We start from the raw sequence: 95,681 nt of genomic DNA on the forward strand, positions 1-95,681 counted from the left end.
CCTTGGCGCGCATCCCGGTAGTGCCGGCCGCTGGCCGGCAACCCCATGGACCTTGGCACGCATCCCGGTAGTGCCGGCCGCTGGCCGGCAGCCCCATGGACCTTGGCACGCATCCCGGTAGTGCCGGCCGCTGGCCGGCAACCCCATGGACCTTGGCGCGCATCCCGGTAGTGCCGGCCGCTGGCCGGCAGCCCCATGGACCGTTGCCAGTTTCCCTATGGTTGCCGGCCAGCGGCCGGCACTACCTTTATGAATGGGCGATATTTCCCACCCTGCCCGCCCCGCCACGGCTTCGGTATGCTGGCGCCCTTTCCTGAATCCGGCGCCGCGAGCGCACTGCCGATGAGCCTGTTCCGCCCCCGCATGCTGCTGTCCGTCGCCCTGATCGGCCTGCTGGCCGGCTGCGGTGGCGATCCGGTCCGCCCTACGCCGCCGCCGGCGCCGACCGTGGTGCCACAGGCCAAGCCGGTGAAGATCGGCATCGCACTCGGCGGTGGCGCGGCCAAGGGCTTTGCCCACATCGGCGTGATCAAGATGCTGGAGGCCAATGGCTTCGAACCGGCGGTGGTGTCCGGCACCAGTGCCGGCAGCGTGGTCGGCGCGCTGTACGCCAGCGGCATGGACGCGTTCCAGATGCAGAGCAAGGCGGTGGCGCTGGATGAAGCCAGCATCCGCGACGTGCGGCTGTTCTCCGGTGGCCTGGTGCAGGGCCAGAAGCTGCAGGACTACGTCAACGAACAGGTTGCCAACCGTCCGGCCGAACGCCTGAAGAAGCCGTTCGCCGCCGTCGCCACCCAGCTGGAAACCGGCGAGCGCGCGATCTTCGTGCGCGGCAACGTCGGCCAGGCGGTGCGTGCGTCGAGCAGCATTCCCGGCGTGTTCGAACCGGTGAAGATCGGTGGTCGCAACTACATCGATGGCGGCGTGGTCAGCCCGGTACCGGTGGATGCCGCGCGCCAGCTCGGCGCCGACTTCGTGATCGCCGTGGACATCTCCAGCAAGGCCAGCGGCAAGGCGCCGACCGACATGCTGGGCATCGTCAACCAGTCCATCTCGATCATGGGCCAGCGCCTGGGCGAACAGGAACTGGCACGCGCCGACATCGTCATCCGGCCGAAGGTGCTGGACATCGGCGCTGCCGATTTCAGCCAGCGCGGCACGGCGATCCTGGAAGGCGAAAAGGCCGCGATGGCCGCGATGCCGCAGATCCGCGCCAGGATCCAGCAGCTGCAGCGCGCACGCGCCGCCGCAGCGGCACCGGCACCGGTAGCCGCACCGAAGTGCGAGGAAGCCTCGCGCCTGGGCAAGCTGATGGGCCGCAAGGACAAGTGCTGATCCCTTGATGCCTGGCCACCGGGCATGCCCGGTGGCCGCTCAGGACTCCAGCTGCGAAAGCGGCAATGCCTGGAAACCCTTCACCGTGCGCAGCACGAAGCTGGAATTGGCATCGGCCACGCCACCGGCGTTGAGCAACCGGTCCAGCAGGAAGCGCGAGAAGTGCTCCAGGTCGCGCACGTAGACGTGCAGCAGGTAGTCCATGTCGCCGGTCAGCGCATGGCAGGCCACCACCTCGTCCCACGCTTGCACGCTGTCCACGAAGTGGCCGATGGCGGCCTGGTCGTGCTTTTCCAGCTGCACGCGCACGAAGGCCTGCAGGCCCAGCCGCAGCTGCCGCGGCTCCAGCCGCGCGCCATAGCCGACGATCACACCCTCGCTTTCCAGCCGCTGCAACCGCCGCAGGCAGGCCGAAGGCGAAAGATTCACCCGCGCCGCCAGTTCGGCGTTGGTGGCGCGCCCATCCCGCTGGATTTCAGCCAGCAGGCGTATATCCGTGCGATCAAACTGGACTTCTCCGGCCATTGTTGCCCCGCAACATGGTGAGTACGCAAGGATATTGCGCCAAGAGGGCCAACGGGCGCAACTTTTGCAACCCTGTTGCGCGTGCTCTGCCCTAGCATCGTAGGCATCCCGTCAAGGAGTGCCCCATGGACCTCGCCCAGCCCCGCCGCGTCGAACACCAGCAGACCGACAAGGGCTACGTGCCGGTGTACACCACCGCGCTCGTCGAGCAGCCGTGGGACACCTATACCGCCGACGACCACGCCACCTGGAGCACGCTGTACCAGCGCCAGCGCGAGCTGCTGGTCGGCCGCGCCTGCCAGGAGTTCCTGGATGCACAGGACGAGATGGGCATGAGCGCGCACATGATTCCGCGCTTCGACCAGCTCAACGAAGTGCTGGGCGCCGCCACCGGCTGGACCCTGGTCGGCGTTGAAGGCCTGCTGCCGGAACTGGATTTCTTCGACCACCTGGCCAATCGCCGTTTTCCGGTGACCTGGTGGATCCGTCGCCCGGACCAGATTGATTACATCGCCGAGCCGGACCTGTTCCACGATCTGTTCGGCCACGTGCCGCTGCTGATGAACCCGGTGTTCGCCGACTACATGGAGGCGTACGGCCGTGGCGGCGTCAAAGCCCACGCGATCGGCCCGGATGCACTGCAGAACCTGACCCGCCTGTACTGGTACACGGTGGAGTTCGGCCTGATCGATACGCCCGAAGGCCTGCGCATCTACGGCGCCGGCATCGTGTCGTCGAAGGGCGAGTCGCTGTACTCGCTGGAATCGGCCGCGCCCAACCGCATCGGCTTCGACCTGCAGCGGATCATGCGCACGAAGTACCGCATCGACACCTTCCAGAAGACCTACTTCGTCATCGACAGCTTCGAACAGCTGATGCAGGCGACGTCGCCGGACTTCACCCCGATCTACGCGGCACTGGCCAGCCAGGCGCATCTGCCGGCAGGCGATGTGCAGGGCGATGACCGCGTGTTCCAGAAGGGCACCGGTGAAGGCTGGGCCGACGGCGGCGACGTGTAAGCGCACGGCGTACAGCGCTTCGCATTGAAAGGAAAACGGCGCACCTGGATGCGCCGTTTTCGTTGTTGCCTGCCTGCGCCATTGCAGCGGCGCGGCGAGGGCAGGGCAGTCAGGCGTCCACGGCCCGGCAGGAACCGCGCACCATCAACTGCGGATGCACGCTGGTTGCGGTCGGCGCATCCGGCACGTCGGCCTGCACCAGCATCGACGCGGCCACGCGGCCGATATCGGACACATGGCGGCGCACCGAGGTCAGCGGCGGCCACAGCCGCGAGGCCAGCGGGCTGTCGTCGTAGCTGACGATCGACAGCTGCTGTGGCACGGCAATACCCGCACGCAGCGCGACCTGGTAGACACCGGCCGCCATCTCGTCGTTGCCGGCGAAGATCGCACTGGGGCGGCGTTCACCCAACAGCAACCGTTCGGCGGCATGCACGCCGGATTCGAAGGTGTCGCCCGCTTCCAGCACGCGCTCGCCCGGCAAGGTCAGCCCCACCTGGGCCAACCGGTCAAGGAAGCCATGGGTACGCTCACGCGCCGCGCGCCGGTCACCCGGTCCGGCGATCACCGCGATGTCGCGGTGGCCGAGCGAGAGCAGGTAGCCCGCTGCTGCTGCCGCGCCATCGCGATCGTGGGTGACCACCGCCTGCACATCTTCTTCCGACGCATGCGCGTTGATCCGCACGTAGCGGCAGTCGATGTCGTCCAGCATTCGCGCGAGTGCAACCGATTCGGATGCACGTGGGCCGAGGATCACCCCATGCAGCTTCTGCTGCTGCACGAAGCGGCGCACGCCCTGCGCGCACTCCGGGTCCTGACTGTCGCAAGGATGCACCACCAGCTCATAGCCGGTGCCGCGCAGCGCTTCCAGCGCGCCGTGCTGCAGGTCGACAATGCATTGAGCGCCGGGGTCGTCGTACACCAGGCCGATCAGGAAGGAGCGGCGGAACGCGAGTCCGCGCGCCAGGGGGTCGGGCACGTAACCGACCTCGCGCATCAACGCCTCGACCTTGTCGCGGGTGTCTTTGCGCACCAGCGGCGAGTTGTTGATGATTCTTGAAACCGTTTTCTTGGAAACTCCCGACAGTCGTGCGATGTCGTTGATCGTGGCAGCCTTGCCTTTCGATGCCGGCAACGCGGCATCGCTCATATTTCGCACTGACATGTATAGAACCAGGTAAGTCGGAGAATTCTAGCCTTGCGCCCGTTGGGCGCGAAGTTGCGGAATGTCGCAGCTGGAGCGGCACAGACCGTGTTCGACACGTTCCACCGCGTGAGGTTCCATTGTGATCGCTCTACTGCGTTTGCATCTGAACCGTTTTTCACGCGTGCTTGCCATGAATGCGGGTGCCACGCGCGCGAACACCAACATTCCCTTAACCATGCTCCGCTACAGTCGGGGCATGGACCTGCAGACTTCTCCGTTTCCGGCGTTCCGTGGCCGCGACCGGTTGATCGCCGCAGTCGACGCGGCGATGACCTCCGGTGATGCCGGGCGCATCACCGCCGATCTGCAGCTGGCGCTGCAGGAAGCCATCGCGGACAGCCGCATCGAGCTACCCGAATGCGTGCACCGTCCGGTCAGTGATCATTACGCGCGACGCCCGCTGTACCACAGCCAGGAACACGGCTACAGCGTGATTGCCATGAGCTGGGGCCCAGGGCAGGGCACGCCGCTGCACGACCACGATGCCATGTGGTGTGTGGAGGGCGTGTGGTTGGGGGAACTGGAGATCACCCGTTACGAGCTGCTGGAGTGCGCCGGCGAACGCTGGCGCTTCCGACGCCACGCCGCGCTGCGCGGCGGCTGCGGCAGCGCCGGCAGCCTCATTCCACCTCACGAATACCACACCCTGCGCAATGCCAGCGATGAAGCCCTGGCCATTTCGGTGCATGTATACGAAGCGCCGATGGAACGTTCGGCGGTGTTCGACCCGCTTGGGGGTGACTGGTACCAACGCCGCATCCAGGCACTGCAGGCCGACGCAGTCTGAATCCGCCGCAGGGCAGGGTACCAGCACCTTCGCAGCGTGCATGGCATCATGCGCCGCTGCGCTGCCGGACCCGGCGGCGATCCGCGATGCCCCATCGGGCAAGGAGCAAGACCATGTCCAGCGCTGATCCGCGCCTGCGCGCGCTGTTGAAGCTGGCACCGTTGATTCCGGTGTACACCCCCGAAGATGTGAATGAGGCGGTCGAAGTGGCCCAGGCGCTGTTCCGCGGCGGCCTGCCGGTGATCGAAGTGACGCTGCGCACGCCGCAGGCGCTGGATGCGATCAAGGCCATGGTCGAGGCCGTGCCCGATGCTGTCATCGGCGCCGGCACCGTGCTCAACGCCACGCAGATGCAGGCGGCGAAGCAGGCCGGCGCGCGCTTCGCGGTGTCGCCCGGTGCAACGCCGGCGCTGTATGCCGCCGCGCGCGATGCCGACCTGCCGTACTTGCCCGGTGCCGCCACCGCCTCGGACCTGATCCTGGGCCTGGAGCACGGCACGGACACCTTCAAGTTCTTCCCGGCGGTGCAGGCCGGTGGCGCTGCGTTGCTGGCGGCCTGGCACGGCCCGTTTGCCGACGTGCGGTTCTGCCCGACCGGTGGCATCAGCGCGCAGACCGCGCCGCAGTTCCTGCACCTGCCCAACGTGCTGTGCGTGGGCGGTTCGTGGCTGACCACCCCGGCGCTGCTGCAGACCCGTGACTGGGACGCCATCGAACGACTGGCGCGCGAAGCATCGGTGCTGGCCAGCTGAACCTGCTGCACGGATCTTCAAAGGTTTGATCGTGATCAAAGCGCCGGCCTCGAGCCGGCGTCATTCTGTGGGCAAGCGCACTGCGGAGATCCGAACATGCAATCCACCATGAAGGCCGCCGTCGTACGCGAGTTCGGCAAGCCGCTGGTCATCGAGGAAGTCTCGGTACCGCGCCCGGGGGCGGGCGAGGTGCTGGTCAGGATCGAGGCCTGTGGCGTCTGCCACACCGACCTGCACGCCGCCGAGGGCGACTGGCCGGTGAAACCGAACCCGCCATTCATCCCCGGCCACGAGGGCGTGGGGCACGTCGTGGCCGTGGGAGGCGGGGTAGGGCACGTCAAGGAAGGCGACAGGGTCGGCATCCCCTGGTTGTACTCGGCGTGTGGCCATTGCGAACACTGCCTGGGTGGCTGGGAAACGCTGTGCGAGACGCAGCGCAACACCGGTTACTCGGTCAACGGCGGCTTCGCCGAGTACGCACTGGCCGATGCCAACTATGTCGGCCTGCTTCCGAAGGAAGTGGGCTTCGTCGAGATCGCGCCGGTGCTGTGCGCCGGCGTGACCGTCTACAAGGGCCTGAAGGTGACCGACACCAAGCCCGGGGACTGGGTGGCGGTTTCCGGCATCGGTGGCCTGGGCCACATGGCGGTGCAGTACGCCCGTGCGATGGGCCTGAACGTGGCTGCGGTGGACGTGGACGACAACAAGCTGGCATTGGCCCGGCAGCTCGGCGCGCAGATCACCGTGAACGCGCGTACCACCGATCCGGCCGCATTCCTGAAGAAGGAGATCGGCGGTGCGCACGGCGCCCTGGTCACCGCAGTGTCGCCCAAGGCGTTCGAACAGGCTCTGGGCATGGTCCGCCGCGGTGGCACCGTGTCGCTCAATGGCCTGCCGCCCGGCAACTTCCCGCTGGACATCTTCGGCATGGTGCTCAACGGCATCACCGTGCGCGGCTCGATCGTCGGCACCCGGCTGGATCTGCAGGAGTCACTGCAGTTCGCCGCCGAAGGCAAGGTCGCAGCCACGGTCAGCACCGACCGCCTGGAAAACATCAACGACGTGTTCGCGCGCATGCACGCGGGCACCATCGAAGGCCGCGTGGTGCTCGACTTCGCCGCCTGACTGCCTGTGCATGGCCGCCGCTGCTCCGTACCCCTCTCCCACGGGCATGGCGGCCATGCCGATCCATCGGTAGTGCCGGCCGCCGGCCGGCAAAACCCCAGTCGGTTCGGTAGTGCCGGCCGCTGGCCGGCAACGCGGGCACTCTGTGGCAGCCGTACAATACGCGCATGCCTGGCCTGCTCAAGACCCTGTTCCTGTCCATCGTCGCCCTGATCGGCGGCGTGCTGTCGCTTGCGCTGGTCAGCAGCGTCGCCGGCTGGCTGCCGCCGTTGCTGGGCCTGTCGCCGGACAGCAACAGCGTGCAGCTGGGGTGGGACCTGGCCTTCAGCGTACTCGGTGGCGTCGCCGGCATTTCCTTCGCCACCTATTACGCACCGTGCTGGCCGCGTTCACACGGGTTCTCGATCTGGTCGCTGATCGCGCTGGGCTGTGGCTACGCGATGTGGACGGCGGGTGCGGACTTCCCGTTCTGGTTCGTCATTTCGCTGTTGGCATCGCTGCCGTTGCAACTGCTGGTCGGTTGGTGGTTCGGGCGCCGCCCCTCGCGTGATCTGCGCTGAGCGCATGCAGGTAGTGCCGGGCGCTGGCCGGCAACTTCAGGATGGCCGAGGTTGCCGGCCAGCGGCCGGCACTACCGCTTCAGCGACGGCAGCCTCTGCTTCAACCGCGCGATGCCCTGCCATGGGTCACCCTTCAGCCGCTTAGCGCGCGCCAGCGCCTTGGCCATCGGAAACGCGTCGGCCGCGCTCACCCGGGCCAGTTCTTCCCAGCGCAGCGGCACCGCCACGCCGGCAGCATCGCGCGCGCGCAGCGACCACGAACACACGCTGGTGGCACCGCGTGTGTTGCGCAGCCAATCGATGAAGATCACGCCGCCGCGCTTGGCCTTGCTCATCGTCGCCACGTAGCGATCAGGCTGCTCCAGCGCCATTGCCTGCGCGAACGCCTCGCAGAACGCCTTGGCCTCGTCCCAGCCAGCCTTGGGCTGCAGCGGCACCACCACGTGCACGCCCTTGCCACCGGACAGCCGCACGAAGCTCTGCAGGCCCACCTCCTGCAGGCGGTCACGGACATCGCGCGCAGCGGCCTTCACCTGTGCCCAGCTCACCCCTTCGCCGGGGTCGAGATCGAACACCAGACGATCCGGGTGCTCGGGATCGGCCACGGTCGCGCCCCACGGATGCAGTTCCAGGGTGTTCATCTGCACCAGCTGCAGCAGGCCCCGCGCATCGTCGACGTAGACGTAATCCTCGCGGCCGCTCTTCTGCTGCAGGGGTACCGCATGTACCGCGTCCCCCAGGCCGGGGCCATGGTGCTTCTGGAAGAAGCAGGCCTTGCCCACGCCGTCCGGGCAGCGCAGCAGTGACAGCGGACGTCCGGCAATCTCGGGCAGGATCCAGCGCGCCATGCGCTGGTAGTAGTCGGCCACGTCACCCTTGCGCAGTTTCTGCCTTGGAAACACCACCCGCTCCGGATGAGTGATCTCGACCTCGCCTCCGGTTTCGGTGTCTGCGGTGCTCATTCCCAGGTCCTCCTTCTGCTTGTCGCTGCGCAGTCGCTTGAAACTGGCCTGGCGCAGCAGGCCTTCCTTGCCCCAGCCACGGAAGGCCACCTCGGCCACCGCCACCGGCTTCACCCAGCGTACGCTGGCAGCGCGGAACGGCACATGCGCCGGCAGCTGCAGCACGGGCGTCTTCACCGCCAACGGCTGCAGTGCCTTGAGCAGCGCGCGCAGGCTTTGGTCGTCGAAACCGGTGCCAACGCGGCCCACATAGCGCAAGCCGCCCTTGTCCGGCGTCGCCAGCAGCAGCGAGCCGAACCCCACCCGTGAACCCTTGGGTGCCGTGTGGCCGACAATCAGGAACTCATCGGTGTCTTCGTGCTTCACCTTCACCCAGCTGCGCGCGCGGGTATTCACGTACGGGGCATCCACCTGCTTGCTGACGATGCCTTCGAATCCGGCCTTGCCACTGGCAACGAACACCTGCGGGCCATGGTCGATCACGTGCTCGCTGAAGGCCAGGGTGCCAGGCGCCGGCCCAATGAGCTCTTTCAGGAGTGCTTTGCGCTCCAGCAACGGCGCACGACTGATATCCGCTCCAGCCATGCCCGGAAGATCGAACACGATGTAGCGCAGCGGTTGCTTCGAACTGCCGTCGATCACCCGCTGCAACGCTGCGAAGTCACTGCGTCCTTCCTTGTCCAGCACCACCAGTTCGCCGTCCAGGCGTGCATCGCGCACCGGCAGCGCCTGCACGGCCTGCACCACTTCGGGAAAATCATCGGTCCAATCCAGACCATTGCGGGAGCGCAGCTTGACCTCGCCATTGTGCAGATCCGCCAGCAGGCGATAGCCATCCCACTTGATCTCGTGAAGCCAGCGGTCGCCGTCCGGCGCACTGTCGCGATGATCGGTCAACTGCGGTTTGAATGCATGCGGGTAGGGTGCGTCACGTGCGCCGTGCAGTTGCAGCGCGCGTGCATGCCAGCGCACATCGGCCTTGCGTGTGGCCGTGCGTGCGACGGGTGCAGCTCGCGCCGTCTTGTCCGCGGAACGCTTCTTCGCCGCAGGTGTTCGTTTCGGCATCGGTGCCGTCAGCAGGTCATCCGCCTCCGCGTCGCGCGCTTCCCCGTCACCGCGCTTGATCAACAGCCACTGCACCTGGCGTCCTTTCATCGCGGTCCGCACCAGCTTCCAGCCACCGGCCAGGCGTTGTCCATGCAGCACGAAGTCGATCCTGCCCGCCGCCAGTGCCTGCAGTGGATCGCCTTCACAGGCCCAGGTGCCGTGATCGAAGACTTCCACGTGGCCCGCACCATAGTGGCCTTCAGGAATGTCTCCCTCGAAACCGGCGTAGGAGAGCGGATGGTCTTCCACTTCCACGGCCAGCCGCTTTTCACCGACGCGCAGGGAAGGCCCCTTGGGCACCGCCCAGCTCTTCAGTACGCCGTCCATTTCCAGGCGGAAGTCATAGTGACGCGAGCTGGCATGGTGCAGCTGGATGACAAAGGTCGGCCGCTGCTTCGGGTCGCCCGGTGCGGGCGTGTCGTCGGGCTCCGTTGTCTGCCCGGCGCCACCGCCAAGCCGGCGTTTGCGCCGATACTGGTGCAACGACATGGCTCACCCCGCCTTGCGTCGGGGTGCGGTCTTCTTTGCAGCCTTCTTCGTTGTCTTCTTTGCGGCCTTCTTCACTGGCGACTTAGCGGCTGCTTTGCGCGTTGCGGCCTTCTTCGCTGGCGTTCGCTTGTTCGCATCCAGGCTCTTCTGCAGCAGCGCCATGAAGTCGACCACATTGGTACTGGCGTCCTCGCGCGGTGCCGGCTCATCGTCCACCCGCGTGGTGCCGCCCTTGGACTTGATGCGCTTGTTCAACACCTGCTGCAGGCGCTCGCGGAATTCATCGTGGTACTGCGACGGATCCCAATCGCCGGCCATCGACTCGATCAACTGCTCGGCCATCGCCGTTTCCTTGCTGGTGATGCGATAGTCGGACAGCTTGCCGGTGGGCAGCTTGTAGTCCTCGGGATCCACCAGTTCCTGCGGATAGCGCAGGATCATCAGCACCAGTGCGTCCTCATGCGGCATCACCGCACACAGGTATTCGCGCGTACGCACCACCACCCGCGCGATGCCCACCTTGCCGGTGCTGCGCAACGTTTCGCGCAGCAGCACATAGCCCTTCTCGGCCTTCTTGCCGGGCACCAGCAGATACGGTTTCTCGTAATAGCGCGGGTCGATCTGCGCCGCATCCACGAATGATTCCACCTCCACCGCTTCGTGGCTTTCAGGCGCGGCCGAGCGGATATCACCTTCCTCCAGCACGACATAACTGCCCTTGTCGTACTCATAGGCTTTGACGATGTCCTTCCAGGGCACCTCCTCGCCGGTGTCGGCGTTGACCCGTTCGAAACGGATCGGCTTGCGGTCGCGGGAATCGAGCATGCGGAACTGCAGGTCAACCTTGCGTTCGCCGGACATCAGCGACACCGGCACGTTGAGCAGGCCAAACGACAGCGTGCCGGTCCAGATCGGGCGGGCCATGGGCGTACCTTTGGCGGGGCAGGGCATCCAGCTTCGGATGGGCGGTGTAAACCACCCGTGTCGATACCGTGCACGTGGGTTCTACGCAGATGCGGTAGTGCCGACCGCTGGCCGGCAGAGCTCGCGGCCTGAAGTTTCCTGGGGTTGCCGGCCAGCGGCCGGCACTACTGCAGCAACGGCCTCACCGCCGCCGCCGGAATATGGTCCAGCGCGCGCCAGGCGTCTTCCACCACCGGCCGCGCCTGCGACCAGCCCAAGCGTGACTGCCCGCGCATCTGTTCCCAGTGCTCGGCCAGTTCCTCGCAGGTATCGGCGGCATCACCGCGTGGCCAATCCGCAGCATGCGTGGTCAACGCGAAGGCATACACCGGGCACAGGTCGCGCCAGTTCCGGTGGCTCTGCCCGCGGCGCTCCTCGTAGTCGCTGAGCATGTACTGCAGGTAGTCCTGCGCCACCGCCTGGGGGTCTTCATGGCGACGCGTACGGCGCTGCGCGCTGCGCTGGCCGAGCGGATCGAGCAGGGCGTTGAACACGGACGGTGCGGGTCGTTCAAGACGGGGCATGGCCGGCTCCTGCAGCGGGGGCGGGTGGGCAGGAATACGCGCGGTGCCGTTACCGGGGGGTGAGCGAGATGTTCATGACGCCAGGTTCGCAACGGCTTTACCTGCGGAGCGGTGTAGTGGAATCCCCCCAAGGGCAGGTACCAGACCATGAGCCGAGAGACCTCGCGAGACCCGCTGCGGGTGAACCACCCGCCCATTCCCGGCGAGCAGCGCGGCAAGCGCGATGCCGACAACGCCGACTACCGCGGCACCGGCGCGCCGTTCTTCGATGCCGAGCACGACCACCTGCCGGTGAAGCACGAGGCTGAACAGGCGGCCCAGGACCGCAAGGATGGCGGCGACCGCCATCGCGGTGGCCAGGAGAGCCCGCTCAAGCGCCGTGAACGCAAGCAGCGCGCCAGCGACAACCAGGACGAGGCGCTGGAGGAGACCTTCCCGGCCAGCGACCCGACCTCGCCGTTCGTGCCAGCCAAGGCCCCCGACTGACCGGTAGTGCCGGCCGCTGGCCGGCAACCCCCTGACGCCCTGCGCGGCGCGATGCCGGCCAGCGGCCGGCACTACCAACTCAACGCCACGACCATTGCAGGCCGACGTTGGCTCGCCGTCCCGGTCCCGGCTCGTAGAAGCGACCATTGCCGTCATTGACGATCACCGAGCCGATGTAGGCCTGGTCCAGCACGTTCTCCAGTCTGGCGAAGGCGCGCAGCTCGCCGCCCGGCAGCGTCCATCGACGGCCGGCTTCCAGGTGCAGCAGGGCGTAGCCCGGCGCGCGCTCGGTGGCCACGTCATTGACCACGGTATCGCTGCTGGCCGTTGCCTCCAGCGCCCACTGCCAATCGGCCGGGCTCCACTGCAATCGGGCGAAGGCCTGCTGGCGCGGCACGCCGGGCAGGCGGCTGCCTGCAGCGACCAGGGTGTTCGAGGTCAGGTACGGCGAGCGCACCTGCGCCTGCAGCCAGGTCCACGCCAGCTGCAGTTCCAGGTGCTCGGCCAGCGGCTGTCGGTACTGCAGCTCCAGCCCCTGGCGGCGGGTGCGGCCAATGTTGCGGTAGGTGCTGCGTCCGCCGATATTGCTGGCAACGGCCAGCTCGTCGTCGGTATCTGCACGGAATAGGCTGATATCGAGTTGGTTGCCATCCTGTGCGTGCCACTTGCTGCCAACCTCGATGGAGCGGCTGCGCGCGGCGGCCAGATCCAGTGCCAGCCCGGCTTGGCCGTCGGCGCGATAGCCCAGTTCGTTGAAGGTGGGGGTCTCGAAACCACGCCCCACGGCCGCGTGCAGCCGCCACTGCGGGCTGGCCTCGAAGCTGACGCCTGCCACAGGCGTGATCGCCTGGTAGCGGCGGTGGCCACTGTCGTCGGGGTTGGCGCCGACGATGTAGCGGTCATTCGATTCGAATCGCACGGCGCTGTGGCGCAGCCCGGCCAGCAGCGACCAACGCGGGCTCCATTGCCACCAGGCCTGGGCGAACTGATCCACGTTCTGCACGACGTCGATCTGGTCACGACGCAGCCGCCCACGCACGCCCAGGGCGCTGCCGATGAAGTTCTCGAAGCCGGTGCGGTGCTGACGCTGGCGGTCGGCGCTGAGCCCGGCTACCAGGTCCAGCGGTCGCCCGGCCAGATCACCGTGCCAGCCCCAGCGCGCGTCCAGCCCGCCATAGCCGCCCTGCAGATCGATCACGCCGCCGGCATGCAGCGGGCTGTTGGTCTGGGGTGCCGGCGGAATCGGCAGGTACTGGCGTACCGCGCGCTGGCCGGCATAGCCCATCAATTGCCAGCGCTGCGCTCCCGTTTCACGGGTCCAGCGCAGGCCGGCCTGCTGCTGGCGCACGGTTTTGCGGGTGTTGTACTGGTGCGCGACTGCCGAGGCCTGGCGCGGATCAGCCGCCACCTGGGCACGGGTCAGGCCCAGCGGATCCTGCGCATCGGGGGCGTCAAGCGCATTGAGCAGCAGCTCCAGCCGCCCACCGCCCAGCTCTCCACCGATGCGTGCGTTGAGCGATTCACGGCGCGCGCGGCTATGGTCCCGCCAGCCATCGGTGCGGAAGTGATTGGCGGCGATGTTGTAGTCCAGCACTTGACCGGCACCCTTCAGCTGCGCACCGACACTGAGCGTGGTGTCGGCGCCGGCATTCACGCGCAACCGCCACGGGTCGCCGGCCTGACCCTGCGCGCTCCAGACCTGCAGCACGCCGCCGGAGGAATTGCCGTACAACGCCGAGAACGGCCCGCGCAGCACCTCGATGCGCTCGGCGCCCAACAGGCTGGCATGCGACAGCTGACCCTGGCCGTCAGGCATGGTCGCCGGCACCCCGTCGATCAGCACCCGCACCCCGCGCACGCCAAAGGTCGAGCGTGCGCCGAAGCCACGGATCGACAGCTGCGTGTCCTGGGCGAAGTTCTGCCGGTCGCGCGCCAACAGTCCGGGGACCCCAGCCAAGGCCTCAGACAGCTGCGCGCCGGTGCCCGCGCGGCTGGCGTCGATCCAGACCGTGTCCTGGCTGGCCGGCAGCGCGAACGGATCGATGCCCGGCACCCGGGCGGCCTGTACCTGCACCGCAGGCAGGGCGGTGGGCGCAGGCTCGGCCACCGCCGCCCAGGGCGACAGCAGCAGGGCGGACAGCGGCAGGCAACGGCGTCGTGCGGCGGGATTCATGATTCAGGTTGATGGATCAGGCGGCAACGCACGCCATGGTACGGGGCCGCGGATGACGATGGCGGCGGCCAGCCCCGGCAGGCTTTGTTACGATGGGCTGTTTCCGGCCGAAAAGCCGCGGACCGCGTAGCGCACTTCCTCCCCCTTTCCGTCTACCGAACGAGTACCGCCGTGTCCTTCTTTGCAAACGTGGAACTGGTCCCAGGCGACCCGATCCTGGGCCTGACCGAGGCGTACAACGCCGACAGCCGCCCGACCAAGGTCAACCTGGGTGTGGGCATCTACTACGACGAGAGCGGCCGCATTCCGCTGCTGCGCGCCGTCAAGCAGATCGAGCAGCAGCTCGCCGCCGAGGCCAAACCGCGCGGCTACCTGCCGATCGATGGCCTGCCGGCGTACACGCAGGCGACGCGTGAGCTGGTGTTCGGCAAGGATTCGCCGCTGCTGGCCGCTGGCCGCGTGACCACCGCGCAGACCGTTGGTGGCAGCGGTGCGCTGCGCGTCGGCGCCGACGTGCTGAAGAAGCTGCTGCCGCACGCCACCGTTGCGCTGAGCAACCCGAGCTGGGAAAACCACCGTGCGGTGTTCAGCGCCGCTGGTTTCGACGTGCTGGATTACACCTACTTCGACCCGAGCACCCATGGCGTCGATTTCGACGGCATGCTGGCCGACCTGGGCAAGCTGGAAGCCGGCACCGTGGTGCTGCTGCACGCCTGCTGCCACAACCCCACTGGCGCCGACCTCACGGTCACCCAGTGGAAGCAGGTCGCGCAGCTGCTGAAGGACAAGCAGCTGTTCCCCTTCATCGACATGGCCTACCAGGGCTTCGACAAGGGCATCGAGCAGGACGGCGCCGCCGTGCGCATCATCGCCGAAGCCGGCATCGACAGCTTCATCGTCGCCAACTCGTACTCCAAGTCGTTCTCGCTGTACGGTGAGCGCGTGGGTGCGCTGTCGATGGTGGCGCCGACCGCCGCTGACGCCAAGGCGGTGCAGTCGCAGGTCAAGCGCGTGATCCGCACCATCTACTCCAGCCCGTCCACCCACGGTGCCGCGCTGGTGGCCGGCGTGCTGACCAACCCGGAACTGCGTGCGATGTGGGAGCAGGAGCTGACCGAGATGCGCGAGCGCATCCACGCCCTGCGCCAGGGCCTGGTCGAGAAGCTGGCCGCTGCCGGTGCACCGCAGTTCGGTTTCATCAACGAGCAGGCCGGCATGTTCTCCTACTCCGGCCTGAGCCGTGAGCAGGTCGAGCGCCTGCGCGACGAGTTCGGCATCTACGCCGTCGGCACCGGCCGCATCTGCGTGGCCGCGCTGAACCAGAACAACCTGGAATACGTCGCCAAGGCCGTGGCCACCGTCGCCAAGGGCTGAAACAACGCTCCAGTAGCTTGAAGACAAAGGCGCCGAAAGGCGCCTTTGTTTTTTTGCTTTTGCTCTTGCCTTTGCCATCCCCACCGCGCTCGCGGCGAACCCTGAAGCGCGCGGGAGGGGGAGGCTCGACAAAAGGAAGGCGCCACGAGCGCAACGCATCTGGAAACGATTACGCCTTCCCGCGCTCACGCACGGCCCCGCCATACGGGCGACAATAGGCGTTTTCCCGCTGCCGAGACCTGCCCGCTCATGTCCCGTACTTCGTTGACCCGCTTCCTGATCCAGGAACAGCACGCCGGCCGCATCAACGCCGACCTGCGCCAGCTGATCGCGGTCGTCGCCCGCGCCTGCACCAGCATCTCCATCGCCGTCAGCAAGGGAGCCCTCGGTGGCGTGCTGGGCGATGCCGGTACCGGTAACGTGCAGGGCGAGGCGCAGAAGAAGCTGGACGTCATCAGCAACGAGATCCTGCTTGAAGCGAACGCCTGGGGTGGCCACCTCGCCGCGTGCGCCTCGGAGGAAATGGACCACAGCCAGCCGGTGCCGGACATCTACCCGCGCGGTGATTTCCTGCTGCTGTTCGATCCCCTCGACGGCAGCTCCAACATCGACGTCAACGTCTCCGTCGGCACCATCTTCTCGGTGCTGCGCTGCCCGACCAATGTCGAACTGCCGGGCGACGACGCCTTCCTGCAGCCGGGCAGCAAGCAGATCGCCGCCGGCTACTGCATCTACGGGCCCAGCACCCAGCTGGTGCTGACCGTCGGCCATGGCACCCACGCCTTCACCCTGGACCGTGAGAAGGGCGAGTTCGTGCTGACCACCGAGAACATGCAGATTCCGGCGGCTACCCAGGAGTTCGCGATCAACATGTCCAACCAGCGCCACTGGGAAGCACCGATGCAGGCCTATGTCGGTGATCTGCTGGCGGGCAAGGAAGGCACGCGCGGCAAGAACTTCAACATGCGCTGGATCGCCAGCATGGTCGCCGACGTGCACCGCATCCTGACCCGCGGCGGCATCTTCATCTACCCGTGGGACAAGAAGGATCCGTCCAAGGCCGGCAAGCTGCGCCTGATGTACGAGGCCAACCCGATGGGCCTGCTGGTCGAACAGGCCGGCGGCGCCGCCTGGACCGGCCGCGAGCGCATCCTCGACATCCAGCCCGACCAGCTGCACCAGCGCGTGCCGGTGTTCCTGGGTTCGCGCGAGGAAGTGGCCGAAGCCGTGCGCTACCACCACGCACACGACAACGCACAGGGCTGACGGCCTATCGCCTGACAGCGGTCATGGCAGAACGATGACATGACCGTGGGGTGACACCGAGGGCGGCAAACGGCACCATCAAGCCGTTGCCGCCTAAGGAATGCACGCATGCACGAGCAGGGCCCGGTCGATTTCATCGAGGTCATCCACAACGCGGTCCCCAGCGAGGTCTGCGCGGCGATCGTCGAGCGCATGCGGGCGGCGCGTGGCCTGCAGCCCGGTGCCGTGGGCAGTGGCGTGTTCCCGGAACTCAAGCACAGCAAGGATCTGCGCATCAGCGGCCTTGATGGCTGGCAGGATGTGGACCATCAGCTGCAGCACGCGGTGTTCAACGGCCTGCTGACTTATCTACGCCGTTATCCACAGGCGTTGATTGCGCCGCTGATGTTGCAGATCCAGGACAGCAACGGCCAACCGCGACGCCTGTCTGCCGAGGACTTCCCTGACATGCCGCAGCAGCAGCTGGCCGACCTGGCCCGCACCTGCCTGCGCCCGGGCGCCATCAACCTGCAGTGGTATGCGGCGGGCGAGGGCGGTTACCCGTACTGGCACTGCGAGCTGTACCCCAAGGATGCGCAGGCCGAGACCCTGCACCGGCACGTGCTGTGGACGCTGTACCTCAACGACGAATTTGAAGAGGGCGAGACCGAGTTCCTGTTCCAGGGGCGGAAGATCGCACCACGCACCGGCAGCCTGCTGATTGCGCCGACGGCGTTTACCCATACCCATCGCGGTAACAGGCCGCAGGGGGGGGACAAGTTCATCGCGACGAGTTGGATCCTGTTCCAGAGCGCGCAGAAGTTGTTTGGGGGACGGTGAGGTCATCGTACTCCTCCCGATTGGAGCCGATATCCAGGCAAGTTCGTTATGCCGTCGGTGGTTTACCGGGCCTCAGGAGAGCAGTAGTAGTCGCCGCCCCTGTCCGAGTCCCAGTAGGTTCCTCCATAGAGCTTCACCGTACTGCCTCTTGTCGTCAGCTCTACCGAGCGTGCCAGGCGATCCTCGCAGAAGACCATCAATCTGTAATGGCGCTGCCGTTTGTCTTTCTGCAGTCGCCACCGCTTCTCTGCGGCTTGTTTGATGAAGAAAGCGGCGATCTGCTCTGGATCAGATTCGAGTTCGGCGTCGAAGACGGCCCCCAGGAACGTGACCTTCGGTAAGAACTTAACGTTCGTGGGATGGACCCCTGAAGGGAGTTCAAAGGTATCGGTAGCAGCGCGCAGTTCTGCTTCTGTTGGCTTTCCGGTCCAATCGCCACCTCCGATGGATCCAAACATTGAAAGATAGGTACCGCCTATCAGGGCCGCAATCACAGCGTATAGAAGCAAATGAGCCAATGATTTCTTCTTCACCAACCATTCCCCCAATCGCCATCCTTCTTAGACAGCTCACCCGGTGATGCACCGCCGCCAATTCCAATACCAATTTCAGTGGAAGTTCCACCGCCGGCGGAATAGTTGATACCTCCACCAACTCCAGCTCTACATTAGGGCTTCGGCTTCCTCCACGGTCTGATCAGGGTTTTGTACATGACCCAGGCAATCCAGCCGCAGACCAACCCAACCCCAGCGACAGTGATTTCCTCTTCCGCGAAAGGAGATCCACTTACCCCTTGATAGACGACGAAGACAGTTGCTCTCAACGACAACAGGGCAAATATCACTACAGGTGCCCAAAGTATGAACTTCATCATTCCCCCGTGTGCAATGCATGGACCAATGCTCGACAACTGGCCGTCTAGACTCTCTGTCCCGACATCTGCGGCATCATGATCTTCTTGCATGTACGGATTACCGGCATGAGGTTCCTCTTTCCGCTCTTGCCTCCGCGGTACTGCCGCCGAGAATCGATGTCAGAAGAGGCAGCATTTTCCCTCAGAACGCGGTGCCAGTACGCGTAACTCCAAGCTTTCCATGCTAGCTGTTGCAGCTTCCAGAACCCGAAAGCCATCAGCCTCAGATTGGCTGTTGCAAGCGGCCGTGGCAAATAGAGTCCAGCTTGCTCGACTTCGCTCCAGATAGAGTCGGGCGGGCTCGACGCTACCGCGGGCGACGGCGATAGAGAATCCCGCCTGCCACAGCGCCGAACACCGCCACACCGAAACCAACGAGCTCTTCTTCTCCAAGCGCGTCGCCGGAGATCGGCTTGCCGCCCGTCAGCAACAGAACGTTCAACGGAAGCATCCACAGGAACGCGATGCCCAGCCAGTAGATGATCCTCATGTCATGTGCTCACGGGTCCGGATACATCGACTTGAACCAGTAGGCGGATCTGTTCCGCATCCATGAGCTGAATTCTCCCGTCTCCAGTTTCCGCAGCTGGCGCATGTCTATTCCATAGCGCTGGAACAGCGAAATCAACTCTCTCATACCTTCGACAGACACCACGCCCGGAATCTGGTTCAACCTGGAGAAGAACGCATCCTCGTCCAGTCGTGATTAGAACCTCAGGGAATAAATTTCTATTTTCAGCATTGCCAGTCGTCGCAGAAGTGATTGCATGCAGGCAGTTCCACCCGGCTATCGGGTGGGACCAAAGGATCCCCAGAGATCGTCGTTTCCTCCTTGCCAGGCACTGAGCTTCTCGACAGGGATTTCCTTCAGTTGACAGGTGAACTGGAGATAGAAGGAACGGTCTTCTTTTCGATAACTGTTCCACCCGACAGCCGTCACTTTGACTTCCATCCGATTATCGCGCTCATGCGGCTGATGTAGTTCTACGTCGACTGAATCGGACAGCCAGTTGTCTCCCTTGTGCACAAAGCCCGCGCCGCCACTGGTGAGGCGTGCATCCACTACCTCCGGCGTCCCTTCCGACGAGGGCGCGTATCGCTTCAAGCTGCCTGTGATCTTGATGTACTGCTGGGAGTCGATCACGCCTGGCGACTCCGAGAAGAGGCGCAGCAGAAGGAGGGTATCGGTGCCCTTGCGCACCCTCTGACCTGTATCTGCCACCCACAGACGCTGTTCGAACTCGTCCAGGCCAGCCGGCATGTCAGTGACGATCGCGGCCTGCGGAACGATGATGCATTCGTGAATGGAGCGAGCTTCCACCTGCACGCTCGCAAGGTAGAGAAGGAGACCACTGGCGTGGAAGCAGTGAGTGCGTTTCATCATGTACAGCACGTTCATGCGGATTCAGTTGCGCGAACGTCTGGAGGGGTGTGCCTGTTCGAAGGGGGATGCCTCCGGATCATGCACTCCCGTCCATGCATCAAGCTGCTCCAGAGACAATGGCTGGGCTCTCAGATGCTCTGACACTGTGGTCGGTGCCTCGCACTCTCCCGGCCATTGCAGTGGGCTTGCAGAGCGAAACGTTGCATCGACCTGGACCTCGATGCCGAAGTCTCCTGCGGAAACCACGGTAATCTGCCCTGCGACCGGCACTGCGTAGCAGCCCGTCTTTCCGGCAAACGCGCTGGACCCTCTGCTATGGAACATCCGTACTCGATCATTTGGGACAGAGAACCGGTCGCCTGCTTTCGCATCAGCGGGGAGCTGGATCGTGAGCTTGCTGAAGGTGGAACGGTCGGTCCTCCACGACGAGCGGAATCGTCTCAGCCCGATCACTCGGCTGTCCCCGGCAACGATCTGGTGACAAGCGAAGAGCCGCTGGCGCGGCTCGACCGTAAGGCAGGTGGGGGCGCGCATGGCAGCGTCTTCAACCACAAACGCACGGGCAGCCTCTGCATCGGTACCACAGAAAAGCAGAAATGCACCACAGCTGAAGGCATGTGAGCGCTTCATGTGCGAACCGATTCGTCGTCAAGCGAACGGCATCGCACTGTCACGGATCCTGGGTCATCCATCTGCATCCCTCCCTGGCTTGCAGGCCATCCGGCCAAGCGCAGATTGTTGCCGGTAAGCCGGGCAGCGGTCCAGCGTTCTAGAACAGACTTCCCTGCGGCGAATCCTTCTTCGGCGTCAGCGGCTTCACGAACCGGCTGCAATCCAGCTTCGGCCAATGGCTGTTCTGCGCATTGAAGCCGAGACGCTTTCGCGCCAGCTTGAAGCGGTTGTTCAACAGATCGGCATACACGCCCTGGCCACGCATGCGGGTGCCGAACTGGCTGTCGTAATCCTTGCCGCCGCGCAGCTGCTGGATGGTGCTCATCACGTGCGCGGCGCGATCGGGATGATGGGTGTCCAACCAATCGCGGAACAGCGGGGCCACTTCCAGCGGCAGGCGCAGCAGCACGTAGCCTGCGGTGCTGGCGCCAGCATCATGCGCGGCCTCCAGCACGGCTTCCAGTTCGCTGTCGTTGATCCACGGAATCACCGGCGCCACCATCACACCGACCGGAATGCCCGCTTCATGCAGGCGCTTCATCGCACGCAGCCGTGCATGCGGCGCCGACGCGCGTGGCTCCAGCTTTGCGGAGAGATGCGGGTCCAGCGAGGTCACCGAGAAATGCACGCTGACCAGGTTCTCCGCCGCCAGCGGTGCGAGCAGATCGATGTCACGCTCGACCAGTGCGTTCTTGGTGATCAGCGAGAACGGATGCTTGGTTTCCAGCATCACTTCGATCAGCTGGCGGGTGAGCTTGAACTTGCGTTCGATCGGCTGGTACGCATCGGTGTTGATGCCCAGCGCGATCGGTTGCGGCACGTAACCCGGCTTCGACAACTCCTTGCGCAGCAGCTGCGGCGCATTGGTCTTGGCGAACAGCTTGGTCTCGAAGTCCAGGCCTGGCGACAGGTTCAGATAGGCGTGCGAGGGGCGCGCGAAGCAGTAGGAGCAGCCATGCTCACAACCGCGGTACGGATTCACCGATTGGCTGAAGCCGACGTCCGGTGAGGTGTTGCGGCTGATGATGCTGCGTGCGGTCTCGGCACGTACTTCAGTGCGCAGACGTGGGGCGAGGAATTCCTCGCTCTCATCAACTGCCCAGCCGTCGTCCACCGCCTCGCTGACGGTGCTTTCAAAGCGCCCGGCAAGGTGGGACGTGGAACCTCGGCCCTTGATCGCGATACCCATTGCGGCAGGTTACGCCGCAGCCGTCTCAATGGCTGCGACGGCTGCCTGAAGGGTTCAGCGCGGTGCTGAGTCGAGCATGGCTCAACGCTACAGGAGAGCGGTCAGAGCAACGCCAGGTACCCGCGCACGGTGGCATCCAGGCCGTCGTACAGCGCCTCACCGATCAGCGCGTGGCCGATCGACACCTCCAGCACGTCCGGCACGTGGGCCAGGAAATCGCGCAGGTTGTCCTGCGACAGGTCGTGCCCGGCGTTGACGCCCAGGCCCACCACCTGCGCCCGCCGCGCCGCAGTGGCGAACAGTTCCAGCATCGCCGCAGCGTCTCCGGCCGCGTGTGCTTCGGCATAGGGGCCGGTATACAGCTCGACACGATCTGCACCGACTTCGGCCGCCTGCTCCAGCAGTGGGTTGCCCGCATCGACGAACAGGCTGACCCGGCAGCCCATCGCCTTCAGTTCGGCGACCAGTGGTCGCAGCCGCTCGGCATCCCGCTCGAAGTCGAAGCCATGGTCGGAGGTGATCTGTCCATCGCCATCCGGCACCAGCGTCGCCTGCGCCGGGCGGGTCTGCGCGCACAGCGGCAGCAGGCCTGGGTAGCCCTCGCGCGGCGGTGCGAACGGATTGCCTTCGATGTTGAACTCGACACCACGCGCGCGGGTCAGCGTGGACAGCGCCAGCACGTCCTCGGCGGTGATGTGGCGGCGGTCCGGCCGCGGGTGCACGGTGATGCCATGCGCACCGGCATCCAGGCAGGCCTGGGCGGCGCGCACCACGTCCGGTTCGGCGCCGCCGCGCGAATTGCGCAGGACGGCGATCTTGTTGACGTTGACGCTGAGCTGGGTCATGGAACGGAACTACTTGGAAAGAGGGGACGGATCGTGGTCGTTGGCGTCGACATTGCGGCGGGCCTGGGCCTGCTCGCGCAGGCGGCGCAGCTCCTCGGCATCGACAAGGGTGGCAGGGTCGCGCTGAAGGTCGCCGAAGCGGGCCACATAGCGACCGCGCACCCAGGCCAGCAGGAAGGCGAGGGCGGCCAGCAGGCACAGGGTCATCAATGCGGCGCTGGGGGTCTTCAGGGCGAAGGCGAAACAGCCCAGCGCCAGCAGCAGGTACAACCAGTACATAGTCGGGCTCCCCGGATGATCGCCGCAGTGTAGCGCTGCGTCAGAGCAGCGGCGAGGCCAGCCGGGCAAAGGCCTCGGGCAGGCGGTGCAGCCACAGCGAACGGCCGGCCTGGTCGTGCACGCGGGTGGCGCGGTCGAACTCTCCCTGCAGCAGCCCGGCCAGAGCGGCGACGCGGTCACGGTCGCTGATCATCATCGACAGCTCGAAGTTCAGGCGGAAGCTGCGGTGGTCGAAGTTGGCGCTGCCAACGATGCAGACATCGTCGTCGGCGATGAAAGCCTTGGTATGCAGCATGCGCGGGCCGTACTCGTAGATCTTCACCCCGGCGTGCAGCAGTTCGTCGAAATAGGAGCGCGCGGCCTGGGTGACAAACCAGGAGTCGCTCATCTTCGGCACCAGCAGGCGTACGTCCAGTCCACCCAGTGCCGCCGAAGTCAGCGCCATCCGCGCCGCTTCGCCCGGCACGAAGTAGGGCGTCACCAGCCACACGCGCTCGTGTGCTTCCTGGATGGCCGCCACGTGCAGGCGGTGGATCGTTTCCCACCCGGAGTCCGGGCCGGAGACCAGTACCTGGGCGTTGATCGCACCATCGCCGCGCAGCGGCATGTCGGCCGGCCACAGACGGGCAATGTCCATGCGCGAGGGATCCTGGCCACTGGCATAGAGCCAGTCCTCGGCGAACACCAGCTGCAGGCTGCGCACGACGTGGCCGCGGATGCGCATGTGCAGGTCGCGGTAGGCGTTCGGCTTGCGGCTCTCGTCTTCATCGTCGGTGATATTGATGCCACCGGTGAAGGCCAGCCGGCCATCGACGATCACCAGCTTGCGGTGCGTACGCAGGTTCAACCACGGCCGCTTGAACGGCTTCAGCAGCTGCCGCGGATGGAACCAGACCGCCTCGCCACCGGCATCGATCAGGGGCTGCAGGAAGCGGCGAGGCAGGGCGGAAGAACCCACTGCATCCAGCAGCAGGCGCACCTGCACGCCGGCACGGGCGCGCTCGACCAGGGCGTCGCGCAGGGCGGTACCGGCATGGTCCGGATTGAAGATGTAGTACTCCAGGTGCACGTGATCGCGAGCCTGCGCCACCGCTTCCAACAGAGCGGCGTAGGTAGCGGCACCATCCACCAGCCAGGTCACTTCGGTCGCGCTGCTCGGCGCCAGGCCCGTGGTGGCCTGCGCGATCTTGGCCAGCTCGGTGCAGTCGGCATCCGGTGGGCAGACATCGCTGTAGTGCTCCATGCCCGAACGTGCGCGTCCGCGGCGCAGCCGTTGCCGCTTCACCTTCTGCGGGCCCAGCAGGTAGTAGATGAACAAGCCGAGGTAGGGCAGCAGCGCCAACGACAGGATCCAGCTCAGCGTGGCGACCGGCTCACGCTTCTGCAGCATGATCCAGCCCGCCAGCGCGAACAGATACAGCAGGTAGGCCACCGCCAGGATCGAGCCAAGGTGGGCGATGCCGTCGAGCCAATGACGCAGGGAGTCGAAGAGGGCGAGCATCCGCCGATCATAGCGGTCCAGGCCGGCAGGCATAAAAAAAAACGCCCCTGTCTCCAGGGGCGTCTGCAGTCGCGTCATGACTGTTGTGTTGCGGTGTAGCGATTACTGCTGCACAAAACCGATCTTCTTCATCTGAGCATTCTTCGCGGCGGCCAGAACCTTGGCCATCACGTCGTACTCGGAATCCGGGCTGGCGTCGATGCGCAGTTCCGGCTGGTTGGTCGGGTCACGCTGGACCTCCTGCTCCATCCGCTGCTGCAGCTCGCTGGTATTGATCGGGCTGTTGTTCCACGAGACCTGGTTGCTGGCGTCGATCTTCAGTTCGATCGGCGGCGGCGGTTCGACCAGCTGCGGCGGTGGGTTGAGCACGCGCTGCGGCAGGTCGACGGCGATCGGGTACGTCATGATCGGCGCGGTCACGATGAAGATGATCAGCAGAACCAGCATCACGTCCACGAGGGGCGTGACGTTGATGTCTGCCATGGGGCCCTTGCCACCACCACTACTGAATGCCATGGCTTATTGCCCCTTTTCTTTGGTCGCGACGAAGCCGACGTCCAGCATGCCCTGCTCCTGCGCGACCTTGGTCAGGTCGTTGATGACGCGCATCTTGGTGGTGCGGTCACCACGCAGGTTCAGCGGCGGCTGCGGGGTCTGCTGGGCGGCGGTCGCCAAGCGCGACTCGAGAGTCTGCTTGTTGATTTCTTCGTCGTTCCAGTAGATCGAGCCGTCTTCCTTGACTGCCAGGGTGATCGGTCCGGAACGCTTTTCAGCGTCTTCCGGCTTCTGGATCAGGTTGGCTTCCGGCAGATCCACCTTGACCTTGTGGGACATCAGGGGCGCCGTGATGATGAAGATGATCAGCAGCACCAGCATCACGTCCACAAGGGGCGTAACGTTGATGTCGGCCATGGGGCCGCCGCTGTTACCACTACTGAAAGCCATAACGGGCTCCGTCTAGATCTTGGTGACTACTTACGTTCGTCGCTGGGTGACGCGCGCCGCAATTAGCGGACGCGCGAGCCGGTGGCGAAGAAGTCGTGCAGGTCGTGCGCGAAGGTATCGAACTTGCTGATGGTCGCGCTGTTGATCTTGCTGAAGAAGTTGAAGGCGAACACGGCCGGGATCGCGACGAACAGACCGATCGCGGTCATGATCAGCGCTTCACCCACCGGGCCTGCAACGGCGTCGATCGAAGCGGAGCCGGTGGCACCGATCTTGATCAGGGCGCCGTAGATGCCCCACACGGTACCCAGCAGACCGACGAACGGAGCGGTCGCGCCGACGGTGGCCAGCAGGGTCATGCCCGACTGCAGCTTGTTGCTTTCGCGGGTGACGGCCTGGCGCAGGGCGCGGTCGACGAACTCCGAACGGCTCAGGTTCTCACCCACGCCGCCGGTGGCGCCGCCTTCAGCGCGCTGGTGGTGCGCAGCAGCCTGGGCAGCGTCCAGGGCGATCTTCGAGAACGGCTCCGAAGCCGGCTGCTCTTCCATGGCACGGATGGCGTCCTGCGCGTTCGGGGTATCCCAGAACAGGCTGACGACGCGATCAGCAGCGCTCTTCAGGCGGGTCGCACGGAAGATGTTGATGACGGTCCAGTACCAGGACATGGCCGACATGGCGATCAGGGTCAGCAGCACGACCCAGGAAACCGCGAAATCACCCGGCTTGGTGGTCATTTCGTGGATCAGGTGCTCGAAGCCCATCTGCGACAGGGCGTTGGACGGATTGCCCCCGGCAGCAGCGGCGATGAAAATTTCCTGCAGCATGACGCTTACCTTTGTTGTGTGTGGTGATAAAGGGTGTAGCTAAGCTAAACAATCGAACCGGGAGCGGGGGTGGCCATGCGGCCACCCGGGCGCATCAGTTCAGCGCAAAGTTGACCGGGACGCGAACGCGACCTGCCGCCTTCTTACCGCCAGATTCAGCGGCGTTGAAGCGCCACTTGCGAGCCGCTTCCATCGCGGCACGGTCCAGGTCGCGGTTACGGCTGGACTTTTCCACCGTGACATTGGTGACGTTGCCGTTGGCATCGACATCAATGATCAGGATCACTTCGCCCTGGATACCCGCGCGGAAGGCGGCCGGCGGGTAGCGCGGCGGATTCATGGCCTTCGACGAGATGTCCACGCTGGCCTCGATCGAGGTCGCAGGTGCCGGCGGCGCGGGGGGCGACGGCGGGGTGACGATATCGCTCGGGCGCGGCTCCGGCACGTCCACGACCGGCGCCTGCGGCGGCGGCGGGACCGGCGACGGCTTCGGCGGCGACAGATTCTTCACCGGCGGCGGCGGAGTATCGGTCGGCGGCGGCGGCGGCGGCGGCGGGGGCGGCGGCGGCGGCGCATCGACGATGGTCACCATGACGTTGCGCTCCTTCTCAGCCACGGCCTTGGGAGCCACGGCGGGAATGAGGAGCATCATGAAGGCGGCCAGATGCAGGGCAATTACAAACGCGATGCCGACGATGCGAGGCCAGCTCAGCCCCTTGTCATCGGGTTGTTCGTACCGGTGAACGACTAGTTGTTCCGTCATGCGCCAAGAGCTCAATAGTGGGGCCGGGATGCCGGGGGCGGAATCCCTGATCAGCGGTGCATGACACCGCAGGAACCTCCAAGCTTATACCAATCCTGAGCGCCTGCGCATCAACTGGGCAGGCATTCAGGCGTTATTCCTACTTACTTCAGGTTGATGATTTTCTTGGCATCAGCCTGGTTCTTCACACCCTTCGCCAGCGCCTGCTGGGCGGCCTGCTTGGCCTCCGGGATGCGACCTTCGGCATGCAGGACGCGTGCCAGGTTCAGGTAGGTCTCACCGTCCTTGGACAGCGGGGCAGCCTTCTGCCACGCATCGATCGCCTGCGGCACCTGGTCGGAGTAGTAGTAGGACTGGGCCAGCGCCAGGTAAACCTGGTAGTCCGGCTTCAGGATGCCCTTCTGCAACCCTTCGTTGATGACCGCGATGACGTCCTTTTCCTTTTTGTCGGTGTTGGCATAGATGGAGTACAGCTGCTTGTACTCGCGCTCTTCGGTGAGCTGGCCGCTGCTGCGCAGCTTGTCCATCACCGCGGCCGCCTTGTCCATCTGGTCGGCCTGCATGTACATGCTGGCCAGGTTCAGCTGGGCCTTCTTGTCGTTCGGGTTCTTGGCGGCCAGCGCCTCGGCTTCCTTGACCGCTTCGCCGGACTGGCCGGCTTCGGACAGGGCCGCCATCAGCAGCTGGTTCCAGTTGTCCTTCGGTTCGGCGGAGCCGGCGATGGCCTGCTTCAGCACCGGAATCGCTTCCTGGTAGCGCTCCAGCTGGTACAGCGCCTGGCCCTTGGCGATCAGTTCTTCCGGCTTGGTCGACTTGCTCTCGGCGAAGTACTTGTCGAGGGTTGCCAGGCCTTCGGCTGTCTGGTCTTCCTGCAGCTGCAACTGGCCCAGCATCAGCATCGACTGGAAGTGGCCGTTGTTGTCCAGGCCGTTGAACTGCAGGACCTGCTTCAGGTAGGCGATGGCAGCCGGGGCGTCATCGGTCTGGTAGGCAGCCTGCGAGGCCAGCTGCGCGGCCAGCGACTTGTCGTACTCGTTCGCGGCGCTGTCAGCCAGGATGGCGTCGGCCTGGGTGCGGGTTTCCGGGAACTTTTCCTTGTTGTAGCTGTCGATCATTTTCTGCAGCTTGCTGCCCATCTTGGCCGAAGCCTTGACCGTCGGCTCCTGGCGGGTCGCGTTCGGGTACAGCGCCTCGGCCTTGGCCTGCTTGCCGCCACGGTTGCCGCGCTCGGAGGAACGCGAGGACTGCGCGAAGGCATCGGTGACCACGGCGCCGGTCAGGGCGGTCGCGACGAGGACGGAAAGCACAGCTTTGTGGTTACGGAAAATCATCGTTCACCTCGATCGAACCGCCGGTTAGCGGCAAAGTCGGACTGTCAGAAAAATCTGAGCCGCCAAACGTATCAGAAACAGATGGCGTGAGAAATCGTTTTATGTGCTGCAATACAGCATAGAACTGCGCACTCATCCGCACTTTGGCCGTAGCCCGGCCGCCTGCGCCTGCTGATAGACCGGCGTCAGGCCCGGGGCATCACGTCGCAGTTCCTGGATCCGGTTGGTCGGATCCGGGTGGGTGGACAGCCATTGCGGGCTGCGACCGCCGCTGGCGGCCATCATGTTCTGCCACAGGTCGACCGCCTGCGCCGGATTGAATCCGGCCTGGGCCATCAGCCGCTGGCCGATCACGTCAGCCTCGCTTTCCTGCGTCCGCGAGCCCGGCAGCAGGAAGGCAGTCTGCGCGCCCATGCCACCGAGCTGGTTGACGGTGCTGGCAGCACCTTCGCCGTAGGCTGCGCCAGCCAGCGCGCCGAGCACGGCCAGCCCGGTCTGCGCACCCATCTGGCGGGTGATGCGCTCTTCGTGGTGGCGGGCGATGACATGACCGATTTCATGGCCGATCACGGCAGCCAGCTGATCCTGGTTCTTGGCCACGGTGAAGATGCCGGTGTTCACGCCGACCTTGCCGCCGGGCAGGGCGAAGGCGTTGGGTTCCTTGTCGACGAATACCGCCGTCTCCCACCGTACGCCACGGTATTGAGCTGGCAACTGCGCGACCAGGGCGTTGACCACGCACTGCACGTAACCGTTCTGGCGGCCGTCGGTGCTGATCTTTTCCTTCTGCTTGGTTTCGGCGAACGCCTGTGCGCCGAGCTGGTCCAGCTGCGCCTGCGAGACGCCGCCCACCATCTGCCGGCGACCGGTAGGGGAGGTGGTGGTCGCGCAGGCGCTGACCAGGGTGGTGATGACAAGGGCCAGCAGCAGTTGTTTCATGGAAACTCCCCCGTGTTCATATGCGGAGTGTGTAGCGTAGCGGCTTAATCTTTCGTCAAGCGGACGCGGCCTTACGTTGACCCCAGGAACACCATCGCCGCAAGGGCGACCGCATTGTTCAGCGCATGGGCGGTGATCGCCGCCCACAACGTGCCGGTGCGCCGGTAGAGCCAGCAGAACGCGGCCCCCATGCCACCATAGACCAGCCACAGCTGTGCGATTTCGGCCGGGCCATTGGCACTCGTGCCAGGGATCTCATGGATCAGGGCAAATGCGAGGCTGCTCAGTACCACGCCCAACCCAGGCCGCCCGGCCTGCCACAGGCGGCCAAACAGCACGCGGCGGAACAGCAGTTCCTCGTAGGCCGGCGCCAGGACCACCGCGAACAGCACCAGGAACAACGGGAAACGTGCGATCGCGCTCTGCATCAGCGCCAGATTGGTGGGGACCGGCTCGACGCCGAACTGCTTGGCCAGGAAGGCGATGCCGTTGCTGCCGAGCACGATCAGGGTCGCCACCAGCAGGGTCCAGCCCCAGGTGGAGGAGCGGCGCAGCGCCTGGCGCGAGGCGTGGCGCTCGGCGGCGTTGGCCGGTCGTCGCCAGAAGTACAGCAGCAACGCGGCGCCACCGGTGGCGAACAGCGCCATGAGAATCTGCGCAAGCGCGCCGGGCTGGCCCAGTGACGCCGCGACCGAACTGGCGTCGGGTGCGCCAGCGCCAGCCTGCGCGTTCGCGTAACCAACCACCACGCCACGGTACAGGCCCCACAGCAGGCCGCTGACCAGGCTCAGGCCGAACAGGGTGACAGCGGCGATGCCCAGGTCGATGAAGAACCCCGCCAACGGCGAAACGGCACGCGGCGCGGCAGAAGCCGGCGGAACCGGGGGCGGAGCGGAGACCGGGGCGGATGCTGACATCAGGTACCTGTGTTCAAGAGTCGAAGGCCGGCGCGCCTCCCCGCGCGCCGGCCGTGTCCCGATTGTGTCAGATATCCAGGTTTGCGACCTTCAGCGCGTTGTCTTCGATGAAATCGCGACGCGGTTCGACGACATCGCCCATCAGGGTGCTGAAGATCTGGTCGGCTGCGACAGCGTCCTCGATACGCACCTGCAGCAGTCGGCGGGTTTCCGGGTTCACCGTGGTGTCCCACAGCTGCTCCGGATTCATTTCACCCAGACCCTTGAATCGCTGGATCTGGCGGCCGCGCTTGGCCTCCTCGAGCAGCCAGTTCTGTGCCTTGGCAAAGCTGTCGACTTCGATCGACTTGGCACCGCGGGAAATGGTCGCGCCCTCGCGGACCAGACCGTGCAGCAGCTTCGATGCCTGGTGGATCGCGCGCAGTTCGCCGCTTTCGAAGGCCGACATCGGCAGCACCTGGATGTGCTGTTCGCCCATGTGGCGACGGGTCACCAGCACAGCGGCCGGGCGCTCGTCGTTGGCTTCCTGCAGTTCCAGCGTGAAACGCGGGCTGCCCAGGCTGCCCTGGTTGAGGCGCTTGGCCAGTGCATCCAGGCCCTCGCCTTCGCCGGCAGCGCGCAGGCTTTCCAGGTCCATCGGCACGAAATCGACCAGCGCTTCAAGCAGGTTGCGGTCGTAGCGATGTGCGTTGCGCTCGATCGAATCCAGCGCGGCCGCGTAGGCCAGCAGCAGCTTTTCCAGCGCAAGGCCTTCGATGCCGGGCTCGCCGGTGGCCGGCACCAGCGCAGCGTTTTCCACCGCGCTGCTGGCCAGGTAGCTGTCCAGCGCCGGGTCGTCCTTCAGGTACAGCTCCTGCTTGCCCTGCTTGATCTTGTACAGCGGCGGCAGGCCGATGTAGACGTAACCGCGCTCGATCAGCTCCGGCATCTGACGGTAGAAGAACGTCAGCAGCAGGGTGCGGATGTGGGCGCCGTCGACGTCGGCGTCGGTCATGATGATGATCTTGTGGTAACGCAGCTTGTCCGGGTTGTACTCGTCTCGGCCGATGCCGGTGCCCAGCGCCGTGATCAGCGTGCCGACCTGGTCGGAGGACAGCATGCGGTCGAAGCGCGCGCGTTCCACGTTGAGGATCTTGCCGCGCAGCGGCAGCACCGCCTGGTTCTTGCGGTTGCGGCCCTGCTTGGCCGAGCCACCTGCCGAGTCACCCTCGACGATGAACAGTTCGGACAGCGCCGGATCCTTTTCCTGGCAGTCGGCCAGCTTGCCCGGCAGGCCGGCGATATCCAGCGCGCCCTTGCGGCGGGTCAGGTCGCGGGCCTTTCGCGCCGCTTCACGTGCGCGCGCGGCGTCGACGATCTTGCCGGCGATCGCCTTGGCTTCGTTCGGGTTCTCCTGCAGGAACTCTTCCAGGCGCGCACCGAAGGCGTTTTCCACCGCCGGACGCACGTCGGAGCTGACCAGCTTTTCCTTGGTCTGGCTGGAGAAGCTCGGGTCCGGCACCTTCACCGACAGCACCGCGATCATGCCTTCTCGCATGTCGTCGCCGGTCAGGTTGATCTTGGCCTGCTTGGCGATGCCGTTCTGCTCGATGTAGTTGTTGAGCACACGGGTCAGCGCACCGCGGAAACCAGCCAGGTGGGTACCGCCGTCCTTCTGCGGAATGTTGTTGGTGAAGCAGTACATCGTCTCCTGATAGGAGTCGGTCCACTGCAGCGCCACATCCACGACGATGCCGTTGTGCTCGCCGGTGACTGAAATGACGTTCGGGTGCAGCGGCGTCTTCAGCTGGGCCAGATGCTCCACGAAGCTGCGGATGCCACCCTCGTAGTGGAAGTCATCGCGACGGCCGTCGCCACGCTCGTCGGCAAGGACGATCTTGACGCCGGAGTTCAGGAACGACAGTTCGCGCAGGCGGCGGGCCAGGATGTCGTAGTGGAACTCCACGTTGTCGTGGAAGGCGACGGTGGACGGCCAGAAGCGCACGGTAGTGCCGCGCTTGGTGGTGGTTTCCAGCTTGGCCAGCGCGGTCACTGCGGCGCCGTTGCTGAATTCCTGCTGGTAGTGGAAGCCGTTCTGGAACACGTCCACCAGCAGCTTCTGCGACAGCGCGTTGACCACACTGACGCCGACGCCGTGCAGGCCGCCCGAAACCTTGTAGCTGTTGTCGTCGAACTTGCCGCCTGCGTGCAGGACGGTCATGACGACTTCGGCTGCAGACACTTCGCGACCGAGCTTGGCACTCATCTGCTCGTGCTTGCCAGTCGGGATACCACGGCCGTTGTCGGACACCGAGACCGAACCGTCGGCGTGGATCGTCACCGCAACGTGGTCGGCGTGGCCGGCCAGCGCTTCGTCGATCGAGTTGTCGACGACCTCGAACACCATGTGGTGCAGACCGGTGCCGTCATGCACGTCACCGATGTACATGCCGGGACGCTTGCGGACAGCCTCCAGGCCTTCCAGGGCGGTAATGCTGTTGGCGTCGTAATTGCCGTTGTTTGCCGGGGTGTTCTGTTCGTCGCTCATTGCGCTTGCCGTAGGCTCCGCAGGTCGGCCACCGCTTGGAGCGATGTGCCGAGAATGAAAGGATTCCAACCCGAATTATACCAGCCGGGGTCGAGCGGCCCTGGTGTGCCCACTATGGCACAGCCACGATCTGTGCATGTTCCACGTGGAACCGGGCGATGTGGGTCAGGTCCAGCAGTGCCGCCGGGGTTTCGGTAGCGGTGATGAAGATCTGTGCCGGCCCATTGAGCAGGCGCTCCAGCACCCGCGCCTGATGGGTGCGATCCAGCTCCGAGGCCAGATCGTCCAGCGCGATCACCGGCCATTCGCCGCGCTGTTCCGCATAGTCCTCGGCCTGCGCCAGCAGGCAGGCCAACGCCGTCAGCTTGGCCTGACCACGGGACAACGCATCGCGGCCCGGAATGCTGTGGAAATCCACACTCCAGTCTGCCCGGTGTGGGCCGACCGAGGTATAGCCGGCCTGCCGGTCGCGTTCCCGGGCCAGAAGCAGGGCATCGGCCAAGGGAAGCTCATGCCGCCGCCAACCGGGGCTCAGTTCCAGACCCTGGATGCCGAGTTGCGGAGCCAGGCTGGCGGCCAAGGCCACCGTGCGCTGCTGCAGACGCTCCAGGTAGTGCTGACGGCGGCTGGTCAGCGGTTCCCCGGCCTCGGCCAGCTCGTGATCCCAGGTATCGAGCATCCGCGACGGCCCGCCCTGCTTGAGCAGAGCATTGCGCTGCTTCAGCGCCCGGGAATAGCGGCGCCACAGGGAGAGAAAACCCGGTTCCACGTGGAACAAGCCCCAATCGAGGAAACGCCGGCGGGGTTCGCCCCCCCCACTGACCAGTGCATGGCTCCCCGGCTCGAACGTCACCACGGCCAGCGCTGCGCAGAGATTGCCCAGCTGCGCGACATCCTCGCCGTCCAATCGCCCCTTCCAGTCCTGGCCACTGTGGCGCAGCCCGGCCTTTCGGCGGTGCGGCGGGTGATCGGCACGCTGTTCGTCCCATTCCACGAAGATCTCCAACGCTTCCTGGCCCTGGCGCACCAATCCGTCGCGGACCCGGCCACGGAAGCTGCGCCCGTAGGCCATCAGGTGCAGGGCTTCGAGCACGCTGGTCTTGCCGGCACCGTTGTCGCCGGTCAGCAGGTTCAATCCAGGCTGGGGCGACAGGTCCACCGCACTGAAGCGACGCAGTTGGTGCAGGGCGAGGCGGCGGATAAGCATGGGGCGCGAAGGACCATCCGCACGAGGCGGTAGTGGGGCAGGGAATCCATCAGCTTACTGCATCGGTCAAGCCAGCCGTGGCGCGCCAGACATCGCCACTGTGCTGAAGCCTCCGCCTGGCAACCCTACGCGTGTTCCACGTGGTGGCGCTCCCTCACCTGGGCTCGCCTGGGTCTGGATATGCCCGGGAATCCTTGAATTCTGAGCGGCGGCGCAGGGTACAGGCCTTCAGATTTCATCGATTTCAGCCTCATTCCGCGAGCATCGCCAGGTGCCCCCGACGGCGGGTTGCGCGAACAGCGCGCGGATTTCTTGAAATCTACGATGCGATGCCGTGGAGGGTTCCACAGATTTCAAAGAATTCAGCCCATTCGTTTCACGCTGTCCACAGCGGGTCTGTATGACTTATACACAAGGTATGGGCAAACTGTGGATAAAAAAGCCCTTTTGCCCGACCTGCGAAACTATCCACAGGTTCCCCCCCAGCCTGAGGGGCCTCTATACAGGGGGTTTCAGCTGCATAAATCTCTTAAAAATCAATTGGATAATGCATTTTTCCACGAAATCTGGGCCTACCATCACCAGCATGCTTTAGATTTATACCCAGATTTAGAAGCTAGGCCAGCTCTGATCCGGCCCCAACCACGCCTGTGGACAGTGACGTCTGCAGATGAAGCAACCACTGCGATAGCGGATGCGATCCGCTTCATCCATCCGACCAGATTGGGTCACCTGCAATCAGGCTGAAGACCCGGAACTGCGTACTCGATCGAAGTTGGCTGGGCAGCGCCCAGGTCAGCAACCTGGATTCCTACCGCGCAGGGCCGATTGCATCGGAGGGCCAACCAAGAACAATCGGCAAGCAGCAATCTCGAGCAAGACATTCGTCCAGACCTGGAGATTCCGCGAACTCCGATGCTCCACGTGGAACCTGAAAAAAAAAACGCCCGGGGAGATCCCGGGCGTCCTTCGGTTCCACGTGGAACAGGCTGCTGTCAGAGACGCAGCGGCATCACCACGTGGCGCGACTTCTCGCTGCTGGATTCACGCACCAGCGCAGAAGAGTTGGAATCGCGCAGCTGGATGATGACCTCCTCATCCCGCAGCGCGGAGAGGGCGTCCAGCAGGTAGTTCACGTTGAAGCCAATGGCCAGATCACTGACCGTGGTGTCGGCTTCGATCTCTTCCTGGGCTTCTTCCTGTTCCGGATTGTGCGCGCTGATCTTCAGGTTGCCCGGCGAGACTTCCACGCGGATGCCGCGGTACTTCTCGTTGGACAGGATCGCGGCGCGCTGCAGCGAGGCACGCAGTGCTTCACGATCAACCTTCACTTCGCGGTCGGCACCGATCGGAATCACCGCTTCGTAATCCGGGAAACGACCGTCGATCAGCTTCGAGGTGAAGGTGACATCGTCGCGCTTGACGCGCACGTGGCTGCGGCCGACTTCCAGTTCGATCTCGCGATCGCCGCTCTCCAGCAGGCGCTGCAGCTCGGTCACGCCCTTGCGCGGCACGATGATCTGGCGCTTGGAACCGCTGGGCTTGGCCAGATCGGTTTCGCACAGGGCCAGGCGATGGCCGTCGGTGGCGACCGTGCGCAGCGCATCGCCGCGCAGGTCGAACAGCAGGCCGTTGAGGTAGTAGCGCACGTCCTGCTGGGCCATCGCGAACGCAGTGCGCTCGATCAGTTCCTTCAGGGTTGCTTCGCCGATCGCCACACGCTCGGTAGCTTCCACTTCGTCCACCGACGGGAAGTCGTTGGAGGGCAGGGTAGCCAGGGTGAAGCGGCTACGGCCGGCCTGCACGGTGATCTTGTCACCGGTCTGCGAGACGGTAATCCGGCTGCCGTCGGGCAGGGCGCGGATGATCTCGAACAGCTTGCGGGCGGGAATGGTGGTTTCGCCGTCCTGGGCATCTTCAACCGCGATCCGCGACACCATTTCCACTTCCAGGTCGGTACCGGTCAGCGACAGCTGGCCGTTCTGCACCTGGACCAGGAAATTGGCCAGAACCGGAAGGGTCTGGCGGCGTTCGACCACGTTGACGACCTGTGCCAACGGCTTGAGAAAGGCTTCGCGCTGCAGTGTGAAACGCATGTGGTTCCGTGCCCCTATGCTTTAAAAAATGTGGAATAAATCAAAAGCTTGGTGGTGCTGGTAGAGACAGAATCGCTGGAAAACAACGCTAAGTCTTTGTAAATAAAAGGATTTCTGGCATCGAAACCCTCTGTATTACCGACCCCCAGGGGGTGGGGAAAGCTGTGGATAAAACCGACGCGATTTCAAACGCCATTTTTATCCACAACGTGTCCCGCGCTTGCTACCGGATTCTGCACCGTTTTGTGCGATGACGCCTCATCGGCATCCGTGCATCATTCGCTCAGCTTCCGGATCAGCTTGTCCCAGTCCTCGCGGAGCTTGCCGTCGGTTTCCATCAGGGTCCGGATCTGGCGGCAGGCATGCAGCACCGTGGTGTGATCGCGACCGGCAAAGGCATCGCCGATCTCGGGCAGGCTGTGCTCGGTCAGTTCCTTGGTCAGGGCCATGGCGACCTGGCGCGGGCGTGCCAGCGAGCGGGTCCGACGCTTCGACAGCAGATCCTTGATCTGCAGGCCGTAGTAGTCGGCAACGGTTTTCTGGATGTTGGGAATGCTGATCGCCTGCTGCTGGGCGCGCAGCAGGTCGCGCAGGGTTTCCTGGGCGAATTCGGTGGTGATCGCGCGGCCGGTGAAATTGGCGCGGGCGGTCAGGGTATTGAGCGCGCCTTCGAGGTCGCGCACGTTGGAGCGCATCTTCTTGGCGATCAGGAACGCAACATCATCGGGAATCTCGGCACCGCGTTCGCGTGCCTTGGCCAGCACGATCGCGGCGCGGGTCTCGAAGTCCGGCGGTTCGATCGCGACCGACAGGCCCCAGGCAAGCCGCGACTTCAGGCGCGCTTCCAGGCCCTCGACTTCGCGCGGATAGCGGTCGCAGGTCAGGATGATCTGCTGCTTGCCATCGAACAACGCGTTGAAGGTGTGGAAGAACTCTTCCTGGGTGCGGTCCTTGCCGGCGAAGAACTGGATGTCATCGATCAGCAGCGCGTCCACCTGCTGGAACTGGCGCTTGAACTGATCCATGGTCTTTTCCTGCAGGGCCCGGATCATCGCGCTGAAGAACTGTTCCGAACGCAGGTACAGCACCTTCGCGCCCGGATTGGCCTGGCGCATGGCGTTGCCGGCGGCGAACATCAGGTGGGTCTTGCCCAGGCCGGTGCCCCCGTACAGCAGCAGCGGGTTGTGCGCGCGGTCGCCCGGCTTCTGCGCCGCCTGGAAGGCGGCGGCCAGGCCCAGCTGGTTGCTGCGGCCTTCGACGAAGTTGGCGAACGTGTAGTGGTTGTCCAGGTTGCCGGCGAACGGCACCTGCGGTTCGCTGGACACATGCGCCGACGGCGTGGAAACCGGCGCGTTCTGCGCCTCCACAGGGCGCGGGCGCGAGCCGATTTCAAGAAAAACGTCGCTGAAACCGGCGAAGTGCGCCAGCAGTTCGCGGATCCGGGCCAGGTACAGCTCGCGGACCTGGTCGACGATGAAGGCATTCGGTGCATACAGCACCAGGCTGTCCACGCGCAGATCGGCCTGCAGTGGCTTCAGCCAGGTATGAACGTCTTCCGGCGGGAACTCCGCTTCGAGGCGCTCGAGACTACGGGACCAAGCATCCATCAGCAATAATCGTCCGGTGGCCGGGGCATGGACGCGACAAGGCGCCCAAACACAGGCCTGAAAGGGGGGAAATGGATGGCTCAGACTACCACCGAGCGCCCGCCTTCGGAATGCTTGTCCCCTACTTATTCACAAAAACATCCACAGCTATTGCACAGCCCGGTGAATTCGCGTAGCTGCCAGGGGTTGACTTGGGGCAGGGTACCTCTCTAGAATTTCCGGTTCTTTCCGTCCCATTCATACGAGAGGCCCCCAATGGCCACGAAGCGCACCTACCAGCCCAGCAACCTCAAGCGTAAGCGCGACCACGGCTTCCGTGCCCGTATGAAGACCGCTGACGGCCGCAAGATCCTGTCGCGTCGCCGCGCCAAGGGCCGCAAAGTCCTGAGCGCCTGATTGCCATGCCGCACCCCGCGGCAGACGCAATCCCTTCGACAGTGAATACTGCAGACCCGCGCAAGCGATTCCCTCGCTCTGCGCGGGTTCGCACGCGTGCCGAATACTCAACGGTCTTCAACGGCGCCCGCCGTGTGTCCGATCCGCTGATGACCCTGCACTGGCTGCCGGCTGACCGGCCGGCCAGGCTGGGTCTGGCGGTTTCCCGCAAGGTTGATCCGAACGCCGTCGGGCGTAACCGGATCAAGCGCGTCCTGCGCGACATCCTGCGTCAGACACGTACCGACATCCAGCCAGGCGACTTTGTCGTCGTGGCTCGTAGTGCTGCGCGTTCCGCCAGCAACGACGAGATCCGCCAGGCCTTCCTGCGCCTGCTGCGTCGCCTGCGTGCATTGCCCACGCCGGGCGTGGACGGCACAATGCCGCCGCCTGATGGCATCGCAACTCCTTCTTTGACCGAGCCGGCATCGCGTCCCGGCCCCGCCGAGCCTGTCCGCTGATGAACCAGACCCGCGTATTCCTCATTTTTGCCTGGCTGATGGTGGCCGTGCTGCTGTGGATGGAGTGGAGCCGTGAAAAGGCTGCTCCGACCCCGGCACCAACCACCACGTCGGCCCCGGCCGCCGCACAGAGTGTTCCGGGCGCGAACCCCGGCGCCATCCCCAGCGCCCAGGTGCCGGGCGCCCCCGGCCAGGCCGCCGCACAGGCCCAGGCCAGCGCTACCCCGGCCAGCCAGCGCGTGACCGTCACCACCGACGTGCTGCGCCTGGTGCTCGACGGCGGCCGCGTGCTCGACGCCGAGCTGCTGCAGTTCCCGCAGACCAAGGACGAAGGCAGCCCGCCGGTCCGCCTGCTGACCGAAGACCCCGCGCACCCGTACAGCGCGATCAGTGGCTGGGCCAGCGAAGACAGGAACACCCCGGTCCCCGGCGCCGACGGCTTCAAGCTGGTGGGTGACACCAAGGACTTCGTGCTGGCCAAGGGCCAGAACGAGCTGCAGATCCCGTTCGTGTGGACCGCCGACAACGGCGTGACCATCAAGCGCACCCTGACCGTCTCGCGCAACGAGTACGCCGTGCGCTTCAAGGACGAAGTCAGCAACGCTGGCGCCGCGCCGTGGAACGGCTACGTCTACCGCACCCTGGACCGCACCCCGACCATCCTGTCGCGGAGCATGACCAACCCCGATTCCTTCAGCTTCAACGGTGCCACCTGGTACGACAACGACAAGAAGTACCAGCGTCGTGCGTTCAAGGACTACCTGGAAGACGGCACGCTGAACCAGAACATCACCGGCGGCTGGCTGGCGATGCTGCAGCACCACTTCTTCACCGCCTGGATCCCGCAGAAGGACCAGACCGCACACTACGTGCTGTCGCAGGTGGCTGGTCGTGACCTGATCGAAGCGCGTGGCCCGGCCTTCACCGTGGCCCCGGGCCAGTCCACCAGCACCGAAGCCCGCCTGTGGGTCGGCCCGAAGCTGGTCAACCTGATCGCCAAGGAAGACGTGCCGGGCCTGGACCGCGTGGTCGACTACAGCCGCTTCTCGATGATGGCGGTGATCGGCCAGGGCCTGTTCTGGGTGCTGAACCAGGTGCACAAGCTGGTCGGCAACTGGGGCTGGGCGATCGTCGGCCTGGTGGTGCTGCTGAAGCTGGTGCTGTACCCGCTGTCGGCAACCCAGTACAAGAGCGGCGCCAAGATGCGTCGTTTCCAGCCGCGCATCGCGCAGCTGAAGGAACGCTATGGCGATGACCGCCAGAAGTTCCAGACCGCGATGATGGAGCTGTACAAGAAGGAAAAGATCAATCCGATGGGGGGCTGCCTGCCGATCCTCATCCAGATGCCGATCTTCTTCGCTCTGTACTGGGTGCTGGTGGAATCGGTCGAACTGCGCCAGGCGCCCTGGTTCGGCTGGATCCAGGACCTGACCGCACGCGACCCGTACTTCATCCTGCCGGTCATCAACGTGGCAGTGATGTGGTTCACCCAGAAGCTGACCCCGGCACCGGGCATGGACCCGATGCAGCAGAAGATGATGCAGTTCATGCCGCTGGTGTTCGGCGTCATGATGGCCTTCATGCCGTCCGGCCTGGTCCTGTACTGGGTGGTCAACGGCGGCCTGGGCCTGCTGCAGCAGTGGTGGATGACCAAGCGCCATGGCGGCGAGCCGGTCCCGGCCACCACCGCGCCGGCCCCGCTCAAAAAGAAGTAATCGGTAGAGCCGGCCGCTGGCCGGCTGACCCCAGCAAAAGCCCGCCGCAAGGCGGGCTTTTCGCATGCGGCGTTAGAATCGCCGGCACACCGTTCCTCCCACCTTCGAGTCCACCATGCAGCGTGCGTCGTCGTTCCGCCTGTTCCTGCCGTCGCTGTTGTTGACCCTGGTCGTTGCCGGCTGTGGCGACAAGGACGCGAAGGCGCCGGCGACCACGGTCACCCAGCCCAGCGCGCAGGCCGCGGCCGCCGCCGATCCCGCCGCTGCACCGTTGCTGGCCGCACTGCAGAAGCAGCTCGACGGCTACCGCCGCATCACCGTGCTGCTGGCCGACGAGGAACAGCAGTCGGCTGCCGACCGCGGTACCTCCACGCGCGTGGGCCAGCAGCTGTTCCACGATGGCCTGGAACAGCGCACGGCCATCGCCGCGCAGTTCGACACGCTGCTGCGCGGCTCCAGTCCGCAGCGCTTCGCCACCCTCGGCACCGTGCTGGACTACATCGAGTCGGCGCCGGAACTGTTCGACGCCGACCGCCTGGCCTTCCGCGAAGTGCTGCGTGACCTGCATGAACGGGTCGGCACCGATTCGTCGCTGCCGGCGGTGAAGCTGCACCAGCGCATCGGTGAGGACCTGGAGGCGCTTGATGAGATCGAGCGCAACTACAACCAGGAACTGACCCGCATCTTCAGCCGTTTCGAGCGCACCCGCGCCATCGAACTGAAGCGTGAGAAGTGGGACGACTACATCGCCCACCTGCACAAGGACTACAGCCGCGAAGCGATCCTGCGCGACTATGGCGTGATCGAGCCGTACCCGATGTCGATGAAGGACAGCGACCGCGAGATCTTCGGCCGCGACCTGCCGGCCAAGACCGTTGTGCTCACCTTCGACGATGGCCCGCACAAGGCCTACACCGATGAAGTGGTGGCCATCCTCAAGCGCTACGATGTGCCGGGCGTGTTCTTCGAAGTGGGCCGCAACCTCGGCAAGGTCGAGGCCGACGGCAAGGTCAGCCTCGGCCCGATGGCGAAGATCAGCCGCAACCTGATGGAAGAGGGCTATGCGGTCGGCAATCACAGCCTGACCCACGCCCAGCTGTCGCGCACCACCGGTGACGCGCTGCGCCAGCAGGTGCTGGACACCGACACGCTGCTGAAGGATGTCGACAGCAAGCGCGCGCCGCTGTTCCGCTTCCCCTATGGCGCACGCAATGCCGAAGGCCTGCAGCTGCTCAACGAAGCCGGGCTGAAGTCGATCATGTGGAACATCGACTCGATGGACTGGGCCGACCCGGTGCCGGAGTCGATCGTGCAGCGCGTACTCGACCAGGTGAACAAGGAACAGCGCGGCATCATCCTGTTCCACGACATTCACGATCGTGCGGTGAAGGCGCTGCCGCAGATCCTCGACCGGCTGATCGCCGATGGCTACCAGTTCGCTGGCTGGAACGGCCGCGACTTCACGGTCGCCCGTGCGCGCAAGGGCGCGACCAACGATGCCACCGTCACCACCGGCTACGAGAAGTCCTGGGCGATCGTGGTCGGCATCGACAACTACGCCAAGTGGCCGAAGCTGGAGTACGCCAGCCACGATGCGCAGGCGGTGGCCGATACCCTGACCGGGCAGTTCGGCTTCCCGTCCTCGCAGGTGATCGTGCTGAAGAACGAGCAAGCCACGCGCAACAACATCCTGGCTGCCTTCCACGACCGTCTGGCCGATGACCGCACTGGCAAGAACGATCGCGTGTTCGTGTTCTTCGCCGGCCATGGCGCGACCCGCCAGCTCGCCTCCGGGCGCGACCTCGGCTACATCATCCCGGTCGATTCGGACCCGAAGGAATTCGCTACCGACGCCATCGCGATGACCGACATCCAGAACATCGCCGAGAGCATGCAGGCCAAGCACGTGATGTTCGTGATGGATGCCTGCTACAGCGGCCTGGGCCTGACCCGTGGCGGTCCATCGTCGTCGTCGTTCCTGCGCGAGAACGCGCGGCGCAGCGCGCGGCAGATGCTGACCGCCGGCGGTGCCGACCAGCAGGTGGCCGACGCCGGTCCGAACGGCCACTCGGTGTTCACCTGGGTGCTGCTGCAGGCATTGGCCGGCAAGGGCGACCTCAACGGCGATGGGCTGATCACCGGTACCGAACTGGCCGCCTACGTTGCGCCGGCCGTCTCAGCCGTTTCACACCAGACCCCGGCCTTCGGCAGCCTGCCCGGTTCGCAGGGCGGCGAGTTCGTGTTCCAGGTGCCGGACAGCCAGGAGTTCCTCAATGCCGATACGCGCCAGTTGACCGCCGATGCGATCGCACTGAACAACAAGGTTGAAGCCGCCAGCGAAGCCAAGGGCAGCCAGGCGCCGGTGACGGTGGCCGACCTGCAGGGCGGCAAGGCCGAGCTGGTGGTGCCCACTGCGGGCCCGGCGTCGGATCGCCAGCGCGCGCAGCAGGCCAATGACCGCGGCCTGCAGCTGTACCGCGAGAAGCAGTACGACGAGGCGGTGGCGCAGTTCACCGAGGCACTGAAGCTGCGTCCGGACTTCGCCCAGGCCGCCAACAACCTCGGCTTCGTCTACTACCGCCAGCAGCGCTATGCCGAAGCTGCGCGCTGGCTGGAGAACACGCTGAAGATCGACCCCTCGCGTGCAGTGGCCTATCTCAACCTGGGTGATGCCTACTTCAACGCCGGCGACAAGGCCAAGGCCAAGCAGGCCTACACCACCTACCTGGCGTTGCAGCCGCAGGGCAGTGGCGCGGCCCAGGCGCGCGCACAGCTGGAGAAGCTCTGAGCCATGAACGACGCGATCCGCACCGACACCATCGTCGCCATCGCCAGCGCCCCTGGCGCCGGCGGTGTCGGCCTGCTGCGCCTGTCCGGCCCGCGTGCTGCGGCCATCGCCAATGCACTGGGTGCACCTGCACTGCGTCCGCGCCACGCGCACTACGCGCGCCTGCGTGATGCCGAAGGCGAGGTCATCGACGATGGCATCGTGCTGTGGTTCCCGGCACCGAACAGCTTCACCGGCGAGGAAGTGGTGGAACTGCAGGGCCACGGCAGCCCGGTGCTGCTGCAGCAGCTGGTCGCGCGCTGCATCGCGCTCGGCGCGCGCCAGGCGCGGCCGGGTGAGTTCAGTGAACGGGCATTCCTCAACGGCAAGCTCGACCTGGCCCAGGCCGAGGCCATCGCCGACCTGATCGCCGCGGGCGACAACCGCGCCGCGCGCGCGGCACGTCGCTCGCTGGATGGCGTGTTCTCGCGCCGCATCGACGCCGTGGTCGAGCAGCTGGTGCTGCTGCGCATCCACGTGGAAGCGGCCATCGATTTTGCCGACGAACCGCTGGATACGCTCGGTGGCGCGCAGGTGCGGCGTGGGCTGGAACAGGCGCGCAGCGATCTGGCCCTGCTGCGCCGCGATGCCGAACGCGGCCGTCGCCTGCGCGATGGCCTGCACGCGGTGCTGATCGGTCCGCCGAACGCCGGCAAGAGTTCACTGCTCAACGCGCTGGCCGGCAGCGAACGCGCCATCGTCACCGACATCGCCGGTACCACCCGCGACACCCTGCGCGAGACCATCCGCCTGGACGGCCTGGAGCTGACCCTGGTCGACACCGCCGGCCTGCGCGACGGTGGTGATGCCATCGAACGCGAAGGCATGCGCCGCGCCCACGTGGAAATCGAGCGCACCGATCTGGCGCTGATCGTGCTGGATGCGCGCGATCCGGCGGCTGGCGAAGCGGCGCTGGGCGAGGCCGTGGCGGCGGTGCCGCACAAGGTCTACATCCACAACAAGTCGGACCTGCTGGAGGCGTTGCCGTCGCTGGACGATCCGGACCGCGTGTTCGTTTCGGCCGCCACCGGCGCCGGGCTCGACGATCTGCACGCGCGTCTGCGTTCGATCGCTTCGGCCGGGGCAGGGGAGCAGGTGGATGGCGAGTTCTCCGCGCGCACGCGCCATGTGGATGCAATCGAACGTGCGCAGGAACATGCGCAGCGCGCCGATGGCGAGCTGGCGCACGAGCACCTGGAGCTGGCCGCCGAGGAACTGCGGCTGGCGCATGACGCGCTGGGTGAGATCACTGGGCAGATGAGTGCCGATGATCTGCTGGGGAGGATCTTCTCCAGTTTCTGCATCGGCAAGTAAGCCTTGGTAGTGCCGGCCGCTGGCCGGCAACCCAGCCGAACGAGCTCCCCGGGATCGCTACGGGGTCGGATCCCCTCCGGGGATCCGACCCCAGGTCCCCCACCTGTCACATTGCCGCCGCATACTGACGCCCATCACATACCGCTTGGGGAAGTCGCAGTGAAGTCGTGGGGTTGTGCGTTGCTGTTGTCGCTGGCCGTGGCACCATCGGTGGCCATGAGTGCTGAATCCTCCACCCCGGCCGCGCACAAGGTGTCGGTCTATGGTCATCGCGGGGCGAGCGCGTTGCTGCCCGAGCACACCCTGGCCGCCTATGCGCAGGCGATCGCCGATGGCGCCGACTACATCGAGCCGGACCTGGTGATGACCAGGGACGGGGTGATGGTGGCCCGCCACGAGAACGAGATCAGCGGCACCACTGATGTGGCCTCGCATCCCGAATTCGCCAGCCGCCGCACCAGCAAGGTCATCGACGGGCAGAAGGTGGACGGCTGGTTCACCGAAGACTTCACCCTGGCCGAGCTGAAGACCCTGTACGCGCGCGAGCGCCTGCCGGAACTGCGCAGCACCGCCTATGACGGCCAGTTCCGCATCGCCAGCCTGGACGAGATCCTCGCATTCCTTGTCCAGCAGGCCGGGCGTGCCAACCGTGGCATCGGCCTGGTACCGGAGATCAAGCACCCGACCTACTTCCAGTCGATCGGCCTGCCGATGGAAGACAAGCTCCTGACCGCGCTGCGTGGCAATGCCTATACCAACGTCGGCCCGGTCACCATCCAGTCGTTCGAGACCGCCAACCTGCGCTACCTGCGCGGCAAGATCCCGCGTGGCAGCAACATCCGCCTGCTGCAACTGCTGTGGAAGGGCGACACCCAGCCGGCCGACATCGCCAAGGCCGGTGGCAAGCTGACCTACGCCCAGATGATGACGCCGGCAGGACTGAAGGACATCGCCAGCTACGCCGACAGCATCGGCCCGGAACTGCGCTCGATCATTCCGCTGGACGCCAAGGGCGCGCTGAGCACTCCGACCACGCTGGTACAGGACGCACATGCGGTGGGCCTGATGGTGATTCCGTACACCTTCCGTCCGGAGAACCACTTCCAGGCCAGCAACCTGCGCAAGGGCGCCGACAATGCGCGCAATGCCGAGGGTTCGATTGCCGAGATGCGTGCCTATCTGGCCACCGGCATCGATGCGTTCTTCACCGATGACCCGGCACTGGGCCGACAGGCGGTGGATGGCATGGGCGCAGCGGGGAATGCGGCGAACTGACGGACTCTGGTAGATGCCAACCTTGGTTGGCACACAACAACCGCCGACCAAGGTCGGCCACTACCGGATCATGAGGGTGCCGGCCAGCGGCCGGCACTACCGGGGCATTTTCAGCCGCGCGGCTCGTCTGGCCGGCGGAATGGAATCACCACGTAGTCCTGACCTTCGCGCGGCTGCCACAGCACCGGCACGCGCTGCGGTGACGGCGGTTCCAGCTCGTCGTCGGCCAGCGGTTCGGCCTCGTCTTCTTCGTCTTCCCAGCTGTAGCGCGGGCGCGGCGGCAGCGGGTCGGCGTTGCGGAACAGCAGCGCGGCGATGATGCCGGCGAAGGCGCCGCCCATGTGCGACTGCCAGGACACGCCGTCGGCGTGCGGCAGGATGGTCATCAGCATGCCGCCGTAGAACAGCATGCCGATCAGGCCGGTGGCAATCGCTGCACGGTCGCGGCGCAGCAGGCCCAGGCTCGCCAGCAGGAACATCAGGCCATGGGTGACGCCGCTGGCGCCCAGGTGCACGCTGCCCGGATTGCCCAGCATCCACGCACCGATGCCCGAGCCCAGCCACAGCAGGGGCAGGGCGCGCACGGTGGCTTTCGGGTAGACGCTGCCGGCCAGCGTGCCCAGGATCAGGATCGCGATGCTGTTGGCGGCGATGTGCTCGACCGAGGCATGCAGCATCGGGCCGCCGATCAGGCCAAGCAGGCCCTTGGCTTCCAGCGGCGCGACCGCCCACGGCCGCCAGTCGAAGGTGCCCTGCAGGGCGAACACGGCCACCAGCACCAGCACGGCGGCCAGGCTGACATTGAACGCCCGCAGGATGCGCGAGCGGTCATTGCGGGGGGCCGGCAGGTCGCCAGCGGGCAGGGGCGCGTTGTTGTCCATACCTCAGCAATGGCGGTGACTGGCGCGAAACCAAGGCCACCGCAACGGGAGAGTGGGTGCGGCCGGCGGGACAATCCCGCCGGCCGGCCATGATCAGGTGTGGCCGGAGCCTTCCTTCGGCGGGTACTTCAGGCTCAGTACCACGGTGGCGGCGATGATCACCGCGACCACGCCCAGCGACACCGGGGTCGGGATCTTGAACAGGTCGATGATCATCATCTTGATGCCGATGAAGCCCAGCACCAGCGCCAGGCCATACGGCAGCAGGTGGAAGCGGTCGGCCATGCCGGCCAGCAGGAAGAACATCGCGCGCAGGCCCAGTACCGCGAATACGTTGGAGGTGAGCACGATGAACGGGTCGGTGGTGATCGCGAAAATCGCCGGGATGCTGTCCACGGCGAAGATCACGTCGGTGACCGCGATCAGGATCAGCACCGCGAACAGCGGGGTGAACCAGCGCACGCCGTCGCGCTTCACGCTCAGTGCGTTGCCGGCATAGTCCGGCAGCAGGCGCAGGTGCTTGCGCATCCAGCGCAGGGCGGGATTGGTCTCCAGGTCCGGCTCCTGGCCGGCGGCGAACCACATCTTCCAGCCGGTGAACAGCAGGAAGGCACCGAACACGTAAAGCAGCCAATGGAACTGGCTGATCAGCACGCTGCCGGCGAAGATCATGATCGTACGCAGCACGATCGCGCCCAGGATGCCGATGATCAGCACCTTCTGGCGCTGCTCCTCCGGCACCGCGAAGTAGCTCATGATCATCAGGAACACAAAGATGTTGTCGACCGCCAGCGCCTTCTCGACCAGGTAGCCGGTCAGGAACTCGAGGCCGACCTTGTTGGCCACCACCTGGCCGGCGGTCTCATTCAGGTAGTACCAGAGGCCCGCATTGAACAGCAGGGCCAGCGCGACCCAGCCGATGGACCACCACAGGGCCTCCTTGAAGGTGACCTTGTGCGGTCCACCATGGCGCATCAACACGAGGTCGACCAGCAGGGCGATGACCACCACCGCTGCGAAGCCGCCCCACAACCACACGTTACCGATCGTCTGCATTGGGAATGTCCGTTGGAAAGATGAATGCCAGGCCGGACGGCGAGGATCTGCAACGGAGGATCGGGAGGGGGATCCAGGGACAGAGCTTCGCCAGTACGGCGAAGGTCTCGCTCGCAGTTCCAGTCGGCTGGAACTGCCGTTGCACCGGAGCCTGCGGGCTCGAAATGACGGCGACAACGTCTGGGAGCTACTCCCCTTCTGGCGCCGATTCTGCCGTCTGGCCCCGCCGCCGTCAAATGGGGGGGCCAGGGGTCGGATCCTCAAAGGGGCTCCGACCCCATTGTCGCCACACTGCGGTCAGAGCCCCTGCGGGGATCCGACCCCCGGCGCCCGGTTTACAATGGGTGGATGAATACCCCCCTTCCGATTGTCCGCCTCAAGAATGCGTGGCGTTCCAGCCACCCGTGGATCTTCCAGAAACTGGTCGAGAAACCGACCGTCCGGCCCAAGCCCGGTTCCATCGTCGACGTGGTCGGCATCGATGGCGAGTTCATTGGCCGCGGGTTCTACAACGGGCACTCGCGCATCGCCGTGCGCATCCTCGAAAACGACCAGAACGTGCCGGTCGATGCCGGCTGGTTCTCGCGCAAGATCGCCCAGGCGGTGTCGCTGCGCCGTGAGGTGCTGAAGCTCGACGCGGTCTCCGACGCCTGGCGCGTGGTGCACAGCGAAGGCGACGGCCTGTCCGGCCTGGTGGTGGATCGCTACGGCGACCTGGTGGTGGTCGAGTTCTTCGCCGCCGGCATGTTCCGCCACCGCGAATGGATCTACGACGCCCTGCGCGAGCAGTTCCCGGGCTGCCGTTTCCACAGCTTCGCCGACGAACACGTGCAGAAGCAGGAGAGCTTCGACTTCCACGGCAACACCACCACCGAGGCGTCGGTGATCACCGAGTACGGCATCAAGTTCCGCGCCGACCCGGCCGGCGCGCACAAGACCGGCTTCTTCGCCGACCAGCGCGAGAACCGCGAGTGGCTGAGCCAGCAGGTGGAAGGCAAGAGCGTGCTGGACCTGTGCTGCAATACCGGCGGTTTCGCCGTGTATGCCGCTGCGCGTGGCGCTTCGGAAGTGGTCGGCATCGACATCGATGAGGACGTCATCCAGATCGCCAAGGGCAATTCGCGCCTGAACAACGTGCGCCCGAAGTTCATCCAGTCCGACATCTTCCCGTGGCTGCGCGACGCCGCCAACCGCGGCGAGCAGTACGACGTGGTGATCCTGGATCCAGCGAAGATGACCCGCGACCGCGACCAGGTCATCACCGCGCTGAAGAAATACCTGGACATGAACAAGCTGGCGCTGGGCGTGGTCAAGCCGGGCGGCCTGTTCGCCACGTTCTCCTGCACCGGCCTGGTGGCCGAGGACCAGTTCCTCGACATGCTGCGCCGCGCGGCGTATTTCTCCGGCCGCACGATCCAGATCCTGAAGGTCGCTGGCGCCGGTCCGGACCATCCGTTCATGGCCCACGTGCAGGAATCGCGTTACCTGAAGGCCGTGTTCTGCCGCGTGGTCGACTGACCGCGGGACGATGTAGAGGCGAGCCGCGCCACCTGATCCTGGGGGCGCCATTGTTTCGAACGCATCGCAATGCGCGGGAAGCTGGCCGCTGGGCCGTGAATACGATTCATGCTCGACTCGCGGTGCCTGGCAGCCGAGCGTGAGCTCGACTCTACAAATCTGCTGGCTGCAGCGCTATGGTCGGGCTCTTCCCATTGCCGGTGAGAGCCCATGCCATCGTTGCGCCACCTGTCCGTCGTGCTTGCCCTGGCGCTGTGTGCGCCGCTGTCGGCTCATGCCATCGAGTTCAGCGCACAGGAACTGGCCCGCGCCAAGGCGCTGCAGCAGCGCCTGGTCACGCTCGACAGCCACCTGGATACGCCGGCCAATTTCGGCCGGACCGGCTTCGACATCGAGCAGCGCCACGACCGCAACGCACTCTCGCAAGTGGACTACCCGCGCATGGTCGAGGGCGCGCTGGACGGTGGCTTCTGGGCGATCTACACCGATCAGGGCGACCGCAGCCCAGCCGCGCACCTCGCCGAGCGTGACCATGGCCTGCAGCGGCTGCTGGAGATCCGCGAAATGCTGGCCGCCAATCCCGAGCGTTTCGCGCTGGCATTGACCGCCGATGACGCGGCACGGATCAAGGCCGCCGGCAAGCGCGTGGTCTACATCAGCATGGAAAACGCCAGCCCGCTGGTGGAAGACCCCAGCCTGCTCTCGTTCTACCACCGTGCCGGCCTGCGCCTGCTCAGTACCGTGCACTTCGCCAACAACGAGTTCGCCGATTCGGCCACCGACCCCAAGGGAGCGGAATGGAAAGGCCTGAGCCCGGCCGGCAAGGTCCTGGTGCAGCAGGCGGTGAAGCTGGGCATCGTGATCGACCAGTCGCATGCGTCCGACGCGGTGTTCGATGACCTGCTGGCAATGATGCCGGTGCCGTTCGTGCTGTCGCACAGCTCAGCCAAGGCGGTCTACGACCACCCGCGCAATCTTGATGATGCGCGCCTGCGCAAGCTGGCCAAGGCCGGCGGCGTGATCCAGGTGAACGCCTATGGTGGCTACCTGATCGACACCGCAAAGACGCCCGAGCGCAAGCAGGCCGAGGAAGCGCTGAGCAAGCAGCTGGGTGGCTGGGAAGGCATGGGCATCGAGCAGGGCGTCGCCCTGCTGAAGGCCGAGCAGGCGCTGGACCACGAACACCCGGTGCGCCATGCCAGCCTCGACGACTTCTTCGCCCACTTCGAGCACATCCTCAAGGTGGTCGGCCCCGAGCACGTGGGCATCGGCCTGGACTGGGATGGCGGCGGTGGCCTGAGCGACCTGCCCGATGTCAGCCAGCTGCCGAAGATCACCGCGTGGCTGCTGCGCAAGGGTTACACCGAGCAGCAGATTGCCGGCATCTGGGGCGGCAACCTGCTGCGGGTGATGCGCCAGGCGCAGGACTATGCGGCAAAGCAGGGCGGTTGACCGCCCTGTGGTAGTGCCGGCCGCTGGCCGGCATTGCCCGTATCAACAGGATGAGAGGTGCCGGCCAGCGGCCGGCACTACCGGTGATCCGGTTATTTCGCGATCAGCGCGTGGCGACGGCTGTACAGGAAGTACAGCACCAGGCCGGCCACGTTCCACAGCAGGAAATACAGCTGGGTGGTGTGCGGCAGGCTGAGGAACAGGTAGATGCAGCCCAGTGCGGCCAGCGGGCCGACCACGAAGGCCAGCGGCGTGCGGAACGTGCGCTCGCGGTTCGGCTCGCGCAGGCGCAGCACCACCAGGCAGATGCCGACGGCGGTGAACGCGGCCAGGGTACCGGCGTTGGCCAGCGCGGCAATCTCGTCCAGGCGCGCCACACCGGCCAGCGCCGACACCACCACTGCGGTGAACAGCGTGGTCGCCACCGGCGTGCCGGTGCGCGCGTTGACCTTGGACAGGCCACGCGGCAGCAGGCCATCACGGCTCATCACGAAGAAGATGCGGCTCTGGCCGTACAGGAAGGCCAGCAGCACGGTCGGCAGGGCGATGATCGCGATCACGCCGATCACCATCGCCGCGGTCGGATGGCCCAGCTGGCGCATGATCAGCGCCAGCGGCTCGGCGCTGTGGCCAAACACGGCGTAGCTCATCGCACCCACGGCGGCCAGCGCCACCAGCACGTAGACGATGGTGCAGCCGATCATCGAACCGATGATGCCGATCGACAGGTCGCGGCCCGGGTTCTTGGTTTCCTCGGCGGCGGTGGAGATCGCATCGAAGCCGTAGAAGGCGAAGAAGATGATCGCCGCCGCTGCCATCACGCCGTGCTCGACGCCATCGGGGCCCATCGACTTGGCGAAGCCATACGGCATGAACGGCTGCAGGTTGGCGCTGTCGAAGGCGGGCAGGGCCACGGCCACGAAGATAGCCAGCGCGATCAGCTTGAACACCACCAGGATGGCGTTGAGGGTGGCGCTTTCCTTGGTGCCGGCCATCAGCATGCCGGCCACCAGCCAGGTGATGATGATCGCCGGCAGGTTGATCATGCCGCCTTCCACGTGCGGGCCGGCCGCCAGCCAGGCCGGCAGGTGCACGTTCCAGCCGAACTGGGTGTGGACCCATTCGAGGAAGCCGACGAAGTAGCCGGACCAGCCCACCGCCACCGTACTCACCACCAGCGAGTACTCCAGGATCAGACTCCAGCCCACCACCCAGGCAAACACCTCGCCCAGCGCACTGTAGCTGTAGGTGTAGGCACTGCCGGCGGCCGGCATCATCGTCGACAGCTCGGCGTAGGACAGCGCCGCACAGGCGCAGACCGCACCGGCGATGGCGAAGGAGATCAGCACGGCCGGGCCGGCCAGGTTGGCACCGACGCCGATCAGTGTGTAGATGCCGGTACCGACGATGGCGCCAATACCCAGCGCGATCAGGTGCGGCCAGCTGAGCGTCGGGATCAGACGCCTGCCGGCCTCGTGGACGGTGACGGAATCTAGGGACTTGCGCCGGAACAGGGACATGCAGGCCTCGGAAGGGGTGACTAAGAACGACAAGTTCCCGAGTGTGACCGAACGCAGCGCAGCATTACCACTGACGGGGGTCATGCATGGCGGGGCGCGCGCTGCACCCCGGCCACGCTGCCGGAATCGGCACAAATGCTGGCAGGGTTCGAAATGATTCGATCCCTCAAGGCGAGCCCGGAGGCGATTGAAGTACGAGAGCAGGGGCCAGATCGATGCTGACCCGCTGCGGATCGATCACCGGCGCCGCACCTTGGGTTCTCAACTGGGCCACCAGCACTTCGAAGCCATGCGCGCGGCCGAACGCGTGCTCGTCCAGGGTCAACGGCAGCAGCTGCAGGAAGTCGAATCGTCCCGATGGCAGTTGCTGGGGTCCCGGAAAGTGCAATGACGGAACGAAGACGGCCGCCTGCAGCATGCTCCCTGCGTGATCCACCGGCCCCCCCAGCTTCAGCCTGTCCCATGGCGCCAACGGATTGCCGGGCATGCGCGAGTGGCACAGCAGCAGGTGGTACGCGGTGAACCAGCGCAAGGTGGTCAGCGCCCACGTCGCTTCATCCTGCGTCTCAAGCATCAGTTCGATGCCCCACCCCGAATCTCCATCTTCGTGCCGCCCTTCCCAGGGGTTGGACAGGCCGGTGCTGACATAGATCCAGTGCCGTCGATCACCGTGCGGAGGGCACGCATTGACGCCGACATGCAGCCAGCGCGGGTCGATCTGCTCCTGCTTGAAGACGTTGCGCAGCAGATCCATGTCGAGGGGGTAGATCCCCGGTCCGGTATCGCCGAACAACCGCCGGTACAGCGTCTCCTCCCGATACTCCCAGCTGCGCTCCAGCAGGGTGTCGTCGTCGATGGTGCTCACTCAGCCACCCTGCCGGGCCAGCGGCAGCCGTCTTCCTGCCAGGCTTCGGGGTCGTCGTGGAAGGTGGTGCTGCGGCCATCGCGGGCGCGTTCGTAACGCAGATCCAGCACCAGGGCACCCTGCGTGCTCAGCAGGTAGCGGCCGTTGAGGCGTCCGTCGATGCGTTCTTCCCAGACGCTGTCGAACTGGTACGGGCGATCTTCGGCCAGCACCGTGGTCTCCATCGAGATCCGGTGCAGGGGCAGGCGCTCGCGCTGCCCGGCGTAGCGCACATCGGCCCGGCCGTCTTTCAGCCAGCGCCATTCCAGGTGGATGCTGTCATTGCGACCGCCGCTCAGGCAGCGATGGTCCTGCACGGTGGTGCCAGAGGCGGTGCCGGCGAGCAGTAGTGCGACCGCGGTTGCCAGCCAGGCCTTCATCCGTTCAACCCCAACCGGATGCCGAACCCGACAAGGAACAGGCCGGCCACCCGGCGCAGCGCATCGCTGATGCGCGGATGCTGGATCAACCGGCGGCGGGCCAGGTTGCCCACACCGATCAGCATCGAGCAGTAGGCGATGCTGACCACCAGGATGATGCCGGCCAGGGCCGCGAAGGTGGCGATGCCCTGGTGCGCCTTCGGATCGATGAACAGCGGCAGGAAGGCCATGTAGAACAGGATCGCCTTCGGGTTGAGCAGGCTGACCAGGATCGCCTGCTGGAAGTAGCGGCCCGGCTGCATGCGGATCGGGCCGGCGTCACCGCCCTCGTGCTTCGGCGTGCGCAGCAGGCTGATGCCCACCCATACCAGGTAGGCCGCACCCAGGTACTGCACAGCGTGGAAGACCAAGGGGTTGGCCTTCAGCAGTGCGGCGACACCGGCCAGCGCCAGCCACATCAGGATCTGGTCACCGACCAGCAGGCCGGCCAGTGCGGTGTAGCCGCCGCGCACGCCGCCACGGCCGGTGGCGGTCAGCAGGGTGAAGGTGCCGGGGCCGGGCAGGGCGAGAAACACCAGCACAGCGACCAGAAACGTCCACAGGTCCTGGATGCCCATCCACGGCATGGCGGTGTTCTCTCTTACGGGGGGCTGCCATTGTCGGCCAGCACCGGGGTGGGCGACAGGGGGTGGGGGAGTCCATCGGGCATGCCAGACAGCAGCGGTTGCAGGTGCTGGCGCAGCTGCGCATGCAGCTGCCGCACCGCCGGCGAGAACTGCTTGCGGTGCGGGCACACCAGCTGCAGCGGAATGTGGCTGCCGACGCCGTCGAGCAGCAGCTGCAGGCGTCCGGCCAGCACGTCTTCGCGCAGGTCCAGCCAGGATTTGTAGGTGATGCCTTCGCCGGCCACCGCCCAGCGCCGCACCACGTCGGCGTCGTCGCAGACCAGCGGGCCGCGCACCGGGATCACGGTGCGGCGCCCTTCGACCTCGAACGACCAGCGATCGTAGGCGCGGCCACTGAGCTGGTAGACCAGGCAATCGTGCTCGCGCAGTTCGTCCAGGCGCACCGGCGTGCCCCGTCGCTGCAGGTAATCGGGCGAAGCCGCGAGCACACGACGGTTGCCTTCGAGCAGGGGCAGGGCCACGTAGCTGGCGTCGTCGAAGTGGCCGATGCGGATCGCCACATCGACCGGATCGCGGAACACGTCGGCCACTTCATCGGACAGCCGCAGGTGCAGGCGCAGCCGTGGATGCGCGGCTCGGAACGCGGTCAGCCACGGCAGCAGCAGGTTGCGACCAAAGTCCGACGGCGCCGACAGCTGCAGCGTGCCATGCAGTTCGGCGTCCTCGCCCTGCACGCGGGCCCGCCCTTCGCGCAGGGTAGCCAGCACCTCCTGCGCATACGGCAGGTACAGCGCGCCCTCGCCGGTCAGGCGCAGGCTGCGGGTGGTACGCACGAACAGGCGCAGGTCCAGTTCGCGTTCCAGCCGCGCCACGGCTGCAGCGACCTGTCCGGGTAACAGATCGGCCTCGCGGGCCGCCTGGGAGAAGCTGCCCAGTGCGGCCGTGCGGACGAACAACTGCAGGTCGTCGAAGCGGATCATCTTCATTGCCGGAGTGAAAGTGCTGCCCGATTCTGCGCCTTTCTGAGCGACCGTGCGCGGCGCAACCTGTGCACTCCTTCCCCACTGGACCGCTGCCATGCGCGCCATTGCCTACACCCACGCCGGCCTGCCGATCGACGACACCCGGGCCCTGATCGATATCGAACTGGAACTGCCGCAGCCCGGCCCACGCGACCTGCGGGTGGCGGTGCGCGCGGTGGCGGTGAACCCGGTCGACACCAAGGTCCGCCGCGGCGTGGCCACCGACGGCCCGCGCGTGCTGGGCTGGGACGCGGTCGGCATCGTCGACGCGGTGGGCAGCGAGGTCACCCTGTTCCAGCCTGGCGACGCGGTCTACTACGCCGGCGTGATCGACCGCCCGGGCAGCAATGCCGAGTACCAGCTGGTGGACGAGCGCAGCGTCGGCCGCAAGCCGGCCAGTCTCGACGATGCGGCCGCCGCCGCGCTGCCACTGACCGCGATCACGGCCTGGGAGCTGCTGTTCGACCGCCTGCGCATTCCGGAGGGCGGCGGTGAAGGCCAGACCCTGCTGGTGATCGGTGCTGCTGGCGGTGTCGGTTCGATCCTGGTGCAGCTGGCGCGGAAGCTGACGAAACTGACGGTGATCGGCACCGCATCGCGCCCGGACACCCAGGACTGGGTGTATGCGATGGGCGCACACCACGTGATCGACCACCGCCTGCCGCTGGCCGAGGGACTGGCACGGCTGGGCATCAGCGAGGTGCAGCACGTGGCCAGCCTGACCCACTCCGACCAGCACTACGCGCAGATCGTGGAGCTGCTGGCGCCGCAGGGCCAGTTCGGCCTGATCGACGATCCGGGCCAGGTGGACGTGATGGCGCTCAAGCGCAAGGCACTGTCGCTGCACTGGGAGTCGATGTTCACCCGCCCGCTGTACAAGACCGCGGACATGCAGCGCCAGCACGACCTGCTGAACCGGGTGGCCGAGCTGATCGATGCCGGCGTGCTGCAGACAACGCTGGGCGAGCATTTCGGGCGCATCGACGCGGCCAACCTGCGGCGCGCGCATGCGCTGCTGGAGAGTCACCGCGCCAAGGGCAAGATCGTGCTGGAAGGCTGGTAACGCTGGTTGTTCCCGCGTCCTCGGGGTCAGATCCCTTTCCCGTTGGGAAAGGGATCTGACCCCTGCCTCAGGCCACGCCGTTGTCGACGTGTTCGGCGAAACCGGGCTGCTGGCGCAGGCGTTCGAACCACGCCGCGAGGTGTGGCAGTGCGGGCTTGTGGCCGGGTGTGCTGCGCCAGCGCTGGGTCGACAGCCCCAGCACGATATCGGCGAGGGTAAAGGTGTCGCCCGCCACGTAGGCATCGGTGGCGGCCAGCTGGGCTTCAAGCACACCCATCAGCCGGTTCCACTGCGCCAGGCTGGCCTCGGCACGGGCATCGTCCGGGTAGTCCGGATGCTGGCGCACGCGCGCCATGAACACATGGCGCCAGGCGCTGTTGAGGTCGCTGGCCTGCCAGTCCATCCACTGCTCCACCCGGGCCCGGGCCTGCGCTGCTGCGGGCAGCAGGTCGTCACGGCCGGCGCGGGCGGCCAGGTAGCGGCAGATGCTGTTGGACTCCCACAGCACGAAGTCGCCATCGCGCAGCACCGGTACCTGCCGGTTCGGATTCAGTGCGGCCAGCAGGTCCGCGGGTGGCGCAGGCTCGTGGCGCAGGGGCAGATCCAGCCCCGCGCACAGCCACAGCACCTTGCGCACGTTGATGGAGGTGGGCTTTCCGTACAGAGCGAGCATGGTTCTGGCGCAGCAGCTGAGACTCCGCCAGCCTACACTTGCCCCATGCAAACCGAATATCTGCTCATTGGCGGCCTTCTATTGGCCGTGCTCATCCTGCAGCTTGTCGCCCTGCTGCGCCGCCCGCCGCACGACCGCCTCGAACAGGCGGTGCGTGAGGAGGCGCGCGCCGGGCGCAGCGAGCTGCGCGAACAGCTCGATGGCTTTGCCCGCGCGCTGACCGATCTGTCCACCCGCACCGACCAGCGCCTGGACCTGCTGCGCGAGGCGCTGGGCGAGGACGCCCGCAAGGCGCGTGCCGAGGCGGCGGAGAGCCAGCAGCGTGGCGCCGCGCTCATGGGGCAGCGCCTGCAGGAACTGCGCGTCCAGCTGGAAACCTTCGGGCAGCAGCAGGAAGCGCGCATCCACGCCTTCGGCCAGCAGCTGCAGGAACTCACCGGGCGGACCGATACCCAGCTGGGCGCGCTGCGCCAGACCCTGGTGGACGATGCGCGCAAGGGTCGTGAGGAAGGTGCGCAGTCGCAGCAGCGCCTGACCGAAAGCCTTGGCCTGCGCCTGCAGGAACTGACCCAGCGCAACGAACAGCGCATCGCCGAGATGCGCGCCACGCTGGAAGAGCAGCTGCGCGCGCTGCAGAACGACAATGCGCAGAAGCTGGAGCAGATGCGCCACACCGTGGACGAAAAGCTGCAGTCGACGCTGGAAACACGCCTGGGCAACTCCTTCAAGCTGGTTTCCGAGCGCCTGGAACAGGTGCAGCGCGGTCTTGGCGAGATGCAGCAGCTGGCCACCGGCGTTGGCGATCTCAAGCGTGTGCTGACCAACGTCAAGAACCGTGGCAGCTGGGGCGAAGTACAGCTGGAGAACATCCTCGAACAGACGCTCACCCAGGAACAGTACGCGCGGGCAGTGAAGGTACGCCCGGACAGTGGCGAGATGGTCGATATCGCGGTGCGCCTGCCGGGCCGCAGCAGTGACGACACGCCGGTGTGGCTGCCGATCGACTCCAAGTTCCCGCGCGAGGACTACGAGCGCCTGCTCGACGCGCAGGAACAGGGTGACGCCGAGGGCGTGCGCCTGCAGGGCATCCAGCTTGAACGCGCGGTGCGCGTGCAGGCCAAGTCGATCTGCGACAAGTACATCGCGCCGCCGCACACCACCGACTTCGCGGTGATGTTCCTGCCCACCGAAGGCCTGTATGCCGAAGTGATCCGGCGCCCGGGCCTGGTCGACCTGTTGCAGCGCGAGCACCGCGTGGTGGTGGCTGGACCGACCACGGTCACCGCGCTGCTCAACAGCCTGCAGATGGGCTTCCGCACGCTGGCCATCGAGCAGCGTTCCAGCGAGGTGTGGAGCCTGCTGGGTGCGGTGAAGAGCGAGTTCGGCAAGTTCGCCGGCATTCTCGAGAAGGCCGAGAAGCAGATCACCACGGTCGGCCGCAGCATCGGCGAAGCCAGCCGCAAGACGCGCACCATCGAACGGCGCCTGCGCGGCGTGGAGTCGCTGGCGTCAGAGCAGGCGCAATCCCTGCTGGGCGGCTTGGCCGATGCTGATGCCACGGCCGAGGACGAAGGCAACGAAGGCGACGACGGCGACGAAGCCTGAGCTACGTCGACACGCCGCCTGCATGGTCGATGCGTATGCTGGCGGCCTGTCCTACTGGATCAGGTAACGCCATGCGCCTGCGCCTCTGCACCAGTCTCATCCTGACCGCGCTGCTTGTCGCCTGCAGCAGCGCACCGCCGGCTGCCAATCCGGCGGCGGCACCCGCCGCAGCCACCAGTCCCGAAGCGGCCGAGGCCTACCGCGAAGCGCGCGATGTGGACTGCCAGGCCGCTGGCGGCACCCTGCAGCGGCTGGGCCGGCTGCAGCGCGAACAGTGCGTGATTCCCTACGCCGATGCCGGCAAGGCCTGCAGCCGCAAGAGCGACTGCACGGGCCAGTGCCTTGCCGGCGGCGAAGTGGCGGTTGGCAGCCCCGCCACCGGCACCTGCCAGCGCGATGCCCGCCAGAACTTCGGCTGCCGCCAGCGCATTGATGAGGGCAAGGCGCAGGGCATGATCTGCGTGGACTGATCGTAGTGCCGGCCGCTGGCCGGCAGCCTCATGAACCCTTGCGAACGATCGCACGATTGCCGGCCAGCGGCCGGCACGACCGACATCGCGCGGCGCTATGCTGGTGGGCCATTCCCCGCTGTTGCCGGAGCCCCCGCGTGAGCACTTCGATCCAGGACATTTCCCTCACCACCATCGACGGCCAGCCGTCCTCGCTTGCCGACTACCAGGGCAAGGTACTGCTGCTGGTCAACGTCGCCTCCAAGTGCGGCCTGACCCCGCAGTACGAAGGCCTGCAGGCGCTGTATGCGGAAAAGCACGCACAGGGCCTGGAAGTGCTGGGCTTCCCGGCCAACAACTTCCTCGGCCAGGAGCCGGGCAGCGAAGCGGAGATCCAGCAGTTCTGCCAGCTCACCTACGATGTCAGTTTCCCGATGTTCTCCAAGATCAGCGTGGCCGGTGACGACACCCACCCGCTGTACCAGCAGCTGACCGCTGCTCAGCCGCAGTCGATCGGCGAAGGCCCGCTGCGCGAGCGCCTGGCCAGCAAGGAGATTCCGATCCACGCAGCGCCGGCGGTGCTGTGGAACTTCGAGAAGTTCCTGGTCGGCCGCGACGGCAAGGTCATCGCCCGCTTCGCCCCGGACGTGGCGGCTGACGACGCGCGCCTGCGCGAAGCCATTGAAGCCGCGCTGGCTGCCTGATCGGCCGGGGTCGGATCCCTTTCCACGGGAAAGGGCTCCGACCCCACCCACGGCGCCAAAGAAAAACCCCGCCGAGGCGGGGTTTTTCATGCGTCGCTGAAAGGACTCAGTGCGTCCACTGCGGCATCGGCATCGCATCGACCGGGATCGGCGAATTGGCGTCGTCGTGGCCACGCTCGCGCTTGCTGCGCAGATCGTTCTCGATCTGGTAGTTGCGACGCTGCATCCATGCATCGCGCACCAGCGAGTACTCGTCCACGGCAGTGTCACGCAGGTCGTCGATCGCCAGCAGCTGCGCGCGGGTATCGACCAGCTGCAGGCCCTGCAGGCCGATGCGGACCTTGTCCTCTTCGATACGGCGGATCGGCGACAGCGGAATGTCGCCGGCCAGGCCGAACACGTCGCGCACGGTACGCGGGCCGAAGAACGGCAGTTCCACGTAGCGCGAACGACGCCAGCCCCAGGCACCCAGGGTCTGGCCGAAGTCCTCATTGCGGCGCGGCACCATCGCCTTGCTGGCCGGATCGAACAGGCCACCGATGCCCAGCGTGCTGTTCATCAGGAAGCGGCCGAGGCTGTCCCATGCATCGGCACCGCGGCCCTGCAGCAGCTGGTTGGTGATGGTCACCGGCGCGCGCAGGTTGCTGAAGAAGTTGCTGACGCCGGTGCGGGCGAAGCGCGGCACCACGTGGGTATAGGCGGTGGCCAGCGGACGCGCGACGCCGCGGTCGACCGCGTTGTTGAACTTGTGCACCTTGCGGTTGAACGGTTCCCACGGATCGTAGGCCGCTGCGTTGGTGGTGTTGCCGGCACCGCCATAGAGGGCATCGAAGTCGTCATCGCCACCGGGCGCGGTGGCGGCTGAGGTCTTCGCCGCGCTGCCGTCGCCGCTGTCGGTGGGAGCAGCCGGCGACGATGCGGCAGCAGCCGGCGGATTGGCCACCGGCGCGACCGGAGCAGCGTCAGCCGTGCCGGCATCGGTGGCCGCGACGGCGGGCGAGGTGGAAGAACTGGCCGGGACCACGGTGCTGGCTGCCGGTGCATCGCTGCGCGCGGGCTTGCCGGCACAGGCCGTGAGGGCGGTGGCCAGGACGATCAGGGGGAGAGTGCGCACGACGTTCATGTCAGCTCGCAGCAGAAGTAGCGTTGAAATCCAGGTTGGGCGACAGCCGGTAGGCCGCGCTCAGTTCGTTGTAGCCAGCCGGCGCGCCGGTGATCACCAGCGGATGGCCGGCCTTGCGCGCACGTGCCGCCAGCTCGGCCAGCAGGGCCAGGCCGGCGCTGTCCACGCGTTCGACCTCAGCCAGATCCAGCCGTGCCAGCTTTGCCGGCAGGGCCTGCAGCTGCGGCCATAGCGCGATCACCGCAGCGCGGTCGAGCACCCCGCGCAGGCGCAGGGTGTCGCCTTCCAGCAGCGCCAGTGCGTTACTTGCCATTGCCCGCGGGCCCGGCCTGCATGCTGCCGCTGTGCAGCTCGCTGGCCACCTGCTTGATGCCCTTCTGGCGCAGCGGGGTGTCGAACTGGTTGCGGAACGTCTGCACGTAGGAGATGCCTTCGATGTTGACGTCGAAGATCTTCCACTGGCCGTTCACGTTGCGCATCCAGTACTCGACAGGGGTCGGCTCGCTGCCGGCACGCACCAGCTCGGTGCTCACGCGCACGCCGCGGTTGCCCGGCAGCGGGCTTTCACCCTTCAGGCGGAAGCTCGGCTTGCCCTGGATGTTGAGCAGGGTCGAACCGTAGCGCTGCATGAGGCTGTCGGCCATGGCATCGGCGAACAGCTTGATGTCGGCATCCGAGGCACCACGGGCGTGCGGGCCCAGCACCAGGCGCGCGGCATAGTCGCGGTCGAAGGTGCGGTTCAGTTCGCTGTCGATGTAGTTGCGCAGGCTGGCCGGGTTGCTGCCGAATTCGCTCCTGCGCTGCTGCAGGGTGGTGAGGATGCGCGTGCTGGCATCGATCACCACCTTGCCGGCCTGGCCCTGCGCCGCGGCAGCGGCGGGGGCGGCGGCCTGGGCCTGGGCGAGGAACGGAGTAGCCACCAGCAGCGCCGAGGCGAGCAGGGCCGGGATCAGTTTCATCTTCATGGTTGCGGTTCCGTTGCAGGCGCCTGCGCGCCATCGTTGGGCTTCTGAGCAGCGCCGCCACCGGCGCCGCCACTGAACATGTACTTGCCGACCAGCTGGATCAGGTCAACCGCCGGCTGGGTGAAGACAATTTCGTCGCCGGCCTTCAGCACGTCCGGATCACCGCCCGGCTGCAGTCCGATATAGCTCTCGCCGAGCAAACCACTGGTGAAGATGCCGGCCGAGGTGTCCGCCGGCAGGTCCTTGACCTTGCTGTCCATGCGCAGGGTCACGATCGATTCGAACTTCACCGGGTCCAGGTCGATGGAGGCGACCTGGCCGACGGTGACGCCGCCGATCTTCACCGGCGCCTGCTTGCGCAGCTGGCCGACCTGGGAGAAGCGCGCCTTCAGCTCGTAGCCCTGGCTGCCCCAGCTCCAGCGCTGGTTGGTCGAGGCCACCGCCAGCACCATCAGCGAGGCCAGGGCCAGCAGCAGGAAAGCGCCGACGGAGAATTCGAGTCTGGGACCGCGGATGGCCATGTGGATTACCTGATCGAGTCGTGGTGGCCGCGCGCGCCTGCGCACCGCCGGTGGAGGGGTTAGGTGAACAACATTGCCGACAGAACGAAGTTGAACATCAGCACCAGCAGCGAAGCGTTGACCACTGCACGGGTGGTCGCCACCGACGTGCCTTCAATGGTCGGCTCGGCATGGAAACCAACATAGGCGGCGACCAGCGCGGCGGTGCCGCCGAAGATCGCCGACTTCAGCATCGCCACGCCGAAGTCATCCCAGAAATCGACGCTGTTGCGCAGCGCCGACCAGAACACGCCATTGTCCAGGCCCAGCACGTGCACGGCCTCGAAGTAGCTGGCACTGATCGCCAGCGAGCAGAAGATGCCGGTCAGCAGCGGCACGGTCAGCACCGCCGCCCAGAAGCGTGGCGCCACGGCCTTGGCCACCGGGTCGATCGCCATCAGCTCCAGCGCCTTGATCTGGTCGGTGGCGCGCATCAGGCCCAGCTCGGCGGCGATCGAACTGCCGGCGCGGCCGATGAACAGCAGCGCGGTCAGCACCGGCGCCAGTTCGCGGTACAGCGACAGGCCAAGCAGGGTCGACAACGCGTCGGCCGCGCCGAAGGTGGTCAGCGTGCGGTAGCCCTGCAGGGTCAGCACCAGGCCGACGAAGGCGCCACCGACGGCGATGATCGGCAGCGAGCGCGCGCCGATCTTGTAGATCTCGCGGGTCAGTTCGGCCAGGAAATCACGGGTCGGCAGGGAACCGCGCAGCACGGTCAGCGAGAACAGCCCGGCGCGGCCCAGCGAGCGGGTGGCTTGGACGAACGGCATCAGGCAACCCTCGCGCGTGGCGCGGCATCGAACGGAATCGGGCCATCCGGCTGGCCATGCAGGAACTGCCGCAGCAGCGGATCCTGGCTGGACTGCAGTGCCTCGGGCGTCCCTTGGAACACGACGCCGCCATTGGCGATGGCGATCACCTGGTCGCAGATCGGCAGGGTCTCGTGCACGTGGTGGCTGACGATGATGCTGGTCAGGCCCAGGCTGTGGTTGAGGCGCTGGATCAGGCTCATGATCACCCCGGAGGCGATCGGGTCCAGCCCGGTCAGCGGCTCGTCGTAGATCATCAGCGGCGGGTCCAGCGCCAGCGCACGGGCCAGCGCCACACGGCGCGCCATGCCGCCGGACAGCTCGCGCGGCCAGGCGTCGGCGGCGGCCAGCAGGCCCACCGCATGCAGCTTCATCTCCACCAGCCGGCGCAGCACGGCGGCCGGCAGGCGGGTATGCGTACGCAGCGGCAGGGCGACGTTCTCGGCCACGGTGAGGTCGGTCAGCAGACCATTGCCCTGCAGCAGCACGCCCACGCTCTTGCGCATCTCCAGCAGCGCGCTGCTGTCATGCGGGATCGGCTTGCCGAACAGGGTAACGTCGCCGGCCACCGGTCGCAGTTCGCCGGTCAGCGCCGCCAGCAGGGTCGACTTGCCGCTGCCGGAGGGGCCGAGCACGGCGGTGATGCTGCCCTGCGGCACCTGCAGCGACACGTCACGCAGGATCGTGCGTCCGCTCCGGTCGATGCGGACGTTGGACAACTGCACCAGACTGGAGGTGGAAGCCGACATGGGCACCATTAACGTTTTTTAGACATCGAAGGATCGGGCCAGCCGGCTGAACATAAGCAGACTGGACGGTGCAGTATTGTTGCACGGCAGGGCGTGGCGCAGGCCGGGACAATCGGCCGGCAGCCCGGAACAATCCGTACCGTCGATGGGCCGACCATTGAATACTGCCTGCCGTCCTGCACACTGTGCATGATGAGTGACCCAGGCAGCGATTTCCGCCTCTACCATTCCAACTCGCTGGACGTGCTGGCCGCGCTGCTGGCGCGCAACGTGCGTGCGCCGGTGCCAGGCCAGCCGTTGCTGGCGCCGGAAGTGGTGTTGATCCCGCAGGTGGCGATGCGCCGCTGGCTGCAAGCGACACTGGCCGCCGAATTCGGTGTCGCCGCCAACCTCGAATTCCTCACCCCGGGCGAGTTCGTGGCCCGCGCGCTGAAGGCCAACGTCAGCGGCGAGCAGGACGATCTGGACGCGGCCGGCCTGCACTGGAAGCTGTACCAGGCCCTGCGCGACCCGACATTGCTGGCGCAGCCACCGATGCGTGCGCTGCAGTCCTATCTTGCCGGCGGTGACGCGTTGAAACCCTGGGCGCTGGCCGGCGAGCTGGCCTCGGTATTCGAGAAGTACCAGGCGTGGCGCCGTGACTGGCTGCTGCGCTGGGCAGCCGGTGCCGATCCTGCCGACCCGCAGGCGATCCTGTGGCGCACCATCACCCAGGGCCACGACTACCGCGCCCGCCGCATCCAGGAATACCTGGACCGTTTCGAAGGTGCCGGCCAACCGCTGCCGAAGGGCTTGCCACCACGCATGTCTGCGTTCGCAACGCTCAACATCTCGCCCGACGTGCTGCGGGTGATGGCCACCCAGGCGCGGGTGGGCGAGCTGCATTTCTATATGCCTACCCCAGTGCAGTCGTACTGGGGCGACCTGCAGACGCTGGCCGAGCGCCTGCGCAGCGGCGCACCGGACCCCTTCGGCGAAGCGGCCGGCGAGAACCGCCTGCTGGAAGCCTGGGGTGCGGCCGGGCGCGACTTCATGGCGGTGCTGGGTAGTTACGAGGTGGTGCATCCGGCCGGCGAGATCGCCGCCTATTCCGATCCGGAGGAGGACACCCGGCCGACGCTGGACGAAGGTGGCCTGTCCGACAGCCTGCTGCATCGCCTGCAGCGTGACCTGTTCCACCGCCGCGCGCTGCCCTCGGGCGAGCTGCGCGACGGCCTGCGCAGCGACGACCCCAGCCTGCAGGTGCATGCCTGCCATACCCGCCTGCGCGAGCTGCAGGTGCTGCACGACCAGCTGCGCAGCCTGCTGCAGGACCCGCGCTTCGACCCGCCGCTGCAGGCGCGCGAGATCGCGGTGCTGGCACCGGACATCGATCCCTACGTGCCGTACCTGGAAGCGGTGTTCGGCGGTCGCGGCGGCGAGGAGGAACACATTCCGTATGCGCTGGCCGACAGCAGTCCGCTGGCCGGCGAGCCGTTGGCCGATGTGTTCGTGCACCTGCTGGGCCTGCCGGTCTCGCGCTTTGGCTTGAACGAAGTGCTGGACCTGCTGGCCAGCGCGCCGCTGGCCGAGGCGGCCGGGCTGGAGGCGGTGGACTTCGACCGCCTGCATGGCTGGCTGCAACAGGCCGGTGCACGCTGGGGCCTGGATGCGAAACACCGCAACCAGCACCAGGCACCGGCCGACGACGCCTACACCTGGCAGTTCGCGCTGGATCGCCTGGTACTCGGCCACGCCGCCGGCAGCGAGGCCGACCTGGCCGGCGTGGCGCCGTGGATCGAACTGGAAGGCGGTGCGCTGGACGCGCTGGACCGGCTGCTGCGCCTGCTGCGCGTGCTGGCGATCTACCAGCGCCGACTGGGCGAGCTGCTGACCCCGGCGCAGTGGCGGCAACGCCTGCTGTCGCTGCTGGATGCACTGCTGCCCACCGCGCCCAGTTCCCCCAACAGCCAGCGCGCGCTGGAGCGCCTGCGCAAGCTGCTCAACCAGTTCGCCGAAGATGCCGCCAAGGCCGGCTTCGAGGAAGGCGTGCCGCCGGAGGTGGTGCGCGCGCACTTCGCCGGCGCGCTGGGCGAGGCCGATACGCGCGCACCGCTGCTGACCGGTGGCATCAGTTTCGGCCGCATGGTGCCGATGCGCCTGCTGCCGTTCCGGGTAATCTGCGTGCTCGGCCTCAATGATGGCGATTTCCCGCGCCGTGACCCCGCTGCCGGTCTCAACCAGCTCACCGCCGAGCTGGATACGCCGCGCCGCCGTCCGGGCGACCGCTCCACCCGCGAGGATGACCGCTTCCTGTTCCTGCAGCTGTTCGCCGCGGCGCAGGAGGTGTTCTATCTCAGCTATCTCGGCGCCGATCCGCGCGATGGCAGCGTGCGCGAGCCGTCGGTGCTGGTCAGCGAACTGATCGATGCCGCCGCCGCGTATCACCTTGATCCGCCTGCGGCGGTCCGCGACTTCACCGTGCGCCACGCACTGCAGCCGTTCTCACCGGCGGCGTTCGGCGATGGCGATCCGCGTCGCTTCAGCTATCGCCGCCAGTGGCATCCGGCCGCCGGTCGCCTCACCGGCCAGCGCGGTGGCCTGCAGCCGTGGTTCGATGCACCGTTGCCGCCGCCGGCCGACGATGCGGTGGAAAGCGAGGTCGCGCTCGATACCCTGCGCCGCTTCCTGTGCGACCCGGCCGGGCAGTTCCTCGCACAGTCGCTGGGCCTGCGCCTGGCCGACGAGGTCGAGGAGGTGGATGACCTGGAACCGCTGGTGTTGTCCTCGCGCGGGCCGGAAAAGCGCAGCGTGCAGGCGGCGGTAGTGCGCGCCACGCTCAGCGGCGATACCGAGCCGTTGTACCCGCGGCTGCGCGCGCGTGGCCTGCTGCCGTCGGGTCCATTGGGCGAGCGTCAGTTCGAGGTGGAGCAGTTGAAGACACGCCCGTATGCCAGTGCGCTGCTGGGCTGGATGCAGGGCGAACCACTGGAAAGCCGTCGCTACGAAGTGGACATCGATGGCGTGCGCCTGCATGGCCGCGTGGCCGATCGGCATCCGGAAGGGCTGGTGCGCTTGCGTGCCGGCACGCTCAATGGCAATGCAGTGATCCGCCACGGCCTGGACTGGCTGCTGGCGAACGCGGCGGGCGACGCGCTGCCGCTTGTGCAGTTCCATGATGGCGGCGACGCCGGTCCCGGCCCGCATGTACTGCCGGCACTGAGCGTTCCCGCTGCACGTGCGGCGCTGCGTGCGCTGCTGCAGCTGCGCCAGCGTGGCCTGCGCGAGCCGCTGCGCTTTGCCCCGTACACCGGTTGGGTGCTGTACAACGCGCCAGCAGAAAAGCAGCGCAGCGAAGGCTGGAAGCAGTGGCACGGCAGCGACCGCAGCTGGGGTGAATCCAGCAGCGACGCCTGGCAGCTGCTGCTGCGGGGTGCCGACCCGTTCGCTACCGAGGCCAGCTACGCTGACCTGCTGCGCAACAGCCAGGTGGTCTTCAGCGCGGTGCGCGAAGGCCGCGCTCTCGGCACCGAAGCACGCCAGGAGGGCGACGCATGAACACCGCCATCGCCGAAGACGGCCTCGAATCCCTCAGCCGCGATCCCTATCTGGCGCTGTCGCTGGAGGGCATCCGGCTGATCGAAGCCAGCGCCGGCACCGGCAAGACCTTCACCCTGGCCACGTTGTTCACCCGCCTGGTGGTGGAGCAGGGCCTGCGCATCGGCCAGATCCTGGCGGTGACCTTCACCGATGCCGCCACCCAGGAACTGCGCAAGCGCATCCGCGAGCGCCTGGCGCTGGCCGCGCGCCTGGTCGACCTGGAAGCGGCCGACGGTGAAGCACCGGAGGTACGATTGACGCGCGACGTGCTGCAGCGCCATCTGCGGGGCGGCACCGAGAGCGCCGCCGCACTGAAACGCCGCCTGCAGGTGGCCGCAGACGAGATCGACCTGGCGTCCATCTTCACCATTCATGGTTTCTGTACCCGCGTGCTGCGCGAGCATGCGCTGGAAAGCGGCCACACCTTTGATCCGCCGGAACTGCTGGCCAGCGACCGTGAACTGCTGGAGGAGCTCGCGGCCGATCTGTGGCGCGTGCATGCCAACGACCCGGCCACGCTGGAGCCGCTGACCTGGCTGTGGTCCAGCCCCGACGCGCTGGCCGCCGATCTGCGCGCGCTGCTGGGCACACCGCCGCTGCATCCGCTGCCACGGCCGACGGCGCTGGCCGATCCACGCCCGGCATTGCAGAGCGCGGCGGAAGCCCTGTCCGCAAGCGTGCGCGAGCATGGCGAGCAGTTCTTCATCGACCTCTGCGATGCCGTCGACAACAAGTGGCTCAACGGCGTGTCGTACAAGCTGGGCTGGCTGCACGCGCTGGGCCGGCAGCTGCTGGCCTGGGCCGAGCGCGCCGACCCGCGCGAGCTGCTGGCCAGCGATCGCCTGCCGGCACTGCTGCCGGAGGTGCTGGCCGACAAGACCAACAAGAAATTCCCTGATCGCACGCCGTCGTCGCCATTGCAGGCGCCGTTGGCGCGCTATGTCGCGCTGCTGGCCGAACGCGATGCCTGGCTGCGTGGTACCGCGCTGGATTTCCTGCACACGCTTCGCGCCGAAGCCACGCAGCGCCTGCAGGCGCTGAAGCGTACGCGCCGGGTACAGACCTACGACGATCTGATTGATGGCGTAGCGCTCGCCCTGGAAGGCCCGCAGCGGCTGACGCTGGTCAGGCAACTGCGTGCGCAGTACCGCATCGCGCTGGTCGATGAGTTCCAGGACACCGACGATCGCCAGTGGGGCATCTTCCACACCGTGTTCGGCGATTCGCCGGAGGTGCGCGAACTCGGCCTGGCGCCGGCGCTGTTCCTGATCGGCGACCCCAAGCAGGCGATCTACGGTTTCCGCGGTGGCGACATCCACACCTACCTGAAGGCCAAGCAGGTGGCGCAGCAGGCGCCGGTGCTGGACCAGAACTTCCGCTCGCGACCGTCTGTGTTGCGCGCGTTGCAGGCGCTGTACGACAACGGTGGCGAAGACGCCTTCCTCGAACGCGACATCCGGTTCGAGCCGGTGCGGCCCGGTGGCGTGCGCAGCGATGCGGACTACCTGCGCGACGGCCAGGCCGCCAAGGCACTCACCCTGCGCGTGCTGCGCAGTGGCGGTGACAAGGCGATGAGCGCCGATGCCTCGCGCGATGCGGCGACCCAGGCCTGCGTGGCCGCGATTCACCAGATCCTGGTCGATGCGCGCGCGGGAAATGCCGTGTTGCGTGGGCGACCGGTGCAGCCCGGTGATATCGCGGTGCTGGTGCGCTCGCATCGCGAGGCCACCCTGGTACAGCGTGCGCTGGCCGCGGTCGGCATTCCCGCGGTGGCGGCCGGCAAGCAGAGCCTGTTCGCCACTGCTGAAGCCCGCGACCTTCGTGCGCTGCTGCTGGCACTGCTGCAACCGGCCGACGAAGGCCGCCTGCGTGCAGCGCTGGCCACCGTGCTGCTTGGCCAGCGGGCCAGCGCGATCGCGGCAATGGAACGCGAAGGTGACCTGCAACGCGGGTTCCAGGCACAGCTGCTGCATTGGCGCGAGCGCTGGCAGCGCGGCGGACCGTTCGCAGTGATTGCCGATGTCTGTGCCGCACAGGGTGAACGCCTGCTGGCGCTGATCGATGGCGAGCGCCGCCTGACCAATTACCTGCAGCTGGGTGAACTGCTGCAGGAGGCTTCGGCGCAGGCGCTGGGCATGCATGGCCTGCTGGACTGGCTGCAGGGGCAGATGGCCAGTGCCGACCAGGATGACGAGCAGCAGCTCCTGCGCCTGGAGTCGGATGCGCGCCGCGTGCAGATCATCACCCTGCACAAGAGCAAGGGCCTGGAGTATCCGCTGGTGTTCCTGCCCTTCGTCGGCATCGACGGCGGCGCGCCGAACACCGCCCCGCACTGCACCGTGCACTTTGGGGGCCAGCGCCAGCTGCACTGGAAGCTGGACAAGGACGAGGCCTGGGAAGCGGCCAACGCGCAGCGTGAGCGCGAGCAGCGTGCCGAGGATGCGCGCCTGCTCTATGTGGGACTGACCCGCGCCGAGCATGCGCTGTGGATCGCCGTGGGTGATCTGGCCGGGCTCGGCAGGACGCGTCTGGCGCCACTGCTGGGTGACCTGCAGGCGCTGCGCGCGCACGCCGATGTGCATATTGATGACAGCGAGGCACCGGCCGCGCTGCCGCAGCTGGCGGCCGAAGTGGAAGGCGACCTGCCGGCGGTACGTGCACTGACCCGGCGCGTGCCGCATGACTGGTGGGTGTACAGCTTCACCCAGCTGGCGCATGCCGATGCGGGCGCTGGCAGTGATATTGAAGCGGCCGCCACCGAGCTGCCGGCACCGGCCGCCGACGAACCGGCCGGCCCGGAGCTGCCGCTGGAACCGGCGCTGCCGGAACCCGCCGCGGCCGTCGAAGACAGCGTGCCGATCGACCCGCGCTTCATGGGCAGCCGCTTCGGCAATGTGCTGCACGAGGCGATGGAGAACGTCGACTTCGTTGCCTGGGGTGACTGGCAGCCGGGCCGGGAAGCGCCCGAGGGGCAAGCCGAGGTGCTACGCAAGGCGCTGCACGACGAAGGCTATGCCGACGTCGACCTGGACGATGGCGTGGCCGTGCTGGTGCCGCTGGTCGGCCACACGCTCACCGTGCCGCTGCCCGAAGGCGGCGCCCTTTACAGCCTGGGCGAAGGCGAGCGGCGCGCGGAAATCGACTTCCATTTCGCCATCGAGCCGACCACGGTGCCGGCGCTGCTGCAGGTGCTGCATGCCCACGGTGTTTCCAGTGGTCGTCGAGGCTTCGGCCAGCGCCGCCGCCTGGAAGGGCTGATGACCGGCATGATCGACCTGACCTACGTGCGCGACGGGCGCTGGTACGTGCTCGACTACAAATCCAATCGTCTGCCCGGCTACAGCCCGGACCTGCTGGCCATCGCCATGCGCCACAGCGAGTACGACCTGCAGGCGCTGATCTATACCGTGGCCCTGCATCGCTGGCTGCGCTTCCGCCTGGGCGCGGCCTACGACTACGAGCGTGACATGGGCGGCATCCGCTACCTGTTCTGCCGCGGCCTCGATGGCACCGGCAACGGTGTGCATGTGGACCGTTTCCCGCTGGCGCTGGTAGATGCACTGGATGCGTTGTTCGCCGGTGGCGAACAGGCCCAAGCCGAACTGGCCGCACGTGCCCGTGGGGCCAGCGCATGAGCCTGCTGAAGGAACTGCACCAGAAGGGCCTGCTGCGCACCCTCGACCACGCGTTGGCGACCAGCCTGATGCGGCTGCGCGGCGACACGCCGGAGAGCGTGGCGCTGGCGGCGGCGCTGGCCTCGCTGGCGGTGGCGCAGGGCCACGCCGGCTTCGATCCGGCGCAGCCGCAGCGCCTGCTGGAAGGGGTGCCCGAGTGGCCCGCCGCGCAGGAGTGGCTGGCACAACTGCGCGCATCGCCTTGGGTGGCTATACCCGAGCAGGCCGACGCCATCGCCGAGGATGCGCCGCTGGTGCTGGAGAACGGCCTGCTCTACCTGCGCCGCTACCGCGAGTACGAACGGCAGTTGGCCGCCGGGCTGCAGCGCATCGGCCGGCATCCGCTGCCGGCACCGGACATGGCAGCGCTGGCACCCTTGTTCGCGCAGCTGTTCCCGCAGGCATCGGGCAGCGAGGATCACCAGGCCCGTGCCGCCGGCGTGACCCTGCGCCATCCGCTGGCGCTGGTGACTGGCGGCCCCGGCACCGGCAAGACCACCACCATCGCGCGCCTGTTGCTGCTGCTGGCGGCGCAGGCCCGGCATGCCGGCCAGCCGCTGCCCGAAGTGGCGCTGGCCGCGCCTACCGGACGCGCCGCCGAGCGCATGGCCGAGAGCCTGCGTCTGGCCGTGCAGCGCCTGCAGGAGAACGGCGTGGACCCGGCGCTATGCGCGGCATTGCCCAGTACCGGCACCACCCTGCATCGCCTGCTCGGCGTGATCCCGGATTCGCCACGCTTCCGCCACCACGCCGACAACCCGCTGCCGGTGGACGTGGTGGTGGTCGACGAAGCCTCGATGATCGATCTGCCGATGATGGCCAAGCTGGTCGATGCGATCGCCAGCGGCACGCGGCTGATCCTGCTCGGCGATCCCGACCAGCTGCCGTCGGTGGAGGCCGGCGACGTACTCAGTGCGATCCTGCGTGCCAGCGGTGATGGCATCGGCACCCGCGCCGACGACGCGCAGGCGCTGCAGGGTCTGCTGCTTCCGGCCACGCTGCAACCACAGGCCGCACCGCGCGCCTTCGCTGGCCGCCGCGTGCAGTTGCAGCGCGGTTACCGGCAGAGCGATGCGCTGGACCTGGCACCGCTGGCCCATGCCGTGCGCGAGGGCGACAGCGGTACCGCGCTGCAGCTGCTGCGCAGTGGTGAACTGGCCGGCGTGCATTTCCACGAAGGCGAAGCCGATCCACTGCGCGGCCAGCGCGAGCACCTGCTGGGCCATTGGCGTGCGTTGGCCGACGCCGCCGATCCGGTGCTTGCCCTGCAGCAGGCCGGGCGACTGCGCGTGCTGACCGCGCTGCGCGAAGGCCCGCAGGGTGCGCGCGGGCTCAACAGCCGCATCGAACAGCTGCTGGCCGGCAACACCCCGGGCTACTTCCAGGGTCGCCTGCTGCTGGTGACGGAGAACAGCTACCGGCACCGCCTGTTCAACGGCGATATCGGCATCTGCCTGCGCGATGGCAGCGGCGCGATGGTGGCCTGGTTCCCCGGCGACAGCGTCGAGCAGCCGCGCGCCTTCCACCCGGCCGCACTGCCCGCGCACGAAAGCGCCTTTGCGATGACCGTGCACAAGGCACAGGGCTCGGAGTTCGATGAAGTGTGGTTGCAGCTGCCACGCCAGGACAGCCGCGTGCTGTCGCGCGAACTGGTCTACACCGGCCTGACCCGCGCCCGCCAGGTGCTGCATGTGGCGGGCAGCGCAGAGGTGCTGCAGGCCGCGTTGAAACGCCACGCCAGCCGATTGGGTGGCCTGGCCTGGCGGCTGGGTGCGGAAGACGTGATCGAATTACCGACGCGCAGTGAACAGCCTACGGTGCAGGGCACGTTGTTTTGACGCGGGCGCGATGCGCTTCCTGTAGAGCCGAGCGATGCTCGGCTGATGGGCTACGGAGTCGAGCGTGGCTCGACTCTACAGAAGCGTACTTCGATCATTTCCACGCTCATCCACGCATGGCGTGGATCTACCGGCCACCGGAAAACTGTCGAAGGCGGGGTGGGTCCGGTTGCGGGGGCGTGAGCCGCATGGATGCGGCGACCGAGCTTACAAGGATGTACTTGCAGCGTCCCCCGCAACCGGACCCACCCCGCCAACCCACGGATAGCACGCATTTGACGTTGCCGTTGCCGTCGATTCGGCAGGTGCAGGGCGCAGCCCTGCCGCCCCCGTCATTCCGCGATCAACACCAGCCCATCCGGGAACATGATCGCCGCTTCATCGGCACTCACATCGAAGAAACCCACGCCGTGCTTCTCGGCCAGATCCTGCACGCGCCCGTGCGCGCGCTCGGCCACCGAGTACGCGAAGGCGCCATAGATCACCTGCCGGCCGATGCTGTACTCGGTCACTTCGGCACGATCGTCATCGTCGTTGCTCAATGGGCCGTCCATCGGCGGGAATTCCTGCGCCATCTCCGCGAACCACGCTCGCAGCGCGGGGCTGCTGACTACCGGGTCGTCGTACTCGTGGCGTTCGTTCCACTGCGTCTGCTTTTCGAACCAGGCGATGAATGCCGTTGCCTCACGTGGGGCGGCACTGGCCTCGAACACCATCATGTCGTAACTCATTGAACCATCCTGCTGCCGTGGCGAAAGGCTGCCGGGCATTGCCCGGCGCCACCGATCATTATCAGGCTGATGCAGCGTCGGCGTCCGCCCACCCCGGCGCCAGCGCCTTCGCCTCCGGGAACAGCGCGAAGCGCAGGCCGATCAGGCCCATCAGGGCTTCATCGCGGGCCTTGCAGGCGGCCACGCTACCGACCCGGCCCAGCGAAGTATCCAGCCGCTCGCGCAACGCGTCGGCCGCCACAATCGGCTTGCGCGCGGCGATCTGCCGCCGGTAGTGCACGGCGACCTCTTCCAGAATGTGCTCGACCGCCTCGCGACTGCGCTCGGGCAGTTCCAGCCGGGCGCGGCGCAGCTGCAGGATGTTCAGGCCGATGCGTGCTTCATTGAGCATGTCCACCGAGGCGATGTCGCTGCCCTCCGGCGTTGCCGCCAGGCGCGGCGCGAGCAGGCCGAGCAGGTCAAGCATGCGCGCGGCGAAGCGCTGGCGGTCCTGCTGGCCACGACCTTCGGCGGCTTCGGCCAGCGTGGTCCAGCCCTGCCGCACCAGCCGGCGCGCGGTCCACTCGGCGCCCACCGAACGGAACAGGCGGGTCATCACCACTGCAAAGCCAATGCCGATGAACATCGCGATGGACGAGTTGAGGAAGGTCTGGATGTTGGCGCTGTAGGTGTTCTGCAGGCTCAGCAGCGCGGCCAGGTTGACCGTCAGCGGCAGCGCGAACAGCGCGCTCTTGGGGTGGTGCAGCATCAGCCCCAGCGGCAGGAACGCCACCGCCAGCACCAGCGCCAGCAGGCCGAAGTCGTGCACGGCCGGGAACACGCCGAACAGGTACACGCCGGCCACCACCGAGGCGACCATCGCCCACACCAGGAACGACACCATGCTCGGTGCCGGATCGTCCTGCGCGGCGAAAAATGCGGCGGTCACCGCGGCCATCATCGCGCCGTTGCCGCCGCCTTCCCACCCCAGCGCGATCCACAGCACGCAGTAGCTCATCAGCGCCACGCCGGCACTGAGCGCTGAGAACAGCGCCATGCCGTAGTCGACGTGCTTGTCGGCGGCTACGCGCTCAGTGCGGATGCGGTAGTGCGCACGGTCCAGCGGCGCGGTGCCCTGGTCGATCGCGTGCTGCAGGGTGCGGCAGTCCTGCCACAGGTCCACCAGTTCCTCCAGGCGCAGCAGCAGGCTGGCCAGCTGCAGGTGCTGCAGGTCGCGGTCCACCTGCGGCTTCAACGCACTGATGCGCGCGCGCAGGCGCGCGTATTCGCTGGCGTTGGTCGGGCCATCCAGCCAGTCGTGGATGTCATCGACCAGTGCCGGCAGGCCATCCGGCAGGGCCTGGCCATCGCTGCGCAGTGCGCTCAAGCGATCGGCAATCGAGGACAGCACCGGCAACAGCAGCAGCATGCGCTCGCGCAGCCGCTCCATCGACACGGCCGAACCGGCATGGCGCGGGTCGTCGCGGCGCAGGAACTCGATCAGCGCCTCGAACTGCACCAGGTCGGCGGCGAGCCGGTTGCGCGGCGCGTGCGCGCGGCCGCGTTCGAGGATCTGCCGGCACCACTGCGCCGCGTCCTCCATCCAGTTGCCGATGCGGGCGCGCAGCATCGGGCGTACCGAGGCCGGGAACAGCAGCGAAGCAAACAGCACTGCCACCACGGTGCCGAGGATGATCTCCTCGCTGCGCGCCACCACGGTGTCGAAGATGGTCTCCGGCGAGGTCACGGCCGGGAAGCCGATGAAGGCGGTGGTGTAGCCGGCCAGCAGGAACGCGTAACCGCGCGGGCCGCGGTTGAGCAGGGCCATGAACAGGCACCCGGCCAGCCAGATCGACATCGCCGCGCTCAGCACCAGCGGCGTTTCCACCAGCGCCGGCAGCACCAGCAGGGTGGCCAGGCCGGCCACCAGGGTGCCAACGATGCGGTACACGCCCTTGGCGCGGGTTGGGCCCAGCAGCGGCTGGCTGACGATGTACACCGTGCCCATCGCCCAGTACGGGCGCGACAGGTTGCCGGCCATGGCGATGTACAGCGCGGCCACCGCGGCCAAGTAGGTCTTGATCGAGAACAGCCAGGCCTGGCGATCGGTCAGCGCGTTCATGGCTTACTTCGCCGAGGCCTGTGCGGTGGACGGCGCGGGCGGGGCAACCGATGCCTGCCAGCCGCCACCCAGCACCAGGAACAGATGGATCTGGTCGCGCGAGACCTGCGCTTCGGCGGCGGCCAGGGTGGCGTCGCTGGTGGCCAGGCTGCGGTCGGCATCCAGGCTGGACAGGTACGGCGTACGGCCACCCTGGTACAGCCGGCGGTTCTGCTCGGCGGCCAGTGCGGCCTGCTCCTGCGCGATGCGCAGCGACTGCAGCCGGCGCAGGTCCTGCGCATAGCGGTCCAGCGCGGTCTGGGTCTCGCGCAGCGCCTGCAGCACGGTGTGGTCGAACTCGGCCAGCGCGGCATCGGCACCCGCCTCGGCGGCGTGGATGCGTGCGTGCGTGCCGGACGACGGCAGCGTCCACGAGATCAGCGGGCCGATCGACCACTGCTGGGTCATCGGCGTGCCGAAGTCTTCCAGCAGGCCGGCGGCACCCACCGAGGCACCCAGGCGGATGTCCGGGTACAGCTCGGCGGTGGCGACCCCAATCCGCGCCGTGGCCGAGGCCAGCTTGCGCTCGGCCTGGCGCACGTCCGGGCGGCGCTGCAGCAGCGCCCGGCCATCACCGACCGGCAGCGGCTGCGCCAGGCCGGGGGCGTGCGCACAGTCGATCACGCCGGCTGGCAGCTGGCCCGGGGTTTTCCCAAGCAGCGCGGCCAGCGAATAGGCGGCCGCCGAACGCTGCGCGCGTAGCGGCGGCAGTGCCGCCTCCAGCAACGCTACCTGCGCATTGGCGCGGGCCAGTTCCGGCGGCGTGCCGCGGCCGGCCGCGATCAGGCGCTCGGTGACCGTGCGGCTGCGCTGCTGCAGCTGCAGCGAATGCTCGGCCACGTGCAGTTCGTGGTTGGCGTGGCAGATTTCCAGGTAGCTGTCGGCGACCTGCGCGACGACGCTGACCTGGGCCAGGTCGCGCGCCGCAGCAACCGACTGCTCGTCGGCACGCGCTGCCTCGGCGCCGCGCTTGAGCTTGCCGAACAGGTCGAACTGGTAGCTGACCGCGAACTTGCCATCGGCCAGGTTGATCACCGGCAGCTCGTGCTCCTGCAGGAACGATTCGGCCGACAGCTGCGCGCGGCTGACGCCGGCCTCGGCCTCGTACTCGAAGCCACCGGCGTCCAGCGCCTGTTCGTACACCGCCGCCGCACGACGCAGGTGTGCATCGGCGGCCTTCAGTTCCACGTTGTCACGCAGCGCCTGGGTGATCAGGCCGTCCAGCACCGGGTCGTTGTACAGCGACCACCAGCGGTCGGGCAGCGCCTGGTTGGCGGCCACCTGCGGGTTCTGCGTATCGATGAAGGCTGCATTGGCCTCCGGGCGCTTGAAGGCCGACCCTTCCGGCAGGGCGTAATCCGGGCCGACGGTCCTGCAGGCCGCCAGGCTGGCCAGCGCAACGATCAGACCGAGACGGGGCAGGGCGGCGTTCACAGGCCCGCCTGTGTCGGCGCAGTGCCGGCCTTGTCGTTGTGCGGATGGCGGCCGGTGTCCACGGTCACCGTGGCGGTGCGGCCGGCGATCAGTTCCACGCCCTTGGGTACTTCGTCGATGGCGATGCGCACCGGAATGCGCTGTGCCAGCCGCACCCAGTCGAAGGCCGGGGTCACGTTCGGCAGCAGGGTGCTGCCGTTGCTGCGGTAGCGGTCCTCGATGCCGGCGGCGATGCTTTCCACGTGGCCACGCAGCGGGGCCGACTCGCCCATCAGGCGGATGTCCACGCTCTGCCCCGGAGCTACGCCGCGCAGGCGGGTTTCCTCGAAGTAGCCATCGATGCGGAACGAGCCGGTATCCAGCAGCGCCAGCACCGGCTTGCCGGCCACCACGTAGTCGCCCACGCGCAGGGTGCGGTCGTTGACCCGGCCATCGGCCGGCGCGCGCACCTCGGTGCGGTCCAGGTTGAGCTCGGCCAGGTCGACCGCCGCCTGTGCGGTGGCCAGCGCCGCCTGTGCGGCCTGCAGCTTGGCGCGGCGCACTTCGGCGTCCTCGGCGGCGACCAGGTCCTGCAGGCTGCGGTCACGGCCGATCTCGCGGCGCAGCTGCGCCACCGATGCCTGGCGCTCGGCCAGGTTGGCGCGGGCCTGCTCCAGCGCGATGCGGTAGCGGGCGCGATCGACCACGAACAGCAGGTCACCCTTCTTCACCGCCTGGTTGTCGGCCACCTGCACCGTTTCCACCAGCCCGGACACGTCCGGCGCCACCTGCACCACGTCGGCACCGACATGGGCATCGCGGGTCCATGGCTCATCCATGTAATAGACCCACAGCTGGCGCAGCACCAGCAGGGCGATGATCACGGCTGCGCTGGTGAGCAGCACCGGCAGGGTCTTCTTCACGATCTTGTTCACGATTGCATCCAACGCAGGAGGTGGAACAGCAGGCCAAGCACGATCCCGTACAGGGCCAGGTTGAACAGCGCCGGGTGCCATACGTGGCGATAGGCGCCGGCACGCTGCAGCAGCGCGTGCAGGCCGCTGTTGACCAGGTAGGCCAACAACATCAACCCGAGCAGGGTCGGGACGAACACTCCGTGGAGACTGAATTCACCGGGCATCGGTAGGGGCGGGGGCGAGGAGGGGGAGGGGAGGGACAACAGAACAACGGCAACGGGCAAAAGCCGCTGGCGTGTGCACGGCAGCGGCGGTGTTCGGGGGCAGCGGTCTTACGTGATGCGGTCGGCGGCCTCGGCCAGCAGGCGCCATGCCTTCAGCACGGCGTGCAGTTCATCCATGGAAAGCTCGCCGAACACGTCCTGGCGCAGGCCGATCAACTGGTCTTCCAGCTCGCTGACCAGCGCGTGTCCCGCGTCGGTCAGCCACAGCAGGTTGGCGCGGCGGTCGCTGGCGTCGCTCTCGCGGCGGACCAGGTCGCTGGCGCACAGCTTGTCCAGCAGGCGCACCAGGGAGGGACCTTCCATGCCCAGCTGCTGCGCCAGCGCCACCTGGCGGATGCCACCGCCGGAGCGGCCGATCATCAGCAGCGGCATGGTGCAGGCGGTGGAGATGCCGTAGCTGCCGAGCCGGCTGTCGGCCAGGCGCTGCCACTGCCGCCCTGCGTACAGCAGGCCGGAGCTGAGCTGCATCTGCAGCACGGTGCGCTCGTCGAGGGGTCGGTCCATAAGAGATAGATAGGATACTACTAATTTCATTCCTATCAATAGGTTTTTCTGAATGGGTGGGTGTAGTGAGGAAAGCGTTGCGCCTGCCTGGTGTCGGGTGGGGCAGCGGGCGCCGGACGGTGCAGGACACGCCGTGAACCCCCCTCCGGGGTCCGGCCCAGCCGCTGGCGGCTGTGCGTTCGGGCGCTTGCGAGGCATGCCTCGCAAGCAAGCGCCCTCACCCTTGGGGGCTCGGCCGCGGCATCCATGCCGCGGACGGTCCTGCCCCGCCCGGCCCCCGCGGCCTTCCCATCCCCCCGCGAGCGCGGTGGGTTGGCTCTTGGAAGCAAGAGCAGAAGCAGTGCGGACCAACGGTCCGCACCCACCAAAGCACAAAACACCACAGCAGCGGCGCGCCGATTCCGAAGCCATGAACCCCCGCTTTTGCCCCCGCTTTCGGGCGGTCCGGCCGCGCCCGCGGGAAACTGTCAGGGATGGGGAAGGGCGGCAGGGCAGGACCGTGAGGCGCATGGATGCGCCGACCGAGCCCCCATGGATGGGTTTACGGCGTGTCCTGCCCTGCCGCCCTTCCCCATCCAGACCCGTAACAGGCAGGCGCCGCCAGACCCCCGATGAACCCGACCAACAGGACGACCCACCCCCCGGTCGGGTACGATGCTCGCCCCCCGTTCGGGACGCTGTACGTAATGAGCAAGAACAACGAAAAGGCCGCCCCGCAGGGCGATGTGACCCAGGACCAGGCCGAGGATGCCGTGCGCACCCTGCTGCGCTGGGCCGGTGAGGACCCGTCCCGTGAAGGCCTGCTGGATACCCCCCGCCGTGTCGCCGAAGCCTATGGCGACTGGTTCAGCGGTTACCGCGACGACCCGCGCGCCTACATGGAGCGGACCTTCGAGGAAGTGGCCGGCTACGACGAGCTGATCGTCCTGCGCGACATCGAGTACGAAAGCCACTGCGAGCACCACATGGCCCCGATCATCGGCCGCGTGCACGTCGGCTACCTGCCGGCCGGCAAGGTGGTGGGCATCAGCAAGCTGGCCCGTGTCGTCGAAGCCTACGCCCGCCGTTTCCAGGTGCAGGAGAAGATGACCGCGCAGATCGCCCAGTGCATCCAGGATGTGCTGCAGCCGATCGGCGTCGGCGTGGTCGTCGAAGGCGCCCACGAGTGCATGACCACCCGCGGCATCCACAAGCGCGGCGTCAGCATGGTCACCTCCAAGATGCTGGGCAGCTTCCGCGACGACGCGCGTACCCGCGCCGAGTTCCTGCGCTTCATCGAAGTGGGCGGCAAGCGCTGAGCCGCTTGCCCGCACCACGCCGGCTCCTGCAGGCCGGCATGCCCACGGCTGTCCACGCGGCAGCTGTGCATGGCGGTTTGTCCCTGTCAGCCCTACAGACTTCTTTCGCTGCATGAAGCATCGCGAACGCATTGCCCGTTACCGCCACCTGCGCGAACAGCCCCAGTGGAAGCTGCTTGCCGCCGACCACGCTCCGGAAATCATCGGCCTGCTGCAGGGCCTGCTGATGGACGGTGAGCGCACGTTGCCGTCCTCGGTACTGAACGAGCGACTGCAGCGCGCGCTGGACCAGCTGGCCGGCGATGAACTCTCGCGCGAGCTGCCGCGCACCGCCCAGGCCTACATCGCGCACTGGCTGGCCCAGGGCTGGCTGGAACGCCGTCTGCCCGAAGGCGCCGACCAGGAGCAGTACGAGCTGGCGACCGCGGCACTGCAGGCGATCCGCTTCGCCGACGGCCTCGAGCAGGCCCGCGTGGCCGCCACCGAAAGCCGCCTGGCGCTGGTCATTGAGCAGCTCTCGGCGCTGGCTGCGCAGACCGAAGCCGATCCCGATGCGCGCCTGTCCGCGCTGCACGACGAGCGCGACCGCATCGATGCCGAAATCGCCCGGGTCGGCACCGGCCGCGTGGTTGCGCTGGATGGCAAGCGCGCGCTGGAACGCACCCGCCAGATCATCGGCCTGGCCGACGAGCTGACCGAGGACTTCCGCCGCGTGCGCGATGACTTCGAGCAGCTCAACCGCGATTTCCGCGAACGCATCATCGACGACGAGGGCGAGCGCGGCGATGTGCTGTCGCAGCTGTTCGAAGGTGTGGATGTCATTGGCGAAAGTGACGCCGGGCGCAGTTTCCAGGCCTTCTGGCGCCTGCTCAACGACGCCGAACAGAGTGCCCAGCTCGATGCCGCGCTGGAAGCGGTGCTGGCGCGCGGCTTCGCCCGCCGCCTGGACCGCAACGAACGCAACTTCCTGCGCAGCTTCACCAGCACCATGCTCGAGCGCGGTGGCCAGGTGCACGACGTGCTGCAGAACTTCGCGCGCAGCCTGCGCGGCTTCGTGCAGAGCCGTGGCTACCTGGAACAGCGCCGCCTCAACCAGTTGTTGAAGCAGGCGCAGTCCGAAGCGCTGGCCCTGCGCGACGAATTTCCCGCACAGCGCGGCATCGGCCGCGACCTGCAGCTGACCACCAGCCGCCTGCGCTCGTGGTCGCAGTGGAAGCTGCATGATCCGCGCAGCGCCCAGGTCGACGGCAATGTCGAGTACAACGACGCGGCCGCGATCAGCCTGGAGAGCGTCGGCGACCTGGTCGCTTCGTCCGAAATCGACTTCCGCACCCTGCGCCGCGACCTGCACGACCTGCTCGATGCACAGCCGCGGCTCAGCATCGCCCAGGCCCTGTCGCAGCGCGAGGCGCCGCAGGGTCTTGGCAGCGTCATCGGCTATCTGTCGCTGGGCACGCGCTTCGGCAACGTGGTCGCCGGCGAGCAGGAGCTTGCGCAATGGCGTGGTGGCGACGGCCAGGTCCGTCGCGCCCGCATCCCGCTGGTTTGGTTCACCCAGGAGAGACGCCATGAGCTGGCATGAAGATCCCATCGACGCAGCGCAGGCCGACGTGGCGGAAGACGCCTACGAAGCCGAACCGGTGGCGGCCGTGGCGCAGCCCCGCCGTGGCAACGACGTCTATTACCTCGGCGACACCGGGCGCCTGCCGCTGGATGCGCGCCGCGCGCTGTGCCAGCTGCTGATCGGCCCCAGCATCGACCAGCTGCGCCACGCCAAGCTGTGGCCGGCACTGATCCGCAGCGAAGCGGCCATCCGCTCGTCGCTGGCGGACCTGTTCCTGGAACTGGTGCTCGACCGTGACAGCGGCGTGGCGTTCACCCGCCAGGCCGATACCGAAGACGTCGACGCGCCGGTGCTGCTGCGCACCTCGCCGCTGACCTTCATCGACTCGGTGCTGCTGCTGTACCTGCGCCAGCAGCTGGCCGAAGCCGATGCGCGCGGCAACCGTGCGGTGGTCGCCGATGCCGAAATGGCCGAAGCACTGGCCATCTACGAAAAGAACCTGTCCACCGACCGCGCCGGCTTCAACCGCCGCGTCGCCTCGGCGGTGCAGAAGATGAAGGACAACCACATCCTGACCCGCCTCAGCGGCCAGGAAGACCGCCACGAAGTCTCGCCGGCGCTGAAGCTGCTGTTCTCCGCCGAAGACGTGTCCCAGCTCTCGGCGGTCTACCGCCAGCTGCGCGAAACCCCGGCCGCCGAGGCCTGAGAGACCCGACCATCGCATGGCTATCTCCAAGCACACTCCCGCCCTGTTCAACGAAGGCCTGCCGGACCCGCGCCTGCAGCAGTTCCGCATGCGCCGCCTGCAGGTGCACAACTGGGGCACCTTCAACGGCCTGACCGAAGTACCGATCGCCGAGCGCGGCTTCCTGTTCGTCGGACGTTCCGGCTCGGGCAAGTCGACACTGCTCGATGCCATGTCCGCGCTGCTGACGCCGCCGGCCATCGTCGACTTCAACGCTGCTGCGCGTGAAGCCGAGCGCAGTGGCCGCGACCGCAACCTGGTGTCCTACGTGCGTGGCGCGTGGGCCGACCAGCAGGACAGCGGCACCGGCGAAATCGCCACCCAGTACCTGCGCAAGGGCGCCACCTGGACCGCACTGGTGCTGGAATACCGCGCCGGCGATGGCCGCGTGGTCAGCCTGGTGCGCCTGCTGTGGATCTCCGGCAACGGCACCTCGGCCGGTGACGTGCGCAAGCACTACATGATTGCCGAGCGCCCGTTCGACATCGCCAAGGATCTTGGTGGGTTCGACCTGGACCTGCGCAAGCTCAAGCAGAAGCTGTCCGACCTGCACCACTTCGACACCTTCTCCGGCTACGCCGAGCGCTTCCGCGACCTGCTCGGCATCGACAATGAGATGGCGCTGCGCCTGCTGCACAAGACGCAGTCGGCGAAGAACCTGGGCGACCTCAACGTCTTCCTGCGCGACTTCATGCTCGACACGCCGAAGACCTTCGACGCCGCCGAGCGCCTGGTCAGCGACTTCGCCGAGCTCGATGGCGCGCACCAGGCGGTGGTCACCGCCCGTCGCCAGGTGGAGACCCTGCTGCCGGCACGCGCCTACTACAACGACCTGAAGGAAATGCACCGCCGGCGCGGCGACGACGAAGCCCTCAAGCTCGGCGTCGACAGCTTCCGTGAAAGCCGCCGCCAGGCGCTGATCGAAGCGCGCCTGCGCGAGATGGACGTGCGTGACCGTGGCCTGCTCGGCGAAGAAGCCCAGCGCCGTGCCGCACTGGACAATCACACCGAGCGCCTGGCCGAACTGGAACTGCAGCGCCGCCAGCAGGGCGGTGAGCGCATCGAAGAACTGGAACGCGAGCAGGGCCGCGCCGAAGCCGAGCGCGACCGCCGCCAGGCCAAGCGCGAGCAGGCAAGCCTGGCCGCGCAGCAGCTGGGGGCCGAACTGCCGGACGACGCACACGGCTTCGCCGAACTGGTCGAGCGCGCACAGAACGAGCTGCAGGACCGCCAGCGCGCCTCTTCGGCGCTGGACGATGCGATCAGCGATCGCCTGGGTGGCAAGCGCGATGACGAGCGCCGCTTCGGGGAAGTCCGTGCGGAACTCGAAGCGATGCAGCGCACGCCCTCCAACATCCCGGCGCCGATGCAGAAGCTGCGCGCGCGCCTGGCCGAGGAAACCGGCATCGCTGAAGCGGCGCTGCCGTTCGTCGGTGAACTGATCCAGGTCCGCTCGGAAGAGCAGGGCTGGCAGGGTGCCATCGAGCGCGTGCTGGGTGGCTTCGCGCTGTCGCTGCTGGTCGACGACAAGCATTACAACGACGTCGCCGAGTGGGTGAACCGTACCCACCTGGGCATGCGCTTCACCTACTACCGCGTGCGCCGCAACGATGATGCGTTCGCCCGTGAGCCGTCGGCGAAGTCGCTGCTGCACAAGCTGGAACTGCGCGAACACGTGTTCGAAAGCTGGCTGCGCCGCGAGCTCGGCAAGCGATTCGACTACGAGTGCGTGGATGCCAAGCAGCTGCGCAACGTCGACCGCGGCATCACCCGCGAAGGCCAGGTCAAGCATCCGGGCGACCGTTTCGAGAAGGATGACCGCAGTGCGGTGGGCGACCGCCGTCGCTGGATCCTCGGCTTCAACAACCACGACAAGGTGGGCGCCTTCGAGCGCGAAGCTCAGGAACTGGCCAAGCGCATCGCCAGCTGCGAGACCGACATCGCGCGCCTGCGTGGGCAGCGTGACCGCGACAACGAACGCCGCCTGGCCTGCCACGAGCTGGTCAGCATCAGCTGGAACGAGATCGACATCGCCGCCCCGCAGCAGCGCCTGAGCGACATCGAGGCCACGCTGCGCGACCTGCGCGAAGGCAATGCCGACCTCGCCAAGCTGGCCAAGCAGATCGACGCCGTGCGCGCCGACATCGAGCAGGCCCGCCGCACCTATGAAGACGTCCGCGTCGAGCGCGGGCAGCTGGTCAAGGAACGCGACCGCCTGGACCGCGCGCGCCAGCAGAGCCGTGCGCTGGTGCTGCCGAGCCTGGCCCAGGAGCAGGAAGCCGGCCTTGCCGAGCGCCTGCAGGAGCAGGGTCCGCTCAGCCTGGAAACGCTGGAAGCGCACATGCGCCAGGTCAGCAACGCGCTGAACGAGCAGCTGTCGTCCTCGCAGCAGGACCTCAACCGCATCGAGAACCAGCTGATCGGCTGCTTCCGTCGCTTCATCCAGCAATGGCCGGAGGAATCGGGCGACTTCACCGTGTCGGTGGCCTCGGCCGAGGACTTCCTCGCACGCCTCGAACGACTGGAGCGCGATGGCCTGCCGCAGCACGAAGAGCGCTTCTTCGATCTGCTGCAGAACCAGAGCAAGAACAACCTGCTGGCCCTGCAGCGCCACAGCGCCGAGGCCCGCAAGTCGATCGGCCAGCGCCTGGACGAAGTGAACGCCAGCCTGGAACAGGTGCCGTTCAACCGCGGTACGTTGCTGACCATCGAACTGAGCGACCGTCGTCTGCCGGAAGTGGGCGAGTTCCAGCTGCAGCTGCGCGAAGTGCTGTCGCAGCAGCAGACCGAGCAGCGCGAGCTGGCCGAATCGCAGTTCACCGTGCTGCGCCAGCTGGTCAACCGCCTGGGCTCGCAGGAAGGCGAGGACAAGCGTTGGCGGGAGCTGGTGCTGGACGTGCGCATGCACGTGGAGTTCATCGGCGTCGAGCTGGATGCGGAAACGCGCCAGCAGGTCGAGATCTACCGCAGCGGCGCCGGCAAGTCCGGTGGCCAGCGCCAGAAACTGGCTACCACCTGCCTGGCCGCGGCACTGCGCTACCAGCTCGGCGGTGCCGACAGCCAGCTGCCCAGCTACGCCGCAGTGGTGCTCGACGAAGCCTTCGACAAGGCCGACAACGAGTTCACCGCGCTGGCGATGAACATCTTCGACAACTTCGGCTTCCAGATGGTGGTTGCCACCCCGCTGAAGTCGGTGATGACACTGGAACCGTTCATCGGCGGCGCCTGCTTCGTCGAAATCAGCGGCCGCCACGACTCCGGCGTGCTGCTGATCGAGTATGACGAGGAAGGCAAGCGCCTGAAGCTGCCCGAGCGCAGCCGCCAGCAGGCCAACGAACCGGAAGAAGCCGACGCCTGACCTGGCCGATTGAAGGGGAATGCCGGCCAGCGGCCGGCACTACCCATGGGCGGGGTTCATGACCCGATCGGATGGGAATGCCGGCCAGCGGCCGGCACTGCCCATGGGCGGGGTTCATGACCTGATCGGATGGGGATGCCGGCCAGCGGCCGGCACTGCCCATGGGCGGGGTTCATGACCTGATCGGATGGGGATGCCGGCCAGCGGCCGGCACTATCCATGGGCGGGGTTCATGACCTGATCGGATGGGGATGCCGGCCAGCGGCCGGCACTACCCATGGGCGGGGTTCATGACCCGGTAGTGCCGGCCGCTGGCCGGCAACCGCGTTCACGCAGCGCGGAACGTATCCCACGCCATCCGCGCGATCAGCACCACCACTAGCCCCACGAACAGCTTGCGGATGAACGGCGTACCGCCCTTCAGCGCCAGGCGCGTGCCCACCACCGAGCCGATGATGTTGGCCGCCGCCATCGGCAGCGCGAACAGCCACAGGATGTTGCCGGTCGGCACGAAGAACGAGATCGCCGCCACATTCGTCGCCAGGTTCACCACCTTCGACGCCGCCGAGGCGCGCAGGAAATCCAGCCCGAAGAAGCGCACGAACAGGAAGATCAGGAAGCTGCCGGTGCCCGGCCCGAAGAAGCCGTCGTAGAAGCCGATCGCCGCACCGATCGCCAGCGCGATCACCAGTTCGCGGCGGCCGATCTCCTGCGGACGGTGCAGCGCGCCGAAGTCCTTCTTCCACAGTGTGTAGGCCAGCATCGCGACCAGCAGCACCAGCACCAGTGGGCGCACCGCGTCCTTGGGCAGCAGGCTTACCGCGGTGGCGCCGGCGAAGGAGAAGATGAAGGCCGTGCCGGCCGCGAACAACACCGGCTTCCACGGGAAGCGCACGTTGCGCGCATAGCGCCAGGCAGCCGCACCGGTACCGAACATCGAACTGAACTTGTTGGTACCAAACAGCATCGCCGGCGTCTGCTGCGGCAGCACCGTGAACAGGCCAGGCAGCTGCACCAGCCCACCACCACCGACGGCGGCATCGACCAGCCCGGCGATGAAGGCGATGACCACCAGCCACCACAACTCAGGGGGAACCAGTTCCAGCACGGCGATCAATCGATATGGGGGCGCGACAGCATACGCCTGTCCTGCACTGGTTGACCGGTGCCCCGCGTGGATCCATCCGCACAACCCGGCGACAATGTCCGCATGAGCCGAAAACCCACCGATCCCTGCCCCTGCGGCCTTCCCGCCGAGTACGCCGCCTGCTGTGGCCGTTTCCATGCCGGTGAGGCCGCCCCCGATGCCGAGCACCTGATGCGATCGCGTTACAGCGCCTATGTGCGGGGGCTGGCGGACTATCTGCGCCAGAGCTGGCATCCGGATACCCGTCCGGCCGAGTTGTCGCTGGATGATGCGCCCGGCCAGCGTACGCATTGGCTGGGCCTGACCGTGCACGAGCACACCGTCACCGGCGCCGACAGCGCCGAAGTGCGCTTCACCGCCCGCTACCGCGTGGGCGGCGGCAGCGCGGTGAAGATGGCCGAGCACAGCCGCTTTCTGCGCGTCGACGGCCGCTGGTACTACCTCGACGCGGTGTGAGCCTCAGCCGCCGCGTGCCGCCAGCACGCGCTGGCCGGCATGCGCGCGGACCTGGTTGCGGCCACCGTCCTTGGCTGCGTACAGCGCCTGGTCGGCGGCCTTGATCACTGCCGCTGGCCGCTCATCCACGCGGCTGTCTGCCAGCCCGATGCTCACCGTCACCTGCACCGTCTGCCCGCTTCCGCCGCGTCCGCGCTGCCGGCGCCCGGTTTCATCGTCGCGGCTGCGCGTGCTCCGGTCGCGCAGCTGCATGCGGGTGTCCTCGATGGTCTGCCGCAGCGCCTCGACTGCATCCACGCAGGCCGCTGCGGGACGATCCAGGAACACCACCGCGAACTCCTCGCCGCCATAGCGGAACGCCCGGCCACCATCGCCCACCCGGTCCAGGCGCGAGGCCACCAGGCGCAGCACATCGTCGCCGGTGTCGTGGCCGTGGGTGTCGTTGAACGACTTGAAGTGGTCCACGTCCACCATCGCGATGCTGTAGGTGCCGCGCGCCCGCTGCAGGGTCTCATTGAAGGCGCGGCGCCCCGGCAGGCCGGTCAGCTCATCGCGGAAGGCCATATGGAAGGACTCCTGCAGCATCGCGCCCAGCATCAGCAGCAGGGCCGCGCTGGCCAGTGCCGGCAGCAGCACCGGCTGCAGGAACACCCGTGGCAGCATCCACCACAGGCACAGCAGGGCCAGCAGCATCGCCGTGTGCAATGGGCGCGGATGCCGCCAGGCCTGCCAGCCCAGCGCGGCGGTTGCCAGAAGGAACAGCAGCGCTGGCAGCTGTGCCAGCGCGTTCCAGTCGGCCGGAATCCAGCTCCAGTGGCGGTTGGACAGCAGATCGTGCATGCCGCGCGGCTGCTGCGTGGCCAGCAGCAGGAAGATCAGCAGTGCCGTGCCGCTGGCGACGGAGCGCAACAGCAGGTCGTGGCGGCGCCGCCCGCGCTCGGGCCACAATGCCAGGCCCGCGAACAGCAAGGGCAACCAGGCCGAAATGGCATGGAAGCGCAGCGGTGTCAGCGACGTGACGTGGCCGCTGTGCAGGTAGCCGCCCACGTCCTGGTGCAGCAGCGCGAACATGACCGCCACCACCAGCAGCAGGCAGAGCGTACGCACCTGGTGGTAGAGCAGGGCAAGGCCGGCGCCGAGGCAGGCCAGCAGCCAGGGCAGGATGCGTTGGGCCGGGCTGGCAACGTCTTCGTTGCCCAGTGCTGCCCACAGCACCACGGCAACCAGCACGGCGGGCAGCACGAACAGGTAATGCGCAGGCTGGCGGAGCGGATGCAGGGGCAAGCAGGAATTCCAGCGCGGTGACGACGCGGCCGCAGCATTGCCGTTAGCGGCGTTCGCACCGGCTTCTTGAATGCGGGATGGTCACGCATGTGAACGCGTTGACGTCGAACGATGACATCGCACTCACCCTGTTGCGCAGATGCTGCCCGGATGGACAGCGTAGCCACCGCCGTCGCTGCCCCGCAGCGCGATCTCGCCCGCCAGTACGCATGTGTGCGGAACCGCAGCATGCACCTGGCAGCCCCCCTCAGCGCCGAAGATGCCATGCTGCAGAGCATGGCCGATGCCAGCCCGAGCAAATGGCACCTGGCCCACACCACCTGGTTCTTCGAACGCTTCGTGCTGGCCGGCTTCCCACCTGCACCGGCGCATGACCCTGCCTGGGACTACCTGTTCAACAGCTACTACAAGAGCCTCGGCCCGGCGCATGCCCGGCCGCAGCGTGGGCTGCTGTCGCGGCCATCGCTGCAGCAGGTGCGCGACTACCGCCAGCAGGTCGATGCACAGGTGCAATCGCGGCTGGCGGCAGGCGACCTTGATGAGCAGGCACTGCAGCACCTGCAGTTGGGCCTGCAGCACGAACAGCAGCACCAGGAACTGCTGCTCACCGACATCAAGCACGCGTTCTGGTGCAATCCGTTGCAGCCGGCCTACCGCGAGGACCTGCAGCCTGCAACCAGCCCTGCCAGTGCGCAGGGCTGGATCGAGTCGCCCGAGCGCATCGTCACCATCGGCGCCGCAGCCTGGCCGCAGCACACCGCCTTCGCCTACGACAACGAATCGCCGGCGCATCGCGTGCTGCTCCCCGCGCACGCACTGGCCGAGCGTCCCGTCAGCAATGCCGAGTACCGCGCTTTCATCGACGCCGGCGGCTACCGCGAACCGCGCTGGTGGCTCAGCGAAGGCTGGGCGCTGCGCGAAGCCGAGAGCTGGCAGCACCCGCTGTACTGGGATGACGCCCTGCAGCGCGAGTACACCCTGGGCGGTTGGCGCGAACTGGATCCGCATGCGCCGGTCTGCCACCTCAGCTACTACGAGGCCGATGCCTGCGCCCGCTGGGCCGGTGCGCGCCTGCCCAGCGAGTTCGAGTGGGAGGCTGCCGCCGCAACGCTGCCGCCTCGCGGTCATTTTGCCGATGACGATCGGCTGCACCCGCAGGCTGCAGGGGGCAGTGGACTGCGTCAGCTGTTCGGCGATGTATGGGAATGGACCCACAGTGCGTATGGCGCCTACCCGGGCTTCCGCCCTTTCGCCGGCAACCTCGGTGAATACAACGGCAAGTTCATGTGCGGGCAATGGGTGCTGCGCGGTGGCAGCTGCGCCACGCCGCGTGGCCACGTGCGTGCCAGCTACCGCAATTTCTTCATGCCCCCGGCGCGTTGGCAGTTCTCCGGGCTGCGCCTGGCCAGGGATCTCGCATGAGTACGGTGCACGACGCACTGCAGGCGCTGACCGATCTCACCCCCGGCCGCCAGCAGATCCTCACCGACGTGGTGGCCGGGTTGTCGCGCACGCCGCGCCAGCTGCCGTCCAAGTACTTCTACGATGCGCGCGGCTCGCGCCTGTTCGAGCAGATCACGCAGACCCCCGAGTACTACCCCACGCGCACCGAGCTGGCCCTGCTTTCACGGGTACTGCCGGACATCGCCCGAAGCGTCGGGCCGCACCTGCACGTGGTGGAACTGGGCAGCGGCAGTGGCCGCAAGACCGCGTTGCTGCTGGCCGCCCTGCACGACCCGGTGGCCTACACGCCGATTGAAATCTCGCGTGCCGCGCTGCTGTCCAGCATCGACCATCTGGCCCCGGCGCTGCCCGAGGTGGAGATGCTGCCGGTCTGTGCCGACTTTACCCGTCCCGTCGCCGTACCCATGCCCGAACGCGAACCCGCGCGACGGCTGCTGTTCTTCCCCGGTTCCACGCTGGGCAACTTTGAAGGCGAGGACGCGGTCGCGCTGCTGCGCGCGATGCGCCAGACCATGGGGCGTGATGGCCTGGCCCTGGTCGGCATCGACCTGCACAAGGACCCGGCGCTGATCGAGGCGGCCTACAACGATGCGCAGGGCGTCACCGCCGCATTCACCCTGAACCTGCTGGCCCGCCTCAACCGCGAGGTCGGCAGCGACTTCGATCTGCAGGGCTTCCGTCATCGTGCCCGCTACAGCGTCGCGCGGCTGCGCATCGAGACCGATCTGGTCAGCCAGCGGGCACAGGACGTCCATCTGGATGGCCGGACCTTCCATTTCGAGGCCGACGAACCGATCCGCGTCGAATACAGCCATAAGTACACCGACGAGAGCTTCGAAGCGCTGCTGCAGCCGGCTGGCCTGCAGGTCATGCAGCGCTGGGATGCTGAAGGCCCGGCCTATGGCCTGCGCCTGTTGCGTGCCATCTAGGGCGGACGGCCAGCCGGTACCGCTTCAGGTTCAGCAGCACCGCTACCCCTAAGATGGCCGTGCAACGGCAACACGGAGGACGCCATGCCCATTCTGACCACGCTCGGCCTGGCGGCCGCTCTTGCCTCGGCGCCGACAGCGCCCGCCGCTCCTGCCGGCGACATCGATCCGGCGTTCAGCCGCTGCCTGTCGGGCCTGCAGGCCACCGCTGTGACACAAGGCATCAGTCCCGACCGTTTCAACGCGATCACCGCCGGCCTCACCCCGGACCCCAGCGTGCTCGGCCTGCTTGATGCGCAGCCGGAATTCACCACGCCGATCTGGGACTACCTGGCCGCGCTGGTCGATCGCCAGCGCGTGGCTGATGGCCGCGCCCTGCTGCAGCAGCACCGCGACCTGCTCGATCGCGTGTCGGCGCAGTACGGCGTCGATCCGGCCACTATCGTCGCGGTCTGGGGCGTGGAGAGCGACTACGGCCGCGTGTTCGGCAAGCGCCCGCTGCTGCAGTCATTGGCCACGCTGTCCTGCGCCGGCCGTCGCCAACCCTTCTTCCGCGGTGAACTGCTGGCGCTGCTCAAGCTGATCAACCGCGGCGACCTGCAGGCCCAGGGGCTCACCGGCTCTTGGGCCGGTGCCTTCGGGCATACGCAGTTCATGCCCAGCACCTATGCACGCATCGCCGTGGACGGTGATGGCGATGGCCGCCGCGATCTGGTCGGCAGCATTCCCGATGCACTGGCCTCCACCGCCAACTACCTCAAGCGCGCCGGCTGGCGCAGCGGCGAGCCGTGGGGCATGGAAGTCCGCGTTCCTGCGGGCTTCAACGCCAGCCAGGCCGGCCGCACCCAGCGTCGCGCCCTGGCCGACTGGCGTGCGCAGGGCGTGACTGCGCTGGATGGCAGCGTGTTGGCTCCAGCCAACCTGCCGGCGGATGCGCGCGCCGCGCTGCTGCTGCCGGCCGGCAACAAGGGCCCGGCATTGCTGGTGTTCCGCAACTACGACGCGATCTACAGCTACAACGCCGCCGAAAGCTATGCGCTGGCGATCGCGACGCTGGCTGACCAATTGCGTGGTGGCAACGGGTTGGCCACCGCCTGGCCGACCGATGACCCGGGCCTGGGCCGCGATGAGCGCCGCCAGCTGCAGACCCTGCTGCTGGCCCGCGGCCACGATATCGGTGCCGCCGACGGCATGATCGGTACCGCCACGCGCCGCGCGATCCAGGTAGAACAGCAGCGCCTGGGCTGGAGCGAGGTGGATGGCCGCGCAGGCCAGCGCATCCTGCGCACGCTGCAGGAAGAGGCGGCCGCCATCGCACCCGCTGGGCAGAAAGCCTTGCCGGCGGCACGTTGACCGCGACATCATCGCCGCGGTCTTCAAGGAGCGTCATCGCATGCAGTCGAATCCGGACATCAGCACCGGCCTGTATCACGGCCTGGAGGCCTGGCAGGTGCGAACCGCCAACGCCACGGCGGTCGTCAGCGTGTTCGGCGGCCAGCTGCTGTCGTTCATTCCTGATGGGCAGCCCGATCTGCTGTGGCTTTCGCCCACGCGCGCCGAGCTGCCCACGCCCATCCGCGGTGGCGTCCCGGTGTGCTGGCCGTGGTTCGGTCGCCAGGGCCAGAGCGCCGATGTACCGGCGCATGGCCTGGTACGTACCGCGCGCTGGGAGCTTCTGCAGGCCAGCCAGCGCGATGATGGCGAGGTCGAGCTGCAGTTGGCGCCTGCGCGCAGCGCCGATCGCGGCCTGCGTCTGCAGATGCAGCTGCGCATCGGCCGCCAGCTGCGTCAGCAGCTGGTCACCGAGAACACCGGAACCTCGCCGGTGACCTTCACCCAGGCCCTGCACAGCTATTTCCGGGTGGGCGATGTCAAGCGGGTCGAGGTCGAGGGCCTTGACGGCCTGCAGTACCTGGACAAGTACGAGGACTATGCACAGCTGCGCCTGCAACAGGGACCGTGGTCATTGCGCGATCCGCGTGATCCCGGTCGCAGCGATCGCATCTACACCGGTGCCAAGGGGCACTATGTACTGCGCGATCCGGTCCTGCAGCGGCGGATCGAGATCCGCAGCGAAGGCAGCCAGACGCTGGTGGTCTGGAATCCGGGTGCCGAGGCGGCAGCCAGGATGGCCGATGTCGGCGAGGGCTGGCGCGATTACGTATGCCTGGAAGTGGCGAACGCAGGCCCGGAGCAGATTACGCTTGCGCCGGGTGCGCGCCATCAGCTGGTGCAGACCCTGGGCAGTACCGCGCTGTAGGCGCGGGCAGCGATTTCAGTTTGTCGATGCAGGTAGCAAGGACGGAAAAACATGCAGGAAGCACAATGGTGGTACGCCAATGGCAGGCAGAGCAGTGGGCCGGTGGATCTGGCCGGTCTTCGCCAGCTGCAGCAGGAAGGGACGGTTACGGCGCGCACCCTGCTCTGGTGCGAAGGCATGCCCTCATGGCGGCCGTTGGCGGAACTGGAGCAGGCTTCCACCCCCGTCGAGGTGGTTCCGGCCCTGGATATCGACGCAGCCCCTGCGGTTGAGGGCATCGCGCCGAATGTCGGCGACCCGTCCGATCCCTATCGTGCGCCGGTCGCTGCACCGGACAGGGCTGCGGCTGCCGGGCTGGAGGGCGAGATGGCCTTGTACGCCAGCGTGGTCGGCGGCAACTTCCCGATCTATCGCCAGCGCTGGCGGCTGGATCAGGGCATTGCCACGGGCAGTGGCACCTGGCATTGGCCGGCCTTCCTGCTCGGCCTGATCTGGATGATGTACCGCAGGATGTACCGCCTGGCGGCGATGTGGGCTGGCCTGCTGCTGCTGATCAGCGTGGTGGAGACCTTGCTGGATGTGCCGGATGGCCTGTCGCTGGTCATCACCTTCGCGCTGAGCATCACCACCGGCATCTTTGGCAACAACTGGTACCTGGCGCACTGCCAGCGCCTGATCGCCCAGGCCCGTGCCGTCACCGGCGACGATGATGCACGGCTGCGCAGCGAGCTGACCGCGCGTGGCGGCACCAGCGTGGTCGCCACACTGATCGCCATCGTCATCGCGGTGGCGCTGAGCATCGTCGGCGCCGCATTGGCCGGGTAGGGTGGGTCAGCGGTCCTGACGGGGCCGCAGCACCAGCAGGCACAGCGCACCGGCCACCAGGCCCCAGAACGCCGAGCCGATGCCGGCCAGTGAGACGCCCGAGGCGGTGACCAGGAAGGTGACCAGTGCCGCCTCGCGGTCCCGCTCTACCGCCAGCGCACTGGCCAGGCTGTTGGCGATGGTGCCGAACAGCGCGATACCGGCCACGCAGGCCACCAGCTCCTTGGGGAAGGCAGCGAACAGTGCGGCCACGGTGGCACCGAACAGTCCGATGACGATGTAGAAGGCACCTGCCGCCATGGCGGCGGTATAGCGTCGTGCCGGGTCCTCATGTGCATCACGGCCCATGCAGATCGCGGCGGTGATTGCCGCCAGGTTCAGCGCGTACGCACCGAACGGCGCCAGTAGTGTATTGACCACACCGATCCAGCCGATCAGCGGCGACACCGGGGCGTCGTAGCCGGATGCCCGCATCACCGCCACGCCCGGAATGTTCTGCGAGGCCATGGTGACCACGAACAGGGGCAGGGCGATGCCGGCCACCGCGGTCCAAGACAGGGATGGGGTCACCCATTGCGGTACCGCCAGTTGCAGCTGCATCTGCTGTGCGCGCAGCAGGCCACGGCTGGCCGCAACCGCGATGCCGACCAGCAGGGTGGCGATGACCGCATAGCGCGGGAACAGGCGGCGTCCGGCCAGCCACGTGGCGAACATGGCCAGCGCCAGTACCAGCTGGGTGTTCATGGCCACGAACACGTCCAGACCGAAGCGCAGCAGCACCCCGGCCAGCATGCCGGCGGCCAGCGCCATCGGCACCCGTTGCATCAACCGGGCGAAGATGCCGGAGAAGCCAGCCAGCATGCCCAGAACCGCAGCGAGCAGGAATGCACCGGTGGCCTCGGAAAGAGATGCGCCGCCGGCACCGACCACCAGCATCGCCGCGCCCGGTGTCGACCATGCGGTCACCACCGGTACCCGATAGCGCAGTGACAGCCCGATGCAGGTGACACCCATGCCCAGTCCCAGTGCCCACATCCATGAAGCGATCTGCGCCTGATTGGCACCGACAGCTTGTGCAGCCTGGAACACGATGACGGCCGAACTGGCGAAGCCGACCAGCACAGTAATGAAGCCGGCAACGAGGGCCGGTACTGAAAGGTCGCGCCACCACGCTTGCGGCACCTGCATGTTCATTGCCGTCTCTCCACTGTGCATCCGTGCATTGATAGCCCTTGTGGCGTTGACCGCGCAACGCGCGGTCAACGCCACAGTGATCTTCGAGCGTATGCCATGCGTGACGTTGCCTTGGTTCTGTCATCACCCTGCAAAAAAATGCTTGACGAAATCTGCAGGATCTCTAGAATTCGCTCCCTTGCTGCAGCGCACCGCTTCTTCGGAAACGGCACGCAAACAGCAACGCCACCACCGACGAACGAGATGATCGAACGAAGGTGTTGACGGACTCGAAAAGTCCGGCATAATAGGCGGCTCGCAACGACGAAAGGCCTTCGGGTCCAACGCCGAAGCAGCATCGGCAACAACGTCCACCCCGGTGAGGCGGCCTTGAAAAAAGGTGTTGACGAAGCGGAAAAGCCGGCTATAATGGGCGGCTCGCTACGAAGGAAACTTCGCAGCACACGGGAACGGCGCTGAGGCCACTTCCCTCGATCTTTGAAAGTATGCGCAGGTATCTTGTGAAGGCGCCTGCAGGAAGGATGATTGTCCATCTTGCAGACGTTTGATCAAGCAACTATTAATTGTTTTAAAGCAAGC

Annotated in this window: 83 protein-coding genes; 36 read left to right on the forward strand and 47 right to left on the reverse strand. The window is 66.8% G+C overall.

All coding sequences use genetic code 11. From position 1 onward, the window contains the following. The first annotated feature begins 342 nt into the window (after positions 1-342). Positions 343-1,335, forward strand: a complete 993-nt coding sequence (locus AC5P5R_RS17030; protein ID WP_005411784.1) for a patatin-like phospholipase family protein — start codon at positions 343-345, stop codon at positions 1,333-1,335. Between the two features lie 39 nt (positions 1,336-1,374). Here AC5P5R_RS17030 and AC5P5R_RS17035 read toward each other — a convergent pair whose 3' ends face one another. After that, complete coding sequence (locus AC5P5R_RS17035) at positions 1,375-1,860, reverse strand: Lrp/AsnC family transcriptional regulator (RefSeq protein ID WP_005411782.1); 486 nt, start codon at positions 1,858-1,860, stop codon at positions 1,375-1,377. Positions 1,861-1,985: 125 nt separating this feature from the next. On the opposite strand from AC5P5R_RS17035, the gene phhA reads away from it, so the two are divergent. Next, positions 1,986-2,879: a phenylalanine 4-monooxygenase gene (phhA, locus tag AC5P5R_RS17040; protein ID WP_033833531.1), complete on the forward strand. Its 894-nt coding sequence runs from the start codon at positions 1,986-1,988 to the stop codon at positions 2,877-2,879. 109 nt (positions 2,880-2,988) lie between these two features. On the opposite strand, the gene AC5P5R_RS17045 is transcribed toward phhA, so the two are convergent. Further along, positions 2,989-4,044: a LacI family DNA-binding transcriptional regulator gene (locus AC5P5R_RS17045; protein ID WP_100438159.1), complete on the reverse strand. Its 1,056-nt coding sequence runs from the start codon at positions 4,042-4,044 to the stop codon at positions 2,989-2,991. 238 nt (positions 4,045-4,282) lie between these two features. Between AC5P5R_RS17045 and AC5P5R_RS17050 the strand changes: the two genes are divergently transcribed. The 4 genes from AC5P5R_RS17050 to AC5P5R_RS17065 all read left to right on the forward strand — a co-directional run bounded on the left by AC5P5R_RS17050 (position 4,283) and on the right by AC5P5R_RS17065 (position 7,310). Further along, the gene (locus AC5P5R_RS17050) at positions 4,283-4,873 is read left to right on the forward strand and encodes a cysteine dioxygenase family protein (RefSeq protein WP_005411799.1); all 591 of its coding nucleotides are present in this window, start codon (positions 4,283-4,285) and stop codon (positions 4,871-4,873) included. Positions 4,874-4,986: 113 nt separating this feature from the next. After that, positions 4,987-5,625 carry a bifunctional 4-hydroxy-2-oxoglutarate aldolase/2-dehydro-3-deoxy-phosphogluconate aldolase gene (eda, locus tag AC5P5R_RS17055; RefSeq protein WP_100438160.1) on the forward strand — a complete coding sequence of 213 codons (639 nt, stop codon included), beginning with the start codon at positions 4,987-4,989 and terminating at the stop codon, positions 5,623-5,625. A 96-nt stretch (positions 5,626-5,721) separates the two neighbouring features. Then, on the forward strand, positions 5,722-6,750 hold the full coding sequence (gene adhP, locus AC5P5R_RS17060; protein WP_005411777.1) for an alcohol dehydrogenase AdhP: 1,029 nt from the start codon (positions 5,722-5,724) through the stop codon (positions 6,748-6,750). A gap of 167 nt (positions 6,751-6,917) precedes the next feature. Continuing rightward, positions 6,918-7,310 carry a hypothetical protein gene (locus tag AC5P5R_RS17065; protein WP_005411776.1) on the forward strand — a complete coding sequence of 131 codons (393 nt, stop codon included), beginning with the start codon at positions 6,918-6,920 and terminating at the stop codon, positions 7,308-7,310. A gap of 71 nt (positions 7,311-7,381) precedes the next feature. Here the strand turns inward: AC5P5R_RS17065 and ligD are convergent, their stop codons facing one another. From ligD to AC5P5R_RS17080, 3 genes are all read right to left on the reverse strand, one after another. Continuing rightward, the gene (ligD, locus tag AC5P5R_RS17070; RefSeq protein WP_099498229.1) at positions 7,382-9,868 is read right to left on the reverse strand and encodes a DNA ligase D; all 2,487 of its coding nucleotides are present in this window, start codon (positions 9,866-9,868) and stop codon (positions 7,382-7,384) included. A gap of 3 nt (positions 9,869-9,871) precedes the next feature. After that, positions 9,872-10,792 carry a non-homologous end joining protein Ku gene (gene ku / locus AC5P5R_RS17075; protein ID WP_005411774.1) on the reverse strand — a complete coding sequence of 307 codons (921 nt, stop codon included), beginning with the start codon at positions 10,790-10,792 and terminating at the stop codon, positions 9,872-9,874. A 164-nt stretch (positions 10,793-10,956) separates the two neighbouring features. Then, the gene (locus AC5P5R_RS17080) at positions 10,957-11,355 is read right to left on the reverse strand and encodes a hypothetical protein (protein WP_012478657.1); all 399 of its coding nucleotides are present in this window, start codon (positions 11,353-11,355) and stop codon (positions 10,957-10,959) included. A gap of 147 nt (positions 11,356-11,502) precedes the next feature. Here AC5P5R_RS17080 and AC5P5R_RS17085 point away from each other — a divergent pair, with 147 nt between their 5' ends. After that, entirely contained in the window at positions 11,503-11,841 is a 339-nt protein-coding gene (locus AC5P5R_RS17085) for a hypothetical protein (protein ID WP_043035286.1), read from the forward strand. A gap of 79 nt (positions 11,842-11,920) precedes the next feature. Here AC5P5R_RS17085 and AC5P5R_RS17090 read toward each other — a convergent pair whose 3' ends face one another. Further along, positions 11,921-14,014 carry a TonB-dependent receptor family protein gene (locus AC5P5R_RS17090; RefSeq protein WP_099498292.1) on the reverse strand — a complete coding sequence of 698 codons (2,094 nt, stop codon included), beginning with the start codon at positions 14,012-14,014 and terminating at the stop codon, positions 11,921-11,923. Positions 14,015-14,185: 171 nt separating this feature from the next. Here AC5P5R_RS17090 and AC5P5R_RS17095 point away from each other — a divergent pair, with 171 nt between their 5' ends. From AC5P5R_RS17095 to AC5P5R_RS17105, 3 genes are all read left to right on the forward strand, one after another. Beyond that, complete coding sequence (locus AC5P5R_RS17095; RefSeq protein ID WP_043035284.1) at positions 14,186-15,388, forward strand: amino acid aminotransferase; 1,203 nt, start codon at positions 14,186-14,188, stop codon at positions 15,386-15,388. A gap of 249 nt (positions 15,389-15,637) precedes the next feature. Next, positions 15,638-16,654, forward strand: a complete 1,017-nt coding sequence (locus AC5P5R_RS17100) for a class 1 fructose-bisphosphatase (RefSeq protein WP_012478654.1) — start codon at positions 15,638-15,640, stop codon at positions 16,652-16,654. A gap of 108 nt (positions 16,655-16,762) precedes the next feature. Beyond that, positions 16,763-17,473 carry a 2OG-Fe(II) oxygenase gene (locus AC5P5R_RS17105; protein WP_049461425.1) on the forward strand — a complete coding sequence of 237 codons (711 nt, stop codon included), beginning with the start codon at positions 16,763-16,765 and terminating at the stop codon, positions 17,471-17,473. Positions 17,474-17,535: 62 nt separating this feature from the next. Here AC5P5R_RS17105 and AC5P5R_RS17110 read toward each other — a convergent pair whose 3' ends face one another. The 3 genes from AC5P5R_RS17110 to AC5P5R_RS17120 form a co-directional block, all read right to left on the reverse strand. After that, positions 17,536-18,006, reverse strand: a complete 471-nt coding sequence (locus AC5P5R_RS17110) for a hypothetical protein (protein ID WP_224119319.1) — start codon at positions 18,004-18,006, stop codon at positions 17,536-17,538. A 687-nt stretch (positions 18,007-18,693) separates the two neighbouring features. Then, a complete protein-coding gene (locus AC5P5R_RS17115; protein ID WP_049461435.1) occupies positions 18,694-18,876 on the reverse strand; it encodes a hypothetical protein in 183 nt (60 codons plus the stop codon). Between the two features lie 297 nt (positions 18,877-19,173). Next, on the reverse strand, positions 19,174-19,785 hold the full coding sequence (locus AC5P5R_RS17120) for a hypothetical protein (RefSeq protein ID WP_224119318.1): 612 nt from the start codon (positions 19,783-19,785) through the stop codon (positions 19,174-19,176). Between the two features lie 300 nt (positions 19,786-20,085). Here AC5P5R_RS17120 and AC5P5R_RS17125 point away from each other — a divergent pair, with 300 nt between their 5' ends. Further along, on the forward strand, positions 20,086-20,391 hold the full coding sequence (locus AC5P5R_RS17125; protein ID WP_134945559.1) for a hypothetical protein: 306 nt from the start codon (positions 20,086-20,088) through the stop codon (positions 20,389-20,391). 148 nt (positions 20,392-20,539) lie between these two features. On the opposite strand, the gene AC5P5R_RS17130 is transcribed toward AC5P5R_RS17125, so the two are convergent. From AC5P5R_RS17130 to dnaA, 15 genes are all read right to left on the reverse strand, one after another. Further along, positions 20,540-21,631 (reverse strand): PA0069 family radical SAM protein, encoded by a 1,092-nt coding sequence (locus AC5P5R_RS17130; RefSeq protein WP_049395276.1) that lies wholly within the window; start codon positions 21,629-21,631, stop codon positions 20,540-20,542. Positions 21,632-21,732: 101 nt separating this feature from the next. Next, positions 21,733-22,476, reverse strand: coding sequence for a pyridoxine 5'-phosphate synthase (locus AC5P5R_RS17135; RefSeq protein WP_164281751.1), 744 nt, complete (start codon positions 22,474-22,476; stop codon positions 21,733-21,735). Positions 22,477-22,485: 9 nt separating this feature from the next. Beyond that, positions 22,486-22,755: a hypothetical protein gene (locus AC5P5R_RS17140; RefSeq protein ID WP_005411742.1), complete on the reverse strand. Its 270-nt coding sequence runs from the start codon at positions 22,753-22,755 to the stop codon at positions 22,486-22,488. Between the two features lie 40 nt (positions 22,756-22,795). Continuing rightward, a complete protein-coding gene (gene cls / locus AC5P5R_RS17145; protein WP_012478630.1) occupies positions 22,796-24,256 on the reverse strand; it encodes a cardiolipin synthase in 1,461 nt (486 codons plus the stop codon). A 102-nt stretch (positions 24,257-24,358) separates the two neighbouring features. Beyond that, positions 24,359-24,772 carry an ExbD/TolR family protein gene (locus tag AC5P5R_RS17150; protein ID WP_005411740.1) on the reverse strand — a complete coding sequence of 138 codons (414 nt, stop codon included), beginning with the start codon at positions 24,770-24,772 and terminating at the stop codon, positions 24,359-24,361. Positions 24,773-24,775: 3 nt separating this feature from the next. Then, positions 24,776-25,201, reverse strand: a complete 426-nt coding sequence (locus AC5P5R_RS17155; protein ID WP_005411739.1) for an ExbD/TolR family protein — start codon at positions 25,199-25,201, stop codon at positions 24,776-24,778. A gap of 62 nt (positions 25,202-25,263) precedes the next feature. Beyond that, entirely contained in the window at positions 25,264-26,025 is a 762-nt protein-coding gene (gene exbB, locus AC5P5R_RS17160) for a TonB-system energizer ExbB (protein WP_005411738.1), read from the reverse strand. Between the two features lie 94 nt (positions 26,026-26,119). Further along, positions 26,120-26,788, reverse strand: coding sequence for an energy transducer TonB (locus AC5P5R_RS17165; RefSeq protein ID WP_005411737.1), 669 nt, complete (start codon positions 26,786-26,788; stop codon positions 26,120-26,122). A 143-nt stretch (positions 26,789-26,931) separates the two neighbouring features. Continuing rightward, the gene (locus AC5P5R_RS17170) at positions 26,932-28,119 is read right to left on the reverse strand and encodes a tetratricopeptide repeat protein (RefSeq protein WP_005411736.1); all 1,188 of its coding nucleotides are present in this window, start codon (positions 28,117-28,119) and stop codon (positions 26,932-26,934) included. Between the two features lie 132 nt (positions 28,120-28,251). Further along, positions 28,252-29,058 carry a M48 family metallopeptidase gene (locus tag AC5P5R_RS17175; RefSeq protein WP_076739603.1) on the reverse strand — a complete coding sequence of 269 codons (807 nt, stop codon included), beginning with the start codon at positions 29,056-29,058 and terminating at the stop codon, positions 28,252-28,254. Between the two features lie 71 nt (positions 29,059-29,129). Further along, on the reverse strand, positions 29,130-29,975 hold the full coding sequence (locus AC5P5R_RS17180; protein WP_076739604.1) for a CPBP family intramembrane glutamic endopeptidase: 846 nt from the start codon (positions 29,973-29,975) through the stop codon (positions 29,130-29,132). A gap of 67 nt (positions 29,976-30,042) precedes the next feature. Next, positions 30,043-32,502, reverse strand: coding sequence for a DNA topoisomerase (ATP-hydrolyzing) subunit B (gene gyrB / locus AC5P5R_RS17185; RefSeq protein WP_005411733.1), 2,460 nt, complete (start codon positions 32,500-32,502; stop codon positions 30,043-30,045). 112 nt (positions 32,503-32,614) lie between these two features. After that, entirely contained in the window at positions 32,615-33,709 is a 1,095-nt protein-coding gene (gene recF, locus AC5P5R_RS17190; protein WP_043035313.1) for a DNA replication/repair protein RecF, read from the reverse strand. A gap of 995 nt (positions 33,710-34,704) precedes the next feature. Then, the gene (gene dnaN / locus AC5P5R_RS17195; protein WP_005411731.1) at positions 34,705-35,805 is read right to left on the reverse strand and encodes a DNA polymerase III subunit beta; all 1,101 of its coding nucleotides are present in this window, start codon (positions 35,803-35,805) and stop codon (positions 34,705-34,707) included. Positions 35,806-36,080: 275 nt separating this feature from the next. After that, entirely contained in the window at positions 36,081-37,412 is a 1,332-nt protein-coding gene (gene dnaA, locus AC5P5R_RS17200) for a chromosomal replication initiator protein DnaA (RefSeq protein WP_005411730.1), read from the reverse strand. A gap of 255 nt (positions 37,413-37,667) precedes the next feature. Between dnaA and rpmH the strand changes: the two genes are divergently transcribed. The 6 genes from rpmH to AC5P5R_RS17230 all read left to right on the forward strand — a co-directional run bounded on the left by rpmH (position 37,668) and on the right by AC5P5R_RS17230 (position 45,439). Continuing rightward, on the forward strand, positions 37,668-37,808 hold the full coding sequence (rpmH, locus tag AC5P5R_RS17205) for a 50S ribosomal protein L34 (protein WP_005411729.1): 141 nt from the start codon (positions 37,668-37,670) through the stop codon (positions 37,806-37,808). 5 nt (positions 37,809-37,813) lie between these two features. After that, positions 37,814-38,308: a ribonuclease P protein component gene (gene rnpA / locus AC5P5R_RS17210; protein WP_005411728.1), complete on the forward strand. Its 495-nt coding sequence runs from the start codon at positions 37,814-37,816 to the stop codon at positions 38,306-38,308. Then, positions 38,308-40,023, forward strand: a complete 1,716-nt coding sequence (gene yidC / locus AC5P5R_RS17215; protein WP_043035314.1) for a membrane protein insertase YidC — start codon at positions 38,308-38,310, stop codon at positions 40,021-40,023. The genes rnpA and yidC overlap by 1 nt, the downstream gene beginning before the upstream one ends. 115 nt (positions 40,024-40,138) lie before the next feature. Continuing rightward, positions 40,139-42,811, forward strand: a complete 2,673-nt coding sequence (locus AC5P5R_RS17220; protein WP_100438161.1) for a polysaccharide deacetylase family protein — start codon at positions 40,139-40,141, stop codon at positions 42,809-42,811. Positions 42,812-42,814: 3 nt separating this feature from the next. Next, complete coding sequence (gene mnmE / locus AC5P5R_RS17225) at positions 42,815-44,164, forward strand: tRNA uridine-5-carboxymethylaminomethyl(34) synthesis GTPase MnmE (RefSeq protein WP_005411725.1); 1,350 nt, start codon at positions 42,815-42,817, stop codon at positions 44,162-44,164. Between the two features lie 159 nt (positions 44,165-44,323). After that, positions 44,324-45,439, forward strand: a complete 1,116-nt coding sequence (locus tag AC5P5R_RS17230; protein WP_005411724.1) for a glycerophosphodiester phosphodiesterase — start codon at positions 44,324-44,326, stop codon at positions 45,437-45,439. A 110-nt stretch (positions 45,440-45,549) separates the two neighbouring features. Here AC5P5R_RS17230 and AC5P5R_RS17235 read toward each other — a convergent pair whose 3' ends face one another. Next, entirely contained in the window at positions 45,550-46,320 is a 771-nt protein-coding gene (locus AC5P5R_RS17235) for a rhomboid family intramembrane serine protease (protein ID WP_012481682.1), read from the reverse strand. A 93-nt stretch (positions 46,321-46,413) separates the two neighbouring features. Then, positions 46,414-47,376 (reverse strand): TerC family protein, encoded by a 963-nt coding sequence (locus AC5P5R_RS17240; RefSeq protein ID WP_062606442.1) that lies wholly within the window; start codon positions 47,374-47,376, stop codon positions 46,414-46,416. A gap of 348 nt (positions 47,377-47,724) precedes the next feature. On the opposite strand from AC5P5R_RS17240, the gene AC5P5R_RS17245 reads away from it, so the two are divergent. Continuing rightward, positions 47,725-48,894 (forward strand): class I SAM-dependent rRNA methyltransferase, encoded by a 1,170-nt coding sequence (locus AC5P5R_RS17245; RefSeq protein WP_005414966.1) that lies wholly within the window; start codon positions 47,725-47,727, stop codon positions 48,892-48,894. Between the two features lie 210 nt (positions 48,895-49,104). Continuing rightward, positions 49,105-50,346, forward strand: a complete 1,242-nt coding sequence (locus AC5P5R_RS17250; RefSeq protein ID WP_099529642.1) for a dipeptidase — start codon at positions 49,105-49,107, stop codon at positions 50,344-50,346. 92 nt (positions 50,347-50,438) lie between these two features. Here the strand turns inward: AC5P5R_RS17250 and AC5P5R_RS17255 are convergent, their stop codons facing one another. From AC5P5R_RS17255 to AC5P5R_RS17275, 5 genes are all read right to left on the reverse strand, one after another. Further along, positions 50,439-51,866: an amino acid permease gene (locus tag AC5P5R_RS17255; protein ID WP_005411719.1), complete on the reverse strand. Its 1,428-nt coding sequence runs from the start codon at positions 51,864-51,866 to the stop codon at positions 50,439-50,441. 166 nt (positions 51,867-52,032) lie between these two features. Beyond that, complete coding sequence (locus tag AC5P5R_RS17260; RefSeq protein ID WP_005411718.1) at positions 52,033-52,731, reverse strand: suppressor of fused domain protein; 699 nt, start codon at positions 52,729-52,731, stop codon at positions 52,033-52,035. Continuing rightward, positions 52,728-53,150, reverse strand: coding sequence for a hypothetical protein (locus AC5P5R_RS17265; RefSeq protein ID WP_005411717.1), 423 nt, complete (start codon positions 53,148-53,150; stop codon positions 52,728-52,730). Before AC5P5R_RS17265 ends, AC5P5R_RS17260 begins: the two co-directional genes overlap by 4 nt. Further along, positions 53,147-53,776 carry a leucine efflux protein LeuE gene (gene leuE, locus AC5P5R_RS17270; protein WP_005411716.1) on the reverse strand — a complete coding sequence of 210 codons (630 nt, stop codon included), beginning with the start codon at positions 53,774-53,776 and terminating at the stop codon, positions 53,147-53,149. Before leuE ends, AC5P5R_RS17265 begins: the two co-directional genes overlap by 4 nt. Before the next feature lie 14 nt (positions 53,777-53,790). Next, positions 53,791-54,762 carry a LysR family transcriptional regulator gene (locus AC5P5R_RS17275; RefSeq protein WP_049395268.1) on the reverse strand — a complete coding sequence of 324 codons (972 nt, stop codon included), beginning with the start codon at positions 54,760-54,762 and terminating at the stop codon, positions 53,791-53,793. 91 nt (positions 54,763-54,853) lie between these two features. Here AC5P5R_RS17275 and AC5P5R_RS17280 point away from each other — a divergent pair, with 91 nt between their 5' ends. Further along, the gene (locus AC5P5R_RS17280) at positions 54,854-55,861 is read left to right on the forward strand and encodes a zinc-binding alcohol dehydrogenase family protein (protein WP_049395267.1); all 1,008 of its coding nucleotides are present in this window, start codon (positions 54,854-54,856) and stop codon (positions 55,859-55,861) included. A gap of 67 nt (positions 55,862-55,928) precedes the next feature. Here the strand turns inward: AC5P5R_RS17280 and AC5P5R_RS17285 are convergent, their stop codons facing one another. Beyond that, positions 55,929-56,534, reverse strand: a complete 606-nt coding sequence (locus AC5P5R_RS17285; protein WP_049395266.1) for a glutathione S-transferase family protein — start codon at positions 56,532-56,534, stop codon at positions 55,929-55,931. Between the two features lie 45 nt (positions 56,535-56,579). On the opposite strand from AC5P5R_RS17285, the gene AC5P5R_RS17290 reads away from it, so the two are divergent. From AC5P5R_RS17290 to AC5P5R_RS17300, 3 genes are all read left to right on the forward strand, one after another. Further along, positions 56,580-58,139, forward strand: a complete 1,560-nt coding sequence (locus AC5P5R_RS17290) for a DNA recombination protein RmuC (protein ID WP_100438164.1) — start codon at positions 56,580-56,582, stop codon at positions 58,137-58,139. Positions 58,140-58,210: 71 nt separating this feature from the next. Beyond that, positions 58,211-58,609, forward strand: coding sequence for a hypothetical protein (locus AC5P5R_RS17295; RefSeq protein ID WP_005411711.1), 399 nt, complete (start codon positions 58,211-58,213; stop codon positions 58,607-58,609). Between the two features lie 137 nt (positions 58,610-58,746). Next, the gene (locus AC5P5R_RS17300; protein WP_005411710.1) at positions 58,747-59,292 is read left to right on the forward strand and encodes a glutathione peroxidase; all 546 of its coding nucleotides are present in this window, start codon (positions 58,747-58,749) and stop codon (positions 59,290-59,292) included. A gap of 106 nt (positions 59,293-59,398) precedes the next feature. On the opposite strand, the gene AC5P5R_RS17305 is transcribed toward AC5P5R_RS17300, so the two are convergent. From AC5P5R_RS17305 to AC5P5R_RS17330, 6 genes are read right to left on the reverse strand one after another with little or no spacing between them, the layout of a single operon-like run. Further along, positions 59,399-60,415, reverse strand: a complete 1,017-nt coding sequence (locus AC5P5R_RS17305; RefSeq protein WP_005414957.1) for an MlaA family lipoprotein — start codon at positions 60,413-60,415, stop codon at positions 59,399-59,401. Between the two features lies 1 nt (position 60,416). Then, the gene (locus AC5P5R_RS17310; RefSeq protein ID WP_005414956.1) at positions 60,417-60,728 is read right to left on the reverse strand and encodes an STAS domain-containing protein; all 312 of its coding nucleotides are present in this window, start codon (positions 60,726-60,728) and stop codon (positions 60,417-60,419) included. Next, entirely contained in the window at positions 60,718-61,380 is a 663-nt protein-coding gene (locus tag AC5P5R_RS17315) for an MlaC/ttg2D family ABC transporter substrate-binding protein (protein WP_049417748.1), read from the reverse strand. The genes AC5P5R_RS17310 and AC5P5R_RS17315 overlap by 11 nt, the downstream gene beginning before the upstream one ends. Next, positions 61,377-61,901: an outer membrane lipid asymmetry maintenance protein MlaD gene (mlaD, locus tag AC5P5R_RS17320; protein WP_005411706.1), complete on the reverse strand. Its 525-nt coding sequence runs from the start codon at positions 61,899-61,901 to the stop codon at positions 61,377-61,379. Before mlaD ends, AC5P5R_RS17315 begins: the two co-directional genes overlap by 4 nt. A gap of 59 nt (positions 61,902-61,960) precedes the next feature. Continuing rightward, complete coding sequence (locus AC5P5R_RS17325) at positions 61,961-62,710, reverse strand: MlaE family lipid ABC transporter permease subunit (protein ID WP_005414955.1); 750 nt, start codon at positions 62,708-62,710, stop codon at positions 61,961-61,963. Then, positions 62,710-63,498 carry an ABC transporter ATP-binding protein gene (locus AC5P5R_RS17330; protein WP_005411704.1) on the reverse strand — a complete coding sequence of 263 codons (789 nt, stop codon included), beginning with the start codon at positions 63,496-63,498 and terminating at the stop codon, positions 62,710-62,712. The genes AC5P5R_RS17325 and AC5P5R_RS17330 overlap by 1 nt, the downstream gene beginning before the upstream one ends. Positions 63,499-63,687: 189 nt before the next feature. Here AC5P5R_RS17330 and recC point away from each other — a divergent pair, with 189 nt between their 5' ends. The 3 genes from recC to recD are packed head-to-tail and all read left to right on the forward strand — an operon-like array spanning position 63,688 to position 72,589. After that, positions 63,688-67,035, forward strand: coding sequence for an exodeoxyribonuclease V subunit gamma (gene recC, locus AC5P5R_RS17335; protein ID WP_099474211.1), 3,348 nt, complete (start codon positions 63,688-63,690; stop codon positions 67,033-67,035). Then, positions 67,032-70,712, forward strand: coding sequence for an exodeoxyribonuclease V subunit beta (gene recB, locus AC5P5R_RS17340; protein ID WP_100438165.1), 3,681 nt, complete (start codon positions 67,032-67,034; stop codon positions 70,710-70,712). Before recC ends, recB begins: the two co-directional genes overlap by 4 nt. Beyond that, positions 70,709-72,589 (forward strand): exodeoxyribonuclease V subunit alpha, encoded by a 1,881-nt coding sequence (gene recD, locus AC5P5R_RS17345; protein ID WP_100438166.1) that lies wholly within the window; start codon positions 70,709-70,711, stop codon positions 72,587-72,589. The genes recB and recD overlap by 4 nt, the downstream gene beginning before the upstream one ends. Positions 72,590-72,921: 332 nt before the next feature. On the opposite strand, the gene AC5P5R_RS17350 is transcribed toward recD, so the two are convergent. From AC5P5R_RS17350 to AC5P5R_RS17375, 6 genes are all read right to left on the reverse strand, one after another. Next, positions 72,922-73,320, reverse strand: coding sequence for a hypothetical protein (locus AC5P5R_RS17350; protein WP_100438167.1), 399 nt, complete (start codon positions 73,318-73,320; stop codon positions 72,922-72,924). A 61-nt stretch (positions 73,321-73,381) separates the two neighbouring features. Beyond that, positions 73,382-75,421, reverse strand: a complete 2,040-nt coding sequence (locus tag AC5P5R_RS17355; RefSeq protein WP_099531420.1) for an FUSC family protein — start codon at positions 75,419-75,421, stop codon at positions 73,382-73,384. A gap of 3 nt (positions 75,422-75,424) precedes the next feature. Next, positions 75,425-76,894, reverse strand: coding sequence for an efflux transporter outer membrane subunit (locus tag AC5P5R_RS17360; protein WP_049460860.1), 1,470 nt, complete (start codon positions 76,892-76,894; stop codon positions 75,425-75,427). After that, entirely contained in the window at positions 76,891-77,808 is a 918-nt protein-coding gene (locus AC5P5R_RS17365) for an efflux RND transporter periplasmic adaptor subunit (RefSeq protein WP_049460862.1), read from the reverse strand. The genes AC5P5R_RS17360 and AC5P5R_RS17365 overlap by 4 nt, the downstream gene beginning before the upstream one ends. Continuing rightward, on the reverse strand, positions 77,805-78,014 hold the full coding sequence (locus AC5P5R_RS17370) for a DUF1656 domain-containing protein (RefSeq protein ID WP_010487502.1): 210 nt from the start codon (positions 78,012-78,014) through the stop codon (positions 77,805-77,807). The genes AC5P5R_RS17365 and AC5P5R_RS17370 overlap by 4 nt, the downstream gene beginning before the upstream one ends. 108 nt (positions 78,015-78,122) lie before the next feature. Beyond that, the gene (locus AC5P5R_RS17375; protein WP_012481667.1) at positions 78,123-78,578 is read right to left on the reverse strand and encodes a MarR family winged helix-turn-helix transcriptional regulator; all 456 of its coding nucleotides are present in this window, start codon (positions 78,576-78,578) and stop codon (positions 78,123-78,125) included. A gap of 686 nt (positions 78,579-79,264) precedes the next feature. Here AC5P5R_RS17375 and folE point away from each other — a divergent pair. From folE to AC5P5R_RS17395, 4 genes are all read left to right on the forward strand, one after another. Then, entirely contained in the window at positions 79,265-79,876 is a 612-nt protein-coding gene (folE, locus tag AC5P5R_RS17380) for a GTP cyclohydrolase I FolE (RefSeq protein ID WP_004141296.1), read from the forward strand. 112 nt (positions 79,877-79,988) lie between these two features. After that, a complete protein-coding gene (locus tag AC5P5R_RS17385; RefSeq protein WP_005411693.1) occupies positions 79,989-81,458 on the forward strand; it encodes a DUF3375 domain-containing protein in 1,470 nt (489 codons plus the stop codon). Continuing rightward, a complete protein-coding gene (locus AC5P5R_RS17390; protein ID WP_005411692.1) occupies positions 81,445-82,146 on the forward strand; it encodes a DUF4194 domain-containing protein in 702 nt (233 codons plus the stop codon). The genes AC5P5R_RS17385 and AC5P5R_RS17390 overlap by 14 nt, the downstream gene beginning before the upstream one ends. A gap of 16 nt (positions 82,147-82,162) precedes the next feature. Next, positions 82,163-85,543, forward strand: coding sequence for an ATP-binding protein (locus AC5P5R_RS17395; protein WP_012481665.1), 3,381 nt, complete (start codon positions 82,163-82,165; stop codon positions 85,541-85,543). Between the two features lie 328 nt (positions 85,544-85,871). Here AC5P5R_RS17395 and AC5P5R_RS17400 read toward each other — a convergent pair whose 3' ends face one another. Then, positions 85,872-86,651 (reverse strand): sulfite exporter TauE/SafE family protein, encoded by a 780-nt coding sequence (locus AC5P5R_RS17400; protein ID WP_005411690.1) that lies wholly within the window; start codon positions 86,649-86,651, stop codon positions 85,872-85,874. Positions 86,652-86,753: 102 nt separating this feature from the next. On the opposite strand from AC5P5R_RS17400, the gene AC5P5R_RS17405 reads away from it, so the two are divergent. Continuing rightward, positions 86,754-87,146, forward strand: a complete 393-nt coding sequence (locus AC5P5R_RS17405) for a YchJ family protein (RefSeq protein ID WP_049395805.1) — start codon at positions 86,754-86,756, stop codon at positions 87,144-87,146. A 3-nt stretch (positions 87,147-87,149) separates the two neighbouring features. On the opposite strand, the gene AC5P5R_RS17410 is transcribed toward AC5P5R_RS17405, so the two are convergent. Continuing rightward, positions 87,150-88,430, reverse strand: coding sequence for a GGDEF domain-containing protein (locus tag AC5P5R_RS17410; protein ID WP_005411688.1), 1,281 nt, complete (start codon positions 88,428-88,430; stop codon positions 87,150-87,152). A 150-nt stretch (positions 88,431-88,580) separates the two neighbouring features. Between AC5P5R_RS17410 and egtB the strand changes: the two genes are divergently transcribed. The 5 genes from egtB (at position 88,581) to AC5P5R_RS17435 (ending at position 93,908) form a co-directional block, all read left to right on the forward strand. Then, the gene (gene egtB / locus AC5P5R_RS17415) at positions 88,581-89,852 is read left to right on the forward strand and encodes an ergothioneine biosynthesis protein EgtB (RefSeq protein ID WP_043035329.1); all 1,272 of its coding nucleotides are present in this window, start codon (positions 88,581-88,583) and stop codon (positions 89,850-89,852) included. Beyond that, positions 89,849-90,823: an L-histidine N(alpha)-methyltransferase gene (egtD, locus tag AC5P5R_RS17420; protein ID WP_049403456.1), complete on the forward strand. Its 975-nt coding sequence runs from the start codon at positions 89,849-89,851 to the stop codon at positions 90,821-90,823. The genes egtB and egtD overlap by 4 nt, the downstream gene beginning before the upstream one ends. A gap of 84 nt (positions 90,824-90,907) precedes the next feature. Further along, positions 90,908-92,176, forward strand: a complete 1,269-nt coding sequence (locus AC5P5R_RS17425) for a lytic murein transglycosylase (RefSeq protein ID WP_100438169.1) — start codon at positions 90,908-90,910, stop codon at positions 92,174-92,176. 40 nt (positions 92,177-92,216) lie between these two features. After that, positions 92,217-93,083, forward strand: a complete 867-nt coding sequence (locus AC5P5R_RS17430; RefSeq protein ID WP_049418116.1) for a D-hexose-6-phosphate mutarotase — start codon at positions 92,217-92,219, stop codon at positions 93,081-93,083. A 51-nt stretch (positions 93,084-93,134) separates the two neighbouring features. After that, positions 93,135-93,908, forward strand: a complete 774-nt coding sequence (locus tag AC5P5R_RS17435; protein ID WP_049418118.1) for a DUF2628 domain-containing protein — start codon at positions 93,135-93,137, stop codon at positions 93,906-93,908. A 6-nt stretch (positions 93,909-93,914) separates the two neighbouring features. Here AC5P5R_RS17435 and AC5P5R_RS17440 read toward each other — a convergent pair whose 3' ends face one another. Further along, positions 93,915-95,102: a benzoate/H(+) symporter BenE family transporter gene (locus AC5P5R_RS17440; RefSeq protein ID WP_100438170.1), complete on the reverse strand. Its 1,188-nt coding sequence runs from the start codon at positions 95,100-95,102 to the stop codon at positions 93,915-93,917. Positions 95,103-95,681: the final 579 nt, after the last annotated feature.

This window comes from Stenotrophomonas sp. YJH_SMC_19 (genome assembly GCF_059367915.1).

Excerpts from the sequence above, each read along its gene's own strand:
- AC5P5R_RS17030 (WP_005411784.1), top strand. The coding sequence starts at position 343 with ATGAGCCTGTTCCGCCCCCGCATGCTGCTGTCCGTCGCCCTGATCGGC.
- AC5P5R_RS17035 (WP_005411782.1), bottom strand. The coding sequence starts at position 1,860 with ATGGCCGGAGAAGTCCAGTTTGATCGCACGGATATACGCCTGCTGGCT.
- phhA (WP_033833531.1), top strand. The coding sequence starts at position 1,986 with ATGGACCTCGCCCAGCCCCGCCGCGTCGAACACCAGCAGACCGACAAG.
- AC5P5R_RS17045 (WP_100438159.1), bottom strand. The coding sequence starts at position 4,044 with ATGTCAGTGCGAAATATGAGCGATGCCGCGTTGCCGGCATCGAAAGGC.
- AC5P5R_RS17050 (WP_005411799.1), top strand. The coding sequence starts at position 4,283 with ATGGACCTGCAGACTTCTCCGTTTCCGGCGTTCCGTGGCCGCGACCGG.
- eda (WP_100438160.1), top strand. The coding sequence starts at position 4,987 with ATGTCCAGCGCTGATCCGCGCCTGCGCGCGCTGTTGAAGCTGGCACCG.
- adhP (WP_005411777.1), top strand. The coding sequence starts at position 5,722 with ATGCAATCCACCATGAAGGCCGCCGTCGTACGCGAGTTCGGCAAGCCG.
- AC5P5R_RS17065 (WP_005411776.1), top strand. The coding sequence starts at position 6,918 with ATGCCTGGCCTGCTCAAGACCCTGTTCCTGTCCATCGTCGCCCTGATC.
- ligD (WP_099498229.1), bottom strand. The coding sequence starts at position 9,868 with ATGTCGTTGCACCAGTATCGGCGCAAACGCCGGCTTGGCGGTGGCGCC.
- ku (WP_005411774.1), bottom strand. The coding sequence starts at position 10,792 with ATGGCCCGCCCGATCTGGACCGGCACGCTGTCGTTTGGCCTGCTCAAC.
- AC5P5R_RS17080 (WP_012478657.1), bottom strand. The coding sequence starts at position 11,355 with ATGCCCCGTCTTGAACGACCCGCACCGTCCGTGTTCAACGCCCTGCTC.
- AC5P5R_RS17085 (WP_043035286.1), top strand. The coding sequence starts at position 11,503 with ATGAGCCGAGAGACCTCGCGAGACCCGCTGCGGGTGAACCACCCGCCC.
- AC5P5R_RS17090 (WP_099498292.1), bottom strand. The coding sequence starts at position 14,014 with ATGAATCCCGCCGCACGACGCCGTTGCCTGCCGCTGTCCGCCCTGCTG.
- AC5P5R_RS17100 (WP_012478654.1), top strand. The coding sequence starts at position 15,638 with ATGTCCCGTACTTCGTTGACCCGCTTCCTGATCCAGGAACAGCACGCC.
- AC5P5R_RS17105 (WP_049461425.1), top strand. The coding sequence starts at position 16,763 with ATGCACGAGCAGGGCCCGGTCGATTTCATCGAGGTCATCCACAACGCG.
- AC5P5R_RS17115 (WP_049461435.1), bottom strand. The coding sequence starts at position 18,876 with ATGAGGATCATCTACTGGCTGGGCATCGCGTTCCTGTGGATGCTTCCG.
- AC5P5R_RS17120 (WP_224119318.1), bottom strand. The coding sequence starts at position 19,785 with ATGAACGTGCTGTACATGATGAAACGCACTCACTGCTTCCACGCCAGT.
- AC5P5R_RS17125 (WP_134945559.1), top strand. The coding sequence starts at position 20,086 with ATGGAACATCCGTACTCGATCATTTGGGACAGAGAACCGGTCGCCTGC.
- AC5P5R_RS17130 (WP_049395276.1), bottom strand. The coding sequence starts at position 21,631 with ATGGGTATCGCGATCAAGGGCCGAGGTTCCACGTCCCACCTTGCCGGG.
- AC5P5R_RS17135 (WP_164281751.1), bottom strand. The coding sequence starts at position 22,476 with ATGACCCAGCTCAGCGTCAACGTCAACAAGATCGCCGTCCTGCGCAAT.
- AC5P5R_RS17140 (WP_005411742.1), bottom strand. The coding sequence starts at position 22,755 with ATGTACTGGTTGTACCTGCTGCTGGCGCTGGGCTGTTTCGCCTTCGCC.
- cls (WP_012478630.1), bottom strand. The coding sequence starts at position 24,256 with ATGCTCGCCCTCTTCGACTCCCTGCGTCATTGGCTCGACGGCATCGCC.
- AC5P5R_RS17150 (WP_005411740.1), bottom strand. The coding sequence starts at position 24,772 with ATGGCATTCAGTAGTGGTGGTGGCAAGGGCCCCATGGCAGACATCAAC.
- AC5P5R_RS17155 (WP_005411739.1), bottom strand. The coding sequence starts at position 25,201 with ATGGCTTTCAGTAGTGGTAACAGCGGCGGCCCCATGGCCGACATCAAC.
- exbB (WP_005411738.1), bottom strand. The coding sequence starts at position 26,025 with ATGCTGCAGGAAATTTTCATCGCCGCTGCTGCCGGGGGCAATCCGTCC.
- AC5P5R_RS17165 (WP_005411737.1), bottom strand. The coding sequence starts at position 26,788 with ATGACGGAACAACTAGTCGTTCACCGGTACGAACAACCCGATGACAAG.
- AC5P5R_RS17170 (WP_005411736.1), bottom strand. The coding sequence starts at position 28,119 with ATGATTTTCCGTAACCACAAAGCTGTGCTTTCCGTCCTCGTCGCGACC.
- AC5P5R_RS17175 (WP_076739603.1), bottom strand. The coding sequence starts at position 29,058 with ATGAAACAACTGCTGCTGGCCCTTGTCATCACCACCCTGGTCAGCGCC.
- AC5P5R_RS17180 (WP_076739604.1), bottom strand. The coding sequence starts at position 29,975 with ATGTCAGCATCCGCCCCGGTCTCCGCTCCGCCCCCGGTTCCGCCGGCT.
- gyrB (WP_005411733.1), bottom strand. The coding sequence starts at position 32,502 with ATGAGCGACGAACAGAACACCCCGGCAAACAACGGCAATTACGACGCC.
- recF (WP_043035313.1), bottom strand. The coding sequence starts at position 33,709 with ATGCTTATCCGCCGCCTCGCCCTGCACCAACTGCGTCGCTTCAGTGCG.
- dnaN (WP_005411731.1), bottom strand. The coding sequence starts at position 35,805 with ATGCGTTTCACACTGCAGCGCGAAGCCTTTCTCAAGCCGTTGGCACAG.
- dnaA (WP_005411730.1), bottom strand. The coding sequence starts at position 37,412 with ATGGATGCTTGGTCCCGTAGTCTCGAGCGCCTCGAAGCGGAGTTCCCG.
- rpmH (WP_005411729.1), top strand. The coding sequence starts at position 37,668 with ATGGCCACGAAGCGCACCTACCAGCCCAGCAACCTCAAGCGTAAGCGC.
- rnpA (WP_005411728.1), top strand. The coding sequence starts at position 37,814 with ATGCCGCACCCCGCGGCAGACGCAATCCCTTCGACAGTGAATACTGCA.
- yidC (WP_043035314.1), top strand. The coding sequence starts at position 38,308 with ATGAACCAGACCCGCGTATTCCTCATTTTTGCCTGGCTGATGGTGGCC.
- AC5P5R_RS17220 (WP_100438161.1), top strand. The coding sequence starts at position 40,139 with ATGCAGCGTGCGTCGTCGTTCCGCCTGTTCCTGCCGTCGCTGTTGTTG.
- mnmE (WP_005411725.1), top strand. The coding sequence starts at position 42,815 with ATGAACGACGCGATCCGCACCGACACCATCGTCGCCATCGCCAGCGCC.
- AC5P5R_RS17235 (WP_012481682.1), bottom strand. The coding sequence starts at position 46,320 with ATGGACAACAACGCGCCCCTGCCCGCTGGCGACCTGCCGGCCCCCCGC.
- AC5P5R_RS17240 (WP_062606442.1), bottom strand. The coding sequence starts at position 47,376 with ATGCAGACGATCGGTAACGTGTGGTTGTGGGGCGGCTTCGCAGCGGTG.
- AC5P5R_RS17245 (WP_005414966.1), top strand. The coding sequence starts at position 47,725 with ATGAATACCCCCCTTCCGATTGTCCGCCTCAAGAATGCGTGGCGTTCC.
- AC5P5R_RS17250 (WP_099529642.1), top strand. The coding sequence starts at position 49,105 with ATGCCATCGTTGCGCCACCTGTCCGTCGTGCTTGCCCTGGCGCTGTGT.
- AC5P5R_RS17255 (WP_005411719.1), bottom strand. The coding sequence starts at position 51,866 with ATGTCCCTGTTCCGGCGCAAGTCCCTAGATTCCGTCACCGTCCACGAG.
- AC5P5R_RS17265 (WP_005411717.1), bottom strand. The coding sequence starts at position 53,150 with ATGAAGGCCTGGCTGGCAACCGCGGTCGCACTACTGCTCGCCGGCACC.
- leuE (WP_005411716.1), bottom strand. The coding sequence starts at position 53,776 with ATGCCGTGGATGGGCATCCAGGACCTGTGGACGTTTCTGGTCGCTGTG.
- AC5P5R_RS17275 (WP_049395268.1), bottom strand. The coding sequence starts at position 54,762 with ATGAAGATGATCCGCTTCGACGACCTGCAGTTGTTCGTCCGCACGGCC.
- AC5P5R_RS17280 (WP_049395267.1), top strand. The coding sequence starts at position 54,854 with ATGCGCGCCATTGCCTACACCCACGCCGGCCTGCCGATCGACGACACC.
- AC5P5R_RS17285 (WP_049395266.1), bottom strand. The coding sequence starts at position 56,534 with ATGCTCGCTCTGTACGGAAAGCCCACCTCCATCAACGTGCGCAAGGTG.
- AC5P5R_RS17290 (WP_100438164.1), top strand. The coding sequence starts at position 56,580 with ATGCAAACCGAATATCTGCTCATTGGCGGCCTTCTATTGGCCGTGCTC.
- AC5P5R_RS17295 (WP_005411711.1), top strand. The coding sequence starts at position 58,211 with ATGCGCCTGCGCCTCTGCACCAGTCTCATCCTGACCGCGCTGCTTGTC.
- AC5P5R_RS17305 (WP_005414957.1), bottom strand. The coding sequence starts at position 60,415 with ATGAACGTCGTGCGCACTCTCCCCCTGATCGTCCTGGCCACCGCCCTC.
- AC5P5R_RS17310 (WP_005414956.1), bottom strand. The coding sequence starts at position 60,728 with ATGGCAAGTAACGCACTGGCGCTGCTGGAAGGCGACACCCTGCGCCTG.
- AC5P5R_RS17315 (WP_049417748.1), bottom strand. The coding sequence starts at position 61,380 with ATGAAGATGAAACTGATCCCGGCCCTGCTCGCCTCGGCGCTGCTGGTG.
- mlaD (WP_005411706.1), bottom strand. The coding sequence starts at position 61,901 with ATGGCCATCCGCGGTCCCAGACTCGAATTCTCCGTCGGCGCTTTCCTG.
- AC5P5R_RS17325 (WP_005414955.1), bottom strand. The coding sequence starts at position 62,710 with ATGCCGTTCGTCCAAGCCACCCGCTCGCTGGGCCGCGCCGGGCTGTTC.
- AC5P5R_RS17330 (WP_005411704.1), bottom strand. The coding sequence starts at position 63,498 with ATGTCGGCTTCCACCTCCAGTCTGGTGCAGTTGTCCAACGTCCGCATC.
- recC (WP_099474211.1), top strand. The coding sequence starts at position 63,688 with ATGATGAGTGACCCAGGCAGCGATTTCCGCCTCTACCATTCCAACTCG.
- recB (WP_100438165.1), top strand. The coding sequence starts at position 67,032 with ATGAACACCGCCATCGCCGAAGACGGCCTCGAATCCCTCAGCCGCGAT.
- recD (WP_100438166.1), top strand. The coding sequence starts at position 70,709 with ATGAGCCTGCTGAAGGAACTGCACCAGAAGGGCCTGCTGCGCACCCTC.
- AC5P5R_RS17350 (WP_100438167.1), bottom strand. The coding sequence starts at position 73,320 with ATGAGTTACGACATGATGGTGTTCGAGGCCAGTGCCGCCCCACGTGAG.
- AC5P5R_RS17355 (WP_099531420.1), bottom strand. The coding sequence starts at position 75,421 with ATGAACGCGCTGACCGATCGCCAGGCCTGGCTGTTCTCGATCAAGACC.
- AC5P5R_RS17370 (WP_010487502.1), bottom strand. The coding sequence starts at position 78,014 with ATGCCCGGTGAATTCAGTCTCCACGGAGTGTTCGTCCCGACCCTGCTC.
- AC5P5R_RS17375 (WP_012481667.1), bottom strand. The coding sequence starts at position 78,578 with ATGGACCGACCCCTCGACGAGCGCACCGTGCTGCAGATGCAGCTCAGC.
- folE (WP_004141296.1), top strand. The coding sequence starts at position 79,265 with ATGAGCAAGAACAACGAAAAGGCCGCCCCGCAGGGCGATGTGACCCAG.
- AC5P5R_RS17385 (WP_005411693.1), top strand. The coding sequence starts at position 79,989 with ATGAAGCATCGCGAACGCATTGCCCGTTACCGCCACCTGCGCGAACAG.
- AC5P5R_RS17390 (WP_005411692.1), top strand. The coding sequence starts at position 81,445 with ATGAGCTGGCATGAAGATCCCATCGACGCAGCGCAGGCCGACGTGGCG.
- AC5P5R_RS17395 (WP_012481665.1), top strand. The coding sequence starts at position 82,163 with ATGGCTATCTCCAAGCACACTCCCGCCCTGTTCAACGAAGGCCTGCCG.
- AC5P5R_RS17405 (WP_049395805.1), top strand. The coding sequence starts at position 86,754 with ATGAGCCGAAAACCCACCGATCCCTGCCCCTGCGGCCTTCCCGCCGAG.
- egtB (WP_043035329.1), top strand. The coding sequence starts at position 88,581 with ATGGACAGCGTAGCCACCGCCGTCGCTGCCCCGCAGCGCGATCTCGCC.
- egtD (WP_049403456.1), top strand. The coding sequence starts at position 89,849 with ATGAGTACGGTGCACGACGCACTGCAGGCGCTGACCGATCTCACCCCC.
- AC5P5R_RS17425 (WP_100438169.1), top strand. The coding sequence starts at position 90,908 with ATGCCCATTCTGACCACGCTCGGCCTGGCGGCCGCTCTTGCCTCGGCG.
- AC5P5R_RS17430 (WP_049418116.1), top strand. The coding sequence starts at position 92,217 with ATGCAGTCGAATCCGGACATCAGCACCGGCCTGTATCACGGCCTGGAG.
- AC5P5R_RS17435 (WP_049418118.1), top strand. The coding sequence starts at position 93,135 with ATGCAGGAAGCACAATGGTGGTACGCCAATGGCAGGCAGAGCAGTGGG.
- AC5P5R_RS17440 (WP_100438170.1), bottom strand. The coding sequence starts at position 95,102 with ATGAACATGCAGGTGCCGCAAGCGTGGTGGCGCGACCTTTCAGTACCG.